Source organism: Sporosarcina sp. GTC18466 (assembly GCF_055389225.1).
Genome location: NZ_AP044037.1, coordinates 863,230 through 978,572, shown reverse-complemented (window position 1 = coordinate 978,572; position 115,343 = coordinate 863,230). Strand labels below are relative to the sequence as shown.

At 50.0% G+C, this 115,343-nt stretch carries 100 protein-coding genes and 1 other annotated feature (2 of these 101 only partly in view); of the genes, 75 read left to right on the top strand and 25 right to left on the bottom strand.

Annotated elements, in window-relative coordinates; genetic code table 11:
- A protein-coding gene (locus tag ACZ5FK_RS04845; protein ID WP_464806781.1) for a metallophosphoesterase family protein crosses the window boundary here: on the bottom strand, window positions 1-168 show its 5' portion. Its footprint begins 546 nt before the window's first position; 168 of the gene's 714 nt are visible here — the first part of the coding sequence; it begins with the start codon at window positions 166-168; its stop codon lies beyond the left edge, outside the window.
- A gap of 88 nt (window positions 169-256) precedes the next feature.
- Between ACZ5FK_RS04845 and ACZ5FK_RS04840 the strand changes: the two genes are divergently transcribed.
- Window positions 257-931: an SOS response-associated peptidase gene (locus ACZ5FK_RS04840; RefSeq protein WP_464806780.1), complete on the top strand. Its 675-nt coding sequence runs from the start codon at window positions 257-259 to the stop codon at window positions 929-931.
- Between the two features lie 15 nt (window positions 932-946).
- Window positions 947-1,669, top strand: a complete 723-nt coding sequence (locus tag ACZ5FK_RS04835; RefSeq protein WP_464806779.1) for an NAD-dependent deacylase — start codon at window positions 947-949, stop codon at window positions 1,667-1,669.
- Window positions 1,670-1,672: 3 nt separating this feature from the next.
- Here the strand turns inward: ACZ5FK_RS04835 and ACZ5FK_RS04830 are convergent, their stop codons facing one another.
- Both ACZ5FK_RS04830 and ACZ5FK_RS04825 read right to left on the bottom strand, forming a co-directional pair.
- Window positions 1,673-2,287, bottom strand: coding sequence for a DUF3298 and DUF4163 domain-containing protein (locus ACZ5FK_RS04830; protein ID WP_464806778.1), 615 nt, complete (start codon window positions 2,285-2,287; stop codon window positions 1,673-1,675).
- 116 nt (window positions 2,288-2,403) lie between these two features.
- The gene (locus tag ACZ5FK_RS04825; protein ID WP_464806777.1) at window positions 2,404-5,583 is read right to left on the bottom strand and encodes an efflux RND transporter permease subunit; all 3,180 of its coding nucleotides are present in this window, start codon (window positions 5,581-5,583) and stop codon (window positions 2,404-2,406) included.
- A gap of 115 nt (window positions 5,584-5,698) precedes the next feature.
- On the opposite strand from ACZ5FK_RS04825, the gene ACZ5FK_RS04820 reads away from it, so the two are divergent.
- Complete coding sequence (locus ACZ5FK_RS04820; protein ID WP_464806776.1) at window positions 5,699-6,538, top strand: TetR/AcrR family transcriptional regulator; 840 nt, start codon at window positions 5,699-5,701, stop codon at window positions 6,536-6,538.
- A gap of 51 nt (window positions 6,539-6,589) precedes the next feature.
- On the opposite strand, the gene ACZ5FK_RS04815 is transcribed toward ACZ5FK_RS04820, so the two are convergent.
- From ACZ5FK_RS04815 to ACZ5FK_RS04805, 3 genes are read right to left on the bottom strand one after another with little or no spacing between them, the layout of a single operon-like run.
- Window positions 6,590-7,531, bottom strand: a complete 942-nt coding sequence (locus tag ACZ5FK_RS04815; RefSeq protein ID WP_464806775.1) for a metal ABC transporter solute-binding protein, Zn/Mn family — start codon at window positions 7,529-7,531, stop codon at window positions 6,590-6,592.
- Between the two features lie 23 nt (window positions 7,532-7,554).
- The gene (locus ACZ5FK_RS04810) at window positions 7,555-8,418 is read right to left on the bottom strand and encodes a metal ABC transporter permease (RefSeq protein ID WP_464806774.1); all 864 of its coding nucleotides are present in this window, start codon (window positions 8,416-8,418) and stop codon (window positions 7,555-7,557) included.
- The gene (locus tag ACZ5FK_RS04805) at window positions 8,418-9,161 is read right to left on the bottom strand and encodes a metal ABC transporter ATP-binding protein (RefSeq protein WP_464806773.1); all 744 of its coding nucleotides are present in this window, start codon (window positions 9,159-9,161) and stop codon (window positions 8,418-8,420) included. The genes ACZ5FK_RS04810 and ACZ5FK_RS04805 overlap by 1 nt, the downstream gene beginning before the upstream one ends.
- 320 nt (window positions 9,162-9,481) lie before the next feature.
- Between ACZ5FK_RS04805 and ACZ5FK_RS04800 the strand changes: the two genes are divergently transcribed.
- The 6 genes from ACZ5FK_RS04800 to ACZ5FK_RS04775 all read left to right on the top strand — a co-directional run bounded on the left by ACZ5FK_RS04800 (window position 9,482) and on the right by ACZ5FK_RS04775 (window position 17,413).
- Window positions 9,482-10,630, top strand: coding sequence for an exonuclease SbcCD subunit D (locus ACZ5FK_RS04800; protein ID WP_464806772.1), 1,149 nt, complete (start codon window positions 9,482-9,484; stop codon window positions 10,628-10,630).
- The gene (locus ACZ5FK_RS04795) at window positions 10,627-13,701 is read left to right on the top strand and encodes an AAA family ATPase (protein ID WP_464806771.1); all 3,075 of its coding nucleotides are present in this window, start codon (window positions 10,627-10,629) and stop codon (window positions 13,699-13,701) included. The genes ACZ5FK_RS04800 and ACZ5FK_RS04795 overlap by 4 nt, the downstream gene beginning before the upstream one ends.
- A gap of 203 nt (window positions 13,702-13,904) precedes the next feature.
- The gene (gene brnQ / locus ACZ5FK_RS04790; protein ID WP_464806770.1) at window positions 13,905-15,272 is read left to right on the top strand and encodes a branched-chain amino acid transport system II carrier protein; all 1,368 of its coding nucleotides are present in this window, start codon (window positions 13,905-13,907) and stop codon (window positions 15,270-15,272) included.
- A 159-nt stretch (window positions 15,273-15,431) separates the two neighbouring features.
- Window positions 15,432-16,028: a 3D domain-containing protein gene (locus ACZ5FK_RS04785; RefSeq protein WP_464806769.1), complete on the top strand. Its 597-nt coding sequence runs from the start codon at window positions 15,432-15,434 to the stop codon at window positions 16,026-16,028.
- Window positions 16,029-16,142: 114 nt separating this feature from the next.
- Window positions 16,143-16,688, top strand: coding sequence for a DUF4825 domain-containing protein (locus tag ACZ5FK_RS04780; protein WP_464806768.1), 546 nt, complete (start codon window positions 16,143-16,145; stop codon window positions 16,686-16,688).
- Window positions 16,688-17,413, top strand: a complete 726-nt coding sequence (locus ACZ5FK_RS04775) for an SDR family NAD(P)-dependent oxidoreductase (RefSeq protein ID WP_464806767.1) — start codon at window positions 16,688-16,690, stop codon at window positions 17,411-17,413. Before ACZ5FK_RS04780 ends, ACZ5FK_RS04775 begins: the two co-directional genes overlap by 1 nt.
- Before the next feature lie 54 nt (window positions 17,414-17,467).
- Here the strand turns inward: ACZ5FK_RS04775 and mnmM are convergent, their stop codons facing one another.
- Complete coding sequence (gene mnmM / locus ACZ5FK_RS04770; RefSeq protein WP_464806766.1) at window positions 17,468-18,088, bottom strand: tRNA 5-(aminomethyl)-2-thiouridylate-methyltransferase MnmM; 621 nt, start codon at window positions 18,086-18,088, stop codon at window positions 17,468-17,470.
- The gene (mnmL, locus tag ACZ5FK_RS04765) at window positions 18,085-19,044 is read right to left on the bottom strand and encodes a tRNA modification radical SAM protein MnmL/YtqA (RefSeq protein WP_464806765.1); all 960 of its coding nucleotides are present in this window, start codon (window positions 19,042-19,044) and stop codon (window positions 18,085-18,087) included. The genes mnmM and mnmL overlap by 4 nt, the downstream gene beginning before the upstream one ends.
- A 210-nt stretch (window positions 19,045-19,254) precedes the next feature.
- On the opposite strand from mnmL, the gene ACZ5FK_RS04760 reads away from it, so the two are divergent.
- From ACZ5FK_RS04760 to leuS, 4 genes are all read left to right on the top strand, one after another.
- Window positions 19,255-20,442 (top strand): MDR family MFS transporter, encoded by a 1,188-nt coding sequence (locus ACZ5FK_RS04760; protein ID WP_464806764.1) that lies wholly within the window; start codon window positions 19,255-19,257, stop codon window positions 20,440-20,442.
- A 114-nt stretch (window positions 20,443-20,556) separates the two neighbouring features.
- Complete coding sequence (locus ACZ5FK_RS04755) at window positions 20,557-21,243, top strand: CoA transferase subunit A (RefSeq protein WP_464806763.1); 687 nt, start codon at window positions 20,557-20,559, stop codon at window positions 21,241-21,243.
- An 18-nt stretch (window positions 21,244-21,261) separates the two neighbouring features.
- Window positions 21,262-21,909 carry a 3-oxoacid CoA-transferase subunit B gene (locus tag ACZ5FK_RS04750; protein WP_464806762.1) on the top strand — a complete coding sequence of 216 codons (648 nt, stop codon included), beginning with the start codon at window positions 21,262-21,264 and terminating at the stop codon, window positions 21,907-21,909.
- A 65-nt stretch (window positions 21,910-21,974) separates the two neighbouring features.
- Window positions 21,975-22,191, top strand: a binding site (T-box leader).
- 86 nt (window positions 22,192-22,277) lie between these two features.
- Window positions 22,278-24,695: a leucine--tRNA ligase gene (gene leuS / locus ACZ5FK_RS04745; protein WP_464806761.1), complete on the top strand. Its 2,418-nt coding sequence runs from the start codon at window positions 22,278-22,280 to the stop codon at window positions 24,693-24,695.
- A gap of 385 nt (window positions 24,696-25,080) precedes the next feature.
- On the opposite strand, the gene ACZ5FK_RS04740 is transcribed toward leuS, so the two are convergent.
- Complete coding sequence (locus ACZ5FK_RS04740; protein WP_464806760.1) at window positions 25,081-26,346, bottom strand: BaiN/RdsA family NAD(P)/FAD-dependent oxidoreductase; 1,266 nt, start codon at window positions 26,344-26,346, stop codon at window positions 25,081-25,083.
- Window positions 26,347-26,818: 472 nt separating this feature from the next.
- On the opposite strand from ACZ5FK_RS04740, the gene ACZ5FK_RS04735 reads away from it, so the two are divergent.
- Window positions 26,819-28,432 carry a putative polysaccharide biosynthesis protein gene (locus tag ACZ5FK_RS04735; protein ID WP_464806759.1) on the top strand — a complete coding sequence of 538 codons (1,614 nt, stop codon included), beginning with the start codon at window positions 26,819-26,821 and terminating at the stop codon, window positions 28,430-28,432.
- A 5-nt stretch (window positions 28,433-28,437) separates the two neighbouring features.
- Complete coding sequence (locus ACZ5FK_RS04730) at window positions 28,438-29,151, top strand: pseudouridine synthase (protein WP_464806758.1); 714 nt, start codon at window positions 28,438-28,440, stop codon at window positions 29,149-29,151.
- Between the two features lie 57 nt (window positions 29,152-29,208).
- On the opposite strand, the gene ACZ5FK_RS04725 is transcribed toward ACZ5FK_RS04730, so the two are convergent.
- Window positions 29,209-29,430 (bottom strand): DeoR family transcriptional regulator, encoded by a 222-nt coding sequence (locus ACZ5FK_RS04725; protein ID WP_464806757.1) that lies wholly within the window; start codon window positions 29,428-29,430, stop codon window positions 29,209-29,211.
- Window positions 29,431-29,823: 393 nt separating this feature from the next.
- Between ACZ5FK_RS04725 and pepV the strand changes: the two genes are divergently transcribed.
- The 5 genes from pepV to ACZ5FK_RS04700 are packed head-to-tail and all read left to right on the top strand — an operon-like array spanning window position 29,824 to window position 34,615.
- Window positions 29,824-31,221: a dipeptidase PepV gene (gene pepV / locus ACZ5FK_RS04720; protein WP_464806756.1), complete on the top strand. Its 1,398-nt coding sequence runs from the start codon at window positions 29,824-29,826 to the stop codon at window positions 31,219-31,221.
- Window positions 31,221-32,069 (top strand): D-amino-acid transaminase, encoded by an 849-nt coding sequence (gene dat / locus ACZ5FK_RS04715; RefSeq protein ID WP_464806755.1) that lies wholly within the window; start codon window positions 31,221-31,223, stop codon window positions 32,067-32,069. The genes pepV and dat overlap by 1 nt, the downstream gene beginning before the upstream one ends.
- A gap of 19 nt (window positions 32,070-32,088) precedes the next feature.
- Complete coding sequence (locus tag ACZ5FK_RS04710; RefSeq protein ID WP_464806754.1) at window positions 32,089-33,075, top strand: nuclease-related domain-containing protein; 987 nt, start codon at window positions 32,089-32,091, stop codon at window positions 33,073-33,075.
- Window positions 33,076-33,097: 22 nt separating this feature from the next.
- A complete protein-coding gene (gene trmB / locus ACZ5FK_RS04705) occupies window positions 33,098-33,745 on the top strand; it encodes a tRNA (guanosine(46)-N7)-methyltransferase TrmB (protein WP_464807363.1) in 648 nt (215 codons plus the stop codon).
- An 18-nt stretch (window positions 33,746-33,763) separates the two neighbouring features.
- Window positions 33,764-34,615: a YtnP family quorum-quenching lactonase gene (locus ACZ5FK_RS04700; RefSeq protein ID WP_464806753.1), complete on the top strand. Its 852-nt coding sequence runs from the start codon at window positions 33,764-33,766 to the stop codon at window positions 34,613-34,615.
- Window positions 34,616-34,666: 51 nt separating this feature from the next.
- On the opposite strand, the gene ACZ5FK_RS04695 is transcribed toward ACZ5FK_RS04700, so the two are convergent.
- On the bottom strand, window positions 34,667-34,984 hold the full coding sequence (locus tag ACZ5FK_RS04695; RefSeq protein ID WP_464806752.1) for a hypothetical protein: 318 nt from the start codon (window positions 34,982-34,984) through the stop codon (window positions 34,667-34,669).
- Window positions 34,985-35,263: 279 nt separating this feature from the next.
- On the opposite strand from ACZ5FK_RS04695, the gene ACZ5FK_RS04690 reads away from it, so the two are divergent.
- The 11 genes from ACZ5FK_RS04690 (at window position 35,264) to ACZ5FK_RS04640 (ending at window position 47,123) form a co-directional block, all read left to right on the top strand.
- Window positions 35,264-35,653 carry a DUF485 domain-containing protein gene (locus tag ACZ5FK_RS04690; protein WP_464806751.1) on the top strand — a complete coding sequence of 130 codons (390 nt, stop codon included), beginning with the start codon at window positions 35,264-35,266 and terminating at the stop codon, window positions 35,651-35,653.
- The gene (locus tag ACZ5FK_RS04685; RefSeq protein ID WP_464806750.1) at window positions 35,650-37,182 is read left to right on the top strand and encodes a solute symporter family protein; all 1,533 of its coding nucleotides are present in this window, start codon (window positions 35,650-35,652) and stop codon (window positions 37,180-37,182) included. The genes ACZ5FK_RS04690 and ACZ5FK_RS04685 overlap by 4 nt, the downstream gene beginning before the upstream one ends.
- A 166-nt stretch (window positions 37,183-37,348) precedes the next feature.
- Window positions 37,349-38,422, top strand: a complete 1,074-nt coding sequence (locus ACZ5FK_RS04680) for a M42 family metallopeptidase (protein ID WP_464806749.1) — start codon at window positions 37,349-37,351, stop codon at window positions 38,420-38,422.
- A 58-nt stretch (window positions 38,423-38,480) separates the two neighbouring features.
- Window positions 38,481-38,999 (top strand): DUF84 family protein, encoded by a 519-nt coding sequence (locus tag ACZ5FK_RS04675; protein ID WP_464806748.1) that lies wholly within the window; start codon window positions 38,481-38,483, stop codon window positions 38,997-38,999.
- Between the two features lie 89 nt (window positions 39,000-39,088).
- On the top strand, window positions 39,089-39,604 hold the full coding sequence (locus ACZ5FK_RS04670) for a hypothetical protein (RefSeq protein WP_464806747.1): 516 nt from the start codon (window positions 39,089-39,091) through the stop codon (window positions 39,602-39,604).
- A gap of 34 nt (window positions 39,605-39,638) precedes the next feature.
- Complete coding sequence (locus ACZ5FK_RS04665) at window positions 39,639-40,460, top strand: DUF1444 domain-containing protein (RefSeq protein WP_464806746.1); 822 nt, start codon at window positions 39,639-39,641, stop codon at window positions 40,458-40,460.
- Window positions 40,457-41,065 carry a YtpR family tRNA-binding protein gene (gene ytpR, locus ACZ5FK_RS04660; RefSeq protein WP_464806745.1) on the top strand — a complete coding sequence of 203 codons (609 nt, stop codon included), beginning with the start codon at window positions 40,457-40,459 and terminating at the stop codon, window positions 41,063-41,065. The genes ACZ5FK_RS04665 and ytpR overlap by 4 nt, the downstream gene beginning before the upstream one ends.
- 190 nt (window positions 41,066-41,255) lie before the next feature.
- Entirely contained in the window at window positions 41,256-44,222 is a 2,967-nt protein-coding gene (locus ACZ5FK_RS04655; protein ID WP_464806744.1) for a DNA translocase FtsK, read from the top strand.
- A gap of 170 nt (window positions 44,223-44,392) precedes the next feature.
- On the top strand, window positions 44,393-45,706 hold the full coding sequence (murC, locus tag ACZ5FK_RS04650) for a UDP-N-acetylmuramate--L-alanine ligase (RefSeq protein ID WP_464806743.1): 1,314 nt from the start codon (window positions 44,393-44,395) through the stop codon (window positions 45,704-45,706).
- A gap of 208 nt (window positions 45,707-45,914) precedes the next feature.
- On the top strand, window positions 45,915-46,406 hold the full coding sequence (locus ACZ5FK_RS04645; RefSeq protein ID WP_464806742.1) for a DUF948 domain-containing protein: 492 nt from the start codon (window positions 45,915-45,917) through the stop codon (window positions 46,404-46,406).
- 33 nt (window positions 46,407-46,439) lie between these two features.
- Window positions 46,440-47,123 carry a YtxH domain-containing protein gene (locus tag ACZ5FK_RS04640; RefSeq protein ID WP_464806741.1) on the top strand — a complete coding sequence of 228 codons (684 nt, stop codon included), beginning with the start codon at window positions 46,440-46,442 and terminating at the stop codon, window positions 47,121-47,123.
- A 65-nt stretch (window positions 47,124-47,188) separates the two neighbouring features.
- Here ACZ5FK_RS04640 and ACZ5FK_RS04635 read toward each other — a convergent pair whose 3' ends face one another.
- Window positions 47,189-49,249, bottom strand: a complete 2,061-nt coding sequence (locus tag ACZ5FK_RS04635) for a cell division protein FtsA (protein ID WP_464806740.1) — start codon at window positions 49,247-49,249, stop codon at window positions 47,189-47,191.
- A 249-nt stretch (window positions 49,250-49,498) separates the two neighbouring features.
- Between ACZ5FK_RS04635 and ACZ5FK_RS04630 the strand changes: the two genes are divergently transcribed.
- Window positions 49,499-50,581 (top strand): bifunctional 3-deoxy-7-phosphoheptulonate synthase/chorismate mutase, encoded by a 1,083-nt coding sequence (locus ACZ5FK_RS04630; RefSeq protein ID WP_464806739.1) that lies wholly within the window; start codon window positions 49,499-49,501, stop codon window positions 50,579-50,581.
- A gap of 114 nt (window positions 50,582-50,695) precedes the next feature.
- A complete protein-coding gene (gene ccpA, locus ACZ5FK_RS04625) occupies window positions 50,696-51,697 on the top strand; it encodes a catabolite control protein A (protein WP_464806738.1) in 1,002 nt (333 codons plus the stop codon).
- Window positions 51,698-51,759: 62 nt separating this feature from the next.
- On the opposite strand, the gene ACZ5FK_RS04620 is transcribed toward ccpA, so the two are convergent.
- From ACZ5FK_RS04620 to ACZ5FK_RS04610, 3 genes are read right to left on the bottom strand one after another with little or no spacing between them, the layout of a single operon-like run.
- The gene (locus ACZ5FK_RS04620) at window positions 51,760-52,926 is read right to left on the bottom strand and encodes an acetoin utilization protein AcuC (protein ID WP_464806737.1); all 1,167 of its coding nucleotides are present in this window, start codon (window positions 52,924-52,926) and stop codon (window positions 51,760-51,762) included.
- Window positions 52,923-53,564 carry an acetoin utilization AcuB family protein gene (locus ACZ5FK_RS04615; protein WP_464806736.1) on the bottom strand — a complete coding sequence of 214 codons (642 nt, stop codon included), beginning with the start codon at window positions 53,562-53,564 and terminating at the stop codon, window positions 52,923-52,925. The genes ACZ5FK_RS04620 and ACZ5FK_RS04615 overlap by 4 nt, the downstream gene beginning before the upstream one ends.
- Window positions 53,565-53,580: 16 nt before the next feature.
- Window positions 53,581-54,213 carry a GNAT family N-acetyltransferase gene (locus tag ACZ5FK_RS04610; protein WP_464806735.1) on the bottom strand — a complete coding sequence of 211 codons (633 nt, stop codon included), beginning with the start codon at window positions 54,211-54,213 and terminating at the stop codon, window positions 53,581-53,583.
- 180 nt (window positions 54,214-54,393) lie between these two features.
- Here ACZ5FK_RS04610 and acsA point away from each other — a divergent pair, with 180 nt between their 5' ends.
- A complete protein-coding gene (gene acsA / locus ACZ5FK_RS04605; RefSeq protein WP_464806734.1) occupies window positions 54,394-56,112 on the top strand; it encodes an acetate--CoA ligase in 1,719 nt (572 codons plus the stop codon).
- Between the two features lie 47 nt (window positions 56,113-56,159).
- On the opposite strand, the gene ACZ5FK_RS04600 is transcribed toward acsA, so the two are convergent.
- Complete coding sequence (locus ACZ5FK_RS04600; protein WP_464806733.1) at window positions 56,160-59,240, bottom strand: transglycosylase domain-containing protein; 3,081 nt, start codon at window positions 59,238-59,240, stop codon at window positions 56,160-56,162.
- Between the two features lie 362 nt (window positions 59,241-59,602).
- Here ACZ5FK_RS04600 and tyrS point away from each other — a divergent pair, with 362 nt between their 5' ends.
- Entirely contained in the window at window positions 59,603-60,868 is a 1,266-nt protein-coding gene (gene tyrS, locus ACZ5FK_RS04595; protein WP_464806732.1) for a tyrosine--tRNA ligase, read from the top strand.
- Window positions 60,869-61,240: 372 nt separating this feature from the next.
- Here the strand turns inward: tyrS and ku are convergent, their stop codons facing one another.
- Complete coding sequence (gene ku / locus ACZ5FK_RS04590) at window positions 61,241-62,065, bottom strand: non-homologous end joining protein Ku (protein ID WP_464806731.1); 825 nt, start codon at window positions 62,063-62,065, stop codon at window positions 61,241-61,243.
- Window positions 62,066-62,166: 101 nt separating this feature from the next.
- On the opposite strand from ku, the gene ACZ5FK_RS04585 reads away from it, so the two are divergent.
- Complete coding sequence (locus tag ACZ5FK_RS04585) at window positions 62,167-64,005, top strand: DNA ligase D (RefSeq protein ID WP_464806730.1); 1,839 nt, start codon at window positions 62,167-62,169, stop codon at window positions 64,003-64,005.
- Between the two features lie 92 nt (window positions 64,006-64,097).
- Here the strand turns inward: ACZ5FK_RS04585 and ACZ5FK_RS04580 are convergent, their stop codons facing one another.
- Both ACZ5FK_RS04580 and rpsD read right to left on the bottom strand, forming a co-directional pair.
- A complete protein-coding gene (locus ACZ5FK_RS04580; RefSeq protein ID WP_464806729.1) occupies window positions 64,098-64,271 on the bottom strand; it encodes a hypothetical protein in 174 nt (57 codons plus the stop codon).
- A 132-nt stretch (window positions 64,272-64,403) separates the two neighbouring features.
- Window positions 64,404-65,006 (bottom strand): 30S ribosomal protein S4, encoded by a 603-nt coding sequence (gene rpsD / locus ACZ5FK_RS04575; RefSeq protein ID WP_464806728.1) that lies wholly within the window; start codon window positions 65,004-65,006, stop codon window positions 64,404-64,406.
- A gap of 337 nt (window positions 65,007-65,343) precedes the next feature.
- Between rpsD and ACZ5FK_RS04570 the strand changes: the two genes are divergently transcribed.
- Together ACZ5FK_RS04570 and megL are read left to right on the top strand one after the other, a co-directional pair.
- Complete coding sequence (locus ACZ5FK_RS04570) at window positions 65,344-67,191, top strand: sensor domain-containing diguanylate cyclase (protein WP_464806727.1); 1,848 nt, start codon at window positions 65,344-65,346, stop codon at window positions 67,189-67,191.
- A 181-nt stretch (window positions 67,192-67,372) separates the two neighbouring features.
- Window positions 67,373-68,584: a methionine gamma-lyase gene (gene megL / locus ACZ5FK_RS04565; protein WP_464806726.1), complete on the top strand. Its 1,212-nt coding sequence runs from the start codon at window positions 67,373-67,375 to the stop codon at window positions 68,582-68,584.
- A gap of 42 nt (window positions 68,585-68,626) precedes the next feature.
- Here the strand turns inward: megL and ACZ5FK_RS04560 are convergent, their stop codons facing one another.
- Window positions 68,627-69,109 (bottom strand): GAF domain-containing protein, encoded by a 483-nt coding sequence (locus tag ACZ5FK_RS04560; protein WP_464806725.1) that lies wholly within the window; start codon window positions 69,107-69,109, stop codon window positions 68,627-68,629.
- 214 nt (window positions 69,110-69,323) lie between these two features.
- On the opposite strand from ACZ5FK_RS04560, the gene ezrA reads away from it, so the two are divergent.
- The 7 genes from ezrA to rarD all read left to right on the top strand — a co-directional run bounded on the left by ezrA (window position 69,324) and on the right by rarD (window position 76,854).
- Entirely contained in the window at window positions 69,324-71,015 is a 1,692-nt protein-coding gene (gene ezrA, locus ACZ5FK_RS04555) for a septation ring formation regulator EzrA (protein ID WP_464807362.1), read from the top strand.
- A gap of 131 nt (window positions 71,016-71,146) precedes the next feature.
- Entirely contained in the window at window positions 71,147-72,280 is a 1,134-nt protein-coding gene (locus ACZ5FK_RS04550; protein WP_464806724.1) for a cysteine desulfurase family protein, read from the top strand.
- Entirely contained in the window at window positions 72,281-73,483 is a 1,203-nt protein-coding gene (gene thiI, locus ACZ5FK_RS04545) for a tRNA uracil 4-sulfurtransferase ThiI (protein WP_464806723.1), read from the top strand. It abuts the gene before it with no gap.
- Between the two features lie 81 nt (window positions 73,484-73,564).
- Complete coding sequence (locus ACZ5FK_RS04540) at window positions 73,565-73,777, top strand: small, acid-soluble spore protein, alpha/beta type (protein ID WP_464806722.1); 213 nt, start codon at window positions 73,565-73,567, stop codon at window positions 73,775-73,777.
- A gap of 160 nt (window positions 73,778-73,937) precedes the next feature.
- Complete coding sequence (locus tag ACZ5FK_RS04535) at window positions 73,938-74,147, top strand: small, acid-soluble spore protein, alpha/beta type (protein ID WP_464806721.1); 210 nt, start codon at window positions 73,938-73,940, stop codon at window positions 74,145-74,147.
- A gap of 159 nt (window positions 74,148-74,306) precedes the next feature.
- Window positions 74,307-75,878 carry an acyl-CoA synthetase MbcS gene (gene mbcS, locus ACZ5FK_RS04530; RefSeq protein ID WP_464806720.1) on the top strand — a complete coding sequence of 524 codons (1,572 nt, stop codon included), beginning with the start codon at window positions 74,307-74,309 and terminating at the stop codon, window positions 75,876-75,878.
- Between the two features lie 64 nt (window positions 75,879-75,942).
- On the top strand, window positions 75,943-76,854 hold the full coding sequence (gene rarD / locus ACZ5FK_RS04525) for an EamA family transporter RarD (RefSeq protein ID WP_464806719.1): 912 nt from the start codon (window positions 75,943-75,945) through the stop codon (window positions 76,852-76,854).
- A 241-nt stretch (window positions 76,855-77,095) separates the two neighbouring features.
- Here rarD and ACZ5FK_RS04520 read toward each other — a convergent pair whose 3' ends face one another.
- Window positions 77,096-77,896: an NAD kinase gene (locus ACZ5FK_RS04520; protein WP_464806718.1), complete on the bottom strand. Its 801-nt coding sequence runs from the start codon at window positions 77,894-77,896 to the stop codon at window positions 77,096-77,098.
- A gap of 104 nt (window positions 77,897-78,000) precedes the next feature.
- Here ACZ5FK_RS04520 and sppA point away from each other — a divergent pair, with 104 nt between their 5' ends.
- From sppA to ACZ5FK_RS04495, 5 genes are all read left to right on the top strand, one after another.
- A complete protein-coding gene (gene sppA, locus ACZ5FK_RS04515) occupies window positions 78,001-79,005 on the top strand; it encodes a signal peptide peptidase SppA (RefSeq protein WP_464806717.1) in 1,005 nt (334 codons plus the stop codon).
- A gap of 11 nt (window positions 79,006-79,016) precedes the next feature.
- A complete protein-coding gene (locus ACZ5FK_RS04510) occupies window positions 79,017-79,580 on the top strand; it encodes an RDD family protein (protein ID WP_464806716.1) in 564 nt (187 codons plus the stop codon).
- A 33-nt stretch (window positions 79,581-79,613) separates the two neighbouring features.
- Window positions 79,614-80,120 carry a thiol peroxidase gene (tpx, locus tag ACZ5FK_RS04505; protein ID WP_464806715.1) on the top strand — a complete coding sequence of 169 codons (507 nt, stop codon included), beginning with the start codon at window positions 79,614-79,616 and terminating at the stop codon, window positions 80,118-80,120.
- Window positions 80,121-80,223: 103 nt separating this feature from the next.
- Window positions 80,224-81,156, top strand: a complete 933-nt coding sequence (locus ACZ5FK_RS04500) for a class I SAM-dependent methyltransferase (RefSeq protein WP_464806714.1) — start codon at window positions 80,224-80,226, stop codon at window positions 81,154-81,156.
- 38 nt (window positions 81,157-81,194) lie between these two features.
- Complete coding sequence (locus tag ACZ5FK_RS04495) at window positions 81,195-82,376, top strand: acetate kinase (protein ID WP_464807361.1); 1,182 nt, start codon at window positions 81,195-81,197, stop codon at window positions 82,374-82,376.
- A gap of 50 nt (window positions 82,377-82,426) precedes the next feature.
- On the opposite strand, the gene ACZ5FK_RS04490 is transcribed toward ACZ5FK_RS04495, so the two are convergent.
- Window positions 82,427-82,876, bottom strand: a complete 450-nt coding sequence (locus ACZ5FK_RS04490) for a universal stress protein (protein WP_464806713.1) — start codon at window positions 82,874-82,876, stop codon at window positions 82,427-82,429.
- Between the two features lie 250 nt (window positions 82,877-83,126).
- Between ACZ5FK_RS04490 and ald the strand changes: the two genes are divergently transcribed.
- Window positions 83,127-84,245 (top strand): alanine dehydrogenase, encoded by a 1,119-nt coding sequence (ald, locus tag ACZ5FK_RS04485; protein WP_464806712.1) that lies wholly within the window; start codon window positions 83,127-83,129, stop codon window positions 84,243-84,245.
- A gap of 91 nt (window positions 84,246-84,336) precedes the next feature.
- Here ald and ACZ5FK_RS04480 read toward each other — a convergent pair whose 3' ends face one another.
- Window positions 84,337-85,434, bottom strand: a complete 1,098-nt coding sequence (locus tag ACZ5FK_RS04480; protein ID WP_464806711.1) for a M24 family metallopeptidase — start codon at window positions 85,432-85,434, stop codon at window positions 84,337-84,339.
- Between the two features lie 98 nt (window positions 85,435-85,532).
- On the opposite strand from ACZ5FK_RS04480, the gene ACZ5FK_RS04475 reads away from it, so the two are divergent.
- Together ACZ5FK_RS04475 and ACZ5FK_RS04470 are read left to right on the top strand one after the other, a co-directional pair.
- A complete protein-coding gene (locus tag ACZ5FK_RS04475; protein WP_464806710.1) occupies window positions 85,533-86,213 on the top strand; it encodes a metal-dependent hydrolase in 681 nt (226 codons plus the stop codon).
- A gap of 299 nt (window positions 86,214-86,512) precedes the next feature.
- A complete protein-coding gene (locus ACZ5FK_RS04470) occupies window positions 86,513-87,820 on the top strand; it encodes a DRTGG domain-containing protein (RefSeq protein WP_464806709.1) in 1,308 nt (435 codons plus the stop codon).
- Between the two features lie 22 nt (window positions 87,821-87,842).
- Here ACZ5FK_RS04470 and ACZ5FK_RS04465 read toward each other — a convergent pair whose 3' ends face one another.
- A complete protein-coding gene (locus tag ACZ5FK_RS04465) occupies window positions 87,843-88,163 on the bottom strand; it encodes a YtpI family protein (protein ID WP_464806708.1) in 321 nt (106 codons plus the stop codon).
- A gap of 93 nt (window positions 88,164-88,256) precedes the next feature.
- Between ACZ5FK_RS04465 and ACZ5FK_RS04460 the strand changes: the two genes are divergently transcribed.
- The 8 genes from ACZ5FK_RS04460 (at window position 88,257) to ACZ5FK_RS04425 (ending at window position 98,287) form a co-directional block, all read left to right on the top strand.
- Window positions 88,257-89,198, top strand: coding sequence for a DHH family phosphoesterase (locus tag ACZ5FK_RS04460; protein ID WP_464806707.1), 942 nt, complete (start codon window positions 88,257-88,259; stop codon window positions 89,196-89,198).
- Between the two features lie 22 nt (window positions 89,199-89,220).
- Window positions 89,221-92,298, top strand: a complete 3,078-nt coding sequence (locus ACZ5FK_RS04455; protein WP_464806706.1) for a DNA polymerase III subunit alpha — start codon at window positions 89,221-89,223, stop codon at window positions 92,296-92,298.
- 194 nt (window positions 92,299-92,492) lie between these two features.
- Window positions 92,493-93,143, top strand: a complete 651-nt coding sequence (locus tag ACZ5FK_RS04450; protein ID WP_464806705.1) for a FadR/GntR family transcriptional regulator — start codon at window positions 92,493-92,495, stop codon at window positions 93,141-93,143.
- Window positions 93,143-94,009 (top strand): acetyl-CoA carboxylase, carboxyltransferase subunit beta, encoded by an 867-nt coding sequence (gene accD, locus ACZ5FK_RS04445; protein WP_464806704.1) that lies wholly within the window; start codon window positions 93,143-93,145, stop codon window positions 94,007-94,009. The genes ACZ5FK_RS04450 and accD overlap by 1 nt, the downstream gene beginning before the upstream one ends.
- On the top strand, window positions 94,002-94,955 hold the full coding sequence (locus ACZ5FK_RS04440) for an acetyl-CoA carboxylase carboxyltransferase subunit alpha (RefSeq protein ID WP_464806703.1): 954 nt from the start codon (window positions 94,002-94,004) through the stop codon (window positions 94,953-94,955). The genes accD and ACZ5FK_RS04440 overlap by 8 nt, the downstream gene beginning before the upstream one ends.
- A gap of 97 nt (window positions 94,956-95,052) precedes the next feature.
- Entirely contained in the window at window positions 95,053-96,015 is a 963-nt protein-coding gene (gene pfkA / locus ACZ5FK_RS04435) for a 6-phosphofructokinase (protein ID WP_464806702.1), read from the top strand.
- A gap of 64 nt (window positions 96,016-96,079) precedes the next feature.
- Window positions 96,080-97,840, top strand: coding sequence for a pyruvate kinase (gene pyk / locus ACZ5FK_RS04430; protein ID WP_464806701.1), 1,761 nt, complete (start codon window positions 96,080-96,082; stop codon window positions 97,838-97,840).
- 63 nt (window positions 97,841-97,903) lie between these two features.
- Window positions 97,904-98,287, top strand: coding sequence for an FxsA family protein (locus ACZ5FK_RS04425; protein ID WP_464806700.1), 384 nt, complete (start codon window positions 97,904-97,906; stop codon window positions 98,285-98,287).
- Here ACZ5FK_RS04425 and ACZ5FK_RS04420 read toward each other — a convergent pair.
- The gene (locus tag ACZ5FK_RS04420; RefSeq protein WP_464806699.1) at window positions 98,277-99,254 is read right to left on the bottom strand and encodes an AI-2E family transporter; all 978 of its coding nucleotides are present in this window, start codon (window positions 99,252-99,254) and stop codon (window positions 98,277-98,279) included. The two genes, ACZ5FK_RS04425 and ACZ5FK_RS04420, sit on opposite strands and share 11 nt — an antisense overlap.
- A gap of 178 nt (window positions 99,255-99,432) precedes the next feature.
- On the opposite strand from ACZ5FK_RS04420, the gene citZ reads away from it, so the two are divergent.
- From citZ to ACZ5FK_RS04350, 14 genes are all read left to right on the top strand, one after another.
- The gene (gene citZ / locus ACZ5FK_RS04415) at window positions 99,433-100,548 is read left to right on the top strand and encodes a citrate synthase (RefSeq protein WP_464806698.1); all 1,116 of its coding nucleotides are present in this window, start codon (window positions 99,433-99,435) and stop codon (window positions 100,546-100,548) included.
- Between the two features lie 72 nt (window positions 100,549-100,620).
- Window positions 100,621-101,880, top strand: coding sequence for an NADP-dependent isocitrate dehydrogenase (gene icd / locus ACZ5FK_RS04410; RefSeq protein ID WP_464806697.1), 1,260 nt, complete (start codon window positions 100,621-100,623; stop codon window positions 101,878-101,880).
- Between the two features lie 84 nt (window positions 101,881-101,964).
- Window positions 101,965-102,903 carry a malate dehydrogenase gene (gene mdh, locus ACZ5FK_RS04405; protein WP_464806696.1) on the top strand — a complete coding sequence of 313 codons (939 nt, stop codon included), beginning with the start codon at window positions 101,965-101,967 and terminating at the stop codon, window positions 102,901-102,903.
- Window positions 102,904-103,308: 405 nt separating this feature from the next.
- Window positions 103,309-103,782 (top strand): MaoC/PaaZ C-terminal domain-containing protein, encoded by a 474-nt coding sequence (locus ACZ5FK_RS04400; RefSeq protein ID WP_464807360.1) that lies wholly within the window; start codon window positions 103,309-103,311, stop codon window positions 103,780-103,782.
- Between the two features lie 74 nt (window positions 103,783-103,856).
- A complete protein-coding gene (locus tag ACZ5FK_RS04395) occupies window positions 103,857-104,561 on the top strand; it encodes a response regulator transcription factor (protein ID WP_464807359.1) in 705 nt (234 codons plus the stop codon).
- Window positions 104,558-105,964, top strand: coding sequence for a two-component system histidine kinase PnpS (pnpS, locus tag ACZ5FK_RS04390; RefSeq protein WP_464806695.1), 1,407 nt, complete (start codon window positions 104,558-104,560; stop codon window positions 105,962-105,964). Before ACZ5FK_RS04395 ends, pnpS begins: the two co-directional genes overlap by 4 nt.
- Window positions 105,965-106,105: 141 nt before the next feature.
- Window positions 106,106-107,083 (top strand): FtsH protease activity modulator HflK, encoded by a 978-nt coding sequence (gene hflK, locus ACZ5FK_RS04385; protein ID WP_464806694.1) that lies wholly within the window; start codon window positions 106,106-106,108, stop codon window positions 107,081-107,083.
- On the top strand, window positions 107,083-108,105 hold the full coding sequence (gene hflC, locus ACZ5FK_RS04380; protein ID WP_464806693.1) for a protease modulator HflC: 1,023 nt from the start codon (window positions 107,083-107,085) through the stop codon (window positions 108,103-108,105). Before hflK ends, hflC begins: the two co-directional genes overlap by 1 nt.
- A 115-nt stretch (window positions 108,106-108,220) precedes the next feature.
- A complete protein-coding gene (gene polA / locus ACZ5FK_RS04375) occupies window positions 108,221-110,851 on the top strand; it encodes a DNA polymerase I (RefSeq protein ID WP_464806692.1) in 2,631 nt (876 codons plus the stop codon).
- Between the two features lie 15 nt (window positions 110,852-110,866).
- The gene (mutM, locus tag ACZ5FK_RS04370; RefSeq protein WP_464806691.1) at window positions 110,867-111,739 is read left to right on the top strand and encodes a bifunctional DNA-formamidopyrimidine glycosylase/DNA-(apurinic or apyrimidinic site) lyase; all 873 of its coding nucleotides are present in this window, start codon (window positions 110,867-110,869) and stop codon (window positions 111,737-111,739) included.
- 13 nt (window positions 111,740-111,752) lie between these two features.
- Complete coding sequence (coaE, locus tag ACZ5FK_RS04365; protein WP_464806690.1) at window positions 111,753-112,355, top strand: dephospho-CoA kinase; 603 nt, start codon at window positions 111,753-111,755, stop codon at window positions 112,353-112,355.
- Window positions 112,356-112,470: 115 nt separating this feature from the next.
- Window positions 112,471-113,493, top strand: a complete 1,023-nt coding sequence (locus ACZ5FK_RS04360; RefSeq protein ID WP_464806689.1) for a glyceraldehyde-3-phosphate dehydrogenase — start codon at window positions 112,471-112,473, stop codon at window positions 113,491-113,493.
- 137 nt (window positions 113,494-113,630) lie between these two features.
- Window positions 113,631-114,095 (top strand): transcriptional regulator NrdR, encoded by a 465-nt coding sequence (nrdR, locus tag ACZ5FK_RS04355; RefSeq protein WP_464806688.1) that lies wholly within the window; start codon window positions 113,631-113,633, stop codon window positions 114,093-114,095.
- A gap of 36 nt (window positions 114,096-114,131) precedes the next feature.
- Window positions 114,132-115,343, top strand: partial view of a replication initiation and membrane attachment family protein gene (locus ACZ5FK_RS04350; protein WP_464806687.1) — the 5' portion only. Its footprint extends 162 nt past the window's final position; only the first 1,212 of its 1,374 coding nucleotides appear in the window; it begins with the start codon at window positions 114,132-114,134; the stop codon falls past the right edge of the window.

The following is a 115,343-nucleotide window of genomic DNA, read 5'->3' as shown; positions in this document are numbered from 1 at the left end:
GAGCTGCATCACTTTCTCGACGACCGATTTGGAATCTGGTCCCCGGTCGATATAATCACCAAGCAAAATGAGCCTGTCGGAAGATGGGGAATACTGCACTTCCTCCAGCAGATGTTCCAATAAATCAAGTTTGCCATGGATATCACTGATGGCAAGTGTTCGTTTCATATGTATCGCCTCCGTTTTCCCTCAACTCTGATTTTACCTGACATTCATGTTACGATTAACTAATAAGCTTAGAAGGAGGGAATCTGCCATGTGCGGCCGTTTTACATTATTTGCGCCTTACTATGACATCGTTGAGAGGTTTTCTGTCGACTCTGCCTTCCCGGAGAGCGATTATATACCAAGCTATAACATTGCTCCGTCCCAACAAGTCGTCGCTGTTTTAAATGATGGCCGGCAAAACCGGATGGGATTTTTACGGTGGGGATTGATTCCCCGGTGGGCAAAAGATGCAAAGATCGGATACAAGATGATCAATGCCCGGGCGGAAACAGTTGCAGAAAAGCCTAGTTACCGGCAGGCTTTTCTGAAGAGAAGATGTATCTTGCCGGCGGATTCATTTTATGAATGGAAGAAGAATGGAAGTTCTAAAACGCCTATGCGCATCAGATTGAAAGACGATGGTTTGTTCGGCATCGCAGGTTTGTGGGAAACATGGAAATCTCCAGAAGGAGAGACTATCCATACTTGCACTGCCATTACGACAGCACCCAATTCACTCATGGAGCCGATCCACGACCGCATGCCTGTCATCTTAAAACGTGAAGATGAAGCGGCTTGGCTGGACCCTGCAAACAACGATCTTGATTTCCTGGGAAATATACTGCAGCCATTTGATGCAGAACAGATGGAAGCATATGTAATTTCATCTAACGTCAATTCCCCAAAGAATAATGATCATTCTTTGATTGTTCCAGTTTGCTAATAAGGGAGGGATTAAATGTTATCGTTTTATTTGCAATCCGCAAACCGCACCATCGTCTTTACGGGTGCGGGCATGTCAACTGAGAGCGGACTTCCGGATTTCAGATCGGCCAGTAGCGGTCTGTGGGAACAGAAGGATCCAAGCAAAGTCGCAAGCGCAGAGGCGCTGAATCAAAACGTCGACCAATTTTTCCGTTTCTACCGCCAGCGGGTTCTCGGCCTTAAGCAATGCGCCCCGCATAAAGGGCATGACATTCTAGCGAAATGGGAACAGCAGGGACTCATCGAAGGGATCATTACACAGAATGTAGACGGTTTCCATGCGGCCGCAGGCTCCAGCAATATGATGGAGCTGCATGGTTCGCTGCGGAACGTGCATTGTGAGTCATGCGGAGCCGTCTATGGAAATGACACATACGAACAACAGGACTATTACTGTGCGTGCGGCGGGACATTGCGGCCGTCTGTCGTCCTTTTTGGTGAAATGCTGCCTGAAAAGGTATTTCTGCAGGCAGTAGCGGAAACGGAGAATGCCGATTTATTCATCGTGCTGGGCTCTTCCTTGACAGTTTCTCCGGCCAATCAATTTCCAATGCTGGCCAAGGAGAATGGAGCGAAACTTGTCATCGTAAACCAAGAACCGACACCACTCGACGAATACGCGGACCTGGTCATCCATGACCGACCCATCGGCGAGGTTCTTAGTGAAACTGACAGGGAACTAGCTAAAGAGACATAATCCTCATGTGAATGAAGCGAGGCGTTCTGCAGGACTGCCGGGCAAGATGATTTTTTCAAGATCTTTCAGAGGGATCGGGAAATAAGGGAATCCATAGACGTATGCAGCGAGTTCATACAGCTGGAAATAGATGACGATGGAAGTGTCTGCCAGATAGAAATCCTGATCATCCCTGATTGTTGTGAACGGAGGATTGAGCAAAGTGAGATCCGATTCTTTGATCTGTTCCCGGATCACGTCGGAGAGGACTTTCACGTAAGAGCTGCCGTTTTTGAACAGATCAGGCAAGCTGTATTGCTTTCCAGTAGAGGCGTCGAATGTGAGTGACTTTACAATCGTCATCCCGTGCGCGCCGCCAGTAAAAGAGTAGACAATCAGATTCAGGCTGAGGACAGCCCGTTCATTTGTCTTGATTTCGTATCCTGCTGTCATTTCTATAAGGCTTGGGTCGTGGAAATTCTGTTCAATGAGCAGGTCATTGTAGGCATCTATGATGGCGGTGTTCATCTCATTTTCAACCTCGTGGTCATGCATGCCGTAAATTATTGGATAATCAATCGTTACAGCGGGGGAATCCTGGACGATCCTCCTCGTTTTGATCAGCAACGGTGCATCCATTTTACATCAGCCTCTCTAAAGATAATCTTCCGGTAGTGTATGAGCCGGCAGGGAAAATGGTGAAACGAGGAAAGAAGGCATCCCGTCTATCGTAGACGGAATGCCTTCTTCTTTGATCAATCGATTGTTTTTTTCTTGCGGAACTTGCCGACGAATTCAAATACGACCGGGACGAAGATCAGGGTGAGCAATGTGGAACTTATCAGTCCGCCGATCACCGTGATGCCAAGCCCTTTCGAGATGAGTCCGCTGCCTTCCGCGCCGATTGCGAGCGGAATCAGTGCACCGATCGTCGCCAGAGCAGTCATGAGGATCGGGCGCAAACGGGTCGCTCCTGCTTCAAGAATAGCCTCGCGCGTCGGAAGCCCATCCTTCTCCATGTTAATGACACGGTCGATGAGGACGATGGCGTTCGTCACTACGATTCCGATCAGCATGAGCAATCCGATCATCGCGGAAACGCTGAGTGTCTCTCCGCCAATCCACAAGCCGACAAGTGCACCGATGACTGTGAACGGAAGGGAGAACAGAATTGCAAATGGCGCAAGTCCTCCGCCGAATGTGACGACAAGGATCAGATAGACAATCGCGATTGCAGCAAGCATTGCAAGACCAAGCTGCGTGAACGCTTCTGTGATATCTTCTGTCACACCCGCCGTATTGATTGTCACGGAAGAAGGAAGGTCGATTTCATCGATTTCCTCTTTCACATCAGCAGATACTTTAGAGACATCTTTCGGAATAATGTCCGCTGATACGCTTGCGAACAGTTTGCCGTCTCTCCGTGAAATGGTATCAGAAGTGGTTCCTTCCTTCACTTCGACCAGCTCTGAAATCGGAATCTCCATGCCTAGAGGCGACATGACTGTTTCATCTGTCAGATCATCGATTGTTTTGGGCTCTTTTTTGCCTTCATCGACGTAGACATCGATTGTGACAGAGCCATCCTTCAATTTTGTAAGCACTTGCTGCTGCTGGTTAGGATATAACACCATTCCGACCTGGGCTGTTGTCAAACCGTATTCGGACAACTTCTCCTGGTTGACAGCAAGCGTGTATTCCTTATAGGTTTTGGCAAGGCTCGTTTTGGTGTTCTTCAGATCATCATGGCCTTCCAGGATGGACTGGATGTTCTCGACAACCGGTCTGATGTCATCAAAACTGTTGCCGTACACATAATAGCTCACTTGATTGTTGGAACCGCTGACGGAGAAGTCTTGTGATTTCCATTCGCCTTCCACGTCAAAATCATTCAGCTTCTTCAATGTCTCTTCTTTCACATGGTCAAAATCGGCTGTGTCCTTATCGAAATTGACGAACATGAGGGCACCGTTCGATGCGCCAGGCGACATTGGATTTTGTCCGCCGACAGAAGACTGGATATTCTCGACATCTTTCAAGCCGAGCAGGTAATCTTCCGCCTGTTTGACGTTTTCATCAACTGTCGAAAGCGGTTCGCCAGGTTCAGGTGAATAGGTGATATACATCATTTTCTGTTCTTCGTCCGGCAGAAGGCTGACACCGACGACGGGAACTAGGAACAGGCTGCCAGCGAGCAAGGCAAGTGACAGGATGACGGTGATCGCCTTATGGTTCAATGTCCAGTTCAAGATGTTCCGGTACCCGTTTGCAAGTCGTCCATGCTGTTCTTTATGGACAACTTTCTTGCCGTTCAGCTGCTTCGCGAACAGTGAATGGGCCAGCATCGGAACAATGGTGACTGCGACGAGAAGGGAAGCGAGCAACGCGAATACGATCGTAAGGGCGAATGGCATGAACAATTCGCCGACCATTCCGCCGACTAGGCCAAGCGGTATGAAAACTGCCACAGTGACGAGCGTGGAAGAGGCGATCGGTCTGAACATCTCTTTTGTCGCTTCGCGGATCAAATCGCGTCCGCGCAGTTTCTCAGTAGAGAGATGCATCCGCCGGTAGATGTTTTCGACTACGACGATCGAGTCGTCGATGACCCGCCCGATTGCGACTGTCATTGCACCGAGTGTCATCATGTTCAATGTGATATCGAGCTCTTTTAAGAGCAGTACGGCGATCAGCAGCGACATCGGGATCGATACGATCGAAATGACCGTCGACCGGAAGTTGCGTAAGAACAGCATGATGATGACAACTGCGAATAGTGCGCCGAACAATGCCTTGCTGAGCATCGTTTCTACGGACTGTTCAATTGGTTCCCCTTGATCTAGCGTAGTGGAGAGGGAGACGCCTTTATTCTCTTTCTCGAATGCTTCCATTCGGTCTTTCACTTCATTGACGACAGTCACCGTATTGGCATCCTGGGACTTCACCACTTGGACGGCGATCGCATTTTTTCCGTTCATGCGTGAAATCGACTCAGCTTTTCCGATATGCTCGATTTTTGCAATATCTCCAAGTTTGACTGAAGGCAATGTGAATCCTTGAGGCGCCTGGCCTTGCGACATGCCGGCCTGGGATGCGCCCTCTGGCATTTGATCCGCCTGGGCTCCGCCTTGCTGCATCTGACCGGCTGCATCAGCGCCCTGCATCTGCATATCAGCACCGGCCGGAGCGCCCGGCATGACAGGAATGAGCAAATTCTTCAGCTCATCGACTGTTGTGACTTTGCCGTCCACGACGACGGATTGTTCCTCTTTGCCGAATTGGAACAGGCCGAGCGGCATTTTCAAATCGGTTCCTTTGATCAATTGCTTGACGGTTTCTTCATCAAGATTATATTCAGCCAGCTTCTCTCTATCGAAGGTCAATACGACTTCTTCGATTTGCTGGCCTGAAACTGCCACGCTGGAGACCCCGTCGATCCCTTCGAGATCAGGGACGAATGCGTCTTCTACGAGCGCAGTCAGCTCTTCGAGGCTCTTATCCTTATCGGAGACGCTGATTGCCATGATCGGGAATGCATTGATGCTGATCCGGCCGATGGAAGGATCCATGGCAGCGTCCGGAAGGGATAGCTGGCCAAGTGATTCTTTCACATCCTCCTCAGCTTCTTTCATATCTGCGCCAAAATCATATTCGATCTGGATGGAAGATGCATTCTGATAAGATGTTGAACTGACGGATTTCACGCCTTTCAAGTTCTGGAGCGCTTTTTCCATCGGTTCGGACACTTCATTCATCACCTGGTCAGGTGTCGCGCCTGGATAGATCGTTGTGACACTGACGACAGGGATTGATATATCAGGAATCGTTTCGAGCTTCATGCGCATGCCCGAGTAGATTCCGGCGACTGTGATGATGATTGTCAGCAGCCATACAGCCAGCTTGTTCTTCATGACAAAATTAATGATCGAATTCATAGTTGCCTCCTATTTTCATTTTGACGGATTCAGTAGAATACTATAACATAGTATCTGACCGGTCAGTCATATGTCAATCGGAACGGTAAGATAGATGGAAAGAGGAGAGGATCTGGTGGATAAAAGGACTCTATTAATCGAGAAAGCGACGGAGCTTTTCGCGAAAAATGGATTTGAAACGACGTCTGTCCAGCAGATTACCGACGCATGCGGCATGTCTAAAGGCGCTTTCTATTCCTACTTCAAATCGAAGGAAAGGATCCTGATTGCAATCTTTGAACACTTTACGTCCAAGCTGGCGGCCAGGATCCAATCTATATTTGATGGTACGATTGCTGCTGATGAAAGATTAGTCCACTATTTTTTAGTGCAATTCGAGGAGATCCTGAAGTATTCGGATTTCATCCTTATGCAGGTCCGGGAACAGACGAACCCGGGCAGTGATGAATTGATGAAAGTGCTTGATGGGTTGCGGCGGCTCGCGTATGACATGCAGGAGCGGCTATTCCTTGAAAGGTACGGCAGCCAGGTGATCCCGCATCTAGCGGATCTCTATGTCCTGGTCAATGGATTGTCCGGCAGCTATGTACAAGTGGTGCTCAAAAACAGGGGATCGATCGACAGCCTTGCGCTGTCCCGCTATATCGTTGCACGCATTGATTCGATTGTAAAAGGTCTCGATGAACCATTGCTTGAAAAAGGACAGCTGATCGGCTTCGACGACCGATGCAGCGGTCTTGCTGATGCCAAGGAGAATGTACTTCAGCTGCTGCGTTATTATAGCGACAAAGTGGATGATGCGGAGCTTTCAGTCTCGCTTGAAGTGATCGAGCAGGAGATGAAGCGGCAGAATCCCCGCAAACCGGTTTTATCGGGCATGCTGATGACCATAGGGGAAGATGCCGGGATGGATGATTTACGTGAAGGCCTGGCCGGCTTTATACAGACCTTATAAAAAACGACCCGCTTGACCGGCTTGCTGCGTCCGATCAGGCGGGTCATTTTATCATTTGCTCAATTCATCATGGATGAGGTCGATATTGTAATTCAAGTATTTTACATACGTATCGACTTCGTCGCCGGGCTTCCCGATTTCATCGGAGTAGATTTTCTTCTCTGCGATACGGACCCCGGTTTCATTCGCCACTGTTTCCATCGGACGAGGGTCGACGTTCGATTCGATGAACAGGACAGGCACTTTATGTTCTTTGATGAAGCTTACCAAGTTTTTGATCTGTGTAGGAGATCCGTTTTCCTCGGTATCGATTTCCCAGATGAATGCTTCTTTCAAGCCGTAATGCGTCGCCATGTACTGGAACGCGCGCTCGCTTGTGACAAGTGTGCGGTTCGCTTCCGGGATATCATTGATGCGTGTCTCGTAATCTTTGTCGATCTCTTTCAAGCGCTCAACATATTTATCGCCGCGCTCCTGGATCTCTTCTTTCTTGGAAGGATGCTTCTTCACTAGTATATCCCGCATATCTTCAGCCATTTTGATGCCGACAGCCGGGTCGATGAAGGCATGCGGGTTGATCTCCTCCGGACGTCCATCGGAATGGGCCAAATACATCGGTTCTACGCGCTCAGTGAGACTGAATACGTTTTCGTCTTTCTGGTTGACGTTTTTTACCATTTTAGCAAACCAGCCGTGGTCTCCGCCTTCCAGGTTGAGGCCGTTATAGAAAAGGACATTCGCATCAGTAGCGGCTTTGATGTCGTCTGGAAGCGGTTCGTATTCATGTGGATCCGTGCCGGTTGGAACGAGGTTATACACTTCGACGTCTTCCCCTCCGATTTCGCGTGCCATGTCAGCGATGATTGTGAACGAACTGACGACTTTCAGCGGTGCGTCGTCATCTTTTTCAGCTCCCTCGCTGTCTTTGCCGCAAGCGGCCAGTAAGAAGATGGATAGTAAAGGCAGCCATGCCCATTTGATCAGTTTTTTCATTTCCCGATGTAACTCCCTTTCTATTATTTCGCAGGTGCGAATTTTTTCTTGTTGCCCGATTTGAGCTTTCTTGTAATGATCCCTTGCTTCGGCGAGAAGAGGAAGGCAAGGATGAATAATGCGGTTGTTGCAAGCGCGATGACCGGTCCGGACGGCATATTGTACTCAAAGCTGAAATAGAGGCCGATGACCGCAGAAAACGCTCCGAAAATTGACGATAGGACGACCATGACGGACAGCCTGTTCGTCAGCAGGTAGGCGGTTGAAGCCGGTGTGATCAGCATCGATACGACAAGGATGACGCCGACTGTCTGAAGCGATGCCACTGTGACGAGTGTCAGCAGGAACATGATCGAGTAATGGATGAATCTTGTCTTCAGTCCGTAAGCCGCAGCCATCGTTTCGTCGAAGCTTGAGACGAGCAGTTCTTTGTAGAACAGGACGACGACAAGGATGATGATGCTTCCGATTGCAAGTGTCAGCCACATATCGGATGTCCGGACGGCAAGCACATTCCCGAAAAGGATCTGCGTCAAGTCTGTCGCGCTCTGCGCCCTGGTGATCAAGATGATTCCGAGTGCAAAGAAGGCGGAGAATACGATGCCGATCGACGAGTCGCTTTTGATGCGGCTGTTCTGCGTGATCGCCCCGATTCCGAAAGCGGTCAGGATCCCTGTCAGCACGGCGCCGTAGAAGAAGTTGATGCCGAGCATATACGAGATGGCGACTCCGGGCAGCACAGCATGCGAGATGGCATCTCCCATTAACGCCATTCCGCGCAGGACGATGAAACTGCCGATGATTCCGCAAATGATGCCGACCATGACGGAGGTCATCAATGCTTTCTGCAAGAATGCATATGTCTGAAGGTCATGTAAAAATTCCATCAGTACTGGACCCCCAATCCGTCCAGCATGCCAAATGGCCGCTCATACGCCTTTGTCATCTTGTCAGGCTGGAACACTTCGCTGACAGGTCCGGCATCGATCAATTTCTTATTGATCAGGACGAGCTCGTCGAAGTAATTTTTCACTTTCGACAGATCATGGTGGACGACAAAGACTAGCTTTCCGTCTGCCTTCAGTTGTTTCAGGATGTCGATGATGACTTCCTCGCTCGATACATCGATGCCGACGAACGGTTCATCGAGGAAGAAATAGTCCGCCCGCTGCGCAAGCGCCCGTGCAAGGAACACACGCTGCTGCTGGCCTCCCGATAACTCTCCGATCTGCTGGTTTGCAAAATCGAGCATGCCGACCTGTCCTAGGCAGTCGAGTGCCCATTCCTTGTCTTCTTTTTTCGGCCGCTTCAAAAGGCCGAGTTTCGGGTAGGTGCCTAAAACGACTGTGTCCTTCACCGTAATCGGGAAATTCCAATCGATATTGGACCGCTGCGGAACGTAGGCGATCTGTTTCCGTACCCGATCAAGCGGCTGCGAATTGATCATGACGGTTCCATGATCTTTCGGAATCAATCCGAGCATCGCTTTCATGAGAGTGGACTTGCCCGCTCCGTTAGGGCCTAATATGCCAATCAGATTTCCTGATGAGAAGGAGAATGACACATGTTCAAGCACTTGTTTGCCGAAATAGGAAACTGATATGTCTTTCACCGTTATAGAATCCGGCATGTGAATCCCTCCAATAATAGATAGTTTTGTTGTAATGGACTTTCCCTAGGGCAACTTTTGAACAAAAAAATATAAGCTGGCTTCCAAATGATTCAAAAGCCGGAGATACATTTTTGACGAAATGCCGCCTGACCAGGGGTCCAAGCGGTCGAAAGTTTTGGTAGACCAACAAAGTTTCCCTTGAGCAACTTTCATCAGTATAGTATAAACCAATTTCAGAGTAAAGCTTTTTTTCTCGATATTTTTTGCAGAACAGACTTCAGCTCTTATTCTTCAAAATGCTGTAAACTAGAACTAAGAAAAGAATGGGGGAGATCGTGATGAAATTTTTCCATACAGCGGATTGGCATCTCGGGAAACTTGTGCAAGGCGTACATATGACGGACGGACAGCGCCACGTGCTCAGGCAGTTTCTGGACGCTGTCAAAGAAGAGAGGCCTGATGCTGTGATCATTGCAGGAGATCTATATGACCGTGCTGTCCCGCCAACGGAATCTGTGCAACTGCTTGACGAAGTGCTGCATGAATTGATTGTGGAATTGAACACACCTGTCCTGGCGATTGCCGGCAACCATGACAGCCCAGGCCGCTTGCATTTTGGCAGCGGGCTGATGCGCCAACAAGGCTTTTATATCGCGGGCAAATTAGATCCGGATGCCCAGCCTGTCGTTCTTCAGGATTCATTTGGGGAAGTCCATTTCCATCTCGTCCCTTACGCGGACCCGGCCGTCATCCGGCATATATATGAAGATGAGACAGTGACGGATTTCAATAGCGGGATGAAAGCAGTGCTGAAAAGGATGGAACTCGATCCGAATGCGCGACATGTTCTCATCGGCCATGCGTTTGTCACTCCTCACGGCGAGGAGGCGGATAATACGAGCGAATCGGAGAGGCCGCTCTCCATCGGGGGAGCTGAATATGTCTCGGCCGAATTGTTCTCATCCTTCCATTACACGGCGCTCGGCCATCTCCATCAGGCGCATAACGTCTGCAATGAGACAATCCGATATGCAGGATCGCCCATGAAGTACTCGATATCCGAAGAGCATCATAAAAAAGGATTTACAATCGTCGAGATGGGGGCTGATGGGACGGTTGAGATTGAAAAACGGCCGCTCTTCCCTAAACAGGATATGCGAACAGTCACAGGAACGATCGCGGAACTGCTGAAGCACGAGCCGAGTGACGATTTTGTGTTTGTGAAACTGCAGGATGAAGTGCCTGTTCTTATGCCGATGGAGAAAGTGCGGACCGTCTATCCTCATGCCATGCATGTTGAACGGGTCATCCTTCAAGCGGCGGCCGGTCTTGAATCAAGTGCGGTCCTGAAAGAAAAGCCGGGGGATCTGGAGTTATTCCGGATGTTCTATGAAGAGATGAAGGGCGAGGAAGCGGATGAAGAGACAGAGCGGATCTTTGCTGAGCTGCTGCGTGATGTCCTATATAAGGAGGAGGAAGGGCGATGAAGCCGATTACAGTCAAGATGACAGCGTTTGGACCGTATAAGGAAACGGAGCTGATTGATTTCACCGAGCTAGGGAATCATCGCCTGTTTGTTGTCTCAGGTGCAACGGGGGCTGGAAAGACGACGATTTTCGATGCCATCTGCTTCGCGTTGTATGGGCAAGCGAGCGGTGAAGACCGAACGGAAGTCCGGACGCTCCGAAGTGATTTTGCGGATGATGCTGTGCAGTCGGAGGTTGAGCTCGTATTCCAGGTGAAAGGCCATACATTCCGCATTATGCGTCAAATCCCGTATACGAAGGCGGGCAATAAGACGGAAACGGCGGCAAGGTGCGAATTCTTCGAGCGGACCCTTGCAGGTGAGGTGCCGTTTGTCGACAGGCAGATCGTCTCGGAGATTAACCGGAAAGTGGAGGAACTCATCGGTTTTACGCATGCGCAATTCAGCCAGATCGTCATGCTGCCGCAAGGGGAATTCAGGAAGTTCCTCACATCCGACACCGAAAATAAGGAAACGATCCTGCGGAAAATATTTCGGACCGAGCCGTACCGGGAACTCATTGAGCGCCTGAAAGCGAAACGGATGGAGTTGCATGCGAGCTGGGAAAATGAACGGGCGTCATTTGACCGGTTCATCCGGCAAATTCCTGAAGCGGTCCCCGTCCGGGAGTCAGATCTGTTTACAATCGTACAAGCCGAACACCCGAATCTTGAAAGATTGCTGACAGCGATGGGCGAGGAGGAGCTCTTTTATCTCGATTGCAGCGAAGAGGCGAAAAGCCGTTATGAGCTGGCCTATTCGGAGCATGCCAAGAAGCAGGCCGCATACGCAGAGGCAAAGGCGGTCAATGATAGATTTGCTGAACTAGAGGCAAAGAAAGCGACTTTATTACAGCTTGAGGAAAAGCGCCCATTGATGGCAATGGATGAAAAAAGGCTGCAGGATGCTGAACGGGCAGCCTCTATCCGGGAAACTGAACGCCACTATCAGGAACAAGCGGCAGATGCGGCTGGCAAGCAAGCAGCTTATAACAGGTCGGCCGAGGCTTTAGTGCAGGCAAAACGGCAATTTGACGAGGCATCAAAAGGGCTTGCCATGATGGAAGAACGAAAACCGGAGAAGGAAAATTTGGAACGGCTGCATAGGGAGCTTGAAAGCTATGTGCCGGCTGTCTTGGAAATAGAGCAGCGAAAAGCCGAAATCAATAGATTGACCAAAGTACTGGCAGATTCCAAAGACAAGCTGGATAAAGTGATTCAGCAGGAAGCCGCCAAGTCGGAAGATGCCTTGCATAGGCAAGCGAAAATCTACCAGATGGATAAGGAACTGCTGTCATTTGAAGAACAGGTTGATTCATTGCACAAGGTGAATTTGATCTGTTCCACGCTTGAAGACGCCGAGCGCATGAAACAGGAAGCAGTTAGAATGCGGCAGGAGGTGGAGCATAGCAGAGAACAGGCAGAAGCGAAGGCCGGCAGTTTCAGGGCTCTTGAACGGGAATGGATTGAAAACCAGGCCGCAGTTCTCGCCTCAACTCTTCATCCCGGTGATTCCTGCCCGGTGTGTGGCAGCACCGACCACCCGGTACTTGCGGAGCATACGAATGCCGCCGTTACGAAAGAACAGCTTGAAGATGCCCGCCGAAAGAAGGAAGAAGCGGCGGACCGGCACCGCAGCCTGCATGCCAAGGCGGAATCAGCCGGTGAATATTTGGCAGAAGTGGAACGGAAGATCGAAGAGATGCAGATCGACCGTCCTCTTACCGAGCTGAAGGCTGAACAAGCACGCTTGAAAGAGAGCATCGGCAGGCTAAGGAGCTTGCGCGAACAAATGCCAGAGCTGAAAAGCGCAGCGAGGAAAATCGCTGACGAACTGGAAGCTTTAAGAAGCCAGCAGGATGCGATGAAGCAGGACATGCTCAAGCATGAGTCGGCCATGGGAAAAGAGGAAGCGCTTTGCGGCCAGCTCATGGAGAAGGTGCCGGAAACATATCGAGATCAATCCCATCTCGCCGGAACAATCCGTTCGACAGAGCGAAAAAAGAACGATTTGGAAAATCAGTTTGCGGTGATACAAAAAAGATTTGAAGAAACGAAGGAATTGCTGACGAAGGCAGAATCGGCCGAACAGTTCACCAAGCAGTCCATGCAAGAGAGCATGACCAGGAAGGATGACGCCCGGCTGCGTTTTGATGAAGCGCTCCGAGATTCCGAATTCCTTGCAGAAGAGGAGTTCCGTGCCGCATATATGGAACCTGAAAAACGGAAAGCGCTGCGGGAATCGATTGATGGCTATAAACAAGATATCGCCATAGTGAATGAGATGATCAAATCACTTTCAGGGCAATTGGAAGGAAAGGCAAAGACGGTTCTGGAAGAGCTTGCCGGCCGCATCCAAGAACTGAAAAAGGATTATGAAGAAGCGCTTTCGCATAGCCATGCGGCAGAGACCCGTGGAGAGAAGTTGAAAGAGCTGAAGCGGAAAATAGAGAAATCATCCGGCGATATAGGGAAAATGGAACGGGAACTTGTGAAGGTGACGGATCTCTATGATATTTTAAGAGGGCAAAATGGGAAGAAGCTATCGTATGAGCGGTTTATACAAATCGACTATTTGGAACGGATCATCGCATCCGCCAATGTCCGGCTGCGGGAATTATCCGCCGGCCAGTTCGAACTGATGCGCAGCGGGCGGCAGGAAGCGCGCGGCAGGCAAAGCGGCCTCGGGCTTGATATTTATGATGCGTATACCGGCCAGAACCGGGACGTGAAGACATTATCAGGCGGGGAGAAATTCAATGCATCCCTGAGCCTTGCGCTAGGAATGGCGGATGTGATCCAAAGTTTCCAAGGGTCTGTCTCCATCGAAACGATGTTCATCGACGAAGGGTTCGGATCTCTCGACACCGAATCACTCCATAAGGCAATTGACACGCTGATCGATCTTCAACGTTCAGGCCGTCTCATCGGCGTTATCTCTCATGTGGAAGAACTTAAAGCATCTTTCCCGGCAATTCTGGAAGTGACTAAATTGAAGGAAGGGCATAGCCAGGCGGCCTTTAGAATTATATGATGAAAGTAAGGGAAGAACCTGTTTTTGGTTCTTCCCTGATTGTTTTTTACTAGCCGTCTCCGGTATATTTTCATTTATTTCTAGAAGATTCTAGTTACATCGATTTTTTATTGATTTTCATCGTAGCAGACGGTATGATGAGGGACGTTACTAGATTACGTATTCATTCCCAGTTGCATTTGGTTCAGGAGGCATCATCCGGTATGCAGAAAAAAATATCTTTTTCATCTAATGTTGTGATCGGAGTTATGCTGTTCGCCCTCTTTTTCGGGGCCGGAAATCTAATATTTCCAGCGGCGCTCGGCCAACAGGCGGGTTCTTCCCTATGGCCGGCCATCATCGGGTTTTTGATCACGGGTGTAGGATTGCCGTTTCTCGGCATCGTCGCCATGGGGTTTTCAGGAAGCAGCAACTTGCAGATGCTTGCCAGCCGTGTCCACCCCGTGTACGGCATCGTGTTCACTTCCTTGCTTTACTTGACGATCGGTCCGTTATTCGCGGCTCCGCGAACAGGGGCGGTCGCATATGACATAGGCATCTCCACATTCGTTCCGGACGGCTATGGAAAACTTGCTTTGTTTCTCTTCACACTCCTGTTTTTCGGGATTACATATCTATTGTCGCTGAATCCGGCAAAAATCGTCGATACGATCGGCAAATTCATGTCGCCTGTCATCATCGTCCTGCTGATCGTCCTTCTGTCCATGGCGGTTCTGAAACCGATGGGAACGATCAGTGCGCCAGAGCCGGAGTATGCGCAGCTTCCTTTCTTCCAAGGTTTCCTGGAAGGCTATAATACGATGGATGTCCTATCGTCACTTGTGTTCGGCATCATTATCATCAATGCCATCAAAGCGATTGGCGTGACAGACAGAAGGCAGATCCTCGGTGCTACCGCCAGAACCGGCATCATCGCGGCCGCTTTTTTGGCCATTCTCTATATCGGAATCGCGTATCTCGGTGCGACATCCAAGGAAGTCCTTGGCCTATATGAAACAGGCGGACCGGTGCTCAGCAATGCATCACTCCATTATTTCGGGACGTTCGGCTCTGTGCTGCTGGCCATCATCATCATCCTTGCCTGTTTGACGACAAGCACAGGTCTTGTTATCGCTTGTTCGGAATACTTCACAATGCTCTTGCCGAGGCTCAGCTATAAGATGCTCGTCACTGTGTTCACGTTATTCTGTTTCATTGTTTCCAACTTCGGTTTGGATAATATCATTACATATTCTTTTCCGGTGCTGATGTTCCTCTATCCGCTCGCAGTCGTGCTTATGCTGCTGACATTCGTTTCACCACTGTTCGGCCATGCTCGGATCGTCTACGCAAGCGCTATCGCAGTAGCCTTCCTGGTCGGCATCATCGACGGCATCGTTTCGCTCTATCACTCACTCAAGGTGCCGGACGAGGAATTTCCGGAATGGCTCCAGGCAGTCACCGGTCTTTATGAAAGGATCCTGCCCTTCTATTCAAATGGGCTTGGATGGATCGTGCCTGTCCTGATTGTCATCTTCATCACCGGCCTTATCGCTTTGAGCAATAGGAAATTTCATAATAACAATATATAAATAAACCTGGAAAAGGCGCCAACTGCCTCTTTCAGGTTTTTTTGTATCAATTGTAATATTCTAAATTGAATTTGTAACAGGAAATGAAGTGAATTGTAATCTGTTTGTAACGTGCTGCTGTTAATCTGTTCGTAGACTAAATCGCAAGGAGTAGAAAACTTGAGAAAACAAATTGTGACGCTCATTTTGGCAATACTCGTATTGACTGGCGGAACGACCGAAAGTTTTGCAGCTTCTTCAACGTACACAGTCAAACGAGGCGATTCGCTTTACTCGATCGCAAAAACACATCATGTGTCAGTCAGCCAGATTAAAAAATGGAACGGCTTAAAATCAAGCACAATCCACCCGAATCAGAAATTGAAAGTCGTAAACCCGAAAGCGGCTGGAAACAAGGTCGCCACGGCGAAGACATCTACGAAAACAACTAAGAAAACGCCATCCAGATCTAATTCAGACACAGTTGTCAAAGAATTTTACGTATCCGCCAGTGCTTACACTGCGAGCTGCAATGGCTGCTCAGGGATCACGTCAACCGGCATCAATCTGAAGAAGAATCCGGATCTTAAAGTGATTGCCGTCGATCCATCCGTCATCCCGCTAGGAACGAAAGTGCATGTGGAGGGTTATGGTTACGCGGTCGCGGCTGATAAAGGAAGCGCCATAAAAGGCAATAAGATTGATGTTTTCTTCCCGTCAAAAAGTGATGCATACGCGTGGGGAAGAAAAAAGGTGAAGATAAAAATATTAGATTGACAGCAAGCCGTCTTTCTCCGTAAAGGGAAAGGCGGCTTTTGTAATTTTCAAAAGATGGTGCGTTCCTTATTACTTCGTGCTAGACTTGAGGAAAATGGGAGATGGGGGAGAACGTTGGACAAACGACGGTTGATAATTGGATTGATCGCTATTCTCGCGATTCCAATCTATATTTGGATCGCTTACGTGGAAATTCCCGGGAAGGCGAAGGTCGGTGAGGAAAAACTGCAGCAAAGCCCGTTATCACATGATTTTGCAAATTCGCTGCCCTTCGAAAGTGATTATATGGGAGACGCCTCGAATATGGGCAACTTATTCCAGTCGTTGCCGCTTAGTGAGTATAAAACAGGAATAGAGCTGGATCCGTATCATTATTCTGCAGTGATCCACTACAATACTACTTGGAATGAAGAGTCGAAAAAAGTTTTCTTATACAATTCGACGGCTGCATTTGTTCTGATTCATAATCTGGGGACAGTTCACTTGGATTTTTCAGACAGGACGGTAAGTGCTTCCCGTGAGGACGTAGAGAAATGGTACGGCGATACATGGCAAGAGCTGAAGACCGCAGATGGATTTGCCAAGCATGTGCAGAAACCTTTGAAACAGGATGATATTGATGAATGGCTATTTACGTTCACGGAAGGGGAACAGGATTGATGGATATCTATATAATTACAGGGGCTTCAAAGGGCATCGGCAGTGAACTGCTGAAACAGCTAAGTAAAAGCGGGAGTCGTGTATTCGGGATGGCGCGGACCAATCCGGGTGCCGTAAAAGACTTCTTTACAATCGACTTGGAAGATACAGCATCACTCAGCCATGTGTTGAAAGAGATCATATCCAAGACACGGGAAGGGGCTTCCTCGTTCACATTGGTCAATAATGCGGGGACAGTGGAGCCGATCGGGCCGGCGGGTTCACTGGATCCGGAATTGATCGGGCGGGCGGTCAGCGTAAATCTGACAGCGCCGGTCGTCCTTGCCAACGAGTTCATAGCGGTACTCGCTGGATTCAGCGGACCGAAACGCATCATGAACATTTCATCAGGAGCCGGCCGAAACGCATATGAAGGGTGGGGCGTTTATTGCGCAACGAAGGCAGGCCTTGATCATTTCTCGCGTGTCGTCTCTATGGAGCAGCAGGCGGCAAGCTATCCGGTGAAGGTGGTCTCGATCGCTCCAGGCATCATCGACACAGGGATGCAGGAGACGATCCGTTCCAGCGAAGAGAAGGATTTCCCTCTTCTGTCGCGGTTTATTGATTATAAGGAAAAAGGGCTCCTGAGTTCAGCTGAGGAGACCGCGCGGAAACTGATCGATTTCATGCAAACAGAGTTTGATCGGCTGGATGGTGACCCGATCGCTGACATACGGAATTTTTGATAAAGAGAAAAACGCCCGCTTGTACTCAAGCATGGCGTTTTTCTTCATTTCCAGTCAGTCTCTTAAAATTCCTTGCTCTTCCACAAGACGGAGTTCGCTGAAATCCCTTACTTTCTCCAGTGCAATGAGGAAAGGCGGGTTGTTCCGGACGTTCAGCAGTTCGTAGCGGATGACATGCATGTCCGCCTGATGGATTTGTCTGACGAAGCTTAAGAGGGCATCCCGTTCTTCCTTTCCGCCTTCGTGGCCATCGTAAACAGAGATTGTGATAATGCCGCCTTTTTTCAGAAGAATGGCGAGTGCCTGTACAGCTTGGATCGTGGATTGTGGTTTTGTAATGATGGACAGATCCTCACCGTATGGAAGATAGCCGAGATTGAACATGGCGCCTCCGATCGGCTCGTTCACGTGGTCCGCTACGTTTGCATGGCTATCATGGATGAGTGTAACCCGGCTGCTCAGTTCACCGAGTCTCTCCTTTGTCTTCTCAAGTGCCGCTTTTTGTATGTCGAAGGCCGCAACATGCCCTTCCTGTCCGACGAGTTCAGCGAGGAATAGTGTATCGTTGCCGTTTCCAGCAGTCGCATCTACGACAGTATCCCCTTGTTCGACAATGCTTTTGATCAGTCTCTTTGCGTATGGCAGGACGCGGTGCAGCGTGATGGAGCTGTTCATATCAATTCCACTGCCTTTTCATAATATTTTCCTTGCCAGCTGCCGCGCCGTGCAAGTTCCCGGTCGATTCCGTTCAGAACATCCCATTTCGACGCGCTCCACATCGGGCCGATGAGCAGGTCGATCGGTCCGTCGCCCGTGATGCGGTGGATGATCATGTCCGGAGGCAAGATTTCCAGCTGATCTACGACAAGGGAGATATACTCGTCTTGGCCAAGGAATTCGAGCAGCCCTTTCTCATATTGCTTTACCATCGGCGTCCCTTTAAGCAAGTGGAGCAGGTGGATTTTGATCCCCTGTACATCAAGGGCTGCAACCTTTCGGACTGTTTCCATCATCATGCCATGATCTTCCCCCGGAAGGCCATTGATGATATGTGTGCAGACCCGGATGCCGCGATCGCGCAATTTGCGGACGCCATCTGTGAACGCCATGTAGTCATGCGCCCGGTTTACGAGCTTCGCAGTCTCTTCATGCACCGTCTGCAGGCCAAGTTCCACCCACAGGTAGGTCCTCTCGTTCAATTCGGCGAGATAGTCGACGACGTCATCGGGCAGGCAATCGGGACGCGTGGCGATCGACAGTCCGACTACACCTTCCTGCTGAAGGGCGGCTTCGAATTTATCTTTCAGGACGGGCAGCGGGGCGTGCGTGTTCGTATATGCCTGGAAATACGCCATATACTTGCCATTTTTCCATTTGCGGTGCATGGAAGCCAGAACTTCGGCAAATTGGTCGCCGATCGGTTTAGCGCGGTCCCCCGCGAAATCTCCCGAACCTGCCGCGCTGCAAAAAGTGCAGCCGCCATGGGCGACCGTGCCGTCGCGGTTCGGGCAGTCAAATCCTGCATCCAATGAAACTTTGAAGACTTTGCAGCCGAATTCATCCTTCAGGTGCCTCGACCATGTATGATACCGTTTTCCTTCTGAAGGGAACGGAAATAATTCCTTTTCCAAAGATGATCACTCCTTACGAAATAGATTGTACCATGAAGCATAATGTTTTCAGCGTTTCTGTCATGTAACTGTTGAAATAGGGTATAGGCGGATAATGGAGGCCAGAAATGCCTGCATGCTCTGAATTATGGAACATAGCGGGAATATCTTGCCGGCTTTCGTGAAAAAGCATACACTCAAACTATATTTTGACAGATTGGGGGTGGAGGAATGCCTAAAAAAGTGTGGCTGCTCGTCATTGGTATGTTCGTCAACGTCATCGGCAACTCGTTCCTTTGGCCGTTGAATACGATATATATGCACGATTACCTAGGGAAGTCGCTAGCTGTTGCGGGGCTTGTGCTGATGGCGAATTCAGGGGCGGGTGTCATCGGGAACCTGCTTGGCGGTTTCTTATTCGATAAAATCGGCGGGTATCGTTCCATCATGACCGGAATTTCCATCTCGGTCCTTGTCCTCGTCGGGCTCGTCTTTTGGCATGGCTGGTATCCGTACATCGTCTTCCTGACAATCCTCGGATTCAGCGGGGGAATCATTTTCCCGAGTATGTATGCAATGGTCGGCACCATCTGGCCGGAAGGCGGCCGGAAAGCGTTCAACTCGATTTATCTGGCGCAAAATGTCGGTGTAGCGATCGGTCCTGCGCTGGCGGGAGTTGTGGCCTCATTCCATATCGATTATATTTTTGGGGCGAACTTGGCATTTTATATCCTGTTCCTCTTCATCGCCTATTTCGGCTATAAGAAACTCACCATCGCGCCGGACCGGCATACGGACGTATTCCGTGAAACCGCACCGATCAAGAAAAAGGCGCCGTTCTATGCGTTGCTCATTCTGACAAGCGGTTATCTTCTTACATGGCTCGTCTACTCCCAATGGTCGACGACGATATCCACACATGCACTTTCTGTCGGTGTCTCCTTGACCCAATACAGCTCGATTTGGGCGTTGAACGGTGCGTTGATCGTACTTGGACAGCCGATCATCAAGCCGCTGATCAAAAAACTGGAGCATCAGCTGAAGACCCAGATGATCATCGGCCTGTCGATTTTCATCGTTTCATTCATTCTGGTCAGCTATGCGGGCACTTTCAAGATGTTCATCGCTTCGATGGTCATCCTGACATTCGGGGAAATGCTAGTCTGGCCGGCAATTCCAGCGCTTGCGAGCCAGCTGGCGCCGAAAGGGAAGGACGGTTTCTATCAAGGGATCGTCAACTCGACAGCCACGATCGGAAGGATGATCGGCCCTTTCGCTGGCGGGGTCCTAGTCGAGATGTACAATATGCACGCCATGCTGCTCATCCTGACGGCGTTCATGAGCATTTCCATCATTACAACGCTGCTATATGACCGGCCGATGAAATCTGCCGAAAATCCGAAACCGGAGAACCTGTAAACAGGGGCTCCGGTTTTTGCGCACCCTGAAATATTGCAACGTCCGAAATAGTTTGTTTTAATAGAATTGAGATGTATTTACAAAAAACGCTTGCGGAATAGGGGGATTTTATTCATGAAACCGATTTATCAAACCGCGAAGGAAGCGGTTTCACAGATCAAGGACGGCGCAACACTTATGGTTGGCGGCTTCGGGCTCGTCGGCATTCCCGAGCAGCTCATCTTGGCGCTAGTTGAATCCGGGGTGAAGGATCTGACAATCATCTCCAATAACTGCGGAGTTGACGATTGGGGGCTTGGTCTGCTGCTGAAAGAGAAGCAGATCAAGAAGATGATCGGCTCTTATGTTGGAGAGAACAAGGAGTTTGAACGCCAAGTGCTTTCAGGCGAGATTGAAGTCGAACTGACGCCGCAGGGGACGCTGGCAGAGAAGATCCGTGCAGGCGGTGCAGGCATTCCTGCATTCTACACCCCGGCCGGAGTCGGCACAAGCGTGGCGGAAGGGAAAGAGACACGCGTATTCGGCGGCAAGGAATACGTCCTTGAAGAGGCGCTGACTGCTGACTTCGCCCTTGTCCGTGCTGCAAAAGCGGATAAATTCGGCAACCTCATCTATAACAAGACGGCGCAGAATTTCAATCCGATGATGGCGGCGGCAGGCAGATTCACGATCGCTGAAGTCGAGGAGCTTGTCGAGACAGGAGACCTTGATCCAAATACGGTACACACACCTAGCATCTATGTGCAAGGCCTTCTGCAAGCGAAACAGGAAAAACGGATTGAGCGCCTGACAACTCGATAAGAAAGGGGAATGGGAACGATGACAGTCAATTACAGAGAACGCATTGCGCGCCGCGCAGAAAAGGAAATCAACGATGGAGACTATGTGAATCTTGGAATCGGCATGCCGACCCTTGTGGCGAACTATATTTCGGATGATAAAACGGTCGTCCTGCAATCCGAGAACGGGCTGCTCGGCATCGGGCCATATCCTACGAAAGATGAGGTCGATCCGGATCTCATCAATGCGGGAAAAGAGACGGTCACCGCTATTCCAGGTGCAGCGTATTTCAATAACGCCGAATCATTCGCAATGATTCGGGGCGGTCATATCGATGTGGCCATCCTTGGCGGCATGGAAGTTTCCGAAAAAGGGGATCTCGCCAACTGGATGATCCCCGGCAAAATGATCAAAGGGATGGGAGGCGCGATGGACCTTGTCCACGGCGCGAAGAAAATCATCGTCATCATGGATCATACCGCAAAAGACGGCACGCCGAAGATCCGGAAAGAATGTACGCTGCCGCTCACAGGCAAGGAGGTCGTCGATAAGATCATCACGGAGCGCGCACTGATCGAGGTGACACCGGATGGACTTGTCCTTAGGGAAGTGTTCGAAGGGTTCACGGTCCAGGATGTCGTGGATTCAACAGATGCAGAGCTGGATGTTTCCAGCGTTACACAGTAAACTGAAAAAGAAGTTGTACTTCCGCACGTTTTAGGGTACACTACAATAAAATATCCGTATCTATATGTTTGGCATTGAAGAGGAGCAGTAATCGAAGCGATCGGTTTAGAGAGCAGGCGGCCGGTGCAAGCCTGTACGATTCGACGATGAACTCGCCTCCGAGCCTGCACGGGTGAACTGACAGTAACCGGTGCCGCCACTCTGGCGTTACAGAGCGAGTGGGCGGAGCAATCCGCCAATGTGGGTGGCACCGCGGGAGCATATACGACTCTCGTCCCTTATGATGGCATAAGGGACGGGAGTTTTTTTATGTTCCCGCACTGTTTCCGGAGCTGTCCGGAATAAATGATGGAAGGAATGAATGCACGATGAGCTACAATCACTTGCAGATCGAAAAGAAATGGCAGCAATACTGGAATGACCATAAGACTTTCAAGACGGTGAATGATCCGTCGAAGCCGAAATTCTACGCGCTAGATATGTTCCCATATCCATCCGGCGCCGGCCTTCACGTCGGACATCCGCTCGGCTATATCGCGACGGATATCCTAAGCCAGTTCAAGCGTAAACAGGGATACAATGTACTTCATCCGATGGGCTGGGATGCGTTCGGACTTCCTGCTGAGCAGTACGCTCTTGATACAGGAAATGACCCGGCTGAATTCACGGCGAAAAATATTGCTACGTTCAAGCGCCAGATGAATGAGCTCGGCTTCTCATACGACTGGGACCGCGAGATCAATACGACAGATCCTGCTTACTACAAATGGACGCAATGGATCTTCATCCAGCTTTATAACCGCGGCCTCGCTTATGTTGACGAAGTGCCTGTCAACTGGTGCCCGGCTCTCGGCACGGTGCTTGCGAACGAAGAAGTCATCGACGGAAAATCGGAGCGCGGCGGCCATCCGGTCGAGCGCCGTCCGATGCGCCAGTGGGTGCTGAAAATTACGGAATATGCGGACCGCCTGCTTGAGGATCTAGACGACCTTGATTGGCCTGACAGCCTGAAAGACATGCAGCGGAACTGGATCGGCCGTTCGGAAGGCGCGCAACTGACATTCGATGTCGACGGCAAAGGGGTTTCATTCGAAGTATTTACAACGAGACCGGACACGATTTTCGGGGCGACCTACGCGGTGCTGGCGCCTGAGCATAAACTGGTCGAGCAGATTACGACAGAAGAGCAGAAGAGTGCAGTCGCAGCATATCTCGATAAAGTGAAATCAAAGAGCGATCTTGAACGGACGGACCTTGCGAAGGAGAAAACAGGCGTTTTCACCGGCGCCTATGCAATCAATCCGGCAAGCGGCGAGAAAATGCCGATCTGGATTGCCGACTACGTCCTCGCTTCCTATGGCACAGGCGCCATCATGGCGGTGCCGGCGCATGATGAGCGTGATTATGAATTCGCGAAGACTTTCGATTTGCCGATTGTCGAAGTAGTAGAAGGCGGCGACATCTCGAAAGAGGCTTATACCGGTGACGGCAAGCACATCAATTCGGGCTTCCTGGACGGATTGGATAAAGAGGAAGCGATCAGCAAAGCGATCGAATGGTTCGAAGAAAAGGGCAAAGGCGAACGGAAAATCACCTACCGTCTCCGTGACTGGCTGTTCTCCCGCCAGCGCTATTGGGGCGAGCCGATTCCGATCATCCACTGGGAAGACGGATCGATGACGACGGTCGATGAGTCAGAATTGCCGCTCATGCTGCCGAAGACATCGAACATCAAGCCGAGCGGAACTGGTGAATCGCCGCTTGCGAATATCGAGGAATGGGTGAACGTCGTCGACCCTGAAACAGGAATGAAAGGCCGCCGCGAGACGAATACGATGCCGCAATGGGCGGGCAGCTGCTGGTACTACCTCCGCTATATCGATCCGAAGAATGACGAAATGCTTGTCGATCCGGAACTAGCGGAACGCTGGCTTCCAGTCGACATTTATGTCGGCGGTGCAGAACACGCGGTGCTCCACTTGCTGTATGCCCGTTTCTGGCACAAAGTCCTCTATGACGTCGGTGTCGTGAAGACGAAAGAGCCATTCCAGAAGCTGTTCAACCAAGGGATGATCCTCGGAGAGGGCAATGAGAAGATGTCCAAATCGAAAGGAAATGTCGTCAATCCTGACGATATCGTCCATTCGCACGGCGCGGACTCCCTGCGTCTGTACGAAATGTTCATGGGGCCGCTCGACGCATCGAAAGCATGGTCGACAAATGGCCTCGATGGCGCACGCCGCTTCCTGGACCGGATTTGGCGCCTCCTTGTGAATGAAGACGGAACGCTCAGCAAGATCATTACAGACGAAACAGGCGGGCCGCTTGAAAAGGTTTATAACCAGACCGTGAAGAAAGTGACGGAAGACTATGAGGCGATGCATAACAACACCGCCATCTCGCAAATGATGGTCTTCATCAATGAAGCATACAAAGCGGACTCGATTCCAAAAGAATACGTCGAAGGCTTCGTCACGATGATTTCTCCGATCACTCCGCATTTCGCGGAAGAACTATGGGAGAAACTCGGCCATACGGATTCCATTACATATGCCGCTTGGCCGACATATGACGAATCGAAATTGACCGACGACACTGTCGAAATTGCCGTTCAAATCAACGGTAAGATCCGTGCGAAAATCAATGTGCCGAAAGATATTTCCAAGGAAGATCTGGAGCAGGCGGCGCTTGCGGATTCCGACGTGAAACAATGGACAGACGGAAAGGAATTGAAGAAAATCATTGCGATTCCTGGAAGACTTGTAAATATTGTCGCTGCCGATTGATCGGCTGCAAAAACCGCATGCGGGGAAACATTCTCCCGGCATGCGGTTTTTTTGTGGTCTGATCGTGAGTGCAGTAACAAGCAATCGGCATGCGTTTCGAAGCAACTGACAGCTGATTGTAAGCAATGCTCTTGACTTTCGGAGCAATCAACAGCGAAATCGAAGCAACCAGCCCGCGGAAGTAAGCAACCCGCCTGTTTTTCGAAGCAATCCACGTGCAGGATTCAAGTATGCGGCGGAGCTTTTGTGCGCAGCTCGGTAAGGGGCTGGCTAAAACGGCATAAATTTGGCGCAGACAACAAACGCGCATAAAAAAACCGGGAACCCGCCGGCCGCCGCATACAAAATGTACGCGAAGCAGCAAGCAGGGCCCGGCTTAGCCTTCTCAATCGTTTTCAGCAAACAGTCCCGCATTCATCCCCGCAATCCTGCCTGTGACGAGCGCTGAAGTGATATTGTAGCCGCCTGTGTAGCCGTGGATATCGAGGATTTCTCCGCAGAAATACAGGCCGGCTTTTTTCTTCGATGCCATCGTCTTCGGCTCGATCTCTTTCACGGAGACGCCGCCGCCCGTTACAAACGCTTTTTCCATCGGCTGCGTGCCATTCACATTGACGATGAATGACTTCAGCAGATGTGCGAAATTCCGCAGCCGGTCTCCCGTAACCCGCGCACCTGTTTCGGCGCTGTCGATGTCCGCCTGATCGAACAGGAAAAGGAGCCACCGCTCGGGGACAAGCCCTTTGAACGCGTTTTTCAGCGACTTTTTCGGATCTTCTTTCAAAATGGCTTGGAGGCGGGCGAGCACTTGCTCTTCATTGGCGTCCGGCATCGAATCGATCCGTACCTCCACAGGCTTGCCGCCGTTTTTCTTCATCTCTTTCACGGCATATTGGCTGCAGCGCAAAATAGCAGGGCCGCTCAGTCCGAAGTGGGTGAATAGCATATCCATCTGATGCGTGACCAGCGGCTTGCCTTTCGCATTCAGGACGGACACCGCGACGTCGCGAAGTGCCAGCCCTTGCAGTTCGGATGATTTGATGAACCGATCCGAAGAAAGCAGAGGCACTTCGGTCGGAAACAGTTCCGTCACCGTATGGCCGGCCCGCTCCGCCCATGGATAGCCGTCGCCGGTCGAGCCGGTTTGCGGAACTGCCTTGCCTCCGACTGCTACGACAACTGCGTGGGACCGTATTTCTTCACCGGAATCAAGCCGGACGCCGCGCATTTGCTCTTCATCCATCAGCAGCTTTTTCACACGAGTCTCAAGACGGATCTCGACATGCAGCCGGTCCAGCTCGGCAAGCAGCGCATTCACGACATCCTTCGCCTTATTGGATACCGGGAACATCCTGCCGTGATCCTCCTCTTTCAGAGGAACGCCGAGGCCTTCAAAAAACCGGATGATATCAAGATTGCTGAAGACGGAAAACGGGCCATAGAGGAAGCGTCCGTTTCCTGGAATATGTTTGATGATCTCCTCGGCAGGGAGGCGGTTAGTCACATTGCACCGCCCTCCGCCGGAAATCGATAATTTATGGCCAAGTTTTTTTCCTTTATCCAGCAGCAGGACTTTTCTTCCGCCCTCGGCAGCCGCAATCGACGCCATCAGGCCGGAGGGACCCCCGCCGATGACTATGACGTCATACATAGGTAGAACCACACTTTCCGTTTTTCCTCCATTATACATGAGGGAGCTATTTGGTCACAGGTACAAAAGAGGGGATTATTTTTAATGTATATCTTAACGGGGCTACTGGTTGAAATTTATTCAATGAAAAGACATGTTAGGATTGCAGCGGAAGGCGGCGACTCCTGCGGGAAGAGCACGAGCTGAAGACCCTGGACTGAGCGTAGCGAGGGAAGCTTCTGAAGCCGTGCCCGCGGAAAGCGTCCTCCTGAAGCGGAAATCCGGATAGATGATAATAAAATTGAGGTTGAAAATAACTTAATACTTCATTTACAACTTTCTAGCCGCGAGTTTTTCATTGTGAAAATAAGCAGCCGGGGGTAAACTGTAAGATAGCGTAATTTTGCCTCCCGGGTGACTTGAAAGCCGGAGGGCTGATCAACTTCAGCGCTTCGCCGCCATGCGGCATGCGAGAGAATGAAAGGAATCAACTATGTCTAACTTAGTCAAAGGAACTGCCATATTAACAATTGGACTGTTCCTGTCAAAAGCGCTCGGCCTATTTTATGTCATTCCGTTTTACGCAATTATCGGCAAAGAGAATATCGGCCTTTATCAATATGCATACATACCATATAACCTGGCGCTCGCCGTAGCGATTTCCGGTGCGCCTCTTGCCATTTCCAAATTTGTATCGAAATATAACGCAGCCGGCGACTTTGCGACCGGGCGTAAACTGATGAAGTCAGGCATGTTCGTCATGGCGGTGTCCGGCTTCCTTTCGTTCCTCGTCCTGTTCTTCCTGGCTGAGCCGATTGCACGGATTGTCATCGCATCGAAAGGCCAAAATTACACAGTGGAAGAAGTCACGACTGTCATCAAATGGGTCAGCTACGCACTACTGGCCGTTCCGCTCATGAGCATCACCCGAGGATTTTTCCAAGGGTACCAGAAGTTCGAGCCGACCTCGGTATCCCAACTTGTTGAACAGATCGTCAGGATTGGGGTTGTCTTGATCGGCGGTTTCCTCGTCGTCAATGTCCTCGGGCTTTCTCCAAGGACGGCAGTGAATTTCGCCGTGTTTGCCGCCTTTATCGGCGCTCTCGCGGGACTCGTCGTGCTTGTGCTGTATTGGCGCAAATATAAACCCGAATTCAATCAACTATATGAAACGGGCGAGCAGGCGAGTGCCATCTCTTTCTTCGACATGTACAGGGAAGTCATCGGCTATACAATTCCGTTCGTGCTTGTCGGGGTCATCAATCCCCTCTATCAGTTTGTGGACATGCTGACGTTCAATAAAGCGATGTATTCGATCGGACTGGATGCCGTTTCCGATGATTATCTGGCAATGCTCAACTTCACTACCCATAAGATTGTCATGATTCCGGTCATGGTGGCCACAGGATTCTCGATGGCGCTCGTTCCGGTGATCACGAATTACTTTACGAAAGACGATCAGAAGGGCATCAACCGGTCACTCGACCAGACCTTCCAGATCATGCTGTTCCTGACGGTTCCGATGGTGATCGGACTGATGACCCTCTCGAGCGAGTCCTATCAGTTCCTATATGAAAAAGATGCGGCGGGAGCAGCGGTTTTGTTCAGCTACGCACCAGTCGCCATCCTGTTCGGCTTATATTCCGTAACGGCGGCCATCCTGCAAGGGATCGACCGGCACAAGTGGATCATTTTTACCTCTCTGCTCGGACTGCTCATCAAGATGATCATCAATATCCCTCTGATCAAATTGTTCGAAACGAATGGGGCCATTGCGGCAACTGCAATCGGCTATGCCGTCGCGGTAGCCATCAATATTTATATCATCCGCAAACAGCTGAACTACAAGTCGAATATGGTCACACGCCGTTTGATCTTGATTGGCATTTTTAATTTGATCATGTTTGTTGCTGTCTTTGCGACATTGAAAGGGCTCACTGCCATCAGCCCGGCAGGCAATAAAATGCAAGCGTTGCTGTATGTCCTGATCTGCGGGGGTGTAGGGGCCGCCATATACGGCCTCCTGTCGCTCAAGACAGGGCTTGCGCAGAAACTGTTCGGTGACCGGCTTGCGAGGATCACGAAAAAACTTGGCTTTGGAAGGTGATTGAAATGCGGCTTGATAAAATGCTTGCAAACATGGGCTACGGCTCGCGGAAAGAAGTGAAAAAGCTCCTGAAGAACGGAGCTGTCAAGGTGAACGGGGACCCCGTGAAAGATCCGGCACTCCACGTTGACACCGGGAAGGATGAAGTGACGATTCTTGGCGAGACGGTGGAATATCGGGAGTTCATCTACCTGATGATGAACAAACCGCCTGGCGTCGTATCAGCCACAGAAGACAACCGTGACAGGACAGTGATCGACTTGCTGGAACCGGAAGACCGCCATTTCGAACCGTTCCCGGTCGGCCGGCTCGATAAGGACACGGAAGGGATGTTGCTCATTACGAACGACGGGAAGCTTGCGCATAATATCCTGTCGCCGAAAAAGGAAGTGCCGAAAACGTATTACGCGAAAGTGGACGGACTGGTGACGGAGGAGGATGTTGCGAAGTTTGCGCAAGGCGTTACGCTCGAAGATGGTTATGAAGCGAAACCGGGCCATCTCGTAATCCTGGAATCCGGGGAACTGTCAGAAATCGAATTGACCATCACAGAAGGGAAGTTCCATCAGGTGAAGCGGATGTTCGAAGCTGTGGGCAAGCGAGTCGTCTATTTAAAGAGAATGTCCATGGGCGGACTTGCGCTCGATGCGTCGCTGGCACTCGGGGAATATCGTGAAGTGACAGAGGATGAACTGGATCTGCTGATAGGCGGGAAATGAAAAAAGGGCTGAGCGGCGCTGCCGTTCAGTCCTTCTTTTTCGATTATGGATGCAAAGTCATGAAGGCAATTTCACTTTCTTCTCAGTTGTTGTCCATTTTCCGCGTGCCGGGCTGGTAATCAAATCATTGTACTCGAGGACATTCAAATCGCGCTGTGCTGTCCGGTTCGTGATACCGAAGGCCTCGACTACACTTTCTGTAGTTACTGTACCTTTGTCAAGAATGTATAGATAGACGTCTTTAACGCGGGTAAGCATACGATCAGTTGCAGGATTCAACTTGGGGACCACTCCTTCATCATCATTTTCCAAAAACAATGGGCATGTGACGCTTGAATGTTACCTTTCGTTTCGTGAAATCTTTCCTGACCTTGCACTCCTTTCGAACGTGAAGCTGACAGAGTAATGTTCTGACAATATAATTATACTCCATTTTTGTTAATTGTGCATGAATTTAATGGATTTTATGTGCCTGCCTAAAAATAAATGCATACACAGCCGGCAGAAGTCAGGAAGCATCATGGTTTCAGCTGGTTTCCTTAAATCTTACGGGGGGTCCCCTCTGTTTTTCTTTATTTTCTTTGCCGGTCGTGTGAAAATAGTTATAACTGATACGTGCTCATTCGACCTTGCGCGAGCCGTAGGGATTATTGAAAGAAGGTGCTTTTTTTGATGGATTGGAAACAGGAAGCAAAAAAGCGGGAAGAACAGCTTGTAGCGGATTTGCAGGAACTGGTTGCAATTCCCTCTGTCTTAGATGAGGATTCAGCGACAGAAGAGGCTCCGTTCGGTCCAGGACCGAAGCGTGCTCTGGACTGGATGCTGGAGCAAGGGAGACGCGCCGGGTTCACTGTGAAAAATATCGATAACAAAGCGGGACATATTGAGATGGGAGAAGGGGAAGATCTGCTTGGGATCCTTTGCCACGTCGATGTTGTTCCAGCCGGAAGCAATTGGGTGCATGGACCATTCGATGGAACCGTAGAAGATGGGAAACTGTTCGGCCGCGGTTCAATCGACGATAAGGGCCCGACGATGGCTGCATGGCATGCTATGCGGATGGTGAAGGATTCGGGCATCGCTCTTGCGAAGCGCGTCCGGCTGATCATCGGAGCTGATGAGGAGAGCGGTTTCCGCTGCATGGACCGGTATTTTGAAACCGAAGAGATGCCGACTATCGGATTTGCCCCTGATGCCGACTTCCCGATCATCAATGCAGAGAAAGGCATCGCAGAGATTGTTTTCCGTCAGCGTCCATTCACTAAAGACGGGCAGCTGATGAAATTCCATGCCGGAAGCAGGACGAACATGGTGCCTGATTTTGCGGAAGCGTCCTTTTCCCGCAAGCCTGATGAGATCCGGGGCCAATTCGAAGAATATCTCAAAAATAATGCGGCCATTGGCGAACTCAAAGAAATGGATGGCCATACTGTTATCACGATGCACGGGAAATCAGCACACGCAATGGAACCGGATCAAGGCGTGAATGCAGCAATCCTGCTTGGCGCTTTCCTGAATGGCATTCTGGAACCGGGCTCTTCGAAAGACTTTACCGATTTTCTTGTAGATGCATTCGGGAATGAATCCAGGGGGCGACATTTGGACCTCGCTTATACGGACGAGATTTCAGGCGATACGACATTGAACGCTGGAATCGTCACTTTCGATGAGGAGCACGGGGGTGCTATCACTGTCAGCATGCGTTACTCAGTCACCTATCCGTTTGATGAGAAATTGAAGATGTGCGAGGGGAAACTTGAAGGCTCACGTTTTGCGGTGGAGGTGCACTCCAACTCCGCTCCTCACCATGTCGATGCAGAAGATCCGTTCATCAAGACACTCCAGGCTGTCTATACGGACCATACGGGCGAGGAGGCCGAATTGCTTGCGATCGGCGGAGGAACATATGCCCGGGTTCTTGAGAAAGGCGTCGCTTTCGGCATGCTGTTCCCTGGCAGGGAAGATGTCGCGCACCAGGCGGATGAATATGTATATATAGAAGATGCAGTGAAGGCAGCTGCCATCTATGCGGATGCAATCAGCAGGCTGGCAGGGAAGGAGAACGAGTAATGATTTATTTTGTGGATGGCAAGTATACAGATGCGGACGGCTTCAAGCTGTCCATCGATGACCGCGGTTACTATTTCGGGGACGGCGTCTACGAGGTGGTGAAAGTGTATGGCGGCGAACTGTTCACTGCAGGCGAGCACTTCACACGCCTTTTTGAAAGTGCAGAGAAGATCAAGATCGATTTGCCGTATACGAAAGAGCAATTGATCGAGGTTGCAGAACGCTTGGTGCGGGATAATCAGATTGACACCGGCCATATATATATCCAGGCGACCCGGGGATCGGCACCGCGTGTGCATCAGTTTCCAGCTTCTGACGTCAGCCCGGTCATCACGGCATACGCGATTGAGAATCCCCGCCCGCTGAAAAACATCGAGCAAGGGATTTCCGTGAAGATCGTCGATGATATGCGCTGGCTCCGCTGCGACATCAAAAGCTTGAATCTGCTCGGCAATGTCCTCGCGAAACAGGAGGCGTTCGAGGCAGGATGCGCGGAGGCGCTCTTCGTCCGGGATGGCATCGTGATGGAAGGATCGTCTTCCAACTTCTTCGGAATCAAAGACGGAATCGTCTATACCCACCCGGCGACGAATTTGATCCTGAACGGTATTACGCGACGCGTTGTGCTTGAGCTTTGCGAGGAATTGGGTATCCAGGCCGTGGAAACATGGTTTACGCCAATTGAAGCGCTTGCGATGGATGAGTGTTTCATCACATCCACAACAGCAGAAGTGACACCTGTCATTTCGATCAATGACCATAAGATCGGCGAAGGAAAGCCAGGTGAATTGACGAGGAAGCTGCAGGACGCATTCAGCCGGAGAATTCCTGAGCCGGCGAGCGAGTAATCGAAGCGGGGGGATTGCCATGGCGCAGCTTGTGAAGCTGCTTGATTATATTTCTCGGTATGAGAATGATTTATCGCGCTATCCGACGCAGTTCATCCGATTGAAGAAATCACAATGGGAGCGTATGAGATATTTATGGGAGTCGGGGGCGGAATTGTCGCTGGCACCCGCGCCCGAGGAGCATCCGGAAGAGGAACGGCCAGAGGAGGAGAAATGGTTCTCTCCATTCCTCCGGCTGTTTGGCAGAAGAACGGAAAATGAAAGTGATGCAGAGGCAGCGGCCGCCGCGGAACCGGCGGAAGAGGAATTTGATTTTAAACCGAATATCATCGCGCGGCCTCGTGACCTGGACCATTTGCGGCAGCTGTATGTGGACCAGCTCTTTCATTTTCAGATGAAGTGGGCGAGTTCCACCATGCTGGAGAAATCGAGAGTGGATGGAAAGTTCCTTAGGGATTCATTGCTTCGTGAAATGACTCTGAAGCTTCCGGACAGCTATCTGCTGTTTTATTATCCGATCCTGAAGGTGAAAAAAGCGCCGGTCGAACTCGATATTCTGCTGCTTACGCCGCTTGCCTGCATATGCATCACAGTGGTCGAAGGGCAGGATGCCGCGGCGTATGAAGGGGGAAGCGACCGTTTCTGGACGAAGCGGTACGGAGAGAAGGAATCGAAAGTCCTGAATCCCGTTCTTGCGCTGAACCGGATGGAGCGGATTGTGTCGGGGCTGTTTGCGCAAAGAGGCATCGAATTCCCGATCCGCAAAATGATCATTTCGCGTAACGGGTATATCGACTATCCGGGAACGCCTTACGATATCCGAGTCATCGACAGGCGCTCATATCGTGAGTGGTTCAACAATTTTGCGCAATCGACATCCCCGATGAAGCGTGATCAATTCAAAGCGGCACAGGCGATTCTCGATGTCGGGCAGACGACTGCGATGAGCCGCCTGTTCGAATCATTCGAGCAAGCTGCTGACGATGAAGAGAAGACAGAAGACTAAATAGAAATGAGTGTAGATGAACATGCGGTTACGCAATAAACCATGGGCAAAAGACTTCATGGCAGAACATGAGGACATCCTGATCACCGAAGATCGGGCGAAAGAAATTGATTGGAAACAGGAATTTGGGAATGATCATCCGGTCCATGTGGAAGTCGGAACAGGTAAAGGGCAGTTTGTCATCGGGATGGCACTTGCGAACCCTGACATCAATTACATCGGGATCGAGCATTTCGACAGCGTGATCGTATCGGCGCTTGAGAAGGCGATCGAGAAGGACAAGCCTTCGAATCTCAGGCTGCTTCGCGCAAATGGAGCAAACCTCGAGGAATTATTCGGAGACGGGCAAGTGGACAGGGTTTATCTGAATTTCTCAGATCCTTGGCCGAAATCAAAGCACGCGAAAAGAAGGCTGACCCATGAATCCTTCCTTCAAAAATACGAACATGTGCTGAAGCAGGGCGGCGAAATCCATTTCAAGACGGATAACCGAAAGCTGTTCGAGTTCTCGCTTATCTCCTTGACGGATTATGGCATGCGCTTGCTGGATGTGTCGCTTGATCTTCATGCGGATGATCCCGCGGGCAATATCATGACGGAATATGAAGAGAAGTTTTCTGCGAAAGGGCAGCCGATTTACCGGCTGGAGGCGCGTTACGAAAACGATTAACCGAAGGGGGACGTTTGTATGGATACATACACATTTCACGATATGAAACTTACTTGGCTTGATGGCGGCGTCAATTTCTTGGATGGCGGGACAATGTTCGGTGTTGTGCCGAAAGTCCTCTGGTCAAAACGGTATGCGTGCGATAATGACAACCTTATCGAACTGCGCACCGACCCGATCCTTCTTCAATATAAGGGGAAAAACATATTGATTGATTCGGGTATTGGCAAAGGAAAATTGGATGAGAAAAAGAAAAGGAATCTCGGTGTTCGAGCTGAATCGAGAGTCCAGGAGAGCCTGGAGGAGCTTGGTCTTACGTCGAACGATATCGACATCATCCTGATGACGCATCTGCATAACGATCATGCGGCCGGCTTGACAGGCTGGGAGGACGGCAAGCTGGTCTCTCTCTTCCCGGATGCGGACATCTACGTGTCGCAGATTGAGTGGGATGAAATGCGGAATCCGAATATCCGGTCCGCGAATACGTACTGGAAAGAGAACTGGGAGCCGATCCAGGACCAAGTGAAGACATTCAGTGACCGGATTGAGATCATGCCGGGAATCGAAATGGAGCATACAGGCGGCCACAGCGACGGACATAGCATCATCCGTCTCACGCAAAACGGGGAAACGGTCATCCATATGGGGGATATCATGCCGACCCACGCACACAGCAATCCTCTCTGGGTGCTTGCCTATGATGATTATCCAATGGCATCCATTTTCGCAAAAGAGCGGCTGATGAAAGAGGCGCTGCCGGGGGGCTATAAATTCATCTTCTATCATGATGCCGTGTACCGGATGGTGAAATTCGACGAAACCGGCAAAAAAGTCGTGGAGTCTCTTGCACGGACTGCACAGGAATAAGAAAAAACCGTCATGCCAATCGGAGGGAATATCCGGGGCATGACGGTTTTATTATTTTTTAATCAATTCTACAACAGTGCCAGTCTTGGAATCTGCAGCAAACTCATATTGTTCCAAAGTACCGTTTTTGATGCGGGAGATGCCGCCCCGGTATACTTCCATCGAAATGGCCCCATTGCTGAACGGTTCGGGTTTCATGACAATCCATGATCCGTCGATCGGCCCCTCTTTCTTAAAGGCGCTTTTCACATTGCCCAGCACATCTTCTGCCGGAGTTTTCAGCTCCATGCGTTCCATTGCCTGATTCACAACAATGCCTGCAGCCACCCCGGTTGCCACGCCGGCTAGGAATTCCTTCATTTTCATCATACATACCCCCCTGGTCGGTTTCCTTACAAGTGTAACATAATTCATGAGATTGTCGCACTGAGATGTATATGAAGTTCCAATTGGTGTCTCTCGTCCTTTTTTGTTGCCATGCCCATGTGGACTCCAGGTTTGCATGAACTTTTCCCGATGCCTGGATTTCGAAAAAAGGGACTAAACTATCATTTCTTCAAATTTAAAAGATTTAGTGTTTTATTGTCGGAATTAATAGTGTAGTATTTTGTTCGTATTCATATTTTATTGGCAAAAGGGGGCAGTATTATGAAAGCAGGAACCGCTGTAAAACATGGCGTGAAACAGGGGAAACGAAAGGGAGCGAAACCGCTCGCAGCCAATGGGGGAGTTGACTACGAGGGGATTGTGGCGACGGAGCAATATCAAGGGATGCTTAGGCGGAAAAAGCGGTTCATCATTCCGATGACAATCTTTTTCCTGCTGTTTTATTTCATGTTGCCAATTTTAACTTCCTATTCAACGGTCTTGAACAAGAAGGTATATGGGGATATCTCTTGGGCTTGGGTGTATGCGACAGCACAATTTGTCGTCGCCTGGGTTTTATGTACGGTCTATGTCAAAAAGTCGGCGTCGTTTGACCGGGATGCCGATGAAATCCTAGAAACGATTCAGAAGGACAGGGGGGCGGCCAAATGAATGCTACGGTGGTCATTCTGTTTTTACTAATCGTGATTGCGACCTTATTCATTACGTACTTCGCTGCGAAGCGGACGCAGACGACAGGCGATTTCTACACGGCGGGCGGCGGCCTGACTGGCTGGCAGAATGGACTTGCCATTGCGGGTGACTATCTATCCGCAGCATCGTTTCTCGGTATCGCCGGGATGATCGCTCTCTTCGGATTCGACGGCTTTTTCTATAGCATCGGATTCCTGATTGCGTACCTTGTCGTCATGTTCCTCGTTGCGGAGCCGCTCCGGAATCTTGGGAAATACACGCTCGCCGATATGATCCATGCGAGGTTTGACGCGAAGAAAGTCAGAGGAATGGCGGCGATCAGCACGATCACAATCGTCATCTTCTATATGATTGCGCAGCTCGTCGGAGCGGGAGCGCTCATACAGCTGCTGTTCGGCATCAAGTACTGGATCGCTGTTCTGATTGTCGGCGTCATGATGACGATCTATGTTCTGTTCGGCGGGATGACGGCGACGAGCTGGGTGCAGATCGTCAAGGCTGTATTGCTCATGTTAGGGACAGTCATTATCGCTTTTCTTGTATTTGCGAAATTCGACTTCAGTCTTGCTCAAATGTTCTCAGAAGTGAAGACGGCGACGGTCCATGGGGAAGCTTATCTGGAACCGGGGCTTAAATATACCGTGCCGCTGGATACGATATCACTCATGCTCGCCCTAGTTCTCGGGACAGCAGGATTGCCGCATATCCTCATGCGCTTCTTCACGGTAAAAGACGCAAAGACGGCAAGAAGTTCTGTCGTCATCGCAACTTGGATTGTCGGTATTTTCTATGTGCTGACCGTGTTTCTTGGCTTTGGTGCTGCAGCGTTTGTCGGATTTGATACGATCAAAGCTGCGAACCCGGCCGGGAACATGGCCGCCCCGCTTCTGGCAGGCGCTCTCGGCGGTGATATTCTGATGTCATTCGTCTCAGCAGTTGCGTTCGCCACAATTTTGGCGGTTGTCGCTGGCCTTGTTTTGACAGGCGCTTCTGCATTCGCGCATGACATTTATGGGCAAATCATCAAGAAAGGGAAAGTGAGCGATCGTGAACAGATGCTCGCGGCCCGCTACGCTTCTTTATTCGTATCGGTCTTTTCCATTGTGCTCGCTCTGTTTGCTCAAACGATGAACGTTGCTTTCCTCGTCTCACTCGCATTCTGTATCGCAGCCAGCGCGAACTTGCCAGTGATTTTATACACGATATATTGGAAACGCTTCAATACGACAGGCGCCATGACTGCGATGGCTTTCGGCCTTTTATCGGCCCTTATTCTGGTCGCCGTCAGCCCGAATGTATTTGCACCCGAAGCGGGACAAGCCATCTTTGTAGGGGAAGCGCTATTCCCGCTCACAAATCCGGCAATCGTCTCCGTGCCGCTCGGCTTCCTTGGCGGTATCCTTGGAACGGTGCTCTCCAAACAGAAAGCGGACATGCGCAAATATGCGGAAGTCAGCATCCGTGCGAACACAGGGTACAAAGGATGAGCTGATATACCGGCGGGAGATTCCCGTCGGTTGCTTTTTTATGTTTTCACAAAGGCGAAGGTTATGAAGGGGAAAATAATTTCGGGTTCCTAACTATTCTGATGGAAAGTTCGCCCCGTTTCGTCTACAATGGAAGTAGTACATAAAGATTTGGAGGATTCGCGTAATGGAGAAAGAGACACTCACGATGTTCAAAACATTGACGGAACTGCCGGGTGCGCCGGGCAATGAGCATTTCGTCCGCAAGTATATGAAAAGCGAGCTGGAGAAGTATTCCGATGAAGTGATCCAGGATAATCTTGGCGGCATCTTCGGTGTCCGTAAAGGTCCGGAAGACGGACCGCGCATCATGGTAGCCGGCCATATGGATGAAGTCGGCTTCATGGTAACAGCGATTACTGATAACGGCATGATCCGCTTCCAGCCGCTCGGTGGCTGGTGGAGCCAAGTGCTCCTCGCGCAGCGGGTGCAGATCATTACGGATGAAGGCCCTGTTGTTGGAGTGATCGGCTCCATTCCGCCTCATCTGTTAAGCGATGAAGTCCGTAACAAGCCGATGGATGTCAAAAACATGCTGATCGATATCGGTGCGGATGACAAGGAAGACGCAAAGCGGATCGGAATCCGCCCTGGCCAGCAGATTGTCCCGATCTGCCCGTTCACACCGATGGCGAATGACAAGAAGATCATGGCGAAAGCTTGGGATAACCGGTACGGCTGCGGCCTTTCTATCGAATTATTGAAAGAAGTGCACGGAGATAAATTGCCGAACACTTTATACTCAGGGGCGAATGTCATGGAGGAAGTCGGTCTTCGCGGCGCCCAGGCGGCTGCCCGAATGATCAACCCGGATCTCTTCTTCGCACTCGATGCAAGCCCGGCAAACGACGCTTCGGGCAATAAAAATGAATTCGGCCAGCTCGGCAAAGGAACATTGCTGCGGATCTTTGACCGGACGATGGTCACACACCGCGGCATGCGTGAATTCATTCTCGATACTGCGGAATCCAATAATATTCCGTACCAGTACTTCATTTCCCAAGGCGGCACAGACGCGGGGCAAGTCCATGTATCAAACGAAGGCGTGCCGAGCGCGGTCATCGGCATCTGCTCGAGATATATCCATACATCTGCGTCAATCATCCATACAGATGATTACGCGGCAGCGAAGGAATTGCTCGTCAAACTTGTGAAAGCTTGCGATCAGACAACAGTTGATACAATCAAAGCGAACGTATAATAAATCCATGGCCGTCCTTTTGTAAGGACGGTCTTTCACATGAAGGAGATTGCTGAAAATGGAGTTTATCATCGGAACAACGAACCAGGCGAAAGTGAAAGCTGCCCGTAATGTGCTCGGTCTTCACTTTACCGGATACAGCCTGCAGGAGGCAAAGGTGGCGTCAGGTGTCAGCGCACAGCCGTTTGGAGATGAAGAGACGATGCAAGGGGCGGTGAACCGCGCGAAAAGTGCAGCGGAGTTAAAGGAAGGTGCAATTGGCATCGGCCTTGAAGGAGGTGTGCGATTCATCGGAGAGCAGATGTATGTCTGCAACTGGGGAGCACTCTCTTTGCCGGATGGGACTGAATTCACTGCAGGCGGCGCCCAAATACCGTTGCCCCGGGAAATTGCAAAGGAATTGCAGAATGGCAAGGAACTCGGCGTCGTAGTCGATGAATATTTCAAAGAGAGCGGAATCCGGCATAGCGAGGGCGCAATCGGAATGTTCACCGCGCATGCGGTCAAAAGGGATGCACTATTTGAACATATTATGCAGCTGCTCATCGGACAGCTGAAATATGCGAAAGGCGAGTAAATAGGAAGGCTCGCTTGCAACAGAAGATAAACAACTATAAAATGGGTATGCGAAATCCATGCGTAACTAGATTGATTGGAGGAGGAAGAATGATCCCGAAATGGAGATTCTTATTCCTGCTGGCCGCTGCCATGTTGCTGCTCGCCAGCTGTGGCAAGTCACTCGAGGAGAAAGCCGATGATGGGCTGGCGGCTGCCCGCAGTTCATTTGAGGAAAAAGGAAAGAAAGCGACTGAAGAAATAGAAGGGATCAAACTGTACAAGCCCGTCGGATATGTGGTAGAGGATTCATCAGATCCCCAAAATATAATCTTGACGAAAAAAGATGAGACGTTCATCCTCTTCATCAATCCGAACGAAGGCAAAAACAGTCACTTCTTTTATGATCTCATGAAATCCCAAGAGAAGGGGGAGATCGTAAAAGAGGAGATGTTCACCGGCAAGGATGATTTCGGCTTCGCTTCCATCTTGGATGCGGGAGATGGAAAAGTGGAATTGATCACGAGCATCGGCGGCGTCAAAATGTCGACGATTACAAAAGAGAAGAATATCCCGGGGCATATGGCCAGTATGATGGAGATTGTCCGTTCTGTTGAGCAAGAATAACAAAAGCAAGCAGAGAAAGGAAGTGCAGGTACCCTTGAAATCTTCACAGTTGGTGGACATCTTAAAGGAAAGGCTGCCATCGGAAGATCTGACATGGCAGTTTGACCGGAAGGCCGATAAAGTTCGGCTGGACCATAACGTCCTGAAAAGGGGGATTGATATCTCCCTGCCAGAAATATTGGCGAAGTATGAGGAGAAGAAGGAAGCGGCCATTGACGAGATTGTCTATACGATCGGTGAGACATTCAAAGCAATGGAAAAAGAGATGAACGAGGGGTTCCTGGAAGGGGAAAACGCCATCTATCCTGTCATCCGTTCGACATCCTTCCCGCTTGAATCGAAAGCGGGAAGCCGATTCGTGACGAAGGATCATACGGCGGAAACCCGAATCTATTATGCACTTGACCTCGGGACGACATACCGGCTGATCGACGAAAGCATGCTTGACTCGATTGGCATGACCGAACAGGAAATCTATGAATCCGCCCTCTTTAAGCTGCGGTCGCTGAGCACAAATTATAAGAAGGACGAAGTGGCTGGCAATACATATTACTTCGTCAACAATAATGACGGCTATGACGCCAGCAGGATTCTGAACAATTCTTTCCTGAAAGAGATGGAGTCGAAGGTGAAGGGACATATGACGGTTTCTGTTCCGCACCAGGACGTCCTGATCATCGGAGATATTCAGAACGACACTGGATATGATGTGCTCGCGCAGCTGACGATGCAATTTTTCACAGTCGGCAAAGTGCCGGTCACTTCTTTATCATTCATATATGAGGATGGCAAACTGGAGCCAATCTTCATCATGGCAAAGAACCGGGTTACCCGAAAGGAAGGAAAAAAGAAATGAACGCATTTTACAATCAGGCAGGCGTCGGCAACGTCCTGCTCGTCCAATTGACACCGAATCAGCCTGACTCCGTTGCGGCTGAAACATATGGCGATCTCACATTGCTGAAAGACGAATCGACAGGTGAGCTGGCAGGTTTCAACCTGTTCAATGCTACGCAGTATGCCGAGCTTCACGAGAATGGCCAAGTTGAAGTGACAGAAAAGCTCGTCAGCCAAGTTAAGGAAGCATTCAACAAAAACGGCGTCGAGATTGACCTGGATATCGACTTGAGCCCTAAATTCGTAGTTGGACATGTAGTATCAAAAGAGAAACATCCAAATGCTGATAAATTGAATATTTGCCAGGTCGATGTAGGAAGTGAGATGCTTCAAATCGTTTGCGGCGCTCCAAATGTTGAGGCCGGCCAGAAAGTGGTTGTCGCTAAAGTAGGGGCTGTCATGCCGTCAGGAATGATTATACGCGATGCGGAACTTCGCGGAGTGCAATCCTCTGGCATGATCTGCTCGGCAAAGGAACTAGCATTGCCAAATGCGCCAGAAGAAAAAGGCATCTTAGTCCTTTCAGAGACTGCCCTCCCAGGAGAGCCATTTACGAATCAATAAGCCGCATGCAAGTGGAAAGACGAAGGACGGAATATGCCGTCCTCCGTCTTTTTTCATGAAGAAATCTCTGCCATAATATGTAAACGGTCTTTCTTTTTTTGACAGATGTTTGATTTCGCATTGCGAAACCTGTTAAAATCAAATGATAGTCTAAGAAAGAGTGATGGTATTGAGTTGGATTAAAAAAATAATGAACAGATTCAAAGAAACAGATGAAAATATGGAACTCTATGACATGACGGAGCAAGAAGAGATAACAGAATCAGCCGATGAGGAACTTTCACCTCAGGATACGAAACGGCCGGCTTCTTTCCGATTCCCGATCATCACTGATGCAGAAATTTATGGATGGGATGATGATGAAGGCGGCCATTCTGCGGCTCGTGACAGAGAGCAGAATGAAACGTTTACGACAGAATTTGACGATGATTTCGAACCGACCCCCTTATATGAGAACGAACGCTGGCCGGGGCGCGGCGAGAAAGTCACAGTGCACCGGACAGAGACTGGAACACAGCAGCATGTACTGCATCAAAAGCAGCCGGAGCAGCCGAACCTTAAAACGAAGAATGTGAAGCAGCAGGAAGAGAAGAAGCCGCAGATCGGCCGGCCGAGCCGTCCTTTCTCGCCGACTGAAGTTCCGTCTCCCGTTTATGGTTTCAGGAAGCCGCCACAAAAAACGCCGGCACCGCCAGCTGTCACCAGGGAACAAGAGGAAAGTGAACCGATACATACGGAAAGTGGAATTCGCCAGGAAGAACAGCAGTCTGTAGAGTGGACTATTCAAAACACTGGTGCAAAATTTCCGAGCACAGATGAAAACCTAGCCGACAATGAGCAGCCATGGGAATATCCACATGACATGATAGAGCCAGATCATGAAGTTCCTGTTCCTGATCAGGCAGCGTTAGGTCAAGCAGAAGCAGAGCAGGAAGCCGCAGCGGCGCTTTCTGAACTGGAAATGAACGCTGAGCCCAGCGAAGAACAGGCAAAAGAGACAACTGAGCCTGACGAGATGATAGTCGGCTTCGAAGAAGAACAGGGCATGCCGGATGTACCGGAAGCGGAGCCTGCCGCGAATGCAACTGGCGGTCAAGCTGCAGAATTGCTCGTTGACGATCCAGAAGCACAAACAGAGCAGGAGGCCGTGCTATCGCCTGTTGAAAAGGAAGAAGACTTCCAGGCGGAAGACCCATCATTTGAAACGGCGGAAGAAGAGAAAGACCAGTCCGCACAACTGCTTGAGGAAGAGGCCAGCGAGCCCGAAGATCCATATTCCGGAATAGCGGAGGATGTCGATGAACAGTCAGTGCAGCTGACAGAGGAAGTTACGTCTGACAGCGAGCCTGAAGCAGAGGATGTCACTATGCAGCAGGCCGAAGACTTGCCGATCGGCCAGCCAGGTCAACCATCCAGCCATGAACAGGAGACTGGGGAAACACTCCAGGATGGACTTGAAACGCCTGCAGCAGCAGCGAGGAAAGAACGGATTGTTCCGTTCAATGTCCTGATGCTGAAATCGGATAAACAGAAACTGGGCATGATGGAGAATCTCGAGTATATGCCGGCAAAAAAAGCATCCGCGCCAATTGAAGAACAGGAAGCTCCCAGGCCGGAACAGGAAGCTGAAAAAGAGACCCGGACCCAGGAAGAAAACAAGCCAGCTGCTATGTCCGGCGACGTATCTTTTGAAGAGGAACCTTATGAAGAGTTGGAAGATGAACCGTACTATGCGTTTCCGTCCCTCGATCTCCTCGTCCAGCCTGAGGCCCATATCGAAGATACCGAGTGGCTTGCAATGCAGTCCGGTAAATTGGAAGAGGCGCTTTCGTATTTTTCGATCCAAGCTAACGTCATTGAGGCGGTGCAGGGTCCGACGGTCACCCGGTTTGAGCTGACAGTCGGCCATGGAACAAAGGTGAGCAAAATCCGGAATTTGACGGATGACTTGAAATTGGCGCTCGCAGCAGAAGATATCCGGATCCAGGCGCCGATACCAGGCACAAGCTCAATCGGCATTGAAGTGCCAAACCGGACCATGCGGGCGGTCCGTATTTCAGAAGTGATCGAGACAGAACAGTTCCAATCGTCCGATTCGCCCCTCGAGGCGGTCCTTGGCCTCAGTTTGACTGGAGAACCTATGACACTCGATCTTAGGAAGATGCCGCATGGAATGATTGCGGGCGCAACAGGTTCCGGAAAATCGGTATGTATCAATTCCATTTTGACGAGTCTGTTATATAAGTCGGCGCCGACAGATGTGAAGCTTTTGCTCATCGACCCGAAAATGGTGGAACTTGCGCCATACAATGGCGTGCCTCATTTGCTGAGCCCCGTTATCACGGACGTGAAGGCAGCAACGGCCGCGCTCAAATGGGCGGTCGATGAGATGGAGCGCCGCTACGAACTGTTTGCGCATGCCGGAGCGCGGAATATTGAGCGGTACAATGAAATGGCGATGGAGAGCAGGCGCTTCTCATTGAAAATGCCATATCTTTTGATTGTGATCGATGAGCTTGCGGACTTGATGATGATGGCTCCGGCAGATGTGGAAGTATCCATCAGCCGCATTACGCAGAAAGCGAGAGCGTGCGGCATCCATTTGATCATTGCAACGCAGCGGCCTTCCGTTGATGTCATCACAGGCACGATCAAAGCGAATGTGCCTACCCGGATTGCGTTCTCCGTATCATCGCAAGTGGATTCACGGACCATCATAGACTCTCAAGGGGCTGAACGGCTCCTTGGCAAGGGGGATATGCTGTATCTCGGCAACGGCCAGTCTTCACCTGTTCGGCTGCAAGGGACATTTGTCACGGATGAGGAAATTGAACGTATAATAGAACATGTTCAAAACGAAGCACAGCCAGAATACTTATTCGGCCAGGAGGACTTGCTCAGAGCGGTGGAGATGGAGGAAGACGCGGATCCGCTTTTCGAGGATGTGTGCAAGTTTATCATTGATCAGGGAGGGGCTTCGACTTCCCTCTTGCAGCGTAATTTCGGCATCGGCTATAATCGTGCAGCGAAACTGATGGATAAGATGGAAAAGCTCGGTTTCATTTCAGAGCAAAAAGGGAGCAAACCTCGCGATGTCTATGTGACTGAAGCGGAATTGGCACAATATGCAGGGACGCCTTCCCGTGGCGAACTGTAAGCAATTCCGAGGGAGTGAGCCCTTCTTCGAATCGTAATCGTAATGTAATGAGACGATGGAGCCGGCAGCCTTGTTTCATGGTATAATCGGTGTGGTCACTTTACTTGTATAAAATTTACGCTTATCTTATTTAGAATGTGGGAACAGAGATGGTCCCGGGAGGTTGCATTATGACATTGTTTCATTTTACGGGGATAAAAGGATCGGGTATGAGCTCGCTAGCCCAGATTCTCCATGATTCATCAAATGAAGTACAGGGATCGGACGTGGAGAAACACTTTTTCACAGAAGACCCGTTGCGTGAGCGGAAGATAACCATATTGCCTTTCGACGAAGAGAATATAGTTCCTGGCATGACAGTCATCGCAGGAAACGCATTTCCGGACGACCATCCGGAATTGCTGCGAGCAAAAGAGATCGGCCTGGACGTCATCCGGTATCATGATTTCCTCGGACGCTATATGGAACAGTTCATTTCGGTCGGCGTGACAGGATCTCACGGCAAGACGTCGACCACAGGGCTTCTTTCCCATGTATTGTCCGGCCACGCGCCCACTTCGTTCTTAATTGGAGACGGAACAGGCAAAGGGGTCGAGGACAGCAAATACTTTGTTTTTGAAGCATGCGAGTATAAACGGCATTTTCTGGCCTATAAGCCTGATTATGCGATCATGACAAATATCGATTTTGATCATCCTGACTACTTCAAGAACTTGGAGGATGTCATGGATGCGTTCAATGAAATGGCGATGCAAGTCGGGAAAGCGATTATCGCTTGCGGTGATGACCATCAGCTTCAGCAAATCACGGCTAATGTGCCTGTCGTCTTTTATGGCTTTGATGAGACGAACGACTTTTACGCGAAACAGATTACAAAAAATCAGGCAGGTTCGACGTTCGATGTATATGTGAGGAATGAGTATTTCAATTCGTTCACCATTCCGCTTACAGGCGACCATGCAATTTTGAATGCACTTGGTGTCATTGCGCTCTGCCATTACGAAAATGTCCCAGTGGAGGTCATTCAGGAACGGCTTTCAACATTCAAAGGTGTCAAGAGGCGCTTCACTGTCAATGAACTGGGCGGCAAGACGCTGATCGATGACTACGCACATCATCCTACGGAAATCAAGGCGACGCTTCAATCGGCGAAACAGAAATATCCGGACCGCGAAATCGTCGCGATATTCCAGCCGCATACGTTCACAAGGACAGCAGCACTGCTTGAAACATTCGCGGAAAGCTTATCCCATGCGGATTCAGTCTATCTTTGCGATATCTTCGGTTCTGCCCGGGAGAAAAACGGTTCTTTGACGATCACCGATCTCATCAACAGGATTCCAGGCGCGGCGCATTTGACGCTTGATAAGATCGAATCCCTTGAAAAACATGGGGATGCTGTCTATCTGTTCATGGGAGCGGGGGATATCCAGAAGTTTTTGGATGCCTATAAACAATATATTGAGCAACAGAAAACAGCTTGAGCCTCTATGGTTCCAGCTGTTTTTTTTCGCTCAATTCTAGAAGGATTTACAGCAAGTAATTTCATAAAAGACTGTCTTTTTTTCCATACATAAAATATATTTTCTTTTTTGAAGGGAATCGAGGAAATATGTCGAATAGGGTATAAGGGCCTTGCGTTTAGTCACCCTATGGTTAGGGTAGAAAATACTTATATGAGGAGGAAGCGCCTTGGTGGTTTTATTGTATATAGCGGCGATTGTGGCCGCAATCGCATTTTTGATTTTGTGCGTTAGCCTCGCCATGACACTCGGCTCATTGAAAAAGACGATGCTAAGCGTATCTGAGACGATGGAAGGCCTGCGAGGGCAGCTTGAAGGCATCACGACTGAAACGACAGAGCTCCTGCATAAGACAAATCAGCTGGCGGAAGACATCCAAGAGAAATCGGAGCGCCTGAATACGGTCGTAGATGCTGTAAAAGGTGTCGGGGAATCAGTAAGCGGCCTGAACGGATCGCTTCGCAGGGTTTCCGAGTCCGTTACAGTGAGTGCGGAAAGAAACAGCGACAAAGTGGCCCAGGTCATCCAATGGGGAACAGTCGCAATGGATCTTTTCGACAAAGTGAAGGAGCGGCGGCCACAAAAATCATCAGGCTGGACAGTCTACGCGGCGGATCCAAGCCAAAAACAGCTGCCAAGCCCAGCTGACCGCTTCCAATGAACTTCTGAACCAGACTATAAAGGAGGAATTGAAATGGCAGACTACAATGGCAAAAAACAAAACTACAATGATGATCACAGCAGTCATCAGTATTATGGGGAGAATGGGTTCAAAAACACATTCGGCGAACCTGCACATTTGCCAGTGAATTATGGGCACCACACGAACACGGATAATTTCTATAAAGACGAAGACGACAGCTCCGGAGCGGGAACGTTCCTTCTAGGAGCCCTTGTCGGCGGCGTGATCGGCGCAGCGGCAACACTGTTCCTTGCTCCGAAAACAGGAAAAGAAATGCGCGAGGACTTTACCGAGCAGGCTTCGCAGCTGAAGGACAAGAGCATTGAACTGACATCGGCGGCAAAAGACAAGGCGACTGATTGGTCATCTGCGGCCAAGGACAAAGCGACCGAATTGACGTCAGCAGCGAAAGACAAGACCGAGGACCTTTCGAAGACCATCCAAGAGCAGTCAGGACAAATTGTGGATAAGGTCAAGTCGATGGCAAATAAGACATCGATCCCGATGGATGATGGGACAGCTTCTTCCGAAGGTGAAGAATCAGAGGACTATAAAGAGAGCATGAAACAGAAGAACAAAGATGCCGCAAAAGATAACACAACTAAAAACAGCGATGTCGCCTATGACAATAGCGAGAATTTCGGTGAAAGCAAAGTGACGAATCAAAACCATATTTCCGTCGAAGAGGAAAAATGATCAAAAGGGCTGCCCCGGGAGGGCGGCCCTTTTGATTTGTCACAGCTAAGAAAATGTCGGCCACATCAACTCTCCCCAGAAGGAGCGAATTGGATGTCCAGAGTATCCCCATTATAAATTGCATCATTGAAACCGATTGGCTCTCCATTCCGCAGCAATTCATAACGGCCTGATGTTTCAGTCGGCAACTGATAATCCGTGAAGGCGAAGATGTCTCCGAAGACAAGCGGAGTTTGCGTAAGCTTCGTAAAATCCACTCGATCTCCGGATTGCAGAACCGTTGTCTCTTCGGCCGGATTGCCATTCACTTGTATAGAGTATTGCTTTTTTAGGATGTCGATCCGCTTTCCGTCGAATGTGACAGTTGCCCGGGCGGCGAGGGTGACACCAGCCCTGCCGGCAAGTTCTCCAATGGATGGAAGATGCGGGTCTCTTGATGTGAATTCCTCTCCATCTCTGACAATATAGGATAACGTGACTGGCTTCGTTCCTGATAAAAAGCCTCCTGCAGCAGCTTTTACCGGTATCTCTTTTCCATCAATGAACAAGGTAACTGTCTTGGAAGGCTTTTCGTTCAGATGTAACATAGTAAGAATATCATTCAGTGTCGTCCCGAATATCACTTCGATCTCATCATGATCAGCAACAGCTGTATTTGCATCAGCCTGTGAGCCGTTCAGCTTGAAAATCGGTTTGATGGTGTAGGCAATTCCATCGATGGTGACTCGTTTCGCCGGCAAATCCTCAACGAGATCCCCGATTGTCGCGGATGCATCTTTTCCATCTGAACCCGGCGTCCATTTTATTTGATCTCCATTAGCGATCAAGTCTTTTGAGCTTGCCGGTCTGTCGTTTACAAGCAGGACGGAAGGATTGCCATGTCCGCCTGGGATTAAAATCGACTTTCCATTTACAGTGACGGACATGCCGAGTCCCGGCTTGCCGTATAAATCGCCGGATCTTACTTTTGCTGCGAGGAGGGCGTCCCCGACTGTCATCTCCTTCAGTTCAAAGAGACGTATGATTTTTTCCTGGACCGTAACGGTCATATAATGGATAGGAGCCCGCTGCGCAGCGATTGCAATGCCGATTGGCGTGACAAGCGCAGGCGAGGACGTGATCGATTCTTCATATGTGACGCCAGTCAGGGCATCCAGGCCGCGCAGTGCGACGCGGTTTTCCGGCAATCCAAGGCGGCTGCTGATTTCACCAGTCAGGCCAGGCGTGAGACTGCCGCCGCCCACTAGCATGACAGCCTGTGGCGATTTGCCATTGTTTAAAGTAAGGATTTCTTCGGCGATGCTGGCAGCCAGTTTTTCAATCGCCGGTTTGATCGTTTCCCGGACTTCTGCAGAAGCGATCCGCTGCTCAAACCCAAGGATATCAGTAATGATGACTTCCTCTTCGGACAATGTCCGTTTGACCTGTTCAGCGACCGGGAAATCGAGAAGATACTGGCTGCTCAGCGCTTCGGTGATTTCATCTCCGGCCACCGGAACCATGCCGTAGGCGACTACAGTATTGTCGTTTGTGATCGCGATGTCTGACGTGCCTGCACCGATGTCGACGAGTGCGACGTTAAGCCGTCTCATGGAGGGCGGGATGAGTACATTGATGGCGGCGATCGGCTCTAGCGTCAATGCTTCCATTTCGAGGTCTGCCCGCTTCAGCGCGGATAGGAGCGATTCCACGACGACCCGCGGCAGGAATGTCGCAATCACTTCAGCAGAAGCGGTCAACCCTGTCTGATCGATGAGGCTGCCGATCTCATCACCGTCGAGCCGGTATCGGAGTACAGAATATCCGACACAATAGTAATAATCATCTTTCGCCATTTCTTCCGACTGAAGCAATGTCTGCTGGGCATGCTGGACGGCAGCGAGTTCCAGCCGGTTGATATCTTCGGTGGTCAGCAGCGCATGCTCTGCAAGATTGATCTGCATGGAACCTCCTGCAGTGCGCAGGGCCCGGCCGGCTGCCGCGACGCTGACACGTTTGAGCGGTCCATGCCGTTCCTCCAGATCCGCCTTTATCTCGGAAATGACAGCAGCCACGCTGACAACATTATGTATTTGTCCATCGATCATCGAGCGCTCCCTATGTTCGATCGATACGAGATCCGCCACATGGTAGATACCCTGACTTTCCTGTAAAATAAGACCGACGACGGAGCGTGTTCCGATGTCGAGTGCAAAAAGGGTGGTAGTCAGTTTCCCTCATCCTTTCGGGGTGATTGTATTGCAAATTATAGACAATTTGCAGAAATAGCGTGACTTTACAAACGGTTTTCATTATACTAGGTCTATTATATAAAAATGTAACATAGAATTCCGCCTGCGGGAAGAGGATGCTATGTACGGGGAGGAGCCATCAAGATGAGACAAAATGATTTAGACGAGCTGCGCAGCCAAGTGGATGAGCTGAATTTGAAGATCCTTGAACTGATCAATGAACGGACAGCTGTTGTTCAGGAAATCGGCAAGGTGAAAGAGAAGCAAGGTGTGAACCGATATGATCCGATCCGTGAGAGGGAAATGCTGAACTTCCTGAAGGAAACGAATAAGGGCCCTCTACCGAACGGTATTTTAGAACAGATCTTCAAAGGCATCTTCATGTCCGCATTGGAAATCCAGGAGGATGAGCAGCGGAAAGCGTTGCTCGTATCCAGAAAGCGGAAGCCGGAGGATACAATTGTTGACGTGAAGGGCGAAAAAGTCGGGAATGGAACGCCGACATTCGTATTCGGTCCATGTGCGGTGGAATCCTATGAACAAGTGAAAGCGGTAGCTGATTCCATAAAGGCGAAAGGCTTGACGATGATGCGGGGCGGCGCGTATAAACCGCGGACGTCACCGTATGATTTCCAAGGGCTTGGACTGGAAGGGCTTAAAATATTGAAGAGGGTAGCGGATGAGACGGGGCTCTCCATCGTCACCGAGATCATTACGCCTTCGCATTTGGAAGAGGCTCTTGAATATATCGATGTCATCCAGATCGGCGCACGGAATATGCAGAACTTCGAATTGCTGAAAGAGGCGGGGATGGTCAATAAGCCAGTCCTGCTGAAGCGCGGTCTAGCAGCGACGATTGATGAATTCATCAATGCGGCGGAGTACATCATTTCAAAAGGGAATTCGAATATCATGCTTTGCGAGCGAGGCATCCGCACGTACGAGCGGGCAACCCGCAATACGCTTGATATTTCAGCAGTTCCGATCTTGAAGCAGGAAACTCATTTGCCGGTGTTCGTCGATGTGACGCACTCGACAGGACGGCGTGATCTTCTCCTTCCTACAGCGAAAGCTGCAATTGCGGTCGGAGCGGACGGCGTCATGGCGGAAGTGCACCCGGATCCTGCAGTTGCCTTGTCCGATGCTGCACAGCAGATGGATCTGGATCAGTTCGATGAGTTCTACAATGAAATCCAGAAGTTCATGAAAACGTACCAAACTGTATGACCTGCAGCCGGATGGTCAGAATTTGATACATTGACGAGGCGCCAGACCTTTTATGGATCTGGCGTTTTGTTTATAATGGATATAACAATGGAATCGCAGGAAGGAGCTAGGTCAATGGCAGTAACAATATACGACGTTGCCCGGGAGGCGAATGTGTCGATGGCGACAGTGTCCCGGGTGGTCAATGGGAACCCGAACGTCAAACCGGCAACCCGCAAGAAAGTGTCCGAGGTCATCGAACGTCTCGGGTATCGTCCGAATGCGGTGGCGCGGGGTCTCGCCAGCAAGCGGACAACAACGGTGGGCGTCATCGTACCGGATATTTCAAAGAGTTATTATGCGGAGCTCTCAAGAGGCATCGCCGATATCGCTACGATGTACGAATACAATATCATTCTGTCCAATTCCGATAAACGTGAAATTCGTGAAATGGAACTTGTCGAGGACCATCTCGGGAAACAAGTGGACGGGCTGATTTTTATGAGTGACTCGATTGGCGAAGATATCAAGCATGAGCTGGCGGCTGCACAAGTGCCGATCGTCCTTGCGGGCACACTGGCATCGGATACGGATTTGCCGACCGTGAACATCGACCATGAGGAAGCCGCCTATTTGGCGACAAAGAAACTGATTGATAATGGACATAAAAGGATTGTCCATCTGTCAGGGCCATTCACCCGCGATATCAACCGCCTATGCAAAAAGGTCGGTTATGAACGTGCTTTACGGGAAGCCGGTCTTGAGCTGAGGGACGATTATATTATTGAAACGGATAATACGTATGATGATGCCTATGAAAAGTGGGGGATCATCCGCGGGCTCGCAGGAGAAACGCCTACCGCCATCTTTGCTGGGAATGATGAGATTGCCGTCGGTGTCTTGAACGGAATACGGGATGCTGGTTTGTCGGTGCCTGAGGACTTCGAGCTAATCTGTTTTGAACATACGCTTCTCTCGAGAGCCGTACGCCCGCAGCTATCGACAATCGTCGTGCCGCTGTATGATCTGGGAGCGGTTTCGATGCGCCTGTTGACGAAATTGATGAATGAGGAAGAAGTGGAAGATCACGACGTACTGCTGCCGTTTCGCATGGAGGAGCGGGAGTCGACGAAATAAGAGAAGGGTGTCTCAGCGACTGCTGCTGAGGCACCCTTTATTCGTATATCCACATGTCTGGATCAGCGGTTGTTCGCTTCGTTGCGGATCAGATGAAGCGACCGTTCGAGCATTTGTGCATTTTTCTCCATGATCTCCGTTTTGCGGGGGATCGGTTCGTAGAGCGGAGAAGGGTCGTCCCATGTCGTGATTAGCGGAACGGGTGATTCTGCCTCCCATTTTGCGAGCCACTCCGCCGGCAGATTGCCTTGTGGGGAGGGGAGCTGTTTCATTGCAAGCCAGATCTGTGACCAAGCACGAGGTACGACCCGCCAAATATCATAGCCTCCGCCGCCGACAGCGATCCACCTGCCGTCGCAATATTCCTCGGCGACCTCCCGGGCGATGCGCGGGATCTCCTTGTAGATCTCCATTGTCCCGTACAGGTGAGTAAGCGGGTCGAAATAATGAGCATCCGCCCCGTTCTGCGTCAGCAGGACATCAGGTTTGAAGTATTCGGCAATCTCCCGCAAAGAAGTCCGATAAATATCGAGGAATGATTCATCTTCTGTGAATGCGTCGATCGGAAAGTTGAATGTCTTTCCATAGCCTTTTCCGTTGCCGCGTTCTGTCACATTACCAGTGCCGGGAAAAAGATAGCGTCCTGTCTCGTGGATGGAGAGAGTACAGACAGAAGGGTCATCATAGAACGTCCATTGCACTCCGTCGCCATGATGGGCATCAGTATCTACATACAGAACGCGGGCATTGTACTTTTTCTGCAAGTACTTGATGGCGACCGAACTGTCATTATAGACACAGAAGCCTGATGCCTTGCCTTGGAAACCGTGATGAAGCCCGCCGCCCAGATTGACGGCATAGCGTGCACGTCCTTTCATCACTTCATCGACCGCGGTCAATGTGCCGCCGACAAGCATGGCGCTCGCTTCATGCATATTAGGGAAAATGGGTGTATCTTCCGTCCCGATGCCGTACAGATCGGCCACTTCACTGCCTGCTTCCCCCTTGCTGGCTCTTTTGACGACTTCAATGAATTTTGGGTCATGTGCGAGCAGCAATTCATCATCTGTGGCCATCCTTGGCGAGATGATGTCCTCATCCTTGATTGCATGAATAGATCGTAATAGATCGAGGGTCAAGACGATTCGTTTCTGGTTGAATGGGTGTGTATCTGAAAAAGAGTATCCGAGCTGTTCCTCTGAGAATACGAAAACTGCATCTTTTTTCATTGGCCTGCGCCTGGGAAATTCGGCCAAAGCACATCGAATCCGTTTTCTTTTAATCTTTGGATGATTGAAAGCGGATTCATTGTTTTGATCCGGATCACTAAGATTTTGTTTTCTTCATTCTCCTTATCGGGATAGACAAGGACGCTTAACACATTCGTATTCTGCTCGTGGAACACTTTGGATACTTCAAATAGGATACCAGGGACGTCGGGAACGCGGACTTCGATCTGCGAACCTGGCTTATGCGCACCCGTCAATTCAATATAGTTATACAGGAGGTCGGTCTCCGTAATAATGCCGACAAGTTCACCACCTGAAACGATCGGCAGGCAGCCGATCTGGTGGTCATAGAATATGACAGCGATCTCTTCTACAAAATCCATCGGGTGGCCAGTAAGCGGATTCGCTGTCATGATCTCCGCCAGCGGCAGGCTATACAAGCTTTTCTCATGCTCGGGCAAGAAGGAAGGGGCTGCTTCCTTCAAGTCCCGGTCAGTCACGATGCCGACCAATTTTCCGGACTCCACGATCGGCAAGTGGCGAATCCGATGTTCTTTCAATACTTGCAGCGCGTCCTTCACAGTATCGGTTGTCGATAGTGTGATGACGTCCGTCTTCATGATTTCTTCAATTAACATAAGGGTCCCCTCGCTTTCAATACATGAAACGGTTCATGAATCGCAGGCTGTCGAATTGCTGGATGGACTCCTGATCAATCCGCTTTCCGATCCTTGCCATGAGGCAGTTCGCGGGATGTGAACTGATTTCGGGATCGTCCGTCGCATAATATTCAAGACCGCCCGCGTTCATCATCTTCTCCATCACTTTCCGGTATTCCCATACATTCAGTTTCGTATTTTTCAGATCCCAATGCCAATAATATTCTGTCGTGATAACAATATAATCTTCCATCGCATCATCCATCATAGAAACTTCGAGCAGCGATTTTCCAACACCGCCGCCTCTGAATTTAGGAATGACCTCGATCGCCCCAAGCTCAATCAGATTTTCCATATTGCCTTTTGACCAGCGTTCCAGCGGATCGGGATACAGATACGTCACATATCCAACAATCTGGTTTCGCTCTCTTGCGATGATGATCCGGCCCTCTGGCAGGTCTGCAATCTCAATAAGTGCTTTGTGCTGTTGCAGCGGAGGGCGAAACGCAATCAGATGCTCATGGAAATCTAGTTCCGCAAGCTTGGAGGAAGGGATGGGGCCTTCAATGATCAGGTCACCGCTGGGGTGCTTCAACTCCATCGCATTGTATGTTTTTGGATGTTCCAACCGATTCACCGTCCCAATTATAATGTTCCTCTTTTACTAGTATACATGAAAATTTACTTCCGCACGTCTTCAATTCTTACGAAATACAAACATAATACGAAATATAGTAATTTGTTAGCCAATATGAAGTGAATCATGTAAAATAGACAAGGTAAACGTAATGGAAAGGGTGATATGGTTATGGTGACTAAGATTTTACCAGTCGTTCAAGGGGAGTATAATTTACAAGACTATGACGAGACGGTACGCTCTTTTTCGTGGGAGGAAGCGAAGAAGCAGTTCAGCTGGCATGAAACGGGGAAAGTCAACATCGCACACGAAGCGGTTGACCGTCATGCTGAATCATACCGGAAAAATAAGGTGGCCCTCTATTACAAGGATGCAGAGCGGAAAGAGGCCTATACGTTCAATGAGATGAAAAAAATGTCCAACAAGGCAGCGAATGTCTTGCGGGACTTTTCTTCACTTGAAAGGGAAGACCGCGTATTCATCTTCATGCCCCGCTCGCCCGAATTGTATTTTGCTATTTTAGGGGCGCTTAAGAACGGCGCGATTGTCGGGCCGCTATTTGAGGCTTTCATGGAAGGAGCGGTATACGACCGGCTCGCAGACAGTGAAGCAAAAGTGATCGTGACGACTCCTGAACTCGCTGAGCGGGTGCCGGTGGACCGTCTGCCTCATCTGAAGCATATCTTCCTTGTCGGGGAAGGAATCGAAGAGGACGATCTACATATCGACTTCAATAAGCATATGAAAGAGGCTTCTGCACATTTCGATGTGGAATGGATGGATCTTGAATCGCCGACCCTCTTGCATTATACATCGGGTTCGACAGGAAAGCCGAAAGGGGTCCTGCATGTCGAAGCTGCCATGACTCAGCAATTGCAGACAGCCCTTTGGGTACTTGATCTGAAGGATGAGGACGTATTCTGGTGCACAGCGGATCCGGGCTGGGTGACAGGAACTGCATACGGCATATTCGGTCCGATGCTGGCAGGCGCGACATCGCTCATCGTGGGCGGCCGATTTTCGGTGGATGCTTGGTATGAAGCGATCGAAGAATATAGCGTGTCCGTCTGGTACAGTGCGCCGACTGCCTTCAGGATGCTGATGGGAGCCGGAGCAGGACCAATCGAGAAGTATGACTTATCCTCACTCCGCCATGTATTATCAGTAGGAGAGCCGCTGAATCCGGAAGTCATCCGCTGGGGGATGGAAGTGTTCAACAAGCGAATCCATGATACATGGTGGATGACAGAGACGGGCGCACAGACCATCTGCAACTTCCCGTCCTTGCCGATCAAGCCGGGGTCGATGGGGAAACCAGTGCCAGGCATAGAAGCGGCAATTGTAGACGACCAAGGAAATGTACTTCCTCCAAACCGGATGGGCAATCTCGCCATCAAAAAGGGTTGGCCGGCGATGATGCGCAAAATCTGGAACAATCCCGAGAAATACGCCTCCTACTTCTTGAATGACGAGTGGTATGTATCAGGAGATTCCGCCTATATGGATGAGGATGGCTATTTCTTCTTCCAAGGCCGTGTGGACGATGTAATCATGACGAGCGGAGAGCGGGTAGGACCGTTCGAAGTCGAAAGCAAGCTGCTCGAACATCCTGCGATTGTCGAAGCCGGCGTCATCGGGAAGCCGGACCCTGTCCGTGGTGAGATCATCAAGGCATTCGTTGCACTGCATGAAGGCAATGAACCGACGGACGAATTGAAGGAGGACATCCGCCAGTTTGTAAAACGAGAACTGGCAGCCCATGCGGCACCGCGTGAAATCGAATTCAGGGATAAACTTCCGAAGACGCGGAGCGGTAAGATCATGCGCCGGGTTCTCAAAGCTTGGGAACTCGATCTGCCAACAGGCGACTTGTCTACAATGGAAGATTAAAAGAAAAGCGTCTGGTCCTCCATTTGGAGTGCCAGACGCTTTTTCAATTAGTCATCATCATCGCTATCATTATTGTTTCCGTTTCCGTTCCCTTGGCCGCCGCCATTTTGGCCAGGATTCGGTTTTGTGCCGTTTTCTTTATTCTTGTCTTTATCTTTGTCTTTATCTTTATTCTTGTCTTTGTCTTTATCTTTATTCTTGTCTTTGTCTTTATTCTGTTCTTTATTTTTATCTTTGTCTTTATCCTTATCCTTGTCTTTATCCGGATTTCCTGGATTTACTCCGCTTCCCGGCGAAGGATCAGCAGAGCCGTCTGACGTGTGATCATCAGGTTCTTGGCCAGGCTGCTCATGATCATGGTCCTCATCCGCAGAAGGTGCATTGCCCCCTATGGTGACAATATTCGATGCGGCCGACAGCAAACCTGTAATATCCACGGCCCGTACATAGTAGGAGCCCGGTCCGGCATTATACGTATTGGATGACGAAGCTGACACAGCTCCGATCTTCGCATTATCCCGATAGATATAATAGCCGACGACATCGCCTGACGGTGAATTTGTCCACGCGAGCGACGAACCATTCGTGGAAGCCTGGACAGGTGCAGGATTGACGCTGTCTGCAGGGAATACGGCCCCTGATACAACACTTGATGAGATGGATCTTCCGCCAAACAGCTTCGAGCCGTCTCCTCCGAATGGCCCTAACATCCGTTTGACGAATTCCTCGCTCACACCTGTGCCTCCAGAAGAGACGAATTCCCGTGGAGTCGACGGCAGCGCCAAGTAGCGTACACCATTGACCGTTACATAAGATGCACTTATGATGCTGTCATCCGGTTCTGTCGGAAGCATCACTTTCGAATTGAACAGATCTGACGTTACTAGACCCGCTGCGGAACATGCAGCGGATGGGGCGAGACCTGAAATGCTGCAGAAACTTTTCTCCACGACACCTTCCGGCTTCGCGAAATGATCATTTGCTCCGACAAGATCCGGCCGTACTTCATTCGCGACGTTCATGAACCTGCCGAACAGCATGCTAGTTCTCGTTGTCGGATGAAGCTGTTTTGATCCTCTTGTGTACAATTTCCTTTTCTGATCTTCATACCCAAGCCAAACGCCGAGAGAGATATTCGGATTGTAGCCGACGAGCCATGAGTCTGCATACGCTTGTGTAGTACCCGTCTTCGCGGCTAGGTCAGTTGTGAAATTCATATATTTTGGCACTTGCTGGCCTGTACCGCCTGGCTTCAGCACGTCTCTCAGCATATCAGTCACAATATATGCGGTTTCCGGACTGAAAACTTCTACCGGTTCACTCTGATGTTCGTAAACAACATTGCCGTTTACATCTTCGATACGCTCAATTAAATACGACTGGACAAATTTCCCGCCGTTCGCGAACATCGCATAGGCATTTGTGTTTTCCTCAACACTCACACCTTCTGCCATGGCTCCAAGCGAAGCGGAACGGATGACGAAATCCTGCTCATGCAGTTTTTTGAAATTCATTTTAGCCATGAAATCCATTGGCCGTTTTTCACGGATCTCTTCATAAAGACGGCCGGTAGGCAAGTTCAATGACTTTGCCAGGGCCTCGCGTGCAGGCACAATGCCATCTTCCTGATTTTCATTATAGTTGCTGACCTTCCAGCCCGGAATGTCGATCTTCAAGTCGACAACAGGACTCCCGGCCCCGATGACCCCATATTCGATCGCAGGACCGTAGACGAGGAGCGGCTTTATGGAAGAACCGCTTGCCCGGAAGCCTTGCGTCGCATAGTTCATGCTCGGTTTGCTATCGAGTCCTCCTACAAACGACAGGATGCGCCCGGTATGGTTCTCGATCATAATGGAACCGACTTGCACCGGATCTTCTACGATCATCGTTTCCCCTGTCTCGGAATCTTTTTCCTCGCGTGTATACGTGAAGCCGTAATGCTCGAAGTTCTTCGCCACATCGTTCATCTTGTCATACAGACTCTGGTCGATTGTCGAATAGATCCGGTAGCCTCCTGTCCGCATCTCACGGTTGGCGAGGATATAATATTTTTCTTTGAGCTTATCGTTCTGCTCGAGTCTCTCTGGATCGATGCCATCGCGCTTTGCAACGACTCTCATGAGAATATCGATGGTTCTGTTCTGAATTTCCTGCGTCAAGTATGGATACCGGCTTGTCGGACGGTCGGTATCAGTTCGGAAATCCTTCGAGATATCGTAGGCGATCGCTTTTTCGTATTCCTGCTTTGTAATATAGCCTGTCTCTTTCATCCGGAAAAGGACAATCTTCATCCGGTCTATGCCGGGTTTCAGAGCCTCTTCGGATTTCGGGCCGCCGCCATATTTCCCGCTTTTGAAAGGCGTATAGGCAAATGGGGCTTGCGGAATTCCGGCGATATAGGCGGCTTGCGGCAAGGTAAGATCTTTCGCACTCACGCCGAAGATCCCTTCTGCCGCCGTTTCGATGCCCGCGATGATATCCCCGTGCACATTCCGTCCGTATGGGATGATGTTCAAGTACGCTTCCAAGATCTCATCCTTGTTCATGAAGTGCTCAAGCCGCATTGCAAGAAGGATCTCTTTCGCTTTCCGTTCGTATGAAACTTCATTGGTCAAGATCTGGTTTTTGATCAATTGCTGTGTCAATGTGGATCCGCCAGTCTGGCTTGACGAGTTCGTGACGTCCTGGAAAAGTCCCCGAAAAATTGCTTTTGGCACTATGCCGTTATGAGTCTTGAAATATTCATCTTCCGTCGCCAGCACTGCATCAATCGCATGTGGCGACACATCTTTCAGTGTCGTTTCACGGCGCTCGATATCAGCGCTCACCTTGCCAAGATACTTATTATCGGCAAAAAAGATCTCCGATGTCTCCTCATAATTGAAGATCTCGCTGCGCATCTCCGCTTTTGTCCGGAGCGGCTCTTTTGCGACCATCGACGCGAAATAGCCGGCGCCGACCGAAGCCGCGAAGACACCAAGCGTAACGCCGAAAATGAGGAACAGAAGGAACAGGTTCCAGACGACTCCCGACGTGATCCGCCCCCATTTCGCCCATCGCTTCTTCTTCATGTCTTCAAACTTCTCTTCTATTTGATCAATACGATTTCTCCGTTTTTCAGCCAACGTGATACCCCCCTAAAATCCTTCCTATTATAGCACATATTACAGGTAGCCGAATATTCTATTTGACAAGTGTCTATTTTATACTACAATAAGGGATATATATTTTACACGCATGATGAAAAAGTCGGAGTAGCGGCGATTGATCCGTATAGAGAGGCAGCGGTTGGTGGAAGCTGTCCGGTAGACGTTCAGCGAATTACAGCTTTGGAATGCGGACGCGAGCGCGGCGATAGTGCGCAATTGAGCGGAGAAACGAATGTTTCTCAAGCCGGGTGGTACCGCGTCGACAACTATTGTGAATGACGTCCCTGCATGATCCTGTTGGATTGTGCGGGGGCTTTTTATTTTGAGGAGGGTTTCAATTGACGAATGAATTACTGGAAGACTTGAGATGGAGAGGGCTCCTTTACCAGCAGACAGATGAAGAGGGTATGGAGAAACTATTAAATGAAGAGAAAATCTCATTGTACTGCGGAACGGATCCAACGGCGGACAGCCTCCATATCGGCCATATCGTCCCGTTTTTGACACTTCGCCGTTTCCAGCAGCATGGACACCGGCCGATCGTGCTCGTAGGGGGAGCGACGGGAATGATTGGGGATCCGTCCTTCCGCGCGGATGAACGCCAGCTTCTTTCGGATGAGCAGATTGCAAACAATATTGCGGGTATCCAGAAACAGCTGGAGCAGATTTTTGATTTTGAAAATGAAAACGGGGCAATCCTTGTCGACAATAAAGACTGGTTCGGTGAAATGACTGCGATTGATTTCCTCCGTGATTACGGAAAACTTTTGAGCGTCAACTACATGCTTGCAAAAGAGAATGTCTCTTCGCGTCTTGAGACGGGCATCTCCTTTACGGAGTTCTCCTACATGCTGATCCAAGGGGCGGACTTCAACCACTTGTATGACCACTATAATTGCCGCGTCCAAGTAGGCGGCTCCGACCAGTGGGGCAATATCACGACAGGTCTCGAGTTCATCCGAAAAACGCATGATGAGAATGCGAAGGCGTTCGGGATCACCATCCCGCTCGTCACAAAAGCGGATGGCACGAAGTTCGGAAAAACTGCGGGCGGATCCGTCTGGCTCGACCCGAAGAAGACATCGCCATACGAGTTTTACCAATTCTGGCTTAACACTGCAGATGCAGATGTCGTCAAGTACTTGAAAATCTTCACGTTCATGACGCGCGAAGAGATCGAAGAGATCGAGAAATCCGTCGCCTCGGAGCCGCATATTCGTAAAGGTCAGACAGCCCTTGCGGAAGAGATGACACGCCTGATCCACGGGGAAGATGCACTTGAAGCCGCAATCCGCATCTCAAAAGCCCTATTCAGCGGCGATCTCAAGGCACTTACTGTTAGTGAGATGAAAGACGCATTCAAGGATGTGCCGACATATGAAATGGAGAAAGCGGACAAGAATATTGTCGACTTCATTGTCGAAGCCGGTGTGTCCCCATCCAAGCGTCAGGCCCGTGAGGATGTCACGAACGGCGCCATCTCCCTGAACGGAGAAAAAGTGACCGATCTGGGGCATATCGTCGGAGAATCGGACCGCTTGGAAGACACTTTCACGATCGTTCGTCGCGGGAAGAAAAAATATACGATGGTGAAGTACGTATAAGCTGCGGAATAAGCAACCACTTGCTCATATTCCGCAATGAACATGGATTTGGAAGCAATGGGCCTTCCTAGTAAGCAATAGAGCGGCAAAATAAGCAATGCGACGCTGAAATAGCGCAGCAAGGCGTGCGAAGGAAGCAACAGCCTAAAAGCATGAAGCGTCCACGGCGCATGGATGCCGAAAAAGATTGTAACATAGCAACAAAGCCGCTTTCCATGCCGGAAAGTGGCTTTTCTTTTCGTTACTCCCTAATTTCACGCATCCTATTTGTATACTCGTAGATTTCAATATGGCGGGACGATTTACTTATTTCAATTTCGACAACGGATATGAAAGAGGGACACATTCCATATAAGGTTGTGTCCCTGATGACTATGCATTTTTCTTTTTCGCTGCCGTCCGTTTTCGCGGTGACGGCTTTTTTGTCTTCTCGAGAGACGCTTGCAATGCCGCCATGAGATCTGTGACATTTGTCGGGGCGGCTGCCTGTGTATCGCTCACTGCGACCGTCTGTTTTCCGGTCTTTTTCTCTTCAATCAATTCCATTAGCGCTGTCCGATATTCATCATGATATTTGGAGGCATCAAAGGCGGTTGTCAATTGGTCGACGAGCAATAGTGCGGTATCCAGCTCTTTTTTGACGACGGTATCCTCACTTGGGATGTTCGGCACATCGGCCACATTCCGCACTTCATCAGGAAAATGGATCGTCTCCATGAGAAGCGCTTCCTTATAGACACGGACTACTGCCAGCTGCTCTTTGGATCGGATGATGATTTTTGCTACACCGATCTTTCCGGACTCTTTGAGTGCTTTGCGCAGCAGGGCGTAGGCCTTTCCACCGCTTGCATCTGGGGCCATGAAATAGCTCCGCTCGAAATAGATGGGATCGATTTCTTCCAGTTTCACAAAATCAATGATTTCCACCGCTTTATCCTCGTTCTCTTTCTTCAGCTTTTCCAATTCCTCATCATCGAGAACGACGAATTTATTCTTTGAGTACTCATATGCCTTCACGATGTCCTCGTTCTTCACTTCTTTACCGCAGCCGGCGCATACTTTTTGGTAGCTGATCGGCGAGTGGCATTCTTTGTGGAGCTGCCGTAATTTGATGTCGTTGTTTTCCGTTGCGGCATGGAGCTTGATGGGGATGTTGACGAGACCGAAACTGATGCTGCCTTTCCAAATGGTATGCATTTGAGCTCACCTGCTTTTTCATTAGTATGGAAGAACGGAGGAATCCTATGTATACATGCGGCATTCCGCTGTACACTAACGAAAAAACGAGGCGGAGTACAATGAAACCGATGCTTATGGTGGACGCGGAATCCATGCCGCTGGAAGGCGGCTGGCTCTACGAGACAAAATACGATGGCTTCCGGTGTCTGCTTGAGTGGACGCACGAGGGGATCCGCCTGCACAGCCGCAACGAAAAACGGCTGGACGACATGTTCCCGGAAATTGTTGCCGCGTGCGAGCGGCTATATGAAAAAGCCAAACCCTTTATGCCGCTCTGGCTGGATGGAGAGATCGTCCACTTGCGTAATGATTTTGCAAGCGAGTTCCTTGTAGTCCAGACGCGCGGGCGGATGCGTAAAAAAGAAGTGATCGAGCAGCATGCGGATTCATTCCCATGTAAGTTCGCCGCATTCGATCTGCTGGAGATCAAAGGGGAGGATCAGAAAGGCAAGCCGCTGAAAGAGCGGAAACATCAGCTGGCGGCGCTTTTCGAAAGTTTGGAACTGCCCGGTGACATCGACTACACAAACCGCGCAGCACTGCAGATGATCCATCCATCCGGCGATGGACAGCGTCTCTGGAGTTTGATCCGGACGAATAACGGGGAAGGGCTGATTGCGAAACGGGAAGCGAGCAAGTGGAACAATGAACGTCGGACGAACGAGTGGCTGAAAGTGAAAAACTGGCGGACGGTCACTGTACTTGTGACGAAGTATGAGAACGAAAACGGCTTCTTCACCGGATCCATCTACCAAGAGGGCCAGCTGGTTGACGTTGTCACGTTCAAGCATGGTATGACTGAAGAGGAACACGATACTACTCGCACGCTATTCATGACGAAGGGGAAACTACAGGCAGGAGAGGGGAGATGGGAGCTGACCCCGTCAATCTGCGCCGTCATCGAATGCATCAGCTTTGACGGCAAGCATCTCAGGGAGCCGCGTTTCAAATCCTTTGAATTCGGGGCTGCTCCGGAAGACTGTCGCTACCCGCGGATGCTGCGTGAATTGAACCCGGTTCCCGTACGCGTTGCGATTACACACCCGGACAAACCGGTATGGCCAGAGCAGGGTATCGTGAAAGATGACTATCTTTACTATTTGCAGGAAGCCGCCCCCTATATGCTGCCATTTCTAAAAGACCGGCTCCTTACCGTAATCAGATATCCGCACGGAACAGGTGACGAGAAGTTCTATCAGAAAAACGCACCGGATTCTGCACCTGATTTTGTCCGGACAGGACGTGAAGACGGAATCGACTATGTCATATGCGACGGAATCGAGACGCTGCTATGGCTAGGCAATCAGCTGGCGCTTGAACTCCATATCCCTTTTCAGAAAGCAAATACTAAAAAACCGTCCGAAATCGTCTTCGATCTTGATCCGCCGTCCGTCGGGGAATTCCAGCTTGCCGTTGAGGCGGCTGTACGTTTAAAGGCGATCTTTGATCAGTTCAAGCTAAAATCCTTCGTCAAAACCTCGGGAGGCAAAGGCTTGCAGCTTTATATCCCCTTGCCGGAGAACCAATTTTCCTACGAAGAGACTCGCATCTTCACAAAATTCGTCAGTGATTTCCTGTGCAGCCAAGAGCCCCTATGGTTCACGACCGAGCGTCTTAAAAAGAACCGGGGCGGCAAGCTGTATGTGGATTACGTCCAGCATCATGAAGGCAAGACGATCATCGCTCCATATTCCACGAGGGGAAGGGAATTGGCGACGGTTGCGACGCCTCTTGAATGGAGCGAAGTGAAGGAGGGTCTCCATCCGGAGCAATTTACGATTCCGGACGTGCTGGTGAGGATGCGAAAGGCGGGGAATCCGTTTCGGGCAATGCGAGAGGCGGGAGACAGGCAGGAGTTCGGCAGGGTGGTTGAGCAGTTGAAGTCTCTATTGCATTGAGCAGGAAGGCATACGGGGCCCCCCCCCCGGGAGGTCGTAGATGTGGGGGGGACCCCGTGTTTGTAGATCAGGGGGCCTTTTCCTCCAGTATCTTACAGTTCACCTTTGACAACGTTCCCATCCTGCTTCGCCTTTTCCAGAATCGGTGATTTCTCTTGGCCTTTCATTAAAGGGGAATTGTCTTGCACGGGATCTCCGTACGCCGTGTATGTGGAAGGGTCTTTCTTTTTCTTTTCGCCAGCTGTTCTGGTGTCCTTCTTTTGCATAATCGGAATGCCTCCTTTGGATGAATGATGATTTTATCGTGTCCATTCTGAAGGTGATTATTCAGAGCGCGGTTCAAATAGAAAAAACCCCTTGGCATCCGCCGAAGCAGATTCCAAGGGGTTCTATTCTTATTAACGGCTGTAGAATTCAACGATAAGTGCTTCGTTGATTTCAGCAGGCAATTCGCTGCGTTCAGGCATGCGGACGAATTCGCCGACTTTGTTGTCAGCATCGAAAGTCACATAGTCAGGAACGAAGCTGTTCACTTCTAGTGCTTCACCGACAACAGCAAGGTTTTGGGATTTCTCGCGAAGAGAGATCTTTTGGCCCGGCTTTACGCTGTATGATGGGATGTCAACGCGCTTGCCGTCAACAAGGATGTGTCCGTGGTTGACAAGCTGGCGAGCTGCACGGCGAGTGCGTGCAAGACCCATGCGGTATACGAGGTTGTCAAGGCGAGTTTCAAGAAGGATCATGAAGTTCTCACCGTGCTTACCTTGCATTTTAGACGCTTTGTTGAAGATTGTTTTGAACTGGCGTTCGTTTACGCCGTACATGAAACGGAGCTTTTGCTTTTCTTGCAATTGCAAACCGTATTCAGATAGTTTTTTACGCTGGTTCGGACCGTGTGGGCCTGGAGCGTAAGGACGCTTTTCAATTTCTTTACCAGTGCCGCTTAGCGAGATGCCAAGACGACGGGACAGTTTCCAAGATGGACCTGTATAACGAGCCATGAGAGACTCCTCCTCTGTTTTGGTTTTATTTTGTATAAAATAAGAACCAGACGCATTCATGCTGCACGCCATTCTATAGTTCTGCACCTTCGCCTTCGCAGCCCTAAGGTTACGCGGTACACCTCAAAACGAGGAATAGACTGGACAATACAGTACATACGACTGCTGCAACTATTTTACACAAGGTTCATCATACCAATTTGGACAAACTGGGTCAAGTAAAATCTCGGAATGATAAAATTTCCCTTTCTTTTTGATAGCATTACTAGGTGAAATGGATTACCATATAGTAAATAGAATCGTTCGTCTTCAGGATTTCAGCAGAGGTGATATCGTTTTGAACCATCAACTAACTCTCTATCAATTGAAAAGTAGTCTGTTCGATCTATGTTCTGTTCCAGCATCGGACCAGTCTGTTGAGCGGAAATTTGATCTGCTGAAACAACGGTTTGCCGACCTCTTTCATCTTAAGCGGGTCGATCTCCTCCTGTTCGGCAGCAACCGGGCGCAAGTGGCGCGGGGGTTGCTGGATGAGCCTCTTCCCCTTAGTTCGACAGAGATGCTGGCGCCTTCGGATTTCGATATGGAAGAGGAGATCTCCGAGAGGGGACATGGGTTCGCGGATGATTATCTAATATTCCGGGATCAGAATATGGAGCCTCTCGGCGCGTTCTTGTTCAAAGCGACGGATGAATGGCATGCTTTTGCCGCAACTTCCTATCTGAGAGAACTGAAAGAGACAATCAGCAAGTTTCTGCATCAGACGCTTGAATGTTTCGCTTTGATTGAGAGGGAAACCAACTACCGCAAGCTGTTCGTTGTGACAGAACTGTTCAATTCAACAATGGACGGCGATGTCGTACTCGGCGGTGCGATTCAAGAACTGAAAAATTCATTTCCTGGTTTTGAGGTATCCCTCATCCTGTCGCATGAACGCAAGGGAAAGGCAGTCACTTACCGGCTCTTCGATTATTTGAATGAACGGGCTTCAGCAGTGGATGCCTTTTTATCGGGCGAGCTGACTGTCGAGCAGGAGAGTGAGTCCCCGGCAAGCATTCTGAATGCGCCCATCAAAGGAAGGCAGGGCATTTATGGCGTGCTGCAGATTGTCGGGGGCGGAAAGACGGAATTTACTCCGATGCAGCGGAATTTCATAAGGATGATTGCGAACGCGGCAGGCAACGGACTTGAAAATGCTTCATTATATGATCAGTCCCACCGGCTGGTTGAAGATTTACAGCTCGTGAACGAAGTATCGAAAAAACTGAACAGCAACATGGAAATGAATGAGATGGTCCAATTCCTGAAAGGGCAATTCGATAAGGCGTTTCATCCGTCTGAGATAGGGCTCGCTTTCTATGAAGAGGCTGCCACGCCTAGGATCTATGCGAGCAGCGATTTTTTCAGCAGTGAAGAGGGATGGCAGTACATTGAAATTGCTTCGAGCCGGCTGCTGAGCGGCTCGGATGCGGTATTTGAAGCGAACCTCCATCACGCCATCCGGGGCGCGGGCCCGTTGCGCTACAAGTCTCTCGCTTCCATCCCGATCCTCCATCAAGGCGAGATGATCGGATTCATCATCCTTCTTGGCGAGGATGAGTATTACTTCTCGTTCGAGAGCTTTAAGCTGATGCGTTCGCTGATCGCCCATTCGTCGCTTGCCATGTCGAATTCACTGCTCCGGCGAAAAATGCAGGAACTGGTGGATCTCGATAACTTGACGAAATTATATACAAGACGCTACCTGGATGCGTATATCCAAAAGTCGATGGAGAACGATGAGGCGGGTGTATTCATCCTCCTGGATGTAGATAGCTTCAAGCAGGTCAACGATACTTTAGGGCACACTGTCGGGGATGACGTGCTCGTACAGCTCTCGAATGTGATCATGAGAGAAGTCGATGGAACCGGAGTCGCAGGCAGATGGGGCGGAGAAGAAATTGCCGTTTTCCTGCCGGCTATATGCAAAGAGAAGGGGATTGCGTTTGCGGAGAAGCTGGTCGCCCGCATCCCTGAAGTGACCGATCCGCGCGTGACCGTTTCTGCCGGACTGCACGGTTGGGACCAAGCAACCACAATGTCATTCAAAGAGCTGTTCCAGTGCGCAGATAAGGCTCTGTACGAGGCGAAACGGACAGGCAAGGACAGACTGGTGGTCTTTGATGAGTCCGCAGTAAGTACTTGACGAACAAATGCGTGAAGAGATGGGCTTGATTTCCTGACGGGAAATCGGGCCTTTTTTATTTGCAGCTGGAACCGCCAGGAAAAAATAGTAGCCAAGCCTTTCCATTTCTAGCGGCATCGAGTAGTATAGTAGGTAGGGAGTAATGAAAGCGATTACATTTTACTGAAAGGCGGTTATGTTGATGAAAAACGAGAAGCTACACCGGGATACCGTCGTCATTCACGAAGGATATGACGACACAATGCACCATGGCAGTTTGACGGTCCCGCTTTATCAGACATCCACTTACTCATTCGACACGGCACTGACAGGGGAGAGACGGTTTTCCGGGGAAGAAGCCGGCAATATTTATTCCCGCCTTGGAAATCCGACTGTACGGGTGCTCGAAGACCGGATGACTGCCCTTGAAAAAGGGGAAGGCTCGCTTGCTTTCGGTTCCGGGATGGCGGCAGTCAGTTCGATCCTCGTCCATCTGACGAAGGCAGGGGATCATATCCTTTGTTCGCGCGGCATTTACGGCTGCACATTCGGCCTTTTGAATATTATGCAAGAGAAATACGGAATCACGCACGATTTAATCAGGATGAATACGGAAGAGGAGATCGAGAAGGGAGTCCGGCCGGAGACGGTGTGCATCTATGTCGAAACGCCGATCAACCCGACGATGGAGCTTGTCGATCTGCACGCCGTCATAAACGTTGCGAAGCGGCATGGCTTGCGTGTAGTTGTCGATAATACGTTCACTTCACCTTATTTGCAGAATCCGCTGGAACTTGGAGCTGATTTCGTTCTGCATAGTGCGACGAAATATATCAACGGGCATGGTGATGTTATCGGAGGGCTCCTGGTCGGCAGCGACAAGGATGAGATGGAGAAAATCCGGATGACGGTCCAGAAAGATTATGGCGCGATCATGTCTCCGTTTGACGCATGGCTCCTCATCAGAGGACTGAAGACGCTGCCTGTCAGGATGGAGCGGCACACGGCGAATGCTGAAAAGCTGATCACCTATTTGAAGGGCAAAGATCTGGTGGAAGGCATTTACTATCCATTCGATCCCGACAATCCGCAAGTGGAGATTGCGAAGCGCCAGATGAGTGCGGGCGGCGGCCTGATCTCCTTTGATGTGAAGGGCGGCAAGGAAAGCGCACAGCTGTTCATGGACAGCCTGTCCCTGATCAAAACGGCTGTCAGCCTCGGGGACGCTGAGACGCTCATTCAGCACCCGGCGACGATGACCCATTCAGGCGTACCGGCTGAAGAGCGGGAGAAGATGGGCATCAGCGATTCGCTGCTCCGTCTTTCTGTAGGACTTGAACATGCGGATGACTTGATTGCGGACCTCGATTCCGCATTCCGGCTGCTAGAGAACAAGTTCGCGAAAACAATGTAAACGGAAAGAGCCTTGGCATGGTCGCCAAGGCTCTTTCTCCTTTCAGATATGCTTGATGAGCGCGCGGACGGCCGCTTCCAGGCCATCCCGGTCTTCTTCATTGAAACGTCCGGTTTCCGGGCTGTCGATATCAAGGACGCCGATCACTTTTCCGTTTTTGACAAGCGGAACGACGATCTCGGAACGCGAGGCAGCGTCGCATGCGATATGGCCAGGGAATTTGTTGACGTCCTCCACGATAATTGTTTCCTGATTTTTAGCAGCAGTGCCGCAAACTCCTCTGCCGAGAGGGATGCGGATGCAGGCGGGAAGTCCTTGGAATGGCCCGAGGACCAATTCATCCTCTCCATCCATTAAATAGAAACCTACCCAGTTGATGCGGTCAAAAAAGACGTTCAGCAAAGCGGAAGCATTGCTGAGGTTGGCATAGCGGTTCGGCTCGCCGGCAACGAGGGCTTCCAATTGGGAAGCGAGTTGCGTATAGCGTTCTTTTGTATCTGCGGAAAATTGTGTAGCAGTGAACATTCCGGTTCCTCCTTTGGTCTTCTTTCATTATAAATCAGTATACGGCTTTGCTGAAAGTTTCTACAAATTTCGAGCTTCGTTGACGGCAAAACAGTTTTTTCCCTGCAAAACATTCATTTCTGCCCCGAAAACTCTTTAAACATGGTACTATATAAGATAATATCATTCTAGAGTGTCTTCATTCTCATTGTTGCGGAATAGGGGGATCACAATGATGAAATACTTCATCATTCCAATCGTACTTTTAATTGTGCTAATTACCATCGCATTTTTATTCAGGCGTAAACATATAAGTGAAATCGGACGGCTGGAAAATGAAAAGATGCAAATCCAGAATCAGCCGATCTTTGAAGAGATGATGAAAGTCAAACAGCTGAATATGACGGGTGAAACGGAAGAGAAATTTGAACGCTGGCGAAACGAATGGACAGAGGTCATCGATGTTCATATGCCGGCCATCGATTCGCTTCTTTTTGACGTCGAAGATATGGTGGACCGTTTTAAGTTCAAGAAAGCGACGGCGACCGAAAAGACGATCCAGGATAAGATCCGGCAATGTGAAAAACAGAAAACGGAAATCCTTGCTGAATTGAACGAGCTGATCGGCAGCGAAGAGAAGAACCGGATTGAAATGGAAAACCTGAAAGAACAGTACCGTGCCGCGCGTAAAACGGTACTTGCCCATCAACATGCATTCGGGCTTGCCGTAGAGCCGCTGGAAAAGGAGCTTGAAGCTTTTAATCCGAAAATCAGCGAATACGACGAGCTTACCGCGAATGGAAACTACTTGCTTGCGCGAGAAATCGTCATTTCGCTTTCTGCGAGAGGCGAAAGGCTGTCTGAACTGCTGCAAGACATTCCGCCGCTTCTTTCAGAATTGCAGACGAAAATTCCCGCATCACTGCGGGAGCTGCGGAATGGCCTGCGGGAGATGGAGGAACAGTCATATCATCTGGCTCATCTGGAGCTTCCTAAACAGCTGGATGGAATCGAGGAAAGCCTCGCTGAACTCCTGGATAAGATCAAGGCACTCGATATTGATGCTGTAAAGAAAGAAGTGTCCGATATCAATGACCGCATCGAATCGTTCTATGACTCACTCGAAGGGGAAGTCCTTGCCAAAAACTATGTGGATACATCATTCGAACAGATTGGAGACAGTCTCGATTTCCTGATCCAGCATACTAAGGATACATCCAACGAAGCATCCTACGTGCAGCAGAGTTATCGTCTAGATGAGAAAGAGGCGAAAATCCCTCAAAATGCGTTGAAGCGGCTCGACAGCCTCCAAAATCGCTATCATATGGCGGCCAACCGGTTTGATGAGCAATCGACAGCCTATTCCATGCTTGAAATGGAATTGAAGGAAATCTCAGAAGAGCTGGATCAAATTTCGGTTGAGCAGGAAAGCTTTGCAAACCGGATGAAAAACTTGCGGATTGATGAAAACAATGTTCGTTCCCAGCTTGAGGACCTGTCCCGCGAATTGCAAAATGCGGACCGTAAATTGCAAAGGGGCAATATTCCAGGGATTCCGGATGAAATGGATGCACGCCTGGAAGAAGCGGAAGAACAGCTTTATCTTGTGGCGCAGAGCTTGCAAGAGGTGCCGCTGAACATGTCCCTTGCCGAAACGTACTTGAAGAATGCCGAAATGGCGGTCCGTGACGTGAATGAAAAGGTGGAACAGCTCCTTGAAAACGTCATGCTGATCGAATTGATCATCCAATACGGCAACCGTTTCCGTGCGACCAATCCCGCCATGCACGCACGGCTGCTCGATGCGGAAGAGTCGTTCCGCCAATTCCGGTACGCGAAGGCGCTGGAAGAAGCGGCGACGGCAGTTGAAGAGGTAGAACCTGGCGCCATCAAACGAATTGAAGGTATGCTGAAAGAGCACGCGTAACAACTGAGCCACCGGCATTTGCATATGCAGGTGGCTTTGTCACGCTTACGAACTGCGATTTGAAAAATTCAGGCGCTGCTTCGGCCATACTAGGTGTAAAAGCATTCTGAAATGAAAAGGAAGCGAACGAATTGACTTATTTCGATAATAGCGCAACGACCAGGCCGTCTGAGGACGTGCTGGCATCTTTTGTAGAGGTGAACCGCAGATTTTATGCAAATCCGGCTTCCATCCATGGGAAAGGAAGAGAAGCGGAGGAGCTTCTTGACAAGTCCAGGGAGCAGATTGCTGCACTGCTTGGCGCAACGGATGGTGAAATCATCTTTACATCCGGCGGGACAGAGGCGAATAATCTGGCAGTCATCGGATTTGCTTATGCCCTCATGTCGAGAGGGAAGCATCTCATTACAACGGAAATTGAGCATCCATCAGTTTTGAATGCTTGTAAATACTTAGAAAAACAAGGCTTTGAGATCGACTACTTGCCTGTTGATCAGGAAGGTCTCATCTCATTGGAGGATTTAGGCCGGACGTTACGGAAAGAGACGACTGTTGTCAGCATAATGCATGTGAACAACGAGATTGGGACCATACAGCCGATCCTGGACATAGCCGAGCTTGTTCATGCACGCTCAAGAGCGGTCTTCCATTCCGATTCCGTCCAAAGTTTTGGCAAACTGCCCGTTTCAATTGGAAATGGCGGTCCTGACGCGGTCACCGTGTCGGCCCATAAAATAAATGGATTGAAAAATTCGGGCATCCTGGCCGTAAGAAAAGGATTGTTTCCAAGAGCGATCAATTTTGGCGGAGGTCAGGAAAAAGGACTTCGCAGCGGCACTGTATCTGTTCCGAATGCCGTCTCCACAGCAAAAGCGATGCGTTTAAGCAATGCTGTGAAGGAAAATGAAACGTACCGATCATGGCGTGATCGATTGATCGCCTTTGTAGAACAATATGAGAATATACGAGTCATTGCGCACCGGCACGGGGCGCCCCATATCCTCTCCTTAGCATTTCCGAACATCCGCGGTGAAGTGGCCGTGAATTTCTTCCAAGAGCACGGGATCTATATTTCAACATCAAGTGCATGCTCCTCAAAAAGTTCGGAGACAAGTCATGTAATTGAAGCAATCCAACTGGATCACCATCACAAATCAGGGGTGGTCCGTATCAGTTTCGGAACAGATAATACAGAAGCAGATCTGCAGAAATTTGAAAAGGTATTCAGCGAGTTTATGCAATTGCTCGAAAGGGGCTCAAGATAAATGGAATGGAATGAATTATTAATACGCTATGGTGAAATGTCACTAAAAGGAAGAAATAGGAACAGCTTTGTACAGCGATTAAAGAAAAATATTAAACACGCGATGCATGACCTACAGACAGTCAAATTGCGGGCGGAACGCGACCGGATGTTTTTGACCGCGGATGATCAGGCAGATATGCGGGAAGCGATCGAACGACTGCCGCTCATTTTTGGCATCCAGTCGTTCAGTCCAGTTGCAAAATGCAAAAAGGACCTTGAGGCAATCAAAGAAAAAGCGGTTGACGTCATGGGGTCCATCGACACGGCAGGAAAGACATTCAAAGTGGAAATCAGGCGGACTGACAAGACATTCCCTCTTGTGACAGGTGAACTGCAGCAGGAGATTGGAGCGCATGTACTCAGGCATTTTGAAGGTCTCGGCGTAAAAATGAAAAAACCGGACATTGAACTGCGCGTTGATATCCGAGAGGAAGGCGCTTTTCTGACAGCCAAAACATATAAAGGAGCTGGCGGGATGCCGGTCGGATCGAATGGCCACTCGCTGCTTATGCTTTCCGGAGGGATCGACAGTCCTGTCGCAGGATATATGATGATGAAACGCGGTCTGTCGCTCGATGCCATCCATTTTGCGAGCCCGCCATTCACGAGTGAAATGGCAAAGAAAAAAGTAGTGGATTTGACGGAGAGATTGAATGCGTTTGGCGGCCGGATCCGGCTCCATATCATACCGTTTACTGAGCTGCAGCAGGCGATTGTCCAGCAAGTACCAAACAATTTGACGATGACGACGACCCGCCGGATCATGCTGCAAATTGCGGACCAAGTGAGGGATGAGATCGGTGCGCTCGGCATCGTTACTGGTGAAAGCTTGGGACAGGTTGCAAGCCAGACCCTTGACAGCATGACGGCGATCAATGCGGTTACCGCGACTCCGATCCTGCGGCCACTTGTCGCGGCTGATAAGCTGGAAATCATCGAGATTGCCGAAAAGATCGGCACATATGAAATTTCCATCCGGCCATTCGAGGATTGCTGCACGATCTTTACGCCTTCCAATCCTAAAACGAAGCCGAAGCTCGAGAAAGTGACTCATTACGAAAGCTTTTTTGATTTTAATCCGATGATCGAAGAAGCGGTACGTACCCGCACTATTATAGAAGGAAATCAAAAAGAGCAAGATCCGTTTGGAAGCTTGCTTTAAACAGTAGAAAATTACCAGAAAAACCTCCCGCATGATTTTTAGAATGTCAGCCATTCTATAGTCAACAAGGAGGTGATACAAATGGCAAACAGCAACAACAACAACTCCAACCAGCTTCTAGTTCCAGGAGCTCAGCAAGCAATCGACCAGATGAAATACGAAATCGCTACTGAATTCGGTGTCAATCTTGGTCCTGACTCTACATCGCGTGCCAACGGATCCGTCGGCGGAGAAATCACAAAGCGATTGGTACGTCAAGCCCAACAGCAAATGAACACGTACCACCAGCAATAATTGAAAGAAGGGCCGCTCCGCAATCGGGGCGGCCCTTAGTATTCCCGCTTCGGTTAGAATCTTTACAACAAGGGCAGACTTAGTTTTTAAAAATAAGTTGAATTTGTGAGTATGCTTTTTCTGCTTTGAGCCATTCTATAGTCACAAGGAGGTGACACCCATGACAAACAGCAATAACAACAACTCGAACCAGCTTCTAGTGCCGGGTGCACAACAGGCTCTTGACCAGATGAAATATGAAATCGCACAAGAGTTTGGTGTAAACCTCGGTCCTGACTCGACATCGCGTGCCAACGGATCCGTCGGCGGAGAAATTACAAAGCGATTGGTCCGTCAAGCCCAACAGCAAATGAACACATATCAACAATAAAGTTTCGGGAAACCGTCCTTAGGGGCGGTTTTTCTTATGCAAAGAGTATGCCCGACTAGTGCCCATCATAATCAAATCCAAAACCGTTTCGGTGTTCGGAATTTGAATTTGATTAAAAACGTTTGTATAATTGCGATATATCAAAGGGGGATTGATAGCATGGATCGCGATGAACTTTTTGCACCGGAGCAGTATAATATCGTAAAGGAATTTGAACGTTTTGCGGATGGGAGTAATAAGGAAGCCCTTGTTTATGTGAATGCCGCAGGGGAAGAGCAACGGATTACATATGACGTTTTAATGGAAAAAGCAAATAAGGCTGCAAATGTATTTCTGGATAATGGACTCGCTAAAGGCGATGTCATCCTAGTCATGGTGCCTCGGCGCATCGAAGCGTATATCACATATATCGGCGCTCTTAAAGCGGGGCTTGCTGTTATCCCAAGTTCCGAGATGCTCCGCGCATCGGATATCGAATACCGCCTCGAGCATAGCGGTGCAAAGGCAATTGTCGCCTATGAGGCGTTCACGGATCAATTTAGCGGCGTCGCGACAATCGATCAAGTGATGCTGTTTGTGATCGGGAAAGCGAAAGAAGGGCAAAGATCTTTGACGGATGCAATGGAAGAGGCGTCCGGTGAATTTAAAATGGCGGATACGAAATCAGGGGACATGGCATTCCTTTCGTACACTTCGGGAACGACCGGAAAGCCGAAAGGGGTCGTCCATACGCATGGCTGGGGATATGCCCATCTTCGGACGGCAGGGGAGCAATGGCTCGGCATTAGAGAAGGTGACATTGTTTGGGCAACAGCAGCTCCTGGCTGGCAGAAATGGATCTGGTCACCATTCTTGAGCGTACTCGGAAGTGGTGCGACGGGCCTCGTGTACGATGGGAAATTCGATGCGCACACTTACCTTCGCTTGATCGGTGACTATAAGGTGAATGTACTTTGCTGCACGCCGACAGAGTATCGGTTCATGGCGAAAGCGGATGATTTGGAGGGCTACGACCTTTCTTCCTTGCATAGCGCTGTTTCAGCAGGCGAGCCGCTGAATCGGGAAGTCATAGATATCTTCGACCGGGCCTTCTCTCTTTCGGTGCGTGACGGCTACGGACAGACTGAAAATACATTGCTTGTCGGAACGATGCTTGGCATGCAGCCGCGTCCGGGTTCGATGGGAAAGCCGACTCCTGGGAACCGGGTCGAGATCATCGACGAGTTTGGCAACCCTGCCGGTATCGGAGAAGTGGGCGATATCGCCGTTCATACGTCAACGCCTGCACTGTTCAAGGAATACTTGAATGATCCCGAGCGGACAAAAATGCAGTTCCGTGGAGACTATTATGTTACAGGCGACCGTGCTAAAATGGATGAAGACGGCTATTACTGGTTTGAAGGCCGGGCAGACGATATCATCATCAGCTCTGGCTACACGATCGGGCCGTTTGAGGTGGAAGATGCGCTCACGAAGCATGAGGCGGTCCGCGAATGTGCTGTCGTCGCAAGTCCTGATGAAACACGGGGCAGCGTCGTGAAAGCTTATGTCGTCCTCCGGGATCCTTCCAGAAAGAATGAGGAAGGGCTCGTCAAAGAGCTGCAGGAGCATGTGAAGCAATTGACCGCACCTTATAAATATCCTAGAAAGATCGAGTTTATGGATGAATTGCCGAAAACGGCATCAGGTAAAATTATGCGCGTGGAATTGCGGAAAATGGAAAACCAATAAACATAAAACCGTTTGCGCTGAGCAGCGTGAACGGTTTTCATTCATTTTAGAGAGGTGCCTGCGAATGCAAAATGATAAAAGTGGTGTCCTCCTCGTAGCAGGCTCCTTTGTCATCTGGGGTGTCATGCCGATTTTCTGGAAGCAGCTCGAACATGTCGGAAGCGGTGAAATACTGATGAGCCGCATTGTCTGGGCTTGTATTTCTACATTGCTTGTCGTGTTCCTATTAAAAGGCGGGGGGAAACTGATTAGTGATATCCGGACCCTTTGGCAAGACCAAAAAGCGTTTTGGAGTTTATTCGCCGCATCGGTCCTCGTGACAAGCAATTGGTTCTTATTCATATGGGCCGTTAATAACGGACACCTCGTTCAGACGAGCCTCGGCTATTACATCAATCCGCTTGTTTCTGTCCTGCTCGGGGTGATTTTCTTGAAGGAGCGCATGTCGCCGCCACAAAAAACTGCGTTCCTGCTGGCGGCAATCGGGGTCGGTGTGATGATCGTCTTTTTTGGAAACATCCCTTGGGTTTCCCTAGGTCTCGCGTTCAGTTTTGCATTATATGGATTCATCAAGAAAAATGTCCGCCTTGAGGCTTTACGGGGGCTGGCGATCGAGACGACATTCATATTTCCATTTGCTCTCGGTTATTACATCTGGCTGTATGCCCACCAGAATGCAATATTCCTTCACGCCGGAGTGAAGACAGATGTGCTCCTGATGTTGACAGGCATCGCCACGGCCCTTCCTCTTTTGCTCTATGCGAAAGGGGTGCAGAAGATCCCGCTCTATCTTTCGGGATTCATCCAATATATCGCTCCTACAATCATGCTGTTTCTGGGCGTCGTTGTGTACGGCGAGACGTTTGGAGCACAGGAGCTTTTGCCCTTTTCCTTTATCTGGGCGGCGCTAATTCTGTTCACCGGATCCAAAGTGATGGAAGCGATCCGGTATAAGCGGAGCCATTCGATGGAATGAAGAAAACTAATAGCTGCGGCGGCCGGGTGTCCTGCTTGGTATGGGCCGGGTGTCCTGCTTGGTATGGGCCGGGAGTGCTCCGTGCAGCAATAGCTAGAAAAATTAAAAAATCGCCAGACGGCCGACTCCAGCGGGAGCAGCACGTGCCTCAACACCTCACAAAGAAGCATGAGGCTTGAGGAGTGCCCGCGGAAAGCGTGCGTACTGGCGATTTTCGGCTTTTTGGACAGCCGCTTTTCTGTTATAAATAGATGCGCTGAACTTTCTCCCAGAATGAATTGTCTCTCAGTTTTACGGTCTTTACGACCTGGGCGCTGAGTTTTATTTCGATGTGCTCGACGCGGCGGATGCCGAGAGCTTCATTGTCGACGGCAATGGACGGGAAGTCATTGCCATCCTGGTGTACATTCAATTCCAGCTTGCGCTGGCCGCTCAGGATGAAAGGCGAGCCGAGCGTCCGGAAGCTGTTGTTATTGACCGAAGCCAGTTCAGTCACCTGAAAGCACGGGAGCAGAGGGTCTACTACCGCACCGCCGACCGATTTGTTATAGGCGGCGCTTCCGGTCGGCGTGGAGATGATCACTCCGTCGCCGAGGAATGTCTCGAACAGATGGCCGTCAATCCGAATGTCCATCGCGAACATCCGGATGATATTGGAACGGAGGCTGAATTCGTTCAAGCACAGAAAAGGAGCATGTCCATCAATGGTCACTTCGAGGACCGGATATCGCCGCACTTCGATTTCCGATTTGCGGATCGACTGGATGACGTCCTCCAATCTGTCATAGTGGAAATCGCAATACATTGCGTGCTTCCCAGTGGTCAAGATGCCGGCATAAAGGGTGTCCTTCCGGAAACCAGTCTTCCGTACCGCTTGCAGGAAGGTGCCGTCCGTTCCGAGTGAGATGATGCAATTCGCGCCGCCAGGATGCTCCAGCACATTGAACCCTTCCAGGCGCAATGCGGCGGCAACATTCTCTTTTTGATCCACTGATTTCTTGTCCTGCTTGGAAAAGATATATAAATTGTTTCTGCTCGTCATACAGATCTCTCCTTTCCATACACTTCCCCCATTTTAACAAAGAATGAAACATTTCACCGCTATATTCGTATAAAATGATGGAGCAATGAAAGGAGAGGGAATTAATGAATGGAAAACGTTGGATCGCAATTGCGGCCGCGACAATTTTAGTTTTCGTGTCGATCGGCATCAATTCGCTTTCGTACATATTCACAAGGGATCTGAATTCGTTCTTTAATGAGTTGGCAACACCGGACTCCCTGATGGAAAGTGTAATCGAGCCAGGTAACTCGCGTGAACGGATTGCCGTACTGAATGTTGATGGAGTGATCCAGGATACCGGCGCGGCTTCCTTGTTTGCATCTGCCGGCTATAACCACCAGGCGTTCATGTCGCAGCTCGCTTCCATATTGGATGATCAGACAGTGAAAGGGATCGTGCTGGAAGTGAATTCGCCAGGAGGAGGCGTAATGGAATCCTCCGATATTTATGATGCGATCCGCATCATCCAGGAAGAGCGGGATATCCCGATGTATGTGGCGATGGGCGGCATGGCCGCTTCGGGAGGCTATTATATTTCGGCCCCCGCCCAAAAGATCTTCGTCCATCCGGAGACCATCACGGGTTCCATCGGCGTCATCATGGAGAGTGTCAATTATGCTAAACTTGCAGAAAAGCTCGGGATCGACTTTGATACGATCAAAACAGGGCCGTATAAGGACATGATGAGCGGAACGCGGGAGATGAAGAAAGAAGAGCGGGAGATGCTTCAGGAAATGGTCAATGATTCATATGAGCGCTTTGTCGACATCGTCGCGGAAGGCCGTCATATGTCGGTCGCCGATGTGAAAAAAGTGGCGGATGGCCGGGTCATGAACGGCCGCCAGGCGATCGAGGCGGGGCTCGCTGATGACCTCGGAAAAGCGGGAGACGCCATCGAAGCGATGAAAGAGGATTACAATCTGCAAAACGCAACCGTATTTGAATTCGGCTTGAGCGATGGCATCGGGTCATTGTTCGGCATGAAAACGGCACGGCTGCTATGGCATGATCCGGAAGCTGAGTTGATCGGCAAGCTGCTGTCCGATTATGACGCCCCGCGGATGATGTATTTATACGGTGAGAGATAAGGAGGGAGACCATGACAGAACATGACGGACAATTCATCATGACAGAAGCCGGCAAGGCCGGGAAACCTGCAGTGGAAGAAGCCTTCCGCCAGAAGTACGCGGGATTTTGGATACGTTTCTGGGCGTATCTCGTCGACTTGCTCATCGTGACTTCGATTAGCGGCATCTTCGTGAAGCCGATTTTCAGGGTTGCCGACCTGCCGATCACAAAGCCGGGCTTCCTCTTTTTCAGCCCATACAAACTTGTTTTGCTTATCTTGCTGCTCGTTTACTTCGCGCTGATGACAAAATGGCTTGGCCAGACTGTCGGAAAGATGATTTTCGGAATCCGTGTCGTTGGGCGGGAAGGGAAGCTGTCCTGGAGCACCATCCTGTTCCGTGAAATCATAGGCAGGTTCATCTCCAAAACGCTATTCATCCCTTACCTGCTTGTGATTTTCATGCCGAAGAAAGAGGCGCTTCATGATGTATTCGCCGATACGCATGTCGTTCACGAACACGTGTATGAACGCTCTGCACGAGTGAGAGCCGGCAGCGCAGAGGGTGAACAGTTGCCAGACGTTCCTGTTGTTTAGTAGAATGAAGGAAATTGAGAGGGAGGGTCTATAATGGCAAAAGTCACATTTAAAAATGAGCCTGTCACATTGCTTGGAAAAGAAGTGGCGGCAGGGGACAAAGCACCTGAATTCACGGTATTGTCGAATGATCTGCAGCCTGTGACGCTTGACGATTCTAAAGGGAAGATCCGATTGATCAGCGTTGTGCCATCGGTCGATACGGGAGTGTGTTCAGATCAGACGAAACGGTTCAGCGATGAAGCGAAGTCATTTGGCGACAACGTTGAAGTGATGACAGTATCCGTCGATCTTCCGTTCGCGCAGGCGCGCTGGAAAAACGCAGCCAACATTGAGAATGTCGAACTTCTGTCAGACCATCGCGATCTATCATTCGGGGAAGCGTTCGGCGTAGCGATCAAAGAACTCCGACTGCTCGCGCGTTCCATTTTCGTCATCGATCCGGATGGCAAGGTGCAGTACGCGGAATATGTGAATGAAGTGACGGACCACCCGGATTATGAGAAAGCTCTCGAAGCGGTCCGGAAGCTCGCTCAATGAGCTGTTGAACGCAAAACACAAACAAGAAGGGGGGACCCACTCGGAAACGGGTGGGTTTTCCGCTATGAAGAAGACTATCACTATGTACACCAAGGAGTCTGTCATGACAAACACTGAAAATATTTTCACTTTCATCGATCGGAAAGCAGGGGCGGGCGGTTCCTTATATTTAGAAGGGATCACTGAAGCTTGCGGCGAATGGCTGCTAGGCAAAGATGCGCCTGACGTTTCAGGCGATGTCACGAGGGAAGAGATCAGAAGAGGCATTCAGCTGGCGGTCCTGAAAGGGATGAAGCAATTTGCCCAGCCGCATCATCAGATGACTCCTGATTCTATCGGGATGCTAGTCGGCTATTTTGCAGAGAAGCTGCTTAAGCCCAAGAATCAGGAAACTTCCAGTGTGCCGATGATATTGGATCCTGCGGCAGGGACAGGGAATCTGCTGTTCACTGTCATGAACGCACTCGAGAGCAACACGGACGCTTCAGCAGTGGAGATAGATGAACTGCTTGTCAGGCTTGCCGCCGCTTCATCGGAGTTAATGGAGCAGCCTGTCCGTTTTTATGTCCAGGATGCACTGCGTCCGTTGCTGATCGACCCTGTCGATCTCGTGGTCTCAGATTTGCCGATCGGCTATTATCCTGATGACGACAATGGGCTCAATTTCGAGATGATGCCAGCTGAAGGGCATGCATATTCCCATCATCTTTTCATCGAACAATCATTAAATCATCTGAAAGAAGGCGGCTTTGGCATCTTTGTAACGACTGCCGGCCTGTTTGATTCCGAGCAGTCTGAAATACTGAAGAAATATATCAAGCGGCATGCCGTAATCCGGGCGATTATCCAGCTGCCTGACACGCTATTTAAAAATGCTGCACAAGCGAAGATCCTCTTGATCGTTCAAAAGCCGGCGAAAGAGATGGCAGGAAAGCAATCATCGGATGTGCTTCTGGCAAAAGTGCCTGATATGACTGATAAAAATTCAATGATCCAGTTTTTTGGGAAAGTCGATAGATGGGCCGCAGAAATTTGATGGCAGCGGCAAGTTGGGGGTGAAGTCATTTGTTGATCATGGCAGTCAATGCAGGCAGTTCATCACTTAAATATCAATTGCTCCGGATGCCTGAAGAACAAGTAGTCGTAAAAGGCAGAGTGGAGCGGATCGGTCTGCCAGATTCCATTTTTATCATGCAGGCGGATCACGTGGATGTGAACGAAGTGAAGGATATACCGGATCATGAAGAGGCGATCCAGATGCTTCTCCGTTATTTGCTCCGTGAAAAGATTGTGTCATCGTTTGACGAAATCGATGCAATCGGACATAGAGTTGTCCATGGGGGCGAATCATTTGCGGAATCTGTCGTCATCGACGAGGATGTCGTGAGACGGATCGAGGAGCTGTCGACATTTGCGCCGTTGCATAATCCGGCGAATGTCGTCGGAATTCTGGAATTTCAGCGTGCGCTTCCAGGCGTGCCGGAAGTCGCCGTTTTCGATACCGCTTTTCATCAGACAATGCCGGAAAGTTCGTATCTATATCCATTGCCATTTGAATACTATGAGAAGTACGGAATCCGTAAGTACGGATTCCATGGCACTAGCCACCAATACGTCACGCAGCGTGCGGCAGCCATGCTGAACAGGCCGCTCGGACAGACACGGTTCATCTCCTGCCATCTTGGGAACGGAGCGAGCATCGCAGCGGTGCAGGGCGGAAAATCGATTGATACGTCAATGGGCTTTACGCCGCTGGCCGGCGTGACGATGGGAACCCGCTCGGGCAACATCGATCCCGCATTGATCCCTTATATTATGGAGAGGACGGGGAAATCGGCGGAGCAGGTGATCGATGTGCTCAATAAGCAGTCCGGAATGCTGGCACTGTCCGGGTATTCAAGCGACTTGCGGGATATTACGCAGGAGGCGGAGGCCGGCAACGGACGGGCGAAACTCGCTCTTGACGTGTTCACAGACCGGATCCATAAGTATATCGGTTCGTATGCGGCAAGGATGGGCGGAGTGGATGCCATCATCTTTACTGCCGGCATCGGTGAAAACAGTCCGGAAGTCAGAAAGAAAGTATTGGAGAGCCTGGAATTCATGGGGGTATATTTTGATCCCGACCTGAATGAAGTGACAGGCAAGGAAGTGTTTATCAATTTCCCGTATTCTCCTGTGAAAATCCTGGTGATCCCGACGAATGAAGAAGTCATGATTGCAAGGGAAACTGTGAAAACGGCACATCTAGGTTGAAAAAACCGCCTCCGGCATCAAAGCTGGCAGGCGGTCTTCCTTATGCTTACTTATACTTCTTCCGGTGTACGGACGACGAGGACGTCACATTTTGAAGAGCGGACGATATTTTCGGAAACACTTCCGATGAGGAAACGTTCGACTTTGTTGAGGCCAGTCGCCCCGCAGATGATGAGGTCCGCGGATAGCTTGGACGATAGATCGCGGGTGATCATTGTCTTCGGCGATCCATACTCCACATAGATGTTGACGTTAGTAAGACCGGCTTTTTCAGCTTCTGCTTTATACCCGTTCAATAGTTCTTCCGCAAAGTTCTGTGCGCGTTCAGCGATCGAGCGGTCATACGCTTCGACTGCCGCATATGAGCGAGTGTCGATGATGTTCACCAGGTTCAGTGTCGCCTCGTTCCTGTTTGTGATCGCCACTGCTTTTTTAAATGCCCATTCCGACTCTTTCGACCCGTCAACGGCAACAATGATCTGTTTGTATTGTAGTACCATCTAAAACATCTCCAATCTGTTTGTTTATCTTTCTACTATACCTATTCGCTGCATAGTGAAAACTTCCTGCCTGTTCCGGAAAAGTTAACGTCAAATTGCGACAAATTTGTCACAGCGGATCGATCGCCGGTAAAAAGAAATCGGCGAACAAAAAGAACAAAAGTGATCAGGTTTCTGATAAGATTATAAATGTATGGGCTCCCGCGACGAAATCGGACAGACCCCGAACATCCCTTAAGGAGGAATTGTAATGCGTATTGGTGTACCAAAAGAGATCAAAAACAATGAAAATCGTGTCGCTATGACGCCGGCAGGTGCCTTCAACCTTAGCTCAGCCGGTCATGAAGTGCTGATCGAAACAGGTGCTGGTCTTGGCTCGAGCTTCACGGATGAAGATTATATCGAAGCTGGAGCGAAAATTGTCGGTACGGCGGAAGAGGCATGGGCGGCGGATATGGTCATGAAGGTAAAAGAACCGCTCGATTCCGAATTCGGTTATTTCCGTGAGGGCCTGATCCTGTTCACGTATTTACACCTCGCTCCGGAATTGGAATTGACGAAAGCGCTTCTTGAGAATAAAGTGGTTGGAATCGCTTACGAGACAGTCCAGCTGCCAAACAACTCGCTTCCGCTGCTAGCTCCGATGAGTGAAGTGGCCGGCCGCATGGCTACGCAGATCGGCGCGCAATATCTTGAGAAGATCCAAGGCGGCAAAGGGATCCTTCTATCCGGCGTTCCAGGCGTTTCACGAGGCAAAGTGACGGTCATCGGCGGCGGCCAAGCTGGCACGAACGCTGCAAAGATTGCAGTTGGCATGGGTGCTCAAGTGACGGTGCTCGACTTGTCTGTTGAGCGGCTTCGTCAGCTAGATGAAATTTTCGGTAACGATATCCAGACACTTGTGTCGAATCCATTCAATATTGCGGAATCAGTCAAGGATTCCGATCTGGTCATCGGCTGTGTATTGATTCCTGGCGCGAAAGCTCCTAAACTTGTATCCGAAGAAATGGTCCAATCCATGAAGCCAGGCTCCGTCCTTGTTGACATCGCGATTGACCAAGGCGGCATCTTCGAAACGTCCGACCGTGTGACAACGCATGACGATCCGACATATATCAAGCACGGCGTCGTCCACTATGCGGTTGCGAATATGCCGGGTGCGGTTCCACGCACATCGACAATGGCATTGACGAACGTGACTGTGCCATATGCGCTTCAAATTGCCAATAAAGGGTACAAGCAGGCGTGCCTCGACAACGCAGCGCTCCAAAAAGGCATCAACACTTTGGAAGGCCATGTGACATACAAGGCTGTAGCAGACGCGCAAGGCCTTGAATATGTGGCGGCAGAATCCTTATTGAATAACTGATCCGGCTGGCAACTGCCGGATGCATGAAAAGACCCAAGCAGTGCAGCACGCACAGGCTTGGGTCTTTTTATTGTTGCTGGATCATTGATTTTTATGGTTTGATGATTTGAAGTTCTTTCGGGAATTTCGTTAGCACCTCAACACCATCCGCGGTTACGACTACATCATCTTCGATACGAACACCTGTGATGTCAGGGTGGTAGATGCCTGGCTCAATGGTGAAAACCATGCCTTCTTCCAGTGCCAAGTCGTTTGTGCCTGTAATGGACGGGAACTCATGGACCGAGATGCCGAGACCGTGTCCAAGTCGGTGCGTGAAGTACTCGCCATATCCTGCATCCGTGATCGTATCGCGTGCCGCTTTATCAAGGTCACGCGCTTTTACGCCTGGCTTCACAAGGTCGATTGCAGCCTGCTCCGCTTTCCGGACGGTCTCGTAGATCTCCCGCTGTTTTTCGGAAGGCTCCCCGAATGACACGGTGCGTGTGATATCAGAACAGTATCCCTCATAGACGACACCGAGGTCAAAGAGGACAAAATCGCCTTTCTGGATCTTCCGGTCTCCTGGCGTGCCATGCGGAGAGGCGGTCTTCGGACCGGAAAGGACCATCGTATCGAAAGACATCTTTTCAGCGCCAAGCCGTTTCATTTCGAATTCAATCGCCATCAGGATTTCGAGTTCCGTTTTCCCTTCGGCAATCTCGCTGCAGCCGATTTCAATTGCACGGTCTGCCAGCTCAGCTGCTTTCCGCAATTTGCGGAGTTCATCCTCGCTTTTAATATTGCGCATCCGATTCAATTGCTCATCCAGACGGCTGAATGTCGCTCCCGCGATCAATTGCTCCATTTTTTCAAGCCGTTCAACCGTCAAATGCGATTTCTCGATAGCGATGGAAGGAGAAGTCAGGCTGCGTGCTTGTACGGCGTTTGCGAGGAGCTCCCAGGCATCATCCGTATCGGCATGCCCCACAATTTCAAACGGCCAGCCTGCCGCCTTTGCATCCGGCACTTCCATCAGCGGACAAATTAAGAAAGGGTCCGCTTCCTTGAATACCATGACGCCTAGCAGCCGCTCATGCGGGTTGCTTAAAAAACCCGAGACGTAAAACACGTTGTCCGGCGTTGTTATGAAGGCGGCGTCAATCCCTTCTTCTTTTAGAAACTGCTGTATTTCATTCACTTTTTCCATGTGAACTCCTCCTTTGCCATATCATCGTACCAAAAAAGAGGGTTTTCGTGTTGGACAAAGAAACTAGACATGACCAACAATATTTGGAGGGATATTAAATGGAAATCTCATACCATGGACATTCTGTAGTGAAAATTAAAACCGGCGGAAAAACGATATTGATCGATCCGTTTTTGACAGGCAATGGTTTGACCGATTTGGATCCGGCCTCCGAAAATCCAGATGTCATCTTATTGACGCATGGACATAACGATCACGTCGGAGACACAATGGATATCGCGAAACGATGCGGCGCCTTGATCGTCGCGCCGAACGAGCTCGCCGTCTATCTCAGCTGGCAGGGGCTGGAAACACACGGCATGAACATAGGCGGCAGCAAGGAGTTCGACTTTGGCATTGTAAAATATACGAAGGCATTTCACAGCTCCTCTTACACGACAGAGGAAAATGAGATCATCTATACCGGCATGCCGGCTGGAATTTTATTCACGGCGGAAGGAAAGACGATCTACCATGCGGGAGATACGTCCCTATTCGGTGACATGGAACTGATCGGAAGACGGCATCCGATTGACGTTGCCTTCCTCCCGATCGGCGACAACTTCACGATGGGACCGGAGGATGCGGGGGAAGCAGTGAAACTGCTGAATCCTAAACTGACGGTTCCTGTGCATTATGATACGTTTCCGCCGATCAAGCAGGATCCCCGAGATTTCAAGCAGCTAGTAACAGACCATGAAGTGAGGATCATGGAGGCTGGAGATACGCTTTCCATCTGAAAGAGAGGGGCTGTCCAGAAAGTATAAATTTCATTATAAGGACCTTTTTAAAAAATTCTTAGGAGGATGTAGAAAATCGCCAGAAACGGCCGACTCCTGCGGGAACAGCACGAGTCTCAAGACCCCGCAGCGAAGCGAGGAGGCTTGAGCCGTGCCCGCGGAAAGCGTGCCGGTTCTGGCGATTTTCGTCTTTTCGGACAGCCCCTTTTTGGAGCGCTGCGGCGGGTGTCCTCTTTGCGCCAATTCGATTACATCTATGCTAAAATGGGCATAGGTGATTAGAGAAAAAGGTGAAAGTGATGTCGACGAAACATGAACTGATACTGCGCTACATCGAGGGGCTCGCAATCGGCGAGAAAATCTCCGTCCGCCAAGTGGCAAAAGCACTCTCCGTCAGTGAAGGAACCGCGTACCGCGCGATCAAGGAAGCCGAGAACCAGAAGCTTGTCAATACGATTGAACGGGTCGGGACCATCCGGATTGAAAAGAAAAAGAAAGATAATATCGAACGGCTGACCTTCGCGGAAGTCGTTAATATTGTGGACGGGGTGGTCCTTGGAGGCCGCGGAGGCTTACATAAGACGTTGACGAAATTCCTGATCGGCGCCATGCAGCTTGACGATATGCGAAGATATATCGATGCAGGCAGCCTGCTCATCGTCGGGAACCGGCTGAAAGCCCATGAAATCGCCCTGGAAGAAGGGGCAGCGGTGCTGGTGACCGGCGGTTTTGATGCGGCTGATGAAGCGAAGAAGCTTGCGGATGAATTGAATCTGCCGATCATCTCTTCAAGCTATGACTCATTCACAGTCGCGACGATGCTCAACCGGGCCATTTACGACCAGCTGATCGAGAAGGAAATTCTGCTGGTAGAGGATATCCTGACTCCGCTCAGTGAAACGGTCGCATTCCGGCCGAAGGAGACGGTGAGAGACTTCAATGAGGTGAACCGGCGCACGACCCACTCGGGTTATCCTGTCATTGACGGAAGCGGTAAAGTCGTCGGCATTGTGACGTCCCGGGACGCGGTCGGAAAGCACGAGGAGGAGACGATTGAAAAGGTGATGACGACAAACCTCATCACGGTGACGGCGAAAACGAGCGTCGCCTCAGCCGGCCACAGTATGATATGGGAAGGGATCGACCTCTTGCCCGTCGTTTCATCAGCAGGCAAATTAGAGGGGATCATCAGCCGGCAGGATGTCCTGAAGGCGTTTCAGATGACGCAGAGACAGCCGCAGCAAGGCGAAAAAATCGACGATATCGTCATGAATCATATGAAGGCCGGATCAGACAGGCCGCAGACCATCGAATTCACGGTCGCGCCCCAAATGACAAACCAGTTCGGTTCCTTATCGTACGGTGCTTTCACGACACTCTTGAATGAAGCCGGAAGTCGCGCCATCAAAATGAAAAAACGCGGGGAAAGCCTGCCTGAGAACATGAACGTCTATTTCATCAAGCACGTACAAATCGGGAGCACTGTCACGGTCGAACCGAAAATCCTACATATGAGCAGACGCTTTGCAAAAGTCGATTTCGACCTCTTTTCGGACGGCGATCTCGTAGCGAAGGCGATGATCATGTATCAGCTCTTCGAAAGATGAAAAAAACTGATGCATGGATGCATCAGTTTTCGTTCAATTGCGTCTCTTCATCGACAAACTGCTTATAATGGTTTGCCGCTTTCCGGTTGTTGATGAAAATATAAACACCGAACAATATGAAGATCGCTGACACTACGTATGTCGCAACCCCGCTGAACAACAGCAACTGGTTGACGCCGAAAAAGAAGAGCAGGCCGCCAAGGAAAGAACCCGCGAGGCTTGCGAACATCTTCTTGCGGATCGGAAACACGTGGCTCGTGCGGAATTGACGCGTTTTAAAATAAAAATAGAAGACGCCTGATGCAACGATGCAAAAGACGAGGACAAAATTCAATGTCTTCATGATAAAAGCCCTCCAGTAAAGAACTTCTTCCATTGTAGCGGCTTTCAAAAGGGAATGCGACTAGTAAAAATCAAAATCCGGAGGGAAACGGACATGCAGAGACAAATCATTGACACAATTGAGCAATATGACACGATTATCATACATCGGCACGTGAGACCCGATCCTGATGCATACGGTTCCCAGGTGGGACTGAAAGAACTCATCATGGCGAATTATCCGCACAAGAAAGTTTTAGCAGGAGGCACGCATGATGACCTGCTCTCCTATCTGGCCGGCCAGGATGAAGTGACAGAAGATGATTATGAGGGGGCTCTTGTCATCATTACGGATACTGGAAATACGGAGCGGATTGACGCCTCTTCCTATAAAAAAGGCGCATTCCTTTTGAAAATCGACCACCATCCTGACGTCGATCCCTATGGAGATCTGCGCTGGGTCGATACGACCGCAAGCTCGACTTCCGAGATGATCTATATGCTATTTGAGACAGGGCGTGAGCTTTACGACTGGCGCATGCCTGATTCTGCGGCGCGTCTGCTGTTTGCCGGCATTGTCGGCGATACAGGGAGGTTCATCTTCCCGAGCGCTACGGACAGGACGTTCGAGGTTGCAAGCCAGCTGATCAAATATGACTTCGATCGGACGCGGCTGTTCGCTGGAATGTATGAAGTGAAGAGGCCGCTTTTACATTTGCAAGGTTACATGTATCAGAATTTCACGATGGATGAGAACGGGACGGCTTATTTGAAGATCACGAAAGAAATCCTGCAGGAATTCGGCGTTACAGTGTCCGAATCATCCCAGCTTGTCGGTTCACTCGGTGATGTGAAAGGGATCTGCGCCTGGGTCATCTTTGTAGAGGAAGAGGATCAAATCCGCGTCCGCCTCCGTTCCAAAGGGCCGATCGTCAATACGCTTGCAGCGGAATATGGGGGAGGCGGCCATCCGCTTGCATCCGGAGCTTCCGTCTATTCATGGGAAGAAGCGGATGAAGTGATTGCGAAGCTGCAAGCCCTATGCGCTGACAGATAAGAGAGAGGCGGTGGGAAGATATATGGAACTTGTCTACCCGCAGATTGTCACCGGTGCCGACCTGCTGCGCGGCATCATTAAATTGGATGAACTTGCTCCGCTCCTGAAAAGGAGGGGAGCTGTCTCTTGTGGCATCGTGAATTCTAAATTGTATGGAGTCCGTTCGTTCAGTAAAGTGATGAAGAAGCATGGCATCCATCCGGTCATCGGCTTGTCTGCCATGATTGAGATCGAAGGGGCCGATCCGAGCGGCGCTCTTCTTTACATGTATGCGAAAGACGATGAAGGATACCGCAACCTCGTCAAAGCAAGCAGTGCAGCATCGACGAGGGAGGGGACCATTCCGCTGAAATGGCTGGAGGCGTACTCAAAGGGCTGCGTCGTCGTCTGCCCATTGACAGACCCCTCTTGGGAGAGTCTCCGGAGCGAAGACGCCGTGGCAAGGCTCCGCTCGGCCTTGAGGCAAGCGGAACTCTACATCGGCATCAGCAGGGCAGGCGGGGAGATCCATGACGAGGAGGAACCGATTGTCCTGACCGCAGGCAAACTGGGCCTCCCAATAACCGCTTGCTATGAAGCCCGCTTCCTGGATAAAAGCGATGCGTTTTCGTACGAAGTTGCGGAAGCGATCAGGCAAGGCTATAAGCTGAATGACAGCGGACGTCCGCGTTTCTCTTCGCAGGCAGCGTACACACCTGAGAAGGAGGAATTGCAGGCATGGTTCCACGACCGGCCGCAGTGGCTCGCCGAAGCGGGGCGGATCATGTTAAGCTGCGATGCGGAAATTGAGCCGGGACGGCAATTAATGCCCGTGTTTCCGGTGCCTGGCGGAGAAAGCGCCCCTTCCTATTTGCGAAAGCGAAGCGAAGAGGGGCTAAGCGGCCGGATTCCATCGCCGGATGCAGCCTACATGAAACGTCTCCAGTATGAGCTCGATATTATCAGCAAGATGGGGTTCGCCGATTATTTCCTGATCGTCGAGGATTTCATGAGATATGCAAGGGAGACCGGAGTGCTGACCGGGCCAGGACGGGGATCATCCGCCGGTTCGCTCGTCGCCTATGCGCTCCGAATTACGGATGTGGATCCCGTCAAGTACGGCCTCATCTTTGAACGTTTCCTCAATCCGGGACGGGTGACGATGCCTGACATCGATATCGACTTCGCGGACAACCGCCGAGGTGAAGTGATCGACTATGTCGCCCGTAAGTATGGCAAGAACCATGTTGCGCAAATCATCACGTTCGGCACATTGTCGGCGAAGTCAGTCGCCCGTAATGTCGCCCGGGTGTTCGACTTCTCAAATGAAGAAATGTCCTTCATTTCGAAACAGATACAGGACGGAAACGGAAAGCATCTGGAACAGGTCGCATCCCGTTCGCAAGCATTGCAGAAATGGATTGCCCTTGACCCGATCAGGCAGAAGTGGCTGCAGGCGGCCATTGCGCTGGAAGGGCTCCCGCGCAATGCATCCACCCACGCTGCAGGCGTCGTCCTCGCTCCTTGCCCGCTTGTGGACGCTGTCCCGGTCCAAAGCGGCGGGGACGAAATCTATTTGACGCAGTGGGCGATGGGTGATGTGGAAGAGCAAGGCCTTCTGAAAATGGACTTTCTTGGCTTGAGGAACTTGACGCTTCTAGATCGCATGAAATCGATGATCGAATTTGACACGGGACGGAAAATCGACTTTAGCGCGTTTCCGCTTAACGATCAGCGGACATTTGAATTGTTCCGCCGGGGCGATATGACAGGCATCTTCCAATTTGAATCGGAGGGCATGCGGGATGCGCTCCGGACAATCCGGCCGGAACGGTTTGAGGACCTGTATGCCATCAACGCCCTGTACCGGCCGGGTCCTATGGAAAATATTCCGCTCTACAGCAGGCGGAAAAACGGGCACGAGAGTGTACATTATATCCATCCGTTGCTTGAAAGTGTCCTGAAAGAAACGTTCGGAATCATCGTCTACCAGGAACAGATCATGGAGATTGCAGTGAAAGTCGCCGGCTTTTCCATGGCGGAAGCGGATCTGCTCAGGCGGGCCGTCAGCAAGAAAAAGCGTGAGATCATGCGTGAAGAACGCAGCCATTTCATCAGCAGTGCGGAGCGGAATGGTGTGCAAGCCGGCGTGGCGGAAGAAATCTATGATTTGATTGTCAAATTCGCAGATTACGGGTTCCCGAAAAGCCACGCGGTCGCTTATTCGCTGATCTCTTACCGGCTCGCATTCCTGAAAGCTCATGAGACGCCGTATTTCTATGCGGCGCTGCTAGGGATGGCAGGTGGAAATGACGAAAAGACGATGGAACTCATCCGTGAGATGAAAGAGCATGATATCGAGGTCTTGCCTCCTTCCATCAACCGGAGCAAGTATTTGCCGACAGTTGAAAAAGGAGCTATAAGAATCGGGCTTGGCATGATCAAAGGCGTGTCTCCCTCTGTCTACGAAACAATCCGGCGCGCCCGGAGGAAGGGGACTTCCTGGAAATCACTGTTCGACATGGCAGCCGCGATGGGCAGCGAATTCAATGAGAAGTCTGCCGCCGCATTCATCCATGCGGGCGCGCTTGATGAGTTCGGGGAAAACAGGGCCGTCTTGCTGGCGTCTGTTGATGCAGCGAAGAAACATGCCGCATTCGTCAGCCCGGATGGCGATGACCTTCTCGAAGATATCATCCGGCAAGTCGCAAGTCCCAAATACACGCCGGCAGGAACGATGCCGCGAATGCTCATGCTGGAAAACGAAAGGGATGTCCTCGGTTTCTATCTTTCCGAACATCCGGCAGTCGAGTTGAAAAAAAGGCTCGACAAGCCGGTCGCGGATATTTGTACAATCCCCTCGATGCGCGACCGGGCATTTGTGACGGCTATCGGTCTGATCATCGATATAAAACGGATCCGGACGAAAAAGGGAGAAGCGATGGCATTCTTGAAATTGCAAGATGAGACAGGGGAGATTTCCTGCACCTGCTTTCCGAAACAATACGCTGCCCAAAGTAAGGTGCTAGAGGAAATGACCATCGTGACGTTCAGCGGAACTGTCGAACGGCGCAACGGTCAGCCTCAGCTCATCGTCCAGTCCATCGACAGGATACAATAGGATTTATGACAGGCAAGCGGGCGCGCCCGCTTGTTTTTTGCATTCAGGAGAAGAATCACAATAAATAAAGGGCTATGAGGCAGGATTTCCATGAAAGATGTGGAATTCCCTTTACGTGGCGTCCTCTTTTCTGTATGCTAGGAACAAGAGTGGTCAGACCACTTTCCAACGATGAATCCCAAAGGGGTCTTCACATGCAAAATCAAAAGCCTCCATCGAAAATGTTTTTGGATATTGTCGGTGAATTGAGGACTATTATTAATAGGGAAGGAATCAAGGCGGGGGATAAGCTTCCATCGGAACGCGTTCTCGCTGAGCGTCTTGAAGTCGGAAGGTCTACAGTCCGGGAAGCGCTCAGAAGCCTTGAATTGCTTGGACTCATTGAAACGAGAAGGGGAGAAGGAACATTCCTCGGTGATTTCAAACGCCACCAGCTCGTGGAAGTGCTGTCCACTTTCATCATGCAGCAGCCAAACTCGTTGATTGATGTGAATCGGACGAGAATGATCCATGAGCAGGCCGCTATTCAGGCAGTCTGCGAAGATCCGGCTTTACGGCAATTGCCTGTATGGGAAGGCCTGATCACGCGTATCGAGCAAGAGGGAACGGCCAAGCGCGAAGATATCATCCGGGAAACAATCATCCTGACAGGCAACCGGCTGTCATTGAAAATCTGGTTTTTATTGAAACAATATAGCGGAATCCCATTCGATGAAAACATGACACAAGAGGAGAACGCCCTCGTCCTCGCCATGCTATCCCATATGGCGGAAGGGGAGAGTGCCCTTGCGGTTTTCGCATATCGACAATGGATGGAACGAGTTGAAGGGGAGAGAATGGCATAATGCGGAACATATTCACGAAAAGCAAGCGGAAACAGTCGATCACCATCCCGTCCACGGAAGCGAAAAATGATGTACCAGAAGGGATCATGACAAAGTGTCCCGAGTGTAAAGAGATCATATTGACAAAAGACTTGATGAAAACAGATAAAGTTTGTCCGAAATGCGATTACCACTTTAAGATGACAGCTAGGGAACGAGTGGAAAGCCTGTTTGATGAAGGCACATTTGTGTCGATCGACGATCATCTGAAGACGGAGAACCCTCTTCAATTCCCTTCTTATGCTGAAAAAGTGCAATCCGATGCGGCCAAGACGGGATTGAATGAAGCGGTTCTCACAGGCACGGGGAAAGTGGACGGGCAAGAGATCGCTGTCGCTATCATGGACTCCCATTTCCGGATGGGTTCCATGGGCTCAGTTGTCGGGGAGAAAATCACACGCATCGTTGAGAAGGCGACAGCTTCAGGAATTCCTGTCATCATCTTCTCCGCTAGCGGCGGCGCACGGATGCAGGAGGGGGTGCTGTCCCTTATGCAGATGGCCAAGACAAGTGTCGCACTTAGAAGGCATGCAGAAAAAGGATTGCTGTTCATCTCGGTGATGACATATCCGACAACGGGCGGCGTGTCCGCAAGTTTCGCATCCGTCGGAGACATCAACCTGGCGGAACCGAAAGCGCTGATCGGCTTCGCGGGCAGGCGTGTCATCGAACAGACGGTACGCGAAAAACTGCCTGAGAATTTCCAGACAGCCGAGTTCCTGCTCGATCATGGACAGATCGATGCAGTGATCCACCGGCGTGACCTGAAAGATAAACTTGCAGCCATCGCCCGGCTGCATCAGAAAGGGGATGCTTCGAATGAGTAAGACACTTGCGTTCGAAGAGCCGATCGTAAAACTGCGCGAGAAGATCAAAGAGCTGGAAGACTTCACGGAGAGCAGCGAGGTCGATCTTTCCGACGAAATCAGCAAATTGAATGCGCGGCTGAAACATTTGGAAGAAGAAATCTATTTGAATATGGAACCGTGGGACCGCGTGCAGGTAGCGAGACACCCGATGCGGCCTACGACGCTCGATTATATCAAGGAACTGTTCGAGGACTTCATCGAATTGCACGGAGACCGCACATTCGGCGATGACGCGGCGATCGTCGGCGGCATCGGATCATTCGACGGGAAGCCGGTGACCGTCATAGGACACCAGCGGGGGAAAGACACGAAGGAGAACGTCCGCCGCAACTTCGGAATGCCGCATCCGGAAGGGTACAGGAAAGCGCTGCGCCTCATGAACCAGGCGGAAAAGTTTGGCCGTCCGATCGTCTGCTTCATCGATACGAAGGGAGCCTATCCGGGGAAAGCCGCGGAAGAACGCGGACAAAGCGAAGCGATCGCCCGCAACCTTGTCGAGATGGCAGGACTTACGGTGCCGGTCATTTCAGTTGTCATCGGTGAAGGAGGAAGCGGAGGGGCGCTTGCGCTAGGCGTAGCGAACCATATCCTCATGCTGGAGCATTCCACGTACTCCGTCATCTCGCCGGAAGGGGCGGCGTCGATCCTTTGGAAGGATTCCAGTCTTGCAAAGCAGGCGGCGGAAGCGATGAAAATCACGGCTCCGCATCTGCTGGACATGGGCATCATTGACGGAATCATTCCCGAAGTGCTCGGAGGCGCGCACCGCGATGTGAAAGCCCAGGCGGAAATGATGCGAGACGCATTGCGGCAATCGATTGATGCGCTTTGCGCCCTTTCAGGTGCTGAACTTGTTGACAGCAGGTACGATAAATTCCGGAATATCGGGGTATTTACAGAGTGAATACGGATGCGGGCGAACAGGCCGCATCTTTTTTAGGTCCAGGAAACGGAAGTCCACGTCCAATAGTACGTCTAGCAATGGAGAGGAGTCAGGTGCCATGAAAAAGATAGCGGTTTTAACAAGCGGCGGAGATGCGCCAGGCATGAATGCTGCAGTTCGTGCGGTTGTCCGGAAAGCGATTTACGAGGATATGGAAGTGGCCGGGGTATTCGGCGGATACCAAGGGCTGATCGATGGGAAGATCGAACTATTGCAGCTTGGATCCGTAGGCGATATCATTCAGCGCGGCGGGACGATGCTCCGATCAGCGCGCTCTGCGGAATTCATGACGGAAGAAGGGCGCCTGAAAGCGATGCGGATGATCAAACAGAACGCAATCGAAGGACTTGTAGTCATCGGGGGGGACGGTTCGTTCCGCGGCGCCCGTGAACTGATGCAGCTTGGATTGCCTTGTGTATGCGTACCCGCAACAATCGACAACGATATTAATGGGACAGATTTCACGATCGGCTTCGATTCAGCGCTCAACACTGTCATTGAAGCGATTGATAAGATAAGAGATACAGCCTCATCCCATGAAAGGACATTCATCATAGAAGTGATGGGTCGGGATGCCGGTGACCTGGCGCTTTGGGCTGGCCTTGCAGGAGGAGCGGAGACAATCTTAATACCCGAAGAGCCGTATGATATGAAGGACGTGATCGACCGTCTGCAGAGCGGCACCGGCAGGGGGAAGAAGCACAGTATCATCATCGTGGCGGAAGGTGTCATGTCTGCATCTAAGCTGGCTGAAATCCTAAAGGAGCAGGCGGGCATCGAAACACGGGTATCTGTCCTTGGCCATATTCAGCGCGGCGGTTCACCGACGGCAAGGGATCGCGTCATTGCCAGCCGTTTTGGTTCCCGCGCAGTGGAAGTGCTGAAAGCCGGGGCAGGCAGTGTTGCGATTGGATTGCGTGACCAGATGGTGGTAGACTATGATTTGAATGAAGTGTTCGCTGAAAAAGAGCATAAATTGGATATGGAGCTGTACAAACTGTCGAAGCAGCTATCCATCTGAGTCCTTTGCGGCAGGAGCAGCCTTGCCTGCCTGGGACGGAGAAAAAGCGAAAGGGCGTTTTATGATGAGAAAAACGAAAATTGTATGTACGATCGGGCCCGCGAGCGAGTCGCCCGAAATATTGGAGCAGCTGATCGATGCCGGGATGAATGTCGCCCGGTTGAATTTCTCGCACGGCTCCCATGAAGAACACCGTGCGCGTATCCATGCGATCCGTAAAGCGGCCGAGAAAAAAGGGAAGATTGTCGGAATCCTCCTTGATACAAAGGGCCCTGAAATTCGGACGAACAATATGGAGAATGGACAGATCGAATTGGTAACAGGCAAGACGATCGATATTTCCATGGAGGAAGTCATCGGGACAGAGAGCGTGTTTTCCGTTACGTACGATAAGCTGATTGAAGACGTGGAGATCGGCTCTACAATCCTTTTGGATGATGGGCTGATCCAGCTTGAAGTGACAGGCAAGGATATGGGCAGAGGGTTGATTCATACGTCCATTGTGAACTCAGGTGTATTGAAGAACAAAAAGGGCGTCAATGTGCCGGGCGTGTCCGTTCAGCTTCCGGGAATTACCGAGAAGGATAAAGAGGACATCCTATTCGGCATCCAGGAGGATGTTGACTTCATCGCCGCTTCTTTCGTCAGAAGAGCATCGGATGTCATGGAAATCCGGGAGCTTCTTGAGTCGAATGGCGGCTCCGCAATCCATATCATCCCGAAAATCGAGAACCAGGAAGGCGTAGAAAATCTTGATGAAATCCTCACTGTTTCGGATGGATTGATGGTAGCAAGGGGAGACCTTGGTGTTGAAATACCGGCGGAGGAAGTTCCGCTTGTCCAAAAACGCATGATCGAAAAATGCAATCAGGCAGGAAAGCCGGTCATTACGGCAACTCAGATGCTTGACTCCATGCAGCGGAACCCTCGTCCGACAAGGGCGGAAGCGAGTGACGTGGCGAATGCCATTCTGGATGGTTCCGATGCGATCATGCTGTCAGGAGAGACCGCAGCAGGACTTTACCCGGTTGATTCTGTCCAGACAATGGACCGGATTGCACGCGTGACGGAAGAGGCGGTCGATTACCGTTCCGTCGTTTCTACTCGCAGACGTGAAAAACACGGCAATATGACAGAAGCGATTGGACAGGCAGCAGCGTACACTGCCATCAACTTGAAGGTGAAAGCGGTGCTTGCGCCGACAGAAAGCGGCCATACAGCGAAAATGATCGCGAAATATCGGCCAGGCTGCCCGGTCATCGCAGTGACATCGGGTGCGGTCTGCGCAAATAAGCTGACGCTCGTCTGGGGCGTTTATCCGATCATCGGCAAGAAAGTCCAATCGATTGATGAAGTCCTTCAGAATACAGTCGAAGAAAGTGTCAAACATCAGTACGTGACCCATGGCGATGTTGTCATCATCACAGCGGGCGTCCCTGTCGGCGAAGCGGGCACGACGAACTTGATGAAGATCCATGTGATCGGCGATATGCTCGCAAAAGGGCAAGGGATCGGTAAATCAGTAGCGTTCGGCCGTGCTGTCGTTGCCCATACTGCCGAGGAAGCATTGGCTTATGACACGGAAGGTGCCATTCTTGTGACCAAATCATCCGATAAGGACATGATGAGGGCTATTGAGAGATGTGCCGGACTCATCACGGAGGAAGGCGGCTTGACCAGCCATGCGGCTGTAGTCGGCCTGAGCCTTGGCATCCCGGTCATTGTCGGCGTGGAAAAGGCGACGGAAGTCATCATCCATGGAAGCGATATTACGATGGATGCAGAATCAGGCGTCATTTACAACGGGCATGCTCGTGTCCTTTAAAAACATGGAAAAGGCTGCTTTGCAATTGGAAAAGGCAGCCTTTTTGCCTGGAGGTGAACTGGTATGAAATGGCTAGTGCCTATCTTCATCCTTGTTCCGTCAATCGAAATTGCACTACTATTGTACTCCGGAAAAACACTTGGTCTTCCGGCCACGATCACTTTGATTTTCATAACGGGCATCGGCGGAGCTTATTTGGCGAAACGCCAAGGACTTAAAACGTGGCGTGAACTTCAATCCCGTTTAGCGACAATGGATGCCCCTGGCAACGCGCTGATTGACAGTTTTTGTGTTTTCCTAGGCGGCATACTTTTGATCATGCCGGGATTTCTTACGGATATCCTGGGGTTATTGCTGCTTTTCAAGGGACCGCGCAATATCATAAGGCCATTTTTAGTGAGATGGCTTTATAACAAATTTGGAAAAAGGACGATCGTTATCCGTTGAATAAAGGGTTCTCTTTCACTTTGATGGCTGCGAACAAAAGGAATGGCGTCAATAGGATGCCGGCAATCCCGAATAGATAGACGGAACATGCTGTGATGATAAAAGCATGGACGGGTTTCAAGCGAAAAGTCGATGCGTACAAATAGGATTCGAACATCTGCCTGGTCGTAATAATAAAGAAGTATAGAAATAAGAGAGAGATGGCAGTGGTCATCTCTTTTACATAGAAGAAGAAAACGGCCATCGGAATCAGAAAAAGACCAATTCCAAGAAATGGAAGGCTATCTACCAGAGAGACAAGAAATGCGCTGCCGAGAGGCGATTCGAAGTGAAGCAGTGCAAAACCGATCGATAAAGTGATATACGTGGCCAGAAACAGTCTGGCTTCGACAAAGAGGAATGTACCGATCAATTCGCCGGCTTTTTTGATCATCCGTTTTGCAGAGGCGCGCATGGATGTCGGGAAATAGATCAGGAACCAGAACCGGTCTTTACCGGATTCCCGCAGAGCAAAGAAATAGGCAATCAAAAAAAGGAACAGGTTAAAGATCTGCTGGAAAATTGCGCTTAGAAATTTTACTGCATCTTCGAGGAGTGTTTGTCCATATTGAATGACTTTATCTTCTAAAAACATAAATATCTTACCTGAAAAGTCGGTGTTTGCTGTGAGTGGCAATATATGTTTTTCAACGACCGGTACCGCATTCATGAGCCCGTGCAGTGTCATAAGTGTGAACGTGCTGAAGAGAAAAATGAAGATAGTCATGACGATCAGCGCGGCGAGCGTGAGCGGCAGCTTAAAAACAGCCCGCACCGCCTTCAGGAATGGCGCGGTGAAATAGGCGACAATGACTGCGATCGTAATTGGCGGGATGATGAATAAGAGGGCAAATGCGGCAAGTGCAGGGATCCATTGCAAGACTATGTTGGCATAACTTTGATTCTGCTGGTTTACCTTGTTTTTCAATGCTTCAGCCATCCTTTATAGTCAGTTGAAAAAAAGAATACAAGCGTTTCCATTCACAAAGCTGTCAAGTTTGATTATAATGGTGCATGTAAGCGTTTTAGACAGAATTCATTATCAGTGAAGCCATTTTTCGTATTGCGAGGGGGAATTGGCTATCCTGGACGAAGGAGCGAGTTTAATGACAGCATCAAAAGGATTGGAAGGAATTGTAGCGACACAATCTGCCATCAGTTCGATCATTGATGACACTCTTACATACGTCGGCTATAATATCGATGATCTTGCTGAACATGCAAGTTTCGAAGAAGTCATCTACCTTCTTTGGCATCAGCGTCTGCCAAAAGAGGACGAGCTTGCTGAATTGAAACAGCAGCTTGCGGATCACATGTCGATTCCGCAAGAAGTGCTAAACCATTTCAAAACGTATCCGATCAAGGAAGTCCATCCGATGGCAGCACTCCGCACGGCAGTCTCCCTTCTAGGATTATACGACGACAAAGCGGAAGATATGTCCGACGAAGCGAACTACCTGAAGGCGATCAAGCTGCAGGCGAAGATTGCAACAATCGTCACTGCGTTCTCGCGTGTACGCAAAGGACTTGAACCGGTAGCTCCAAAACCTGAACTTGGCTATGCGGCAAACTTCTTATATATGCTGAATGGCGAAGATCCGGAAGATATCGCAATCGAAGCGTTCAATAAAGCGCTCGTGCTTCATGCAGACCATGAATTGAATGCATCCACATTCACGGCTCGCGTATGCGTCGCCACTCTGTCGGATATGTATTCTGGTATCACAGCTGCGATTGGCGCCCTTAAAGGACCGCTTCATGGCGGCGCTAATGAGCAAGTGATGAAGATGCTCATGGAAATCGGCTCCGAAGAGAACGTGGAACCGTATATCCGCCAGAAGCTCGACAACAAAGAGAAGATCATGGGCTTCGGCCACCGTGTCTATCGCAAAGGGGACCCGCGGGCGAAGCATCTCCGTGAAATGTCCAAAAAGCTGACGAGCCTTCGCGGAGAAGAGAAGTACTATAATATGTCCGAAAAGATCGAGTCAATCGTAACTGGCGAGAAAAACCTTCCGCCAAACGTTGATTTCTATTCGGCTTCGGTATATCATTCACTTGGTATCGATCACGACTTGTTCACGCCAATTTTCGCAGTTTCCCGGACTTCCGGATGGGTTGCGCACATTCTTGAACAGTATGCGAACAACCGGTTGATCCGTCCGCGTGCGGAATATACGGGTCCAGGCATGCAGATGTATGTGCCCGTGAACGAGAGATAAGATCATAATGAGGGTGGGGCGGCAAACACGTTGCCGGCCCACTACTTTTGACGAACAGGGAGGACATAAGCAATGGCTAAAATTACAATGGAAAATGGTGTTTTGAACGTTCCGGATCACGCAACGGTCCCATTCATCATCGGGGATGGAACAGGCCCTGATATCTGGCATGCAGCTTCACGCGTGCTTGAAGCTGCTGTTGAGAAAGCATACAACGGCCAGAAGAAAATCGAATGGAAAGAAGTCCTTGCAGGGGAAAAGGCATTCAACGAAACTGGCGAATGGCTTCCACAAGCGACACTTGATACGATCGACGAGTATCTGATTGCAATCAAAGGACCACTTACAACTCCAATCGGCGGCGGTTTCCGTTCATTGAACGTGGCGCTTCGCCAGGAACTGGACCTTTATGTATGCCTGCGTCCAGTCCGCTACTTCACTGGCGTACCTTCCCCGGTCAAGCGTCCTGAAGATACGGATATGGTCATCTTCCGTGAGAACACTGAAGACATCTATGCGGGAATCGAGTACCAGGAAGGCACTGAAGAAGTGAAGAAAGTGATCTCTTTCCTTCAAAACGAAATGGGTGTCAACAAGATCCGCTTCCCAGAAACTTCAGGAATCGGCATCAAGCCAATTTCCAAGGAAGGCACGCAGCGCCTTGTCCGCGGGGCGATCAACTATGCGATCAAAGAAGGCCGCAAATCTGTAACGCTTGTACACAAAGGCAATATCATGAAGTTCACGGAAGGCGCATTCAAGAACTGGGGCTACGAAGTGGCTGAGCAGGAGTTCGCCGATAAAGTGTTCACATGGAACCAATACGACAAGATCAAAGACGCGGAAGGCACGGATGCAGCGAACAAAGCACAATCCGATGCGGAAGCGGCTGGCAAGATCATCATCAAAGACTCGATCGCTGATATCTTCTTGCAGCAGATCCTTACACGTCCAAAAGAGTTCGATGTCGTTGCGACAATGAACCTCAACGGAGACTATATCTCTGATGCACTTGCTGCGCAAGTTGGCGGCATCGGCATCGCACCAGGTGCGAACATCAACTACGTGACTGGACATGCGATTTTCGAAGCGACTCACGGTACAGCTCCGAAGTATGCGGGCCTTGACAAAGTGAACCCGTCTTCAGTCCTTCTTTCAGGCGTTATGATGCTTGAGCACATGGGCTGGAACGAAGCGGCGAACATGATCACGGCTTCAATTGAAAAGACAATTGAAGAGAAAGTCGTCACATACGATTTCGCCCGTCTTATGGATGGCGCTAAAGAAGTGAAGACTTCTGAGTTTGCGGATGAATTGATTAAGAACCTATAATTTTGTAGACTAGCGTAAAGGGAGGAGAAATCCTCCCTTTTTGTGCATTGTGCATAGTAATAAAAACAAAGGAGATGTTTTTTCATGCCAATGAAACGCAAAAAAGTATCGGTGATCGGGTCTGGATTCACAGGCGCCACTACCGCATTCCTGCTTGCTCAAAAAGAACTTTGTGACGTGGTGCTCGTCGATATCCCGCAAATGGAAGATCCGACAAAAGGGAAGGCACTCGACATGCTGGAAGCGGGGCCGGTCCAAGGGTTCGACGCGTCGATCGTCGGAACAGCCGATTACGCTGAAACAAAGGATTCAGATGTCGTGATCATTACGGCGGGTATGGCGAGAAAACCGGGGATGAGCCGCGATGACTTGGTCCAGACCAATCAGAAAATCATGAAATCCGTAACTGCCGACATTGTGAAGCATTCTCCACATTCAACAATCATTGTTTTGACCAATCCGGTCGATGCGATGACGTATACTGTATATAAAGAATCAGGCTTTCCGAAAGAACGGGTCATCGGGCAATCCGGCGTCCTTGATACCGCTCGGTTCCGGACATTTGTCGCACAGGAGCTGAACCTATCCGTAAAAGACGTCACCGGTTTCGTCCTCGGCGGACACGGTGACGACATGGTGCCGCTTGTGCGATACTCAGCTGCCGGCGGCGTGCCGCTTGAAACGCTGATTCCAGCTGGGCGTCTCGAGGAAATTGTCGAGCGCACACGCAAAGGCGGAGCGGAAATCGTCAACCTGCTCGGGAATGGCTCCGCATATTATGCACCTGCCGCATCCCTTGTGGAAATGGCGGAAGCGATCTTGAAAGATCAGAAGCGCGTCCTACCTGCAATCGCCTACTTGGAAGGTGAATATGGCATGGACGGCATCTACCTCGGTGTACCGACAGTCCTCGGAGCAGGCGGCATCGAAAAAATCATCGAACTCGAGCTGACCGAAGACGAAAAGTCGGCTTTATCCAGATCAGCCGAATCTGTCAAAGCGGTCATGAAAGTACTTTCTTAAAGAGCGGAGCAATTCCGCTCACAGACTGTAGCCAAACCCCGAAAAATTTGGGTTTGCCTGCAGTCTTTTTTCTAGTTGATTGGAGTGCAGGGCGGCGACTCCTGGGGGATCAGCGCAGCGTGAAGACCCCGCAGGAGCGAAGCGACGAGGAGGCTGAGGGCAAGCCCCCCGGAAAGCGTCCGCCCGGAACGGAAATCAACGTTGTTTTTAGGCCGCTTCCAATGACTTAGTTAAGCAAAAAGGGTGGAAATTTGCAATCTCCTATCCTTTGGATCTACAGTCCGAGAGCGGAGCAATTCCGCTCTTTTTTATTTCTCGTATATTGGCCGCTTGCCTTTCTTGTCGCAACATTGATACACTTCTAATAGAAAGATGAAAAGCCTTTGTGGAGGAGGAAACAGGTTGATATTAGGTAAAAAGCGAAGCATCGGCAGAAAAGTCGAAGAGATTACGGTTGGCGAGAAGTTGAAACTGACTGAAAAGATAGAGGACAAAGATTTGCTTCTCTACCTGGGTCTCACGAATGATGCGAACCCACTCTATATCCAGCATGATTACGCATCAGGCACACCTCATGAGAAACCGATCGTGCCGCCGGTGATGCTGACGGGCATTGTCACGTCAGCCATCTCTAAATACTTGCCGGGCCCAGGATCGCATATCATCGAGCAGCATCTGCTGTTCCCGAAGGCTGTCTACCACTATGAAACGGTCGAATTCCTGTTTGAAGTGATCCGTGTCCAAAAAGAAGAAAACACGATCATCATTAAGGTAGAGGCAAAAGACGAGACGGGTGAAACTGTCATTGAAGGCACAATCACTGCCATTCCTCCGAAGACGGAAGACCGGCTTATGACAAGAGCCCTCGATAATTTCTGATTAACCGAAGTGCTGGATACGGGAATACCTGTACATGAAGAGAGCATTACATAGATAACAGGGGGATGACAGGCATCGAAAAGAAAGTTTTGATTGTCGATGATGAGCAATCGATTCGCATGCTGCTTGAATATAACTTGCAGCAGGCGAATTATGAAACGTACATGGCAACGGATGGGGCGGAAGCGATTGAAATGGCAGAGAAGGTGGACCCTGACCTCATTCTGCTTGATTTGATGTTGCCGAAAATCGATGGGATCGATGTATGCAAAACATTGCGCCGAAGCGGCTGCCACGTGCCGATCATCATGCTTACAGCGAAAGGGGAAGAGCTGGATAAGGTGCTCGGTCTTGAAATCGGGGCTGATGATTATATGACAAAACCCTTCAGTCCTCGTGAAGTCATCGCACGTGTCAAAGCTGTCTTGCGCCGTACTGGAAGCCGGCAGGATGCCGAAATGGACGGCTTAGTTCTGGAAGCTGGTCCGCTTGCAGTCTACCCGGAACGATTCGAGTCGACATTGAACGGACATCCGCTCGAATTTACACCAAAGGAATTCGAGTTGCTCGTCTATCTTATGCAGAACAAGAACCGGGTGCTGACGCGGGAGCAATTATTGTCTGCGGTTTGGAATTATGATTTTGCGGGCGACACAAGGATTGTCGATGTCCATGTCTCGCATTTGCGGGAAAAGATTGAAGAGAATACAAGAAAACCTCTATATATCAAAACGGTCAGAGGCATCGGTTATAAGTTTGAGGAGCAAAAGGGGAGATGAAGAGCCTTCGCGTAAAGCTGCTTGTTGCAAATGCAGTGCTCTTCTTCATCTTTCTCGCTGGTCTAGGCATCGTTCTCGGCCAGTTTTTTCAATTATTTTCACTTGATCCAGAGAAGAGTGTGGAGCAGGCATACTGGTTTTATCTGGCGATTGTTCTCGTTTTAGGGGGCGGCCTCTATTTTCTGTTAGTGCTCCGTATTTTCAGCCATTACATAAAACCTGTCGATTTGGCGAATACGACGGCACGCCGCATTGCGGCAGGAGATTATTTGGCGAGGGTACCCCAGACGAATGAGGATGAGTACGATGAGAGTATTGGCTTGTCCATCAATCAATTGGCCAGGAATTTGCAGGAAGTCTCGATTTTACGCTCGATGGAGAAGGAACGGCTGAACACGCTGATTGAAAGCATGGGCAGCGGTTTGCTCATGTTCGGCAGGGAAGGGTCTGTGAATTTATTGAATGGAGCATTCCTTCGTCTGTTCGGCGCAAGCGAGGAGGAATTGATCGGGAAGACATTCAAGGAAGTTAATCTTCCAGAGGAGATCAAAGAACTGATTGAAGATGTCTTTATGAGAGAGCAGGTCTGTGAAAAAAATGTGCGCATTCAAAAGGAAAACAGCTCCACTCACTTAAGTGTTTATGGCGCGCCAGTCATCGGCAAGCATGGCAATTGGCTGGGCATCATCATTGTTCTTCATGATATTACAGAATTGATCCGGCTTGAGGAAGTGAGGAAGGACTTCGTGGCGAATGTGTCCCATGAACTCCGGACTCCGATCACTTCCATCAAAGGTTTTACGGAGACGCTCCTCGACGGGGCGATGGAGAATCCGGACGTGCTCCGTGATTTCCTGAACATTATCCAAAAAGAGAGCGAGCGGCTCAAGCTGCTCGTCGATGATCTGCTGGAGCTGTCGGGAATCGAACAGGAGCGGTTCCATCTAGAGAAGCGCCCGGTGCACGTTTTGTCATTTATTGAGGATGCGGCACAAATCGTTTCCGGCCCGCTCGAGAAAAAACGGATGAAGATCGAGCTCCTGATCGAACCTGATTTGAAGGTCGAAGCAGATGCCGCGCGGCTCGTCCAAGTGATGGTGAATCTTTTTTCGAATGCCATCAATTATTCCGATGAACAGACAAAGATCACTGTTACAGCCCGGCAGAAGGAACGGGAAACAGTCATCGAAGTGAAAGATGAGGGAATGGGCATCTCGGAAAAGGAACTGCCGCGCCTTTTCGAGCGGTTTTACCGGGTGGACCGGGCGAGGAGCAGGGAATCAGGCGGGACCGGCCTGGGCCTTGCGATCGTCAAGCATCTGGTCGAAGCCCATGGAGGACGGGTGACGGCGGAAAGCACGGCCGGGAAAGGGTCCGCCTTTGCGATCCATCTCCCTAATTAACAGATTCTATAGCCGATCAATGACAGGCAGAGTGGAACTGCGGCTTCGGCCGCCGTCCATTCTGCCTGATTTTTATTTATGTTGAAACCAATAGGGCTTTTATCCGTATAAACAGACATACATAGAAAAGGGGGAAGTTGTATGAGTACGAAACGTATTCGAGTCATGGTCGGCATGATACTCGCTGCGGTTCTTTTGATTCTTATCGGATTTACAACATGGTATACAGTCGATGAATCGGAACAGGCGGTTGTGATCACGTTCGGTAATGCAGAAAATACAGTCACGGAATCGGGCCTTCATTTCAAATTGCCATGGCCGATCCAGCATATTGAAAAACTGTCGAAAGAGACATTCAGTCTTCAATTCGGCTACAAACAAGATCCTGACGGAGAGCTGGTCTCGTTTGACAAAGAGACTAAGATGATCACGGGTGATGAGTATATCGTCCTTGCGGATATGATTGTCCAGTGGAAGATCACAGATCCGCAGAAGTATCTTTTCAACTCGGAGAACCCAAAAGAAATCTTGCATGATGCGACATCAGCATCCATCCGATCAATCATCGGCAGCTCAACGATCGATGCGGCATTGACGGATGGAAAAGCGGAGATTGAAGGGAAGACGAGGGAATTATTGACGACACTTGTGAACAATTACGATATCGGTATATCGATCCAGGGCGTTAAGCTACAGGATGTCGAGCTTCCGAATGCTGATGTGCGTGCGGCGTTCACTGCGGTGACAGATGCACGGGAAACGAAAAACACGAAGATCAATGAAGCGGAAAAATATAAGAACCAGCGGAAAAACGAAGCGGAAGGGGAACGGGATGCAATCAAGTCCAGAGCGCTTGGACAAAAGACAGCCCGTATCGAGCAAGCACGAGGAGACGTCGCTCTGTTCAACGATCTGCAAGCGGAATATGCGAAGAGCAAGTCGATCACCCGTCAGCGGCTGGTGCTTGAGACGTTAGAAACCGTATTGCCGAAAGCGAAAATCTATATCATGAATGACAATGGCGAAACGGTCAAATATCTGCCGCTGCAGCAACTGGAGAATACACCGCCCGTCCAGCCGGCTGATAAAGAGAAAGCGGAAGGAGGCAGCGGAAACTGATGGCAGACAATAATAATAACCCATTCAAAAGTATAGAAGAGAAGTTCCTTGAAAAGCAAAGGCAGAAACAGCAGGAACGACAGCAAAAAAGTACGCCGGGCGGTCCGGGAAAAGTAGTCACTCCTAAGCGGCCGGTCAATGTGCGGAAATACGTGAAACAAGGGATTGCCGCCACTATCATTTTTGCTGTATTAGTCATCCTTCTGGCGAATGTGTTCATCGTGAAGGAGAACGAGTACCGGGTCGTCCGCCAGTTCGGCGAAATCAAGCGGATTATTCAGGAGCCAGGTTTGAATATGAAAGTGCCATTCATACAGACTGTGTCGACATTGCCGAAAAACAAGATGACCTATAATGTGTCCGAGGCGGAAATCAGCACAAAAGATAAAAAGCGGATCATCATCGACAATTATGCAGTCTGGCGTATTACAAACCCGATGGAAATGATTTCGAATGCCCGGAATATCGTTAATGCCGAGCAACGGATGGAAGAGTTCATCTATTCGGTCGTCCGCAACGAAATGGGGCGCCTGGAGTATGCGGAAATCGTCAAAGACGGTGATTCCAAGCGGGGCAACCTGAATGACAGCATCACCGAGAAAGTGAATGCCTTCCTGCAAGAAGGGAATTTCGGCATTGAAGTCATCGACGTCCGCATGAAACGGATCGACCTTCCTGAAGAGAATGAGCACTCGATCTATACACGGATGATTTCCGAGCGGCAATCGACAGCTCAAGCCTATTTATCGGAAGGTGACGCGGAAAAGCAGCGGATTACCGCGGAGACCGACCGGGAAGTGCAGGAGATGCTGGCGACTGCTAAGAAGGAGGCTGCCATCATCCATGCCGAGGGCGAAGCGGAAGCAGCGAAGATCTATAACAGCACATTTGCGAAAGATCCGGAGTTCTATAACCTGTACCGTACGCTGCAGTCATATTCCAAGACGATCGGCGATGAGACGATGATCATCCTGCCGGCAGATTCACCATATGCAAAAATTTTGACAGGCTATATCGAATAAGCGAGAGCGCCATTTTCATTTCTCCTTGCCCGCGTGGTAAGATAAATGAAGATGGCTCTTTTAGTTTATGAATTTTTTAATGCCTGTACATGAAGATATAAGGGGAGGAACCAATTTGTCTAAAAAGAAGGTTATCTTGCTGGACGGCAACAGCCTTGCATACCGGGCGTTTTTCGCCTTGCCGCTATTGACGAACGACAGCGGAATCCATACCAACGCGGTATACGGTTTCACTATGATGCTGCAGAACATACTTGCAGAAGAAAAGCCGACTCATATGCTGGTCGCCTGGGATGCCGGCAAAACAACATTCCGTCATGCGACGTACAGTGACTATAAAGGCGGCCGGCAAAAGACGCCGCCCGAGCTTTCCGAACAGTTCCCCTATTTACGGAAACTGCTTGATGCTTATCAAATCAAGCAATATGAACTTGATTCGTACGAAGCGGACGATATCATCGGAACGCTTAGCAAGGAGGGGGACACAGAAGGGGCGGAGATCGTCGTCATCTCGGGGGACAAGGACTTGACGCAGCTTGCAAGCTCTAACACGACTGTGTGCATCACCCGAAAAGGGATCACGGATATTGAGCGGTATACACCTGCGCATGTCGAAGAGAAATACGGCATAACGCCTGAGCAGATCATAGATATGAAAGGGCTTATGGGAGACCCTTCCGATAATATCCCGGGTGTGCCGGGTGTCGGCGAGAAAACGGCATTGAAGCTGCTGAAGGAATTCGGGACGGTTGAAAACGTCTATAAGTCCATGGATTCCGTTTCAGGAAAGAAGCTGAAGGAGAACTTGCAGGCGAATGAAGAGCAGGCTTTCATGAGTAAAAAGCTGGCGACTATCGAAACAGAGGCGCCGATCGATATTGCGATTGGCGATCTCTCATATGACGGGCCAAATGAAGAGGATGTGCGCACCATCTATCAAGAGCTCAAATTCAAGACACTTCTTGAGAAAATGGAAACTTCAGCACCTGCTGAAGAATTGCCTCGTGAAGACATCGAATTTGAGATAAAGAGTGAAGTTACTTTTTCCGACCTGAAGGATGAAATGGCGATTCAAATTGAGATCATGGACGAGAACTACTTGAGCGGCCAAATTCTTGGTATCGCCTTGACGGACAGTAAAAAGACTTTCTTTGTCCCTTATGAGAATATGACCGCATCGGACGATTTGAAAAAGTGGCTGGAAGATGGCGGGAAACGGAAACTTTCCGCAGATTCAAAAGCCGCATACGCTTCGCTCGCACGCATGGGCATCATGTCGGACGGGTATGATTTTGATCTGCAGCTAGCCGCTTATATTGATAATCCGCAGGCGACATATACGGATATCGCATCGATTGTGAATGAAATCGGCATCGGAGGAGTGGAGTCCGATGAATCGATTTATGGCAAAGGAGCAAAGCGATCCATACCCGATATGGAAAAAGTGGCAGAGCACGCTTCGAGGAAGGCGCTTGCCACGTGGAAAGCATGCCCGTTGCTGGAGGAGAAGCTTAGAGCGAATGATCAATTTGAACTGTATCACAAGCTTGAACTGCCGCTTGCCGCTATTTTAGGGAAAATGGAATCGACTGGAGTGAAGACGGACCTCGAGACGCTCAAGGCGATCGGCAAGGAGCTTTCCATACGTCTTGAGGAAGTTGAACGGACGATTTACAGCATAGCGGGTGAGAAATTCAATATCAATTCACCTAAACAGCTTGGCGTCATCTTGTTTGAGAAGATGGGGCTGACACCGATTAAAAAGACGAAAACCGGTTATTCGACGGCAGCAGATGTGTTAGAGAAGCTGGAGAGCGAACATGAGATCATCAGTTATATCCTGACATATCGCCAGCTCGGCAAGCTGAATTCCACCTATATTGAAGGGTTGTCAAAAGAAATCTATGCAGACGGGAGAATCCATACCCGTTTCCAGCAGGCGCTTACTCAGACAGGACGTCTCAGCTCCATTAACCCGAACTTGCAGAATATACCGGTCCGCCTTGAAGAAGGGCGTAAAATCCGTGCGGCTTTCGTCCCATCTGAACCCGGCTGGATCATGTTTGCAGCCGACTATTCACAGATTGAACTGCGTGTCCTTGCGCATATGTCGCAAGATGAAAAGTTGATTGAAGCCTTCAAGATGGGGGCTGATATCCACACAAAAACGGCGATGGATGTATTCGGGGTGGATCAGGATCATGTCACATCGGATATGAGACGTACCGCAAAGGCTGTCAATTTCGGCATTGTCTACGGCATCAGTGACTACGGACTTTCTCAAAGCCTCAATATCACCCGGAAAGAGGCGGCGCGTTTTATCGATACGTATCTTGCAACGTTTCCAGGCGTGAAACAATATATGGAGGACACGGTGGCAGAAGCGAAGCGCAAAGGGTATGTGACGACGCTCATGAACCGGAGACGTTATCTGCCAGATATCACGAGCTCAAACTTCAACTTGCGCAGTTTTGCCGAACGGACAGCCATGAACACGCCGATCCAAGGCACTGCCGCTGATATCATCAAAAAGGCGATGATCGACATGGATGCACGTCTAGAAGAGGAAAAACTTGAAACCCGCATGCTCCTTCAAGTGCATGATGAATTGATCTTCGAAGCACCGTCAGAGGAAATTGAGATTCTAAAGAGAATCGTGCCAGAAGTGATGGAATCCGCACTTCAACTGGATGTGCCGCTCAAAGTGGAATGGGCGTACGGATCTTCCTGGTACGATACGAAATAAAAGAGGGGGGTCCTTATGCCTGAATTGCCAGAAGTCGAAGGGGTCGTCCGGGCGCTCGGACCTGCATCCCGGAATCGTGTCATAAAATCTGTCGACATATCCGATACTGTCCGAACTGCAAAGTTGGCCGGCAAGGAAGCGATCGTAAAAGGGATCACGACAGAGGATTTTGAGGCACATATGCCAGGGATGCAAATTGAGGAATTGACAAGACGCAGCAAATATATTTATTTTCATCTGAGTAAAGAAGGGGTCCCTTCCCTATTGGTCAGCCACCTAGGTATGACAGGCGCCTGGTTTGTCGTGGACAGCCTGGAGGACATCAAAGAAGAGCGCTTCCGGAAACATGTACATATCGTTCTGCATATGGAGGACGGTGGACTGCTTGTCTATTCGGACATCCGCAGATTCGGGGAACTCAGGCTGCTGAAAGAGGAGGGCGATTACCCGCCTCTCCTTGAAATGGCGCCTGAGCCTTTCGATGACCTCGCCCTTGCCCATTTTCTGACGATGGCGGACACACCAAAATATGCACGGAAACCGATTAAAGAAGTGATCATGGACGGTCATGTCTTGTCCGGGTGCGGTAATATCTATGCGACAGAAGCGCTGTATGCGATGAAAATCCATCCTCACAGATCGGCTGAGCGGATCAGCCGAAAACGGAAGATCGAGCTGTTTGAAACCATTGTCGCTATTTTGCTGGAGAGCATTGAAGCGGGCGGCAGCTCGATTTCGGATTACCGCAATATTAACGGGGAAGCAGGCTCGATGCAGGAACGGCTGAAAATGTACGGAAAAAAAGTATGCCCGGGATGCGGTGCAGCCGCTAAGACGATGCAGATTGCAGGAAGGACATCCGTCTACTGTCCTTCCTGCCAACGGTGAAAGGAGCAGACAGATGATCATTGGATTGACTGGAAGTATAGCGAGCGGCAAAAGTACGATTGCAAAGTTGCTGAAAGAAAAAGGGTATCCGATTGTCGATGCAGATGAAATATCAAAAGAGGCGGTAGCTCCCGGCAGTCCTGTCCTTGCCGAAATCGCTGAAACGTTCGGTGAAGATATCCTCTTGCCGGATGGAGGACTGGACCGGGCAAAATTAGGGGAAATCATTTTCAATGATATTGATGAACGCCAAAAACTGAATGGGCTCATTCATCCAGCAGTACGAAAAGAGATGCTGCGGCAAAAGGAGGAATGGCTCGATAAAGGGGCCGACACAGTCATCATGGACATCCCTCTCCTCTTCGAGAGCCGTCTGCAGCCGTTTGTCGAAAAGATCCTAGTCGTTTCTGTCAGCAGGGATGTGCAAAAAGAGCGCCTCATCGCGAGAAACGGACTTACCGCTCAGGAGGCGGATGCACGGATCGAATCCCAATATTCGATGGAAGTGAAAGAACGGGGAGCGGATGCCGTCATTGATAATAACGGGACAATCGAGGAAGCGAAACGGCAACTTGAAACCATATTAGAGGAATGGGGCACGAAACCTCTATTCTGAAAAGTGGAATATTGTTATTTCCTTCACAAACTCTATACGCTTGCATAAAATGTGTTATACTAATGAGCGAGTAAAAGATAAACAGTATAACATACATGCGGGAGGAACTGTTATAATGACTTCTTCAATAGCTATTAATGGATTTGGACGTATCGGACGGATGGTATTCCGCCAGATGATGATGGATGACAAGGTGAATGTTGTCGCTGTCAATGCATCATATCCACCAGAAACACTTGCTCACCTCATAAAGTATGACACAAATCACGGCACATTCGATGGAGAGGTCTCCATTGATGATAATGCCCTCATCGTGAACGGCAAGCGGGTACAGCTGATTTCCGAGCGTGATCCATTGAAATTGCCATGGAAGGAACTCGGTGTCGACATCGTCGTGGAAGCGACGGGGGTCTTCAACGCGCGTGACAAAGCGGCAATGCATCTGGAAGCTGGGGCGAAAAAAGTCATTTTGACAGCTCCGGGCAAAAACGAGGATGTCACAATTGTGCTTGGCGTCAACGAAGACAAGCTTGACATTGAACAGCATGATGTCATCTCCAACGCAAGCTGCACGACAAACTGTCTCGCGCCAGTCGCTAAGGTGCTGAATGATTCGTTCGGAATCGAGAATGGACTTATGACAACTGTCCATGCCTATACTAATGATCAGAAAAACCTTGATAACCCACATAAAGACTTGCGCCGTGCCCGTTCTTGCGCACAGTCGATCATTCCAACATCGACAGGTGCCGCAAAAGCCCTTTCCCTCGTCCTTCCTGAACTCGAGGGCAAAATCCATGGAATGGCGCTCCGCGTACCAACGCCGAACGTCTCTTTGGTCGACCTTGTTGTCGACGTCAAAAAAGACGTGACAGCGGAAGAGGTGAATGAGGCTTTCAAACAGGCTGCAGAAGGGGAAATGAAAGGGATTCTTCGCTTCACGACCGAACCGCTTGTCTCTGTCGACTTCAATACGACGACTGAATCAGCGACGATCGACGGACTGTCAACAATCGTCATGGGTGACCGTAAAGTGAAGGTCCTCGCATGGTATGACAACGAATGGGGCTATTCTGCCCGTGTTGTAGAGTTGACTAAGAAAGTTGCAAACCTTTTGAAAGATAAAGTGAATGCATAATTGGATATGCCCGGCAGCTGAAGTGAGCTGCCGGGCTATTTTTGCGTTTCTTGTCGAAATTCCCCTGGACAAATATATTTTACACGGCTGTTCTGTTATAATGGAGAGTACTAAACGCTTAATGTGGAGGAACAAATATGATATGTCCAGCTTGCCATTATAACGGCACCCGGGTCATCGATTCCCGGCCAGCGGAAGAGAACCGCTCCATCCGGCGACGGCGGGAATGTGAGAACTGTGCATACCGTTTCACGACGTTCGAGAAAGTGGAGGAGATGCCTCTTGTAGTCGTGAAAAAGGATGGTACGCGGGAAGAGTTCAATAGCGAAAAACTGTTGCGCGGCCTGATCAGAGCATGTGAAAAACGGCCGGTTGACCTGCAATCCTTGAAGAACATCGTATATGGCATCGAAAAGGATATACGCAGCGCCGGCATCGTCGAAATCAATTCGGGCGAGGTCGGTGAAAAGGTCATGGAAAGGCTAGCTGATGTAGACGAAGTCGCCTACGTCCGATTTGCGTCGGTATATCGACAATATAAGGATATTGATGTATTTATTGAAGAACTGAAACAGCTGCAGAACCGAAAGGAATCGGAGTAAGCAGCGTTAGAAACGAAGGAAGGAGGCCTGGGCGGGATGCTATACAAAGAGTTACAGGCTGTCGATTCATATAAGATCAGAATGCCGCACCCGTTTTCTGAGTATGACCGCCAGCTCCTGACGCTGTTTTATCAGCCGCTGGTCGGCGCGAATGCGATGAGTTTGTTCATGACGTTATGGGCAGATGCGGAGCGTGACAAGGAGAGTGAGTATAATCATTACCACTTGCTGAACGTACTCGCGGTTCCGCTGGGACAAGTGTTCGAATCCCGCATTTCCCTTGAGGCGATCGGCTTGCTTCGTACATACCGGAAACAGCTGGATCATGACAGGGCATTCCTATACGAACTGCTTCCTCCGTTAGATGCGAAATCATTTTTTGAAGACCCTCTTCTGTCGACATTTTTGTTCAGTAAAATCGGTGAAAACGCCTATCGGGGCCTGTTAAACCGCTTTGCGTCAGAACCGCCGCTCGAAGCCGATTATGAGGAGGTGTCCAGAACATTTCTGGATGTCTATAAACCTGTACGTTTTACGGTACCGGAAACCGCCTCTGAGGAAGGCCGATTGCAAGGCCGGGAACAGTCTGCCGGCTTGCCGCTTAAGAAGCAGGATATCAGCTTCGATTTTGAATTGATGCGTGCGGGGCTCTCCGAACAAATGGTGCCCGCTTCCTCATTGGCCGCCATTTCGGAAGATCTGATCAGGAGGCTGGCATTCCTTTTCTCCTTCACGCCGCTAGATATGCAGAAAGTGATCATGATGGCGCTTGATGAGAATCTGAAAGTCCAGGAGGAAAGGCTGCGAAAAGCGGCCAGCGATTATTATAAGATGAACCGCTCCAAACAGCCGCCGACCATTGAAAAATCATTTGCTGAGAAGCCGGCCGAAGAAATGCCGCAGAAACCTATGACCCAGGAAGAGAAATTCATTCACGATATGGAAAACACATCACCGGTCGACATGTTGAGACAATATACAGGCGCCGAGCCGCTTGCCGTTGACGTTGAGCTTGCGGAAAGACTGGTGAATACGTATGGATTCCCCCAAGGCGTCGTCAATGTCCTCCTTCAGTATGTCATCATCCGCAATAACGGGAAGATTACGAATAAATTCGTCGAACGCATCGCTTCCACATGGCGGAACAATAAAGTGACGACAGCACGGAAAGCGATGGAGCTAGCACGCAGCGAGTCCGACCAATACCGGAAATGGCTGAACGAAGGCCAGAAACCGGTCGGAAAGCGG

What these genes read in the sequence shown, in the direction of transcription:
- ACZ5FK_RS04840 (WP_464806780.1), top strand. Translation starts at nt 257, where the DNA reads ATGTGCGGCCGTTTTACATTATTTGCGCCTTACTATGACATCGTTGAG.
- ACZ5FK_RS04835 (WP_464806779.1), top strand. Translation starts at nt 947, where the DNA reads ATGTTATCGTTTTATTTGCAATCCGCAAACCGCACCATCGTCTTTACG.
- ACZ5FK_RS04830 (WP_464806778.1), bottom strand. Translation starts at nt 2,287, where the DNA reads ATGGATGCACCGTTGCTGATCAAAACGAGGAGGATCGTCCAGGATTCC.
- ACZ5FK_RS04825 (WP_464806777.1), bottom strand. Translation starts at nt 5,583, where the DNA reads ATGAATTCGATCATTAATTTTGTCATGAAGAACAAGCTGGCTGTATGG.
- ACZ5FK_RS04815 (WP_464806775.1), bottom strand. Translation starts at nt 7,531, where the DNA reads ATGAAAAAACTGATCAAATGGGCATGGCTGCCTTTACTATCCATCTTC.
- ACZ5FK_RS04810 (WP_464806774.1), bottom strand. Translation starts at nt 8,418, where the DNA reads ATGGAATTTTTACATGACCTTCAGACATATGCATTCTTGCAGAAAGCA.
- ACZ5FK_RS04805 (WP_464806773.1), bottom strand. Translation starts at nt 9,161, where the DNA reads ATGCCGGATTCTATAACGGTGAAAGACATATCAGTTTCCTATTTCGGC.
- ACZ5FK_RS04800 (WP_464806772.1), top strand. Translation starts at nt 9,482, where the DNA reads ATGAAATTTTTCCATACAGCGGATTGGCATCTCGGGAAACTTGTGCAA.
- ACZ5FK_RS04795 (WP_464806771.1), top strand. Translation starts at nt 10,627, where the DNA reads ATGAAGCCGATTACAGTCAAGATGACAGCGTTTGGACCGTATAAGGAA.
- brnQ (WP_464806770.1), top strand. Translation starts at nt 13,905, where the DNA reads ATGCAGAAAAAAATATCTTTTTCATCTAATGTTGTGATCGGAGTTATG.
- ACZ5FK_RS04775 (WP_464806767.1), top strand. Translation starts at nt 16,688, where the DNA reads ATGGATATCTATATAATTACAGGGGCTTCAAAGGGCATCGGCAGTGAA.
- mnmM (WP_464806766.1), bottom strand. Translation starts at nt 18,088, where the DNA reads ATGAACAGCTCCATCACGCTGCACCGCGTCCTGCCATACGCAAAGAGA.
- ACZ5FK_RS04760 (WP_464806764.1), top strand. Translation starts at nt 19,255, where the DNA reads ATGCCTAAAAAAGTGTGGCTGCTCGTCATTGGTATGTTCGTCAACGTC.
- ACZ5FK_RS04755 (WP_464806763.1), top strand. Translation starts at nt 20,557, where the DNA reads ATGAAACCGATTTATCAAACCGCGAAGGAAGCGGTTTCACAGATCAAG.
- ACZ5FK_RS04750 (WP_464806762.1), top strand. Translation starts at nt 21,262, where the DNA reads ATGACAGTCAATTACAGAGAACGCATTGCGCGCCGCGCAGAAAAGGAA.
- leuS (WP_464806761.1), top strand. Translation starts at nt 22,278, where the DNA reads ATGAGCTACAATCACTTGCAGATCGAAAAGAAATGGCAGCAATACTGG.
- ACZ5FK_RS04740 (WP_464806760.1), bottom strand. Translation starts at nt 26,346, where the DNA reads ATGTATGACGTCATAGTCATCGGCGGGGGTCCCTCCGGCCTGATGGCG.
- ACZ5FK_RS04735 (WP_464806759.1), top strand. Translation starts at nt 26,819, where the DNA reads ATGTCTAACTTAGTCAAAGGAACTGCCATATTAACAATTGGACTGTTC.
- ACZ5FK_RS04730 (WP_464806758.1), top strand. Translation starts at nt 28,438, where the DNA reads ATGCGGCTTGATAAAATGCTTGCAAACATGGGCTACGGCTCGCGGAAA.
- pepV (WP_464806756.1), top strand. Translation starts at nt 29,824, where the DNA reads ATGGATTGGAAACAGGAAGCAAAAAAGCGGGAAGAACAGCTTGTAGCG.
- dat (WP_464806755.1), top strand. Translation starts at nt 31,221, where the DNA reads ATGATTTATTTTGTGGATGGCAAGTATACAGATGCGGACGGCTTCAAG.
- ACZ5FK_RS04710 (WP_464806754.1), top strand. Translation starts at nt 32,089, where the DNA reads ATGGCGCAGCTTGTGAAGCTGCTTGATTATATTTCTCGGTATGAGAAT.
- trmB (WP_464807363.1), top strand. Translation starts at nt 33,098, where the DNA reads ATGCGGTTACGCAATAAACCATGGGCAAAAGACTTCATGGCAGAACAT.
- ACZ5FK_RS04700 (WP_464806753.1), top strand. Translation starts at nt 33,764, where the DNA reads ATGGATACATACACATTTCACGATATGAAACTTACTTGGCTTGATGGC.
- ACZ5FK_RS04695 (WP_464806752.1), bottom strand. Translation starts at nt 34,984, where the DNA reads ATGATGAAAATGAAGGAATTCCTAGCCGGCGTGGCAACCGGGGTGGCT.
- ACZ5FK_RS04690 (WP_464806751.1), top strand. Translation starts at nt 35,264, where the DNA reads ATGAAAGCAGGAACCGCTGTAAAACATGGCGTGAAACAGGGGAAACGA.
- ACZ5FK_RS04685 (WP_464806750.1), top strand. Translation starts at nt 35,650, where the DNA reads ATGAATGCTACGGTGGTCATTCTGTTTTTACTAATCGTGATTGCGACC.
- ACZ5FK_RS04680 (WP_464806749.1), top strand. Translation starts at nt 37,349, where the DNA reads ATGGAGAAAGAGACACTCACGATGTTCAAAACATTGACGGAACTGCCG.
- ACZ5FK_RS04675 (WP_464806748.1), top strand. Translation starts at nt 38,481, where the DNA reads ATGGAGTTTATCATCGGAACAACGAACCAGGCGAAAGTGAAAGCTGCC.
- ACZ5FK_RS04670 (WP_464806747.1), top strand. Translation starts at nt 39,089, where the DNA reads ATGATCCCGAAATGGAGATTCTTATTCCTGCTGGCCGCTGCCATGTTG.
- ytpR (WP_464806745.1), top strand. Translation starts at nt 40,457, where the DNA reads ATGAACGCATTTTACAATCAGGCAGGCGTCGGCAACGTCCTGCTCGTC.
- ACZ5FK_RS04655 (WP_464806744.1), top strand. Translation starts at nt 41,256, where the DNA reads ATGAACAGATTCAAAGAAACAGATGAAAATATGGAACTCTATGACATG.
- murC (WP_464806743.1), top strand. Translation starts at nt 44,393, where the DNA reads ATGACATTGTTTCATTTTACGGGGATAAAAGGATCGGGTATGAGCTCG.
- ACZ5FK_RS04640 (WP_464806741.1), top strand. Translation starts at nt 46,440, where the DNA reads ATGGCAGACTACAATGGCAAAAAACAAAACTACAATGATGATCACAGC.
- ACZ5FK_RS04630 (WP_464806739.1), top strand. Translation starts at nt 49,499, where the DNA reads ATGAGACAAAATGATTTAGACGAGCTGCGCAGCCAAGTGGATGAGCTG.
- ccpA (WP_464806738.1), top strand. Translation starts at nt 50,696, where the DNA reads ATGGCAGTAACAATATACGACGTTGCCCGGGAGGCGAATGTGTCGATG.
- ACZ5FK_RS04620 (WP_464806737.1), bottom strand. Translation starts at nt 52,926, where the DNA reads ATGAAAAAAGATGCAGTTTTCGTATTCTCAGAGGAACAGCTCGGATAC.
- ACZ5FK_RS04615 (WP_464806736.1), bottom strand. Translation starts at nt 53,564, where the DNA reads ATGTTAATTGAAGAAATCATGAAGACGGACGTCATCACACTATCGACA.
- acsA (WP_464806734.1), top strand. Translation starts at nt 54,394, where the DNA reads ATGGTGACTAAGATTTTACCAGTCGTTCAAGGGGAGTATAATTTACAA.
- ku (WP_464806731.1), bottom strand. Translation starts at nt 62,065, where the DNA reads ATGCATACCATTTGGAAAGGCAGCATCAGTTTCGGTCTCGTCAACATC.
- ACZ5FK_RS04585 (WP_464806730.1), top strand. Translation starts at nt 62,167, where the DNA reads ATGAAACCGATGCTTATGGTGGACGCGGAATCCATGCCGCTGGAAGGC.
- ACZ5FK_RS04580 (WP_464806729.1), bottom strand. Translation starts at nt 64,271, where the DNA reads ATGCAAAAGAAGGACACCAGAACAGCTGGCGAAAAGAAAAAGAAAGAC.
- rpsD (WP_464806728.1), bottom strand. Translation starts at nt 65,006, where the DNA reads ATGGCTCGTTATACAGGTCCATCTTGGAAACTGTCCCGTCGTCTTGGC.
- megL (WP_464806726.1), top strand. Translation starts at nt 67,373, where the DNA reads ATGAAAAACGAGAAGCTACACCGGGATACCGTCGTCATTCACGAAGGA.
- ACZ5FK_RS04560 (WP_464806725.1), bottom strand. Translation starts at nt 69,109, where the DNA reads ATGTTCACTGCTACACAATTTTCCGCAGATACAAAAGAACGCTATACG.
- ezrA (WP_464807362.1), top strand. Translation starts at nt 69,324, where the DNA reads ATGAAATACTTCATCATTCCAATCGTACTTTTAATTGTGCTAATTACC.
- thiI (WP_464806723.1), top strand. Translation starts at nt 72,281, where the DNA reads ATGGAATGGAATGAATTATTAATACGCTATGGTGAAATGTCACTAAAA.
- ACZ5FK_RS04540 (WP_464806722.1), top strand. Translation starts at nt 73,565, where the DNA reads ATGGCAAACAGCAACAACAACAACTCCAACCAGCTTCTAGTTCCAGGA.
- ACZ5FK_RS04535 (WP_464806721.1), top strand. Translation starts at nt 73,938, where the DNA reads ATGACAAACAGCAATAACAACAACTCGAACCAGCTTCTAGTGCCGGGT.
- mbcS (WP_464806720.1), top strand. Translation starts at nt 74,307, where the DNA reads ATGGATCGCGATGAACTTTTTGCACCGGAGCAGTATAATATCGTAAAG.
- rarD (WP_464806719.1), top strand. Translation starts at nt 75,943, where the DNA reads ATGCAAAATGATAAAAGTGGTGTCCTCCTCGTAGCAGGCTCCTTTGTC.
- ACZ5FK_RS04520 (WP_464806718.1), bottom strand. Translation starts at nt 77,896, where the DNA reads ATGACGAGCAGAAACAATTTATATATCTTTTCCAAGCAGGACAAGAAA.
- sppA (WP_464806717.1), top strand. Translation starts at nt 78,001, where the DNA reads ATGAATGGAAAACGTTGGATCGCAATTGCGGCCGCGACAATTTTAGTT.
- ACZ5FK_RS04510 (WP_464806716.1), top strand. Translation starts at nt 79,017, where the DNA reads ATGACAGAACATGACGGACAATTCATCATGACAGAAGCCGGCAAGGCC.
- tpx (WP_464806715.1), top strand. Translation starts at nt 79,614, where the DNA reads ATGGCAAAAGTCACATTTAAAAATGAGCCTGTCACATTGCTTGGAAAA.
- ACZ5FK_RS04500 (WP_464806714.1), top strand. Translation starts at nt 80,224, where the DNA reads ATGACAAACACTGAAAATATTTTCACTTTCATCGATCGGAAAGCAGGG.
- ACZ5FK_RS04495 (WP_464807361.1), top strand. Translation starts at nt 81,195, where the DNA reads ATGGCAGTCAATGCAGGCAGTTCATCACTTAAATATCAATTGCTCCGG.
- ACZ5FK_RS04490 (WP_464806713.1), bottom strand. Translation starts at nt 82,876, where the DNA reads ATGGTACTACAATACAAACAGATCATTGTTGCCGTTGACGGGTCGAAA.
- ald (WP_464806712.1), top strand. Translation starts at nt 83,127, where the DNA reads ATGCGTATTGGTGTACCAAAAGAGATCAAAAACAATGAAAATCGTGTC.
- ACZ5FK_RS04480 (WP_464806711.1), bottom strand. Translation starts at nt 85,434, where the DNA reads ATGGAAAAAGTGAATGAAATACAGCAGTTTCTAAAAGAAGAAGGGATT.
- ACZ5FK_RS04475 (WP_464806710.1), top strand. Translation starts at nt 85,533, where the DNA reads ATGGAAATCTCATACCATGGACATTCTGTAGTGAAAATTAAAACCGGC.
- ACZ5FK_RS04470 (WP_464806709.1), top strand. Translation starts at nt 86,513, where the DNA reads ATGTCGACGAAACATGAACTGATACTGCGCTACATCGAGGGGCTCGCA.
- ACZ5FK_RS04465 (WP_464806708.1), bottom strand. Translation starts at nt 88,163, where the DNA reads ATGAAGACATTGAATTTTGTCCTCGTCTTTTGCATCGTTGCATCAGGC.
- ACZ5FK_RS04460 (WP_464806707.1), top strand. Translation starts at nt 88,257, where the DNA reads ATGCAGAGACAAATCATTGACACAATTGAGCAATATGACACGATTATC.
- ACZ5FK_RS04455 (WP_464806706.1), top strand. Translation starts at nt 89,221, where the DNA reads ATGGAACTTGTCTACCCGCAGATTGTCACCGGTGCCGACCTGCTGCGC.
- ACZ5FK_RS04450 (WP_464806705.1), top strand. Translation starts at nt 92,493, where the DNA reads ATGCAAAATCAAAAGCCTCCATCGAAAATGTTTTTGGATATTGTCGGT.
- accD (WP_464806704.1), top strand. Translation starts at nt 93,143, where the DNA reads ATGCGGAACATATTCACGAAAAGCAAGCGGAAACAGTCGATCACCATC.
- ACZ5FK_RS04440 (WP_464806703.1), top strand. Translation starts at nt 94,002, where the DNA reads ATGAGTAAGACACTTGCGTTCGAAGAGCCGATCGTAAAACTGCGCGAG.
- pfkA (WP_464806702.1), top strand. Translation starts at nt 95,053, where the DNA reads ATGAAAAAGATAGCGGTTTTAACAAGCGGCGGAGATGCGCCAGGCATG.
- pyk (WP_464806701.1), top strand. Translation starts at nt 96,080, where the DNA reads ATGAGAAAAACGAAAATTGTATGTACGATCGGGCCCGCGAGCGAGTCG.
- ACZ5FK_RS04425 (WP_464806700.1), top strand. Translation starts at nt 97,904, where the DNA reads ATGAAATGGCTAGTGCCTATCTTCATCCTTGTTCCGTCAATCGAAATT.
- citZ (WP_464806698.1), top strand. Translation starts at nt 99,433, where the DNA reads ATGACAGCATCAAAAGGATTGGAAGGAATTGTAGCGACACAATCTGCC.
- icd (WP_464806697.1), top strand. Translation starts at nt 100,621, where the DNA reads ATGGCTAAAATTACAATGGAAAATGGTGTTTTGAACGTTCCGGATCAC.
- mdh (WP_464806696.1), top strand. Translation starts at nt 101,965, where the DNA reads ATGCCAATGAAACGCAAAAAAGTATCGGTGATCGGGTCTGGATTCACA.
- pnpS (WP_464806695.1), top strand. Translation starts at nt 104,558, where the DNA reads ATGAAGAGCCTTCGCGTAAAGCTGCTTGTTGCAAATGCAGTGCTCTTC.
- hflK (WP_464806694.1), top strand. Translation starts at nt 106,106, where the DNA reads ATGAGTACGAAACGTATTCGAGTCATGGTCGGCATGATACTCGCTGCG.
- hflC (WP_464806693.1), top strand. Translation starts at nt 107,083, where the DNA reads ATGGCAGACAATAATAATAACCCATTCAAAAGTATAGAAGAGAAGTTC.
- mutM (WP_464806691.1), top strand. Translation starts at nt 110,867, where the DNA reads ATGCCTGAATTGCCAGAAGTCGAAGGGGTCGTCCGGGCGCTCGGACCT.
- coaE (WP_464806690.1), top strand. Translation starts at nt 111,753, where the DNA reads ATGATCATTGGATTGACTGGAAGTATAGCGAGCGGCAAAAGTACGATT.
- ACZ5FK_RS04360 (WP_464806689.1), top strand. Translation starts at nt 112,471, where the DNA reads ATGACTTCTTCAATAGCTATTAATGGATTTGGACGTATCGGACGGATG.
- nrdR (WP_464806688.1), top strand. Translation starts at nt 113,631, where the DNA reads ATGATATGTCCAGCTTGCCATTATAACGGCACCCGGGTCATCGATTCC.